This is a genomic window from Halosimplex halobium (genome assembly GCF_051414055.1).
Lineage (GTDB): Archaea > Halobacteriota > Halobacteria > Halobacteriales > Haloarculaceae > Halosimplex > Halosimplex halobium.
Genome location: NZ_JBLKNX010000001.1, coordinates 329022 through 439722, shown reverse-complemented (window position 1 = coordinate 439722; position 110701 = coordinate 329022). Strand labels below are relative to the sequence as shown.

106 protein-coding genes and 2 pseudogenes (2 of these 108 only partly in view) are annotated in these 110701 nt (G+C 70.6%); 46 read left to right on the top strand and 62 right to left on the bottom strand.

The features are described from left to right. Window positions 1-7, top strand: the end of a protein-coding gene (locus tag ACMGFG_RS02215; RefSeq protein ID WP_436928720.1) for a sensor histidine kinase. It extends 2447 nt beyond the left edge of the window; only the last 7 of its 2454 coding nucleotides appear in the window; the start codon falls outside the window, past its left edge; the stop codon is at window positions 5-7. A gap of 51 nt (window positions 8-58) precedes the next feature. On the opposite strand, the gene ACMGFG_RS02210 is transcribed toward ACMGFG_RS02215, so the two are convergent. From ACMGFG_RS02210 to ACMGFG_RS02185, 6 genes are all read right to left on the bottom strand, one after another. Then, window positions 59-487 (bottom strand): plastocyanin/azurin family copper-binding protein, encoded by a 429-nt coding sequence (locus ACMGFG_RS02210; protein ID WP_436928719.1) that lies wholly within the window; start codon window positions 485-487, stop codon window positions 59-61. An 85-nt stretch (window positions 488-572) separates the two neighbouring features. Beyond that, complete coding sequence (ribB, locus tag ACMGFG_RS02205; protein ID WP_436928718.1) at window positions 573-1241, bottom strand: 3,4-dihydroxy-2-butanone-4-phosphate synthase; 669 nt, start codon at window positions 1239-1241, stop codon at window positions 573-575. 1 nt (window position 1242) lies between these two features. Next, window positions 1243-1986 carry a DUF120 domain-containing protein gene (locus ACMGFG_RS02200; protein ID WP_436928717.1) on the bottom strand — a complete coding sequence of 248 codons (744 nt, stop codon included), beginning with the start codon at window positions 1984-1986 and terminating at the stop codon, window positions 1243-1245. Window positions 1987-2233: 247 nt separating this feature from the next. Continuing rightward, on the bottom strand, window positions 2234-3211 hold the full coding sequence (twy1, locus tag ACMGFG_RS02195) for a 4-demethylwyosine synthase TYW1 (RefSeq protein ID WP_436928716.1): 978 nt from the start codon (window positions 3209-3211) through the stop codon (window positions 2234-2236). Between the two features lie 406 nt (window positions 3212-3617). After that, a complete protein-coding gene (locus ACMGFG_RS02190; protein ID WP_436928715.1) occupies window positions 3618-3926 on the bottom strand; it encodes a HalOD1 output domain-containing protein in 309 nt (102 codons plus the stop codon). Next, the gene (locus ACMGFG_RS02185; RefSeq protein ID WP_436928714.1) at window positions 3923-4771 is read right to left on the bottom strand and encodes a DUF7344 domain-containing protein; all 849 of its coding nucleotides are present in this window, start codon (window positions 4769-4771) and stop codon (window positions 3923-3925) included. The genes ACMGFG_RS02190 and ACMGFG_RS02185 overlap by 4 nt, the downstream gene beginning before the upstream one ends. A gap of 93 nt (window positions 4772-4864) precedes the next feature. Here ACMGFG_RS02185 and ACMGFG_RS02180 point away from each other — a divergent pair. The 3 genes and pseudogenes from ACMGFG_RS02180 to ACMGFG_RS02170 all read left to right on the top strand — a co-directional run. Continuing rightward, window positions 4865-5029, top strand: a pseudogene (locus ACMGFG_RS02180) (IS6 family transposase); the annotation flags it as partial. A gap of 533 nt (window positions 5030-5562) precedes the next feature. Next, window positions 5563-6417 (top strand): poly-gamma-glutamate hydrolase family protein, encoded by an 855-nt coding sequence (locus ACMGFG_RS02175; protein WP_436928713.1) that lies wholly within the window; start codon window positions 5563-5565, stop codon window positions 6415-6417. A gap of 23 nt (window positions 6418-6440) precedes the next feature. Further along, window positions 6441-7109 carry a metallophosphoesterase family protein gene (locus ACMGFG_RS02170; RefSeq protein WP_436928712.1) on the top strand — a complete coding sequence of 223 codons (669 nt, stop codon included), beginning with the start codon at window positions 6441-6443 and terminating at the stop codon, window positions 7107-7109. A 34-nt stretch (window positions 7110-7143) separates the two neighbouring features. On the opposite strand, the gene ACMGFG_RS02165 is transcribed toward ACMGFG_RS02170, so the two are convergent. From ACMGFG_RS02165 to ACMGFG_RS02155, 3 genes are all read right to left on the bottom strand, one after another. Further along, on the bottom strand, window positions 7144-8286 hold the full coding sequence (locus ACMGFG_RS02165; protein WP_436928711.1) for a hypothetical protein: 1143 nt from the start codon (window positions 8284-8286) through the stop codon (window positions 7144-7146). Window positions 8287-8431: 145 nt separating this feature from the next. Beyond that, window positions 8432-8734 carry a hypothetical protein gene (locus ACMGFG_RS02160; protein ID WP_436928710.1) on the bottom strand — a complete coding sequence of 101 codons (303 nt, stop codon included), beginning with the start codon at window positions 8732-8734 and terminating at the stop codon, window positions 8432-8434. A gap of 392 nt (window positions 8735-9126) precedes the next feature. After that, on the bottom strand, window positions 9127-9891 hold the full coding sequence (locus ACMGFG_RS02155; protein ID WP_436928709.1) for a pirin family protein: 765 nt from the start codon (window positions 9889-9891) through the stop codon (window positions 9127-9129). A 796-nt stretch (window positions 9892-10687) separates the two neighbouring features. On the opposite strand from ACMGFG_RS02155, the gene ACMGFG_RS02150 reads away from it, so the two are divergent. The 3 genes from ACMGFG_RS02150 (at window position 10688) to ACMGFG_RS02140 (ending at window position 12951) form a co-directional block, all read left to right on the top strand. Next, window positions 10688-10939, top strand: a complete 252-nt coding sequence (locus ACMGFG_RS02150; RefSeq protein ID WP_436928708.1) for a hypothetical protein — start codon at window positions 10688-10690, stop codon at window positions 10937-10939. Between the two features lie 231 nt (window positions 10940-11170). Continuing rightward, window positions 11171-11590, top strand: a complete 420-nt coding sequence (locus tag ACMGFG_RS02145; protein WP_436928707.1) for a DUF6069 family protein — start codon at window positions 11171-11173, stop codon at window positions 11588-11590. Continuing rightward, complete coding sequence (locus ACMGFG_RS02140) at window positions 11587-12951, top strand: nitroreductase/quinone reductase family protein (RefSeq protein ID WP_436928706.1); 1365 nt, start codon at window positions 11587-11589, stop codon at window positions 12949-12951. The genes ACMGFG_RS02145 and ACMGFG_RS02140 overlap by 4 nt, the downstream gene beginning before the upstream one ends. 162 nt (window positions 12952-13113) lie before the next feature. Here the strand turns inward: ACMGFG_RS02140 and ACMGFG_RS02135 are convergent, their stop codons facing one another. The 6 genes from ACMGFG_RS02135 to ACMGFG_RS02110 all read right to left on the bottom strand — a co-directional run bounded on the left by ACMGFG_RS02135 (window position 13114) and on the right by ACMGFG_RS02110 (window position 21297). Next, a complete protein-coding gene (locus ACMGFG_RS02135; RefSeq protein WP_436928705.1) occupies window positions 13114-13902 on the bottom strand; it encodes an inositol monophosphatase family protein in 789 nt (262 codons plus the stop codon). After that, the gene (locus tag ACMGFG_RS02130) at window positions 13895-15538 is read right to left on the bottom strand and encodes an ABC transporter ATP-binding protein (RefSeq protein ID WP_436928704.1); all 1644 of its coding nucleotides are present in this window, start codon (window positions 15536-15538) and stop codon (window positions 13895-13897) included. Before ACMGFG_RS02130 ends, ACMGFG_RS02135 begins: the two co-directional genes overlap by 8 nt. Continuing rightward, complete coding sequence (locus ACMGFG_RS02125) at window positions 15535-16716, bottom strand: ABC transporter ATP-binding protein (protein ID WP_436928703.1); 1182 nt, start codon at window positions 16714-16716, stop codon at window positions 15535-15537. Before ACMGFG_RS02125 ends, ACMGFG_RS02130 begins: the two co-directional genes overlap by 4 nt. Next, complete coding sequence (locus ACMGFG_RS02120; RefSeq protein ID WP_436928702.1) at window positions 16713-18170, bottom strand: ABC transporter permease; 1458 nt, start codon at window positions 18168-18170, stop codon at window positions 16713-16715. Before ACMGFG_RS02120 ends, ACMGFG_RS02125 begins: the two co-directional genes overlap by 4 nt. Before the next feature lies 1 nt (window position 18171). Continuing rightward, window positions 18172-19191 (bottom strand): ABC transporter permease, encoded by a 1020-nt coding sequence (locus ACMGFG_RS02115; RefSeq protein WP_436928701.1) that lies wholly within the window; start codon window positions 19189-19191, stop codon window positions 18172-18174. Between the two features lie 159 nt (window positions 19192-19350). Further along, window positions 19351-21297 carry an ABC transporter substrate-binding protein gene (locus tag ACMGFG_RS02110; RefSeq protein ID WP_436928700.1) on the bottom strand — a complete coding sequence of 649 codons (1947 nt, stop codon included), beginning with the start codon at window positions 21295-21297 and terminating at the stop codon, window positions 19351-19353. A 146-nt stretch (window positions 21298-21443) separates the two neighbouring features. Here ACMGFG_RS02110 and ACMGFG_RS02105 point away from each other — a divergent pair, with 146 nt between their 5' ends. The 8 genes from ACMGFG_RS02105 (at window position 21444) to ACMGFG_RS02070 (ending at window position 29733) form a co-directional block, all read left to right on the top strand. Continuing rightward, the gene (locus ACMGFG_RS02105) at window positions 21444-21926 is read left to right on the top strand and encodes a DUF7529 family protein (protein WP_436928699.1); all 483 of its coding nucleotides are present in this window, start codon (window positions 21444-21446) and stop codon (window positions 21924-21926) included. Next, on the top strand, window positions 21923-22900 hold the full coding sequence (locus tag ACMGFG_RS02100; RefSeq protein ID WP_436928698.1) for a metallophosphoesterase family protein: 978 nt from the start codon (window positions 21923-21925) through the stop codon (window positions 22898-22900). Before ACMGFG_RS02105 ends, ACMGFG_RS02100 begins: the two co-directional genes overlap by 4 nt. A gap of 165 nt (window positions 22901-23065) precedes the next feature. Further along, window positions 23066-24286, top strand: coding sequence for a PstS family phosphate ABC transporter substrate-binding protein (locus ACMGFG_RS02095; protein ID WP_436928697.1), 1221 nt, complete (start codon window positions 23066-23068; stop codon window positions 24284-24286). A 61-nt stretch (window positions 24287-24347) separates the two neighbouring features. Further along, entirely contained in the window at window positions 24348-25478 is a 1131-nt protein-coding gene (pstC, locus tag ACMGFG_RS02090) for a phosphate ABC transporter permease subunit PstC (protein WP_436928696.1), read from the top strand. Continuing rightward, window positions 25478-27127 (top strand): phosphate ABC transporter permease PstA, encoded by a 1650-nt coding sequence (gene pstA / locus ACMGFG_RS02085; protein ID WP_436928695.1) that lies wholly within the window; start codon window positions 25478-25480, stop codon window positions 27125-27127. Before pstC ends, pstA begins: the two co-directional genes overlap by 1 nt. Then, entirely contained in the window at window positions 27120-28022 is a 903-nt protein-coding gene (gene pstB / locus ACMGFG_RS02080; RefSeq protein WP_436928694.1) for a phosphate ABC transporter ATP-binding protein PstB, read from the top strand. The genes pstA and pstB overlap by 8 nt, the downstream gene beginning before the upstream one ends. Window positions 28023-28027: 5 nt before the next feature. Then, window positions 28028-28699, top strand: a complete 672-nt coding sequence (phoU, locus tag ACMGFG_RS02075) for a phosphate signaling complex protein PhoU (protein WP_436928693.1) — start codon at window positions 28028-28030, stop codon at window positions 28697-28699. Next, a complete protein-coding gene (locus tag ACMGFG_RS02070) occupies window positions 28699-29733 on the top strand; it encodes an AbrB/MazE/SpoVT family DNA-binding domain-containing protein (RefSeq protein WP_436928692.1) in 1035 nt (344 codons plus the stop codon). Before phoU ends, ACMGFG_RS02070 begins: the two co-directional genes overlap by 1 nt. Before the next feature lie 114 nt (window positions 29734-29847). On the opposite strand, the gene ACMGFG_RS02065 is transcribed toward ACMGFG_RS02070, so the two are convergent. The 5 genes from ACMGFG_RS02065 to ACMGFG_RS02045 all read right to left on the bottom strand — a co-directional run bounded on the left by ACMGFG_RS02065 (window position 29848) and on the right by ACMGFG_RS02045 (window position 36395). Then, window positions 29848-30894 (bottom strand): halo transducer protein, encoded by a 1047-nt coding sequence (locus ACMGFG_RS02065; protein ID WP_436928691.1) that lies wholly within the window; start codon window positions 30892-30894, stop codon window positions 29848-29850. 129 nt (window positions 30895-31023) lie between these two features. Further along, window positions 31024-32862, bottom strand: coding sequence for a sensor histidine kinase (locus tag ACMGFG_RS02060; RefSeq protein ID WP_436928690.1), 1839 nt, complete (start codon window positions 32860-32862; stop codon window positions 31024-31026). A 312-nt stretch (window positions 32863-33174) separates the two neighbouring features. Next, window positions 33175-34932 (bottom strand): arginine--tRNA ligase, encoded by a 1758-nt coding sequence (gene argS / locus ACMGFG_RS02055; protein ID WP_436928689.1) that lies wholly within the window; start codon window positions 34930-34932, stop codon window positions 33175-33177. Between the two features lie 129 nt (window positions 34933-35061). Beyond that, a complete protein-coding gene (locus ACMGFG_RS02050; RefSeq protein ID WP_436928688.1) occupies window positions 35062-35868 on the bottom strand; it encodes a MinD/ParA family ATP-binding protein in 807 nt (268 codons plus the stop codon). Between the two features lie 74 nt (window positions 35869-35942). Next, a complete protein-coding gene (locus ACMGFG_RS02045) occupies window positions 35943-36395 on the bottom strand; it encodes a DUF5658 family protein (protein ID WP_436928687.1) in 453 nt (150 codons plus the stop codon). A gap of 284 nt (window positions 36396-36679) precedes the next feature. On the opposite strand from ACMGFG_RS02045, the gene prf1 reads away from it, so the two are divergent. Next, window positions 36680-37924: a peptide chain release factor aRF-1 gene (gene prf1 / locus ACMGFG_RS02040; protein WP_436928686.1), complete on the top strand. Its 1245-nt coding sequence runs from the start codon at window positions 36680-36682 to the stop codon at window positions 37922-37924. A 374-nt stretch (window positions 37925-38298) separates the two neighbouring features. On the opposite strand, the gene ACMGFG_RS02035 is transcribed toward prf1, so the two are convergent. The 14 genes from ACMGFG_RS02035 to ahaH form a co-directional block, all read right to left on the bottom strand. After that, entirely contained in the window at window positions 38299-38691 is a 393-nt protein-coding gene (locus tag ACMGFG_RS02035; RefSeq protein ID WP_436928685.1) for a DUF6276 family protein, read from the bottom strand. Between the two features lie 89 nt (window positions 38692-38780). Continuing rightward, window positions 38781-39476, bottom strand: coding sequence for a V-type ATP synthase subunit D (locus tag ACMGFG_RS02030; RefSeq protein ID WP_436928684.1), 696 nt, complete (start codon window positions 39474-39476; stop codon window positions 38781-38783). Window positions 39477-39559: 83 nt separating this feature from the next. Beyond that, entirely contained in the window at window positions 39560-40597 is a 1038-nt protein-coding gene (locus ACMGFG_RS02025) for a Brp/Blh family beta-carotene 15,15'-dioxygenase (protein ID WP_436928683.1), read from the bottom strand. Continuing rightward, window positions 40588-41310: a lycopene cyclase domain-containing protein gene (locus ACMGFG_RS02020; protein ID WP_436928682.1), complete on the bottom strand. Its 723-nt coding sequence runs from the start codon at window positions 41308-41310 to the stop codon at window positions 40588-40590. Before ACMGFG_RS02020 ends, ACMGFG_RS02025 begins: the two co-directional genes overlap by 10 nt. A 205-nt stretch (window positions 41311-41515) precedes the next feature. After that, complete coding sequence (locus ACMGFG_RS02015) at window positions 41516-42298, bottom strand: bacteriorhodopsin (protein WP_436928681.1); 783 nt, start codon at window positions 42296-42298, stop codon at window positions 41516-41518. Window positions 42299-42493: 195 nt separating this feature from the next. Beyond that, on the bottom strand, window positions 42494-44485 hold the full coding sequence (locus ACMGFG_RS02010; protein WP_436928680.1) for a bacterio-opsin activator domain-containing protein: 1992 nt from the start codon (window positions 44483-44485) through the stop codon (window positions 42494-42496). 193 nt (window positions 44486-44678) lie between these two features. After that, window positions 44679-46085, bottom strand: a complete 1407-nt coding sequence (locus ACMGFG_RS02005) for an ATP synthase subunit B (protein ID WP_436928679.1) — start codon at window positions 46083-46085, stop codon at window positions 44679-44681. 2 nt (window positions 46086-46087) lie between these two features. Then, the gene (locus ACMGFG_RS02000; protein ID WP_436928678.1) at window positions 46088-47866 is read right to left on the bottom strand and encodes an ATP synthase subunit A; all 1779 of its coding nucleotides are present in this window, start codon (window positions 47864-47866) and stop codon (window positions 46088-46090) included. 1 nt (window position 47867) lies between these two features. Then, window positions 47868-48191 (bottom strand): V-type ATP synthase subunit F, encoded by a 324-nt coding sequence (locus ACMGFG_RS01995; protein ID WP_436908561.1) that lies wholly within the window; start codon window positions 48189-48191, stop codon window positions 47868-47870. Next, entirely contained in the window at window positions 48188-49246 is a 1059-nt protein-coding gene (locus ACMGFG_RS01990; RefSeq protein WP_436928677.1) for a V-type ATP synthase subunit C, read from the bottom strand. Before ACMGFG_RS01990 ends, ACMGFG_RS01995 begins: the two co-directional genes overlap by 4 nt. After that, entirely contained in the window at window positions 49243-49824 is a 582-nt protein-coding gene (locus ACMGFG_RS01985) for a V-type ATP synthase subunit E (RefSeq protein WP_436928676.1), read from the bottom strand. Before ACMGFG_RS01985 ends, ACMGFG_RS01990 begins: the two co-directional genes overlap by 4 nt. Window positions 49825-49852: 28 nt before the next feature. Continuing rightward, window positions 49853-50107: an ATP synthase subunit C-like protein gene (locus ACMGFG_RS01980; protein WP_436928675.1), complete on the bottom strand. Its 255-nt coding sequence runs from the start codon at window positions 50105-50107 to the stop codon at window positions 49853-49855. Between the two features lie 182 nt (window positions 50108-50289). Then, the gene (locus ACMGFG_RS01975) at window positions 50290-52518 is read right to left on the bottom strand and encodes a V-type ATP synthase subunit I (RefSeq protein WP_436928674.1); all 2229 of its coding nucleotides are present in this window, start codon (window positions 52516-52518) and stop codon (window positions 50290-50292) included. Further along, window positions 52505-52837, bottom strand: a complete 333-nt coding sequence (gene ahaH, locus ACMGFG_RS01970) for an ATP synthase archaeal subunit H (RefSeq protein WP_436928673.1) — start codon at window positions 52835-52837, stop codon at window positions 52505-52507. The genes ACMGFG_RS01975 and ahaH overlap by 14 nt, the downstream gene beginning before the upstream one ends. Before the next feature lie 176 nt (window positions 52838-53013). Here ahaH and ACMGFG_RS01965 point away from each other — a divergent pair, with 176 nt between their 5' ends. After that, the gene (locus tag ACMGFG_RS01965) at window positions 53014-53631 is read left to right on the top strand and encodes a methyltransferase domain-containing protein (protein WP_436928672.1); all 618 of its coding nucleotides are present in this window, start codon (window positions 53014-53016) and stop codon (window positions 53629-53631) included. A 320-nt stretch (window positions 53632-53951) separates the two neighbouring features. Here ACMGFG_RS01965 and ACMGFG_RS01960 read toward each other — a convergent pair whose 3' ends face one another. Beyond that, on the bottom strand, window positions 53952-55241 hold the full coding sequence (locus tag ACMGFG_RS01960) for a DUF7096 domain-containing protein (protein ID WP_436928671.1): 1290 nt from the start codon (window positions 55239-55241) through the stop codon (window positions 53952-53954). A gap of 144 nt (window positions 55242-55385) precedes the next feature. On the opposite strand from ACMGFG_RS01960, the gene ACMGFG_RS01955 reads away from it, so the two are divergent. The 6 genes from ACMGFG_RS01955 (at window position 55386) to ACMGFG_RS01930 (ending at window position 62448) form a co-directional block, all read left to right on the top strand. Beyond that, on the top strand, window positions 55386-56816 hold the full coding sequence (locus ACMGFG_RS01955) for a helix-turn-helix transcriptional regulator (protein ID WP_436928670.1): 1431 nt from the start codon (window positions 55386-55388) through the stop codon (window positions 56814-56816). 102 nt (window positions 56817-56918) lie between these two features. Then, window positions 56919-57755, top strand: a complete 837-nt coding sequence (locus ACMGFG_RS01950) for an electron transfer flavoprotein subunit beta/FixA family protein (RefSeq protein WP_436928669.1) — start codon at window positions 56919-56921, stop codon at window positions 57753-57755. Continuing rightward, on the top strand, window positions 57752-58705 hold the full coding sequence (locus ACMGFG_RS01945) for an electron transfer flavoprotein subunit alpha/FixB family protein (protein ID WP_436928668.1): 954 nt from the start codon (window positions 57752-57754) through the stop codon (window positions 58703-58705). Before ACMGFG_RS01950 ends, ACMGFG_RS01945 begins: the two co-directional genes overlap by 4 nt. A 95-nt stretch (window positions 58706-58800) precedes the next feature. Next, on the top strand, window positions 58801-59991 hold the full coding sequence (locus ACMGFG_RS01940) for a mandelate racemase/muconate lactonizing enzyme family protein (protein WP_436928667.1): 1191 nt from the start codon (window positions 58801-58803) through the stop codon (window positions 59989-59991). A 92-nt stretch (window positions 59992-60083) separates the two neighbouring features. Further along, window positions 60084-61490, top strand: a complete 1407-nt coding sequence (locus tag ACMGFG_RS01935; RefSeq protein ID WP_436928666.1) for a hypothetical protein — start codon at window positions 60084-60086, stop codon at window positions 61488-61490. Between the two features lie 115 nt (window positions 61491-61605). After that, window positions 61606-62448 carry a polyprenyl synthetase family protein gene (locus ACMGFG_RS01930; RefSeq protein WP_436928665.1) on the top strand — a complete coding sequence of 281 codons (843 nt, stop codon included), beginning with the start codon at window positions 61606-61608 and terminating at the stop codon, window positions 62446-62448. Window positions 62449-62451: 3 nt separating this feature from the next. Here the strand turns inward: ACMGFG_RS01930 and ACMGFG_RS01925 are convergent, their stop codons facing one another. Next, a complete protein-coding gene (locus ACMGFG_RS01925) occupies window positions 62452-62631 on the bottom strand; it encodes a hypothetical protein (protein ID WP_436928664.1) in 180 nt (59 codons plus the stop codon). A gap of 627 nt (window positions 62632-63258) precedes the next feature. Here ACMGFG_RS01925 and uvrB point away from each other — a divergent pair. The 3 genes from uvrB (at window position 63259) to ACMGFG_RS01910 (ending at window position 69796) form a co-directional block, all read left to right on the top strand. Beyond that, window positions 63259-65322 carry an excinuclease ABC subunit UvrB gene (uvrB, locus tag ACMGFG_RS01920; protein ID WP_436928663.1) on the top strand — a complete coding sequence of 688 codons (2064 nt, stop codon included), beginning with the start codon at window positions 63259-63261 and terminating at the stop codon, window positions 65320-65322. A gap of 584 nt (window positions 65323-65906) precedes the next feature. Next, a complete protein-coding gene (locus tag ACMGFG_RS01915; protein WP_436928662.1) occupies window positions 65907-67043 on the top strand; it encodes a phosphotransferase family protein in 1137 nt (378 codons plus the stop codon). Between the two features lie 35 nt (window positions 67044-67078). Further along, on the top strand, window positions 67079-69796 hold the full coding sequence (locus ACMGFG_RS01910) for an outer membrane protein assembly factor BamB family protein (RefSeq protein ID WP_436928661.1): 2718 nt from the start codon (window positions 67079-67081) through the stop codon (window positions 69794-69796). Window positions 69797-70011: 215 nt separating this feature from the next. On the opposite strand, the gene ACMGFG_RS01905 is transcribed toward ACMGFG_RS01910, so the two are convergent. After that, window positions 70012-70656: a helix-turn-helix domain-containing protein gene (locus ACMGFG_RS01905; RefSeq protein ID WP_436928660.1), complete on the bottom strand. Its 645-nt coding sequence runs from the start codon at window positions 70654-70656 to the stop codon at window positions 70012-70014. An 82-nt stretch (window positions 70657-70738) separates the two neighbouring features. Between ACMGFG_RS01905 and ACMGFG_RS01900 the strand changes: the two genes are divergently transcribed. Next, window positions 70739-71653, top strand: coding sequence for an alpha/beta fold hydrolase (locus tag ACMGFG_RS01900; RefSeq protein ID WP_436928659.1), 915 nt, complete (start codon window positions 70739-70741; stop codon window positions 71651-71653). A 25-nt stretch (window positions 71654-71678) separates the two neighbouring features. Continuing rightward, window positions 71679-72530, top strand: a complete 852-nt coding sequence (locus ACMGFG_RS01895) for an alpha/beta fold hydrolase (RefSeq protein ID WP_436928658.1) — start codon at window positions 71679-71681, stop codon at window positions 72528-72530. A 155-nt stretch (window positions 72531-72685) separates the two neighbouring features. On the opposite strand, the gene ACMGFG_RS01890 is transcribed toward ACMGFG_RS01895, so the two are convergent. The 6 genes from ACMGFG_RS01890 to ACMGFG_RS01865 all read right to left on the bottom strand — a co-directional run bounded on the left by ACMGFG_RS01890 (window position 72686) and on the right by ACMGFG_RS01865 (window position 78649). Then, window positions 72686-74035, bottom strand: coding sequence for a cobyrinic acid a,c-diamide synthase (locus tag ACMGFG_RS01890; protein ID WP_436928657.1), 1350 nt, complete (start codon window positions 74033-74035; stop codon window positions 72686-72688). After that, window positions 74032-74847: a cobalt-precorrin-7 (C(5))-methyltransferase gene (locus ACMGFG_RS01885; protein WP_436928656.1), complete on the bottom strand. Its 816-nt coding sequence runs from the start codon at window positions 74845-74847 to the stop codon at window positions 74032-74034. The genes ACMGFG_RS01890 and ACMGFG_RS01885 overlap by 4 nt, the downstream gene beginning before the upstream one ends. A gap of 135 nt (window positions 74848-74982) precedes the next feature. Next, window positions 74983-75132 carry a hypothetical protein gene (locus ACMGFG_RS01880; protein WP_436928655.1) on the bottom strand — a complete coding sequence of 50 codons (150 nt, stop codon included), beginning with the start codon at window positions 75130-75132 and terminating at the stop codon, window positions 74983-74985. Between the two features lie 137 nt (window positions 75133-75269). Then, entirely contained in the window at window positions 75270-75728 is a 459-nt protein-coding gene (locus tag ACMGFG_RS01875; protein WP_436928654.1) for a DUF5518 domain-containing protein, read from the bottom strand. 77 nt (window positions 75729-75805) lie between these two features. Continuing rightward, on the bottom strand, window positions 75806-77719 hold the full coding sequence (locus ACMGFG_RS01870) for an excinuclease ABC subunit C (RefSeq protein WP_436928653.1): 1914 nt from the start codon (window positions 77717-77719) through the stop codon (window positions 75806-75808). 78 nt (window positions 77720-77797) lie between these two features. Next, window positions 77798-78649, bottom strand: a complete 852-nt coding sequence (locus ACMGFG_RS01865) for a hypothetical protein (protein WP_436928652.1) — start codon at window positions 78647-78649, stop codon at window positions 77798-77800. A 216-nt stretch (window positions 78650-78865) separates the two neighbouring features. On the opposite strand from ACMGFG_RS01865, the gene ACMGFG_RS01860 reads away from it, so the two are divergent. The 4 genes from ACMGFG_RS01860 (at window position 78866) to ACMGFG_RS01845 (ending at window position 82226) form a co-directional block, all read left to right on the top strand. Then, window positions 78866-79540, top strand: a complete 675-nt coding sequence (locus ACMGFG_RS01860; protein ID WP_436928651.1) for a hypothetical protein — start codon at window positions 78866-78868, stop codon at window positions 79538-79540. A gap of 113 nt (window positions 79541-79653) precedes the next feature. Further along, window positions 79654-79920: a DUF7967 family protein gene (locus ACMGFG_RS01855; protein ID WP_436928650.1), complete on the top strand. Its 267-nt coding sequence runs from the start codon at window positions 79654-79656 to the stop codon at window positions 79918-79920. Between the two features lie 123 nt (window positions 79921-80043). Next, a complete protein-coding gene (locus ACMGFG_RS01850; protein WP_436928649.1) occupies window positions 80044-81177 on the top strand; it encodes an ABC transporter ATP-binding protein in 1134 nt (377 codons plus the stop codon). Continuing rightward, complete coding sequence (locus ACMGFG_RS01845) at window positions 81174-82226, top strand: ABC transporter permease subunit (protein WP_436928648.1); 1053 nt, start codon at window positions 81174-81176, stop codon at window positions 82224-82226. The genes ACMGFG_RS01850 and ACMGFG_RS01845 overlap by 4 nt, the downstream gene beginning before the upstream one ends. 21 nt (window positions 82227-82247) lie before the next feature. Here the strand turns inward: ACMGFG_RS01845 and ligA are convergent, their stop codons facing one another. The 6 genes from ligA to ACMGFG_RS01815 all read right to left on the bottom strand — a co-directional run bounded on the left by ligA (window position 82248) and on the right by ACMGFG_RS01815 (window position 90885). Beyond that, window positions 82248-84341 carry an NAD-dependent DNA ligase LigA gene (gene ligA, locus ACMGFG_RS01840; protein ID WP_436928647.1) on the bottom strand — a complete coding sequence of 698 codons (2094 nt, stop codon included), beginning with the start codon at window positions 84339-84341 and terminating at the stop codon, window positions 82248-82250. A gap of 76 nt (window positions 84342-84417) precedes the next feature. Beyond that, window positions 84418-84678: a DUF7123 family protein gene (locus ACMGFG_RS01835; RefSeq protein WP_436928646.1), complete on the bottom strand. Its 261-nt coding sequence runs from the start codon at window positions 84676-84678 to the stop codon at window positions 84418-84420. Window positions 84679-84759: 81 nt separating this feature from the next. Then, complete coding sequence (locus tag ACMGFG_RS01830; protein WP_436928645.1) at window positions 84760-85503, bottom strand: rhodopsin; 744 nt, start codon at window positions 85501-85503, stop codon at window positions 84760-84762. Then, on the bottom strand, window positions 85496-87100 hold the full coding sequence (locus ACMGFG_RS01825; protein WP_436928644.1) for a methyl-accepting chemotaxis protein: 1605 nt from the start codon (window positions 87098-87100) through the stop codon (window positions 85496-85498). The genes ACMGFG_RS01830 and ACMGFG_RS01825 overlap by 8 nt, the downstream gene beginning before the upstream one ends. 232 nt (window positions 87101-87332) lie before the next feature. Then, a complete protein-coding gene (locus ACMGFG_RS01820; RefSeq protein ID WP_436928643.1) occupies window positions 87333-89621 on the bottom strand; it encodes a nitric-oxide reductase large subunit in 2289 nt (762 codons plus the stop codon). Window positions 89622-89772: 151 nt separating this feature from the next. Next, the gene (locus tag ACMGFG_RS01815; RefSeq protein WP_436928642.1) at window positions 89773-90885 is read right to left on the bottom strand and encodes a pyridoxal-phosphate-dependent aminotransferase family protein; all 1113 of its coding nucleotides are present in this window, start codon (window positions 90883-90885) and stop codon (window positions 89773-89775) included. A gap of 161 nt (window positions 90886-91046) precedes the next feature. Here ACMGFG_RS01815 and ACMGFG_RS01810 point away from each other — a divergent pair, with 161 nt between their 5' ends. Then, window positions 91047-91409 carry a MarR family transcriptional regulator gene (locus ACMGFG_RS01810; protein WP_436928641.1) on the top strand — a complete coding sequence of 121 codons (363 nt, stop codon included), beginning with the start codon at window positions 91047-91049 and terminating at the stop codon, window positions 91407-91409. 127 nt (window positions 91410-91536) lie between these two features. Next, complete coding sequence (locus tag ACMGFG_RS01805; protein WP_436928640.1) at window positions 91537-91749, top strand: hypothetical protein; 213 nt, start codon at window positions 91537-91539, stop codon at window positions 91747-91749. A 221-nt stretch (window positions 91750-91970) separates the two neighbouring features. On the opposite strand, the pseudogene ACMGFG_RS01800 reads toward ACMGFG_RS01805, so the two are convergent. After that, window positions 91971-92156, bottom strand: a pseudogene (locus tag ACMGFG_RS01800) (winged helix-turn-helix domain-containing protein); the annotation flags it as partial. A 105-nt stretch (window positions 92157-92261) separates the two neighbouring features. Here ACMGFG_RS01800 and ACMGFG_RS01795 point away from each other — a divergent pair. Beyond that, window positions 92262-93323 (top strand): inorganic phosphate transporter, encoded by a 1062-nt coding sequence (locus tag ACMGFG_RS01795; RefSeq protein WP_436928639.1) that lies wholly within the window; start codon window positions 92262-92264, stop codon window positions 93321-93323. Between the two features lie 109 nt (window positions 93324-93432). On the opposite strand, the gene ACMGFG_RS01790 is transcribed toward ACMGFG_RS01795, so the two are convergent. After that, window positions 93433-93828, bottom strand: a complete 396-nt coding sequence (locus ACMGFG_RS01790) for an Hsp20/alpha crystallin family protein (RefSeq protein WP_436928638.1) — start codon at window positions 93826-93828, stop codon at window positions 93433-93435. A gap of 634 nt (window positions 93829-94462) precedes the next feature. Here ACMGFG_RS01790 and ACMGFG_RS01785 point away from each other — a divergent pair. Continuing rightward, window positions 94463-95746, top strand: a complete 1284-nt coding sequence (locus ACMGFG_RS01785; protein WP_436928637.1) for a TIGR00341 family protein — start codon at window positions 94463-94465, stop codon at window positions 95744-95746. Window positions 95747-95875: 129 nt separating this feature from the next. After that, a complete protein-coding gene (locus ACMGFG_RS01780; RefSeq protein ID WP_436928636.1) occupies window positions 95876-96631 on the top strand; it encodes an SIMPL domain-containing protein in 756 nt (251 codons plus the stop codon). Window positions 96632-96825: 194 nt separating this feature from the next. On the opposite strand, the gene ACMGFG_RS01775 is transcribed toward ACMGFG_RS01780, so the two are convergent. Continuing rightward, window positions 96826-97833, bottom strand: a complete 1008-nt coding sequence (locus ACMGFG_RS01775) for an NOG1 family protein (protein ID WP_436928635.1) — start codon at window positions 97831-97833, stop codon at window positions 96826-96828. A 172-nt stretch (window positions 97834-98005) separates the two neighbouring features. Here ACMGFG_RS01775 and ACMGFG_RS01770 point away from each other — a divergent pair, with 172 nt between their 5' ends. The 5 genes from ACMGFG_RS01770 to ACMGFG_RS01750 all read left to right on the top strand — a co-directional run bounded on the left by ACMGFG_RS01770 (window position 98006) and on the right by ACMGFG_RS01750 (window position 100028). Continuing rightward, window positions 98006-98371, top strand: a complete 366-nt coding sequence (locus ACMGFG_RS01770; RefSeq protein ID WP_436928634.1) for a DUF5518 domain-containing protein — start codon at window positions 98006-98008, stop codon at window positions 98369-98371. Window positions 98372-98449: 78 nt separating this feature from the next. Continuing rightward, window positions 98450-98878: a hypothetical protein gene (locus tag ACMGFG_RS01765; protein ID WP_436928633.1), complete on the top strand. Its 429-nt coding sequence runs from the start codon at window positions 98450-98452 to the stop codon at window positions 98876-98878. 55 nt (window positions 98879-98933) lie between these two features. Continuing rightward, on the top strand, window positions 98934-99248 hold the full coding sequence (locus ACMGFG_RS01760) for an ASCH domain-containing protein (RefSeq protein ID WP_436928632.1): 315 nt from the start codon (window positions 98934-98936) through the stop codon (window positions 99246-99248). A gap of 80 nt (window positions 99249-99328) precedes the next feature. Further along, window positions 99329-99697 (top strand): MarR family transcriptional regulator, encoded by a 369-nt coding sequence (locus ACMGFG_RS01755; protein WP_436928631.1) that lies wholly within the window; start codon window positions 99329-99331, stop codon window positions 99695-99697. After that, on the top strand, window positions 99687-100028 hold the full coding sequence (locus tag ACMGFG_RS01750; RefSeq protein WP_436928630.1) for a hypothetical protein: 342 nt from the start codon (window positions 99687-99689) through the stop codon (window positions 100026-100028). The genes ACMGFG_RS01755 and ACMGFG_RS01750 overlap by 11 nt, the downstream gene beginning before the upstream one ends. Before the next feature lie 59 nt (window positions 100029-100087). On the opposite strand, the gene hisE is transcribed toward ACMGFG_RS01750, so the two are convergent. The 3 genes from hisE to pdxT all read right to left on the bottom strand — a co-directional run bounded on the left by hisE (window position 100088) and on the right by pdxT (window position 101687). Further along, a complete protein-coding gene (gene hisE / locus ACMGFG_RS01745) occupies window positions 100088-100375 on the bottom strand; it encodes a phosphoribosyl-ATP diphosphatase (RefSeq protein ID WP_436910995.1) in 288 nt (95 codons plus the stop codon). A 67-nt stretch (window positions 100376-100442) separates the two neighbouring features. Then, window positions 100443-100688 carry an SHOCT domain-containing protein gene (locus ACMGFG_RS01740; protein ID WP_436928629.1) on the bottom strand — a complete coding sequence of 82 codons (246 nt, stop codon included), beginning with the start codon at window positions 100686-100688 and terminating at the stop codon, window positions 100443-100445. A 375-nt stretch (window positions 100689-101063) separates the two neighbouring features. Beyond that, window positions 101064-101687, bottom strand: a complete 624-nt coding sequence (pdxT, locus tag ACMGFG_RS01735) for a pyridoxal 5'-phosphate synthase glutaminase subunit PdxT (RefSeq protein ID WP_436928628.1) — start codon at window positions 101685-101687, stop codon at window positions 101064-101066. Between the two features lie 323 nt (window positions 101688-102010). On the opposite strand from pdxT, the gene ACMGFG_RS01730 reads away from it, so the two are divergent. Beyond that, window positions 102011-103024 (top strand): PrsW family intramembrane metalloprotease, encoded by a 1014-nt coding sequence (locus ACMGFG_RS01730; protein ID WP_436928627.1) that lies wholly within the window; start codon window positions 102011-102013, stop codon window positions 103022-103024. A gap of 7 nt (window positions 103025-103031) precedes the next feature. Here ACMGFG_RS01730 and ACMGFG_RS01725 read toward each other — a convergent pair whose 3' ends face one another. Beyond that, window positions 103032-103688 (bottom strand): riboflavin synthase, encoded by a 657-nt coding sequence (locus tag ACMGFG_RS01725; RefSeq protein WP_436928626.1) that lies wholly within the window; start codon window positions 103686-103688, stop codon window positions 103032-103034. 127 nt (window positions 103689-103815) lie between these two features. Here ACMGFG_RS01725 and ACMGFG_RS01720 point away from each other — a divergent pair, with 127 nt between their 5' ends. Both ACMGFG_RS01720 and ACMGFG_RS01715 read left to right on the top strand, forming a co-directional pair. Further along, window positions 103816-104064, top strand: a complete 249-nt coding sequence (locus ACMGFG_RS01720) for a DUF7533 family protein (RefSeq protein ID WP_209452234.1) — start codon at window positions 103816-103818, stop codon at window positions 104062-104064. Between the two features lie 49 nt (window positions 104065-104113). Beyond that, entirely contained in the window at window positions 104114-106027 is a 1914-nt protein-coding gene (locus tag ACMGFG_RS01715; protein WP_436928625.1) for a flippase activity-associated protein Agl23, read from the top strand. A gap of 28 nt (window positions 106028-106055) precedes the next feature. On the opposite strand, the gene ACMGFG_RS01710 is transcribed toward ACMGFG_RS01715, so the two are convergent. The 3 genes from ACMGFG_RS01710 to ACMGFG_RS01700 all read right to left on the bottom strand — a co-directional run bounded on the left by ACMGFG_RS01710 (window position 106056) and on the right by ACMGFG_RS01700 (window position 108151). After that, on the bottom strand, window positions 106056-106946 hold the full coding sequence (locus tag ACMGFG_RS01710; protein WP_436928624.1) for a ketopantoate reductase family protein: 891 nt from the start codon (window positions 106944-106946) through the stop codon (window positions 106056-106058). 6 nt (window positions 106947-106952) lie between these two features. Further along, window positions 106953-107246, bottom strand: coding sequence for a DUF7130 family rubredoxin-like protein (locus ACMGFG_RS01705; RefSeq protein ID WP_436928623.1), 294 nt, complete (start codon window positions 107244-107246; stop codon window positions 106953-106955). A 728-nt stretch (window positions 107247-107974) separates the two neighbouring features. Then, window positions 107975-108151, bottom strand: a complete 177-nt coding sequence (locus tag ACMGFG_RS01700; protein ID WP_167837397.1) for an HVO_0416 family zinc finger protein — start codon at window positions 108149-108151, stop codon at window positions 107975-107977. 195 nt (window positions 108152-108346) lie between these two features. Here ACMGFG_RS01700 and ACMGFG_RS01695 point away from each other — a divergent pair, with 195 nt between their 5' ends. Further along, window positions 108347-109675: an outer membrane protein assembly factor BamB family protein gene (locus ACMGFG_RS01695; RefSeq protein WP_436928622.1), complete on the top strand. Its 1329-nt coding sequence runs from the start codon at window positions 108347-108349 to the stop codon at window positions 109673-109675. A 42-nt stretch (window positions 109676-109717) separates the two neighbouring features. Here ACMGFG_RS01695 and crcB read toward each other — a convergent pair whose 3' ends face one another. The 3 genes in view from crcB to ACMGFG_RS01680 are tightly spaced (at most 55 nt apart) and all read right to left on the bottom strand, a layout consistent with a single transcriptional unit that may run on beyond the window. After that, window positions 109718-110074 carry a fluoride efflux transporter CrcB gene (gene crcB, locus ACMGFG_RS01690; RefSeq protein WP_436928621.1) on the bottom strand — a complete coding sequence of 119 codons (357 nt, stop codon included), beginning with the start codon at window positions 110072-110074 and terminating at the stop codon, window positions 109718-109720. Then, entirely contained in the window at window positions 110062-110454 is a 393-nt protein-coding gene (locus ACMGFG_RS01685) for a fluoride efflux transporter FluC (protein ID WP_436928620.1), read from the bottom strand. Before ACMGFG_RS01685 ends, crcB begins: the two co-directional genes overlap by 13 nt. A gap of 55 nt (window positions 110455-110509) precedes the next feature. Further along, on the bottom strand, window positions 110510-110701 hold the 3' end of the coding sequence (locus ACMGFG_RS01680) for a metal ABC transporter permease (RefSeq protein WP_436928619.1). The gene runs 894 nt beyond the window's last position; the window shows 192 of its 1086 coding nt (coding positions 895-1086); its start codon lies off the right edge, out of view; it ends in the stop codon at window positions 110510-110512.

The window sequence follows — 110701 nt, the reverse complement described above, 5'->3', positions numbered from 1 at the left end:
GGCGTGACGGTCGGGCGTCGACGAGCCCTGACAGTCGGCTGTCGACGAGCCCTGGCGGTCACTCCTCGACGACGACCGTCCCGACCATGCCCTGGCGGGAGTGAGGGATGCAGACGTACGTGTACTCGCCGGCCGTCTCGAAGGTGTGTTCGTAGGTCTCGCCCTGCGGGACCGTCTGGCCCGCGCTGTCCTCGTAGCTGGCGAACGGCTCGGCGCCGTCCGGCAGGGCGATCTGCGGGGCGTCGCCCGGCCGGCAGCCGACGTTGTGGGTCGGGCTGGCGAAGTACCAGGTGACCGTCTCGCCGACCGAGGCGGTGTAGGACTCGGGTTCGAAGGCGTAGGCGCCGCCCGGGCCGGCGACGATGTCGCCCGGCGTGTCGGTCGGCGAGCCGGCGTCGCCGGAGTCGTCACCCGTGCAGCCGGCGACGACGCCGGCGGCCGCGAGACCGGTCGTGCGGAGGAGCGAACGGCGCGAGACGTGAGTCATCGTCGGGGCTGGGACCGGGCGAGCCTTCAGTGGCCCGGTCCCGGGACCCGGACCAGATCCGGTTCGGTCCCGGTCCCGGTTCCACTCAGCCGAGCCGCTCGACGACGGCCGACCCCTCGACGTAGACCAGCCCCTCGCGGTCGGCGTAGGCGCGGGCGGCGGCGGGCGAGCGGGCGGCGCCGCTGTCGTCGTCGAGCATCTCGCAGACGACCATCGCCGGCGGCAGGTCGGCGGCACCGGCCAGCGCGACGGCCAGCTCCGTGTGGCCCTCCCGGTCCGCGAGGAGGCCGGGTGCCGCCCGCAGCACGTGGACGTGGCCGGGGGCGCGGAACTCGGCGGCGAAGTCGACGTTCTCGGGCTCGGCCGCGGCCGCGGCGAGTTCCGTGATCGTCAGCGCGCGGTCCTCGTCGGTGATCCCGGTGTAGGTGTCGCGGTGGTTGACCGTCAGCGAAAAGGACGACCGCTCGTCGTAGCCCAGGTCGTGGTCGGCCGCGGCGGGGTGGTCGATGGTCTCCTGCAGGTAGGGCAACTCGAAGGCCTCGGCCACTTCGTCGCCGAGCGCGACACAGACCAGCCCGCCGGCGTCGTTGCGCATGCGGGCGACCGCCGCGGGCGTGACCGCGCCCGCGGGGTAGATCAGGTCGACCTCGCCCTCGCGGTCGGCGGCGTCGTGGACGAGGATCGGTTCGCCACGGCGGAGGGCGTCGACCGCCCGGTCGACGGTCGCCGCGGCGGTCGATGCGTCGCCGGTCATGCTATCGCTGTTCGGTGACATGGATGGTGAGGGGGGAGCCGTCGTCGAGGCCCAGTTCGTCGCGGAGCTTCACCGGCGCGATCACTTCCAGCTGGTCGTCGCCGTGGTGGGTGCGCTCGGGCGTGATGACGTGTGCGTCCTCGAAGCGACGGGTATCGCCGTCGCCGCCGTCCGAGGCGCCCGCCTCGCTCCCGTCGACCTCGACGGTGGCGGGGTAGCAGTAGGCGGGGCCGTAGGTGCGCTCGTCGTCCTCCCAGCCCTCGATGGTGACGGGTTCGAACGACGAGAGCCGGCCGCGCTCGCGGACGCTCTCCTCGTCGAGCTCGACGTTGAGCGTCCCGAGGAACGGCTCGTAGCCCAGTTTGTCCTCGAACTGGCGCATGTAGCCCGGCAGCGAGATGTAGTGACGACCCTCGCCCATCCCGCTGGTGATCGTCCCGCGGAGTTCGACGCTGGCGTCGCGCTCGAAGATGCGCCGGTAGTCGGCGTACTCCCGCTGGAGGGCGCGCTCGCCGGCCGCCGTCACGGTCACCCACTGGCCGTCGCTGACGATCTCGCGTTCGACCAGGTCGGCCTCCTCCAGCCGCTGGAGCCGCCGGGAGGCCGTCTGCGTCGAGGCGTCGAGCCGCTCGGCCAGCGCCGAACAGGACACCTTCTGGTCGCCGTCGAGCCCCCCCGACAGCGCCAGCGCCTTCAGCGTCGCCAGCTCCGCGTGGCCGGCCGACGACGCCGTGATTCCTGACATATCTCCCACTAGCGGTCACTCCCCGATAAGCATACCGAATGCGGAACGCATCTCAGAAATGGAACGGTCTGGGGCGAGTCGCGAGCCGTCACGAATCGCCGCCGGAACACCGGAGATTTGGAGTGGGTCGCAATAACGGCATCGGAGTCTCCCACGGCGTGATATCCGGACGCGAAAGGGCGAGGAAGCGCGAGGGATGGCCCAGGTGGGTCTGAGAGAAGGATATCGGAAGGGGAGCCAGCGCGCGTCAGTCGCCGGCGTAGGGGTCCCGTTCCCAGAACTCGCTGTCCTTCTGCAGTTTGGGGACCCAGGTGTCCTCGGTCTTCGACAGCAGGGTGACGTGGGAGACGGGCACCTCGTTCATGTAGTCGTGCTCGGGCATGTGCGCTTTCACGTCCTCGGTGAACGCCCGCACGTCCTCGTGGTCGGGCATGGAATCCCGATCGAGGCGGCCCCGCGAGTGGCCGACGTGCATGTACGCCTTCAGCTCGATGAAGTCGGGGTCGGCCCGCTGGTACATCGACGCGTACCACTCGGGGTGGTGCATGTTGTTGCCGTCGACGAGCGTCGTCCGGAGGACGGTCCGCGTCTCGTCCTTCTCGGCGAGCACGTCCAGCGTATCGATCAGCCGCTCCCAGGCGTCGTCCTCCACCGCCTTCACGGTCTCGTCGAAGGTCCACCGGTCGGGCGCGTCGACGCTGACGTACAGCTGTGTCGGGTCACACTCCGCCAGCACCTCGGGTTTCGTCCCGTTGGAGACGAGGAACGTGGTGATGTCCCGGTCGCGGAACTCCTCGATGAGCTCCGGCAGGTACGGATAGAGGGAGGGCTCGCCGTCCAGCGAGATGGCGACGTGCCGCGGCTCCATCGCCTCCTCGAAGCGCTCGCGGGGCACCTGGTCGTTGCCGCCGAACCCCGAGAGCAGCTTCTTCTGGAGTTCCAGCGAGGCGTCGGCGACGGCGCTCGGGTCGTCCCACTCGACATCCCCCAGCTCGTATGCGTGGCCCGCGTGATCCCGCCAGCAGAAGACACAGCGCTCGTTGCACTTGACGACCGGCGTCATCTGGATGCAGCGGTGGGACTCTATCCCGTAGAACGCATATTTATAACAGCGGCCTTCTCCGCGCAAGGCATTTGCCGTCCAGCCACAAGTCTGGGCGGCTGTGTGATTCTCGCTGTGGTACTCCGGGTCCGACACCTGCTTTGGACCGTCCGATTCGCTCATTAGAGGAAGGGATGGTAGCCGCTCGTATACATCCTTTCCTCCGACCGGTGGGTCCGCCTACAGCTGCCGAGTGATCTGATCGCTCACTCTGGACTGAGTGACCGGGAGCCTACGATCCGTGTGACATCCTCACCCGCCGTTCGCGGCACACCGGCCACCGAGTGACTCGGTTATCGCGCCCAGCGAGGACTGAATTCGGCCGGCTACCAGATGGAATCGCCCATTGCGTGAGATGCCGATCCAAGCCAGATGCGCCACTGACGCAGAATCGAAGGCGTTCGGACGTACCTACTGGGCCCGCTCGTCCGCGGCCGCCGGAAATCCTGATCGATATGCCGAGAGGAGCGATTGTGCCGGCGCGTACTGTCCGACTGGAACAAACCGGGAGACAGAAACGAGACTTAGCTCACGCCTCGGGTCGCGTGACCTCGACCGCGTCCCGGGTCACCGTGACTGTACACCCTTCATATTCGAAGGTCATCTCAGCTGTCTCCGTCGCCCCATCGTCCTCCGCAAACAGGTTGTTGAGAGACTCGGTATCGATCACGTCACCGAGCGGTTCGAGGTCGAGAATGGCTGTATCGGTGAACGCGGCCACTGCCCGTACAACGTCGAGACTTGGTCGCGTGTCAGTCTCTCTGTGATGGGTCACTTGTGCCGTCGCTGTCGTTCCGGACGCGTTCTGGTCGTCGTCTGTGGGTCTGTCATCAGTCATGCTTCGAATGGGAGGTCGCCGACGAACGCATCACTCTGAAAGTCGAGGTGATCCAGCCGCGGGCCTAGCAGTTCGCGTACCAGTACGACCAGCGGATTCGTTTCTCCTTCTCCGATCATTGCGACCTCCGTCCGTGTTCCGTCGTCTGCTTCGTCCCACAGGCCGACGACAACCTTCCGCCGGTCGGCCAGAATGAGGCGGCTCACCGTCGGATACGTGCCCTCCGAGCGCATCCAGTCCAGTTGCGGTTCCCAGACTGTCGCGTCCGGCAGACACTCGACGAAGAACTGCCGCGCGTCCTCGCTTTTCACGCCAGCAGAGACGTCGACGCCTCGCTCGATGGCGTTCTCGGCGTGGGGGAGACACTCCTCGTCCAGGAGTTCGTCGGACGTGTAGATCAGGAACAACTCCTCGTCCGCCCTGTCCGCCAGTTCTCGACCGTAGTCGTAGATCGCCTCTCGTCCGTGGAGGATGCCGATGCGCCGGTCGTCGACATCGTGCCCGGTCAGGAACTCGGAGAGCAGTCCGTCAATTTCGTCGATGTCCGTCCAGAGCGCATCCGCCGCTGTGTATTCCCCCTCCGAGACGACGTTTTCGGCGCGGTCGTATGCGATCAGTCCAGCGTCGTCGAGCTGGGGGAGCCGCTCGTGGTGAAGGGTAATGCGCGTCTCCGCCAGTCGCTCTTCGTAGTCTCCGGCAGGGACGACCGCTGCATCTTCGGCGACGATCGTCTCAGCGAGCTCGGGGACGGTCCATTCACCGGCCCCTTGCTGAACGACCGAGACAACGGTCCGGTTTATCTCTTCAGTCAGCAAGCTGAGTATCTCTTCCCGTCGTGAATCCATTACCGGAGTGTACTCAGTGCCACGTTTATGTGTTCGTATATCTACCTGATTAGTTATACTATCGCTGTTGGATACCGATTCGGGACCACATCGAAAAAATGGTTCCAGAGTGTGACCATGCGCACTGACCGCTTTCACTCGTTTTGGCGGGGCAATCCAGCGCGAAACGCTGGTAGGCGGTGCAGACACGACTACAATCGAAACCGGCCGGACCAGGCATTGGATGGCCGCACGCCTGCCGAGGAGGTGCTCAGCTAGACAGTACCGTTCGAAGATGAACCCACCGTGGAGACAAGTAGTTCGAGAAGGAGGGTCTTCATCCGGGACTCATCCGCTCTACCTGTAGAGTAGTAGCGACCAAGGTACAGATAGGAGGTCGCCATCTTCAGACACCCAACTCGGGCGGAGTCAGATGTTCGATCCATGCTTGACACTCACGTCGTACGACGGCCCAACGTTGGTCGATACGGGGCGGACGAAAAAGACGAGGGGGCAGCGGAGCTAGCCGAGCGTTCCGATGCACGACTGAAGCGGTACCGTGGCGGCCACGGGTATCCCAGCCGACACCCGGGGGTTCTCGGAAATCGTCGCGACCTTCCTCGGCGAGATATACTCCGAGACCCCGGCAGAGAGCGAATAAACCATCACAGCGAACACCCGAGTTTGACGAGCGGCCGGACACCCTCCGTTCGAAAGGCATCCCGCAGTGATTGGTCATCGTAAGCGGAACGGCCGAAGCCAGATCTGTAGAAAGACTCTTCAGAAGCCCCTCTGACCGCTCTACAAGATCGATGACCGAGGCTGGTATCGCCGAATCACCGGAGATAGCGGCCGCAAACCGGTGTCGACTCTCGCGCCGGGTGGCCGACGACCTGGGGAAAGCGGAAGACGACCACGTCAGAGTCGAGTGTGAATCGTCGAAGGCGTACTTCATCGTCGACGGGACCCACGACGACGCGGCCGGACTCGCGGTCAACGCGGACGGCCTGGAACGGATCGACGCACAGGCCGGGCAGACAGGGACAGTCGAGGCGACGGTCCCGATCGAGAGCCGCGATCGGGCGTTCGTCACGGGCGATATCGCCGAGACCCTGTGGGACCGAGCGGACGCCGACGTGTTCATCACCTGTCCGCACGGCGGCGACATCGAGTACAACACCGACGAGATGGGGCAGTACCTGTTCAAGAAATTGCGGGCCCGAGGGATCGCGGCGACGGCGTGGATGCTACACGGGTACTACACCGGACAGGAAAAGGACGCCTTCAAGCGCTGGCACGTCAAGAAACCCGTCAAGGCGTACGACGCCTATCCGGGCCTGCGACAGCTGGTGGAGCGGGCGTTCACCTGCCGCTACGCAGTCGGCTTCCACATCCACAAGTACGACTACGTCGCCGTCGGCGGCAGAGCCGACGCCGACCTCCGGGAGCGGGTCGGTGACGCTATCCGAGGTCCGGTGCCGTCGAAGTACGACGTCGAGACGGACTACAGCGAGATCGCCCTGACCGGCAGGAGCAAGCAGGCCTCGATGAACTACTTCGCCGAGGACGGCCAGGGCATCCAGATCGAACTGCCGACACGGGTCGCCTACAACAAGTTCCACTCCCTTCCCGAGGCAGTGGCCGACGTCCTCACGGAGATACTTTAGGCGCTCGCCGTACTCGATGGCGTATGAACCTCGGTCTGATCTCCGACATCCACGGCAACCGCCCTGCGCTGGAGGCCGTCCTCGCGGACGGGGCCGACGACGTCGACGAGTTCGTCTGCCTCGGCGACATCGTCGGGTACGGGCCGTGGCCGTCCGAGTGCGTGCACCTGATTCAGCAGCACTGCGAGACGGTGATCCGGGGGAACCACGACCGGGAAGCGCTCGATCCGGAGGGGTACACGGACAACGAGATGGCGATGGCCGGGCTCCGATACGCGGAGGCGGAGCTGATCACGGCGAATCTGGAGTGGTTGCAGAGCAGGCCACGCAAGACCGACCTGCTGGACGGCGACGCCCTCCTGGTCCACGACCATCCCGAACAGGTCGACCGCTACGTCATGCCCCGGGGGTTCCCGGAGGTCAGACCGTACCTGGACGACTACGAGGCCTGTTTCCTCGGCCACACGCATCTCCAGCACGAGGCGGTGATCGACGACCGCCTCATCCTGAATCCCGGGTCGGTGGGACAGCCCCGTGACGGCGACAGCCGGGCCGCGTACGCTGTCGTCGACACCGACACCTGGGAGACGGATCTTCGCCGCGTGGAATACGACATCGAGACGGTACAGAGAAAGGTCGCGGAGGAAGGGCTGCCCCCCGAAATCGGGGAACGCCTGGCCGGCGGACGATGACGGACGAACCGGAACGCCTCCACGAGGTCCCCCCTCACCGACCGGGCGATCCGCCGTCGTGCAGTAACTGGCGCATCGTCTGGCGGTCGGTGTCGGAAGTGAGGATCCGTTTGAGATGGGCCCGCTCCCGGTATCGGGGGCTGGTTCGCGGGTCCCAGAGGAAGGCGGCGTCGTCGGGTCGCTCGTACTCCCGTACTTTGGTCTCCACGGCAGGAGCAGGGTACGGGCCGTCGTAGCAGACGAACAGGAGCACAGCGTCGGGAGCGTCGAGCCGGGGTCCGGGTGTGAGGTCGCCCAGCTGGCCCGTGTCCGCCCAGTTGTCGACGAAGACCTTCCCCACCCTGTTCGTCCCGGCGACCGCCGCGACATCTCCTTTGCCCAGTTCCCGAACCGTCGGCCGCAACATACACTCGAAGCAGTCGGCGATCGCTGTGGAGACGAACTGGCGGCCATCACCCTCGGTCACGGCGACGGGGAAGAGCAGGTTGACCGCGTCGACGAACGCCCCGGGGTTCCCGGTACGGCCTTCCGCGAAGAACACGACACAGGTATCATCGCCAGCGGCGGCCAGGAGGTCCGAGACCCGGTCCGGGACGCCGGATTCGCGGAGGTCCGCGGACAGAAACAGGAAATCGCTGTCCGCGACATCGCCGGGACTCGGTGACGGATAGATCCGGGCGGCGCTTCCGGTGTCGATAGCGCCGACCGTTTCCGCGCCCGTCGGTCCGACGCCCGCGACGGCGACGGCGGGTTCCCAGGACGGGGCCTCGTCCAGTTCCACCTCCCCCGAGGGCGTCCGCTCGGCTTCGAAGATGTTCCGTTCAGGGGTTGCCTCCGTGTTCCGGGTGGTGACGGCGAGGTTCGGGGAGAGCTCGGGGATGTCGAAGACTGTCTGCATGTCCACGTCGCTCTCCCCGTCCGCCAGCAGGTTCTCCGATTCCCGCCGTGTCTCCGCTCGAAAGGCTCGCCAGTCCTCGATCCGGGACCGGTCCGCCTCCGCTGCTTCCAGCAGCTGGATGGCCTGGCCGGTGAGGTCGGCGGCGTCCCCGAACAGCTCCCCGGCTTTCGCGGGGTCACCGCCGTTTTTGGCCTTCGTGGCCCGGTTGCACCGGTCCAGGATCCTGTCCGCGAGTTCCTCGATCCGGTCCTGGTACTCCGACTCCGTCATGTCTGTCACGGCTTCTCCGGCGCCGACCATTCAAGCTCTTCGTGTCCGCGCCGGGGGGCACCCCGTTGGTCTCGAGCGGACTCCGTTCCCCGGTCGGCGTCCCCGCCACAGTTCGAACCGCGCGCTCCCGATCGCATCTGAGAGTGCGACTCCCTCAGGAGTCGAAGTCGGGGTTTCGCAGGTTGTCCTGTAAACCGACATCGCTCGGCGTGCCGTGGAGCTCGATGCGCTCCAGCCGGTCGACGAGGTCCTGCAGTGTTGTGTGGACCTGCTCGAGCGTTTCGTTGTTGGCTGCGACGGTCGCTTCGAACTCCTCCAGCTCCTGTTTCAGCTCCTCCCGCTCCGTGCGGTCCAGCTCGTCGTCCAGGACCTCGATACGGGTGCGCAGCCGACCGATGTACCGTTTCAGCTCCGCCTCGCTGTCGAACTCGTCCGGGATCTCGGGTAGTTCACTCATGGATTGTTCGTGCCGGTGGCGTCGTTGATAGTCTCAGCTACAGACGTGCCGGGCCGCCTCGGTTGCTGGTATCGATACCGTCGGTTTTCGTCTGCACCCTGTTAAGCGTAGTCTCGACCTGGCCGAGCCCAGCCGCGAGTCGTCGAATCGCCAGAGAACCGTTCGTCCGGGGTTCGGATTTACAGCGGTGACCGTCAACATCCGCCGCCACGTGAACGTGGATGGGCCCAAACAGTGAGCGTTTCAGACCCGGAGTGCGACGAGCACTGACCGAACTGCTCGCCGAGAATCGATTCCAGTCAGCCCGCCGACAGAGATGATCTCTTGCCGCTCAGAGCGAGACCGAACGCCACCGAGAACCGACAGCCCTCCGAACACGGAGCGGGAGCGCCCTAGCGACCGATCGTGCCCTGGCGCGTGACCGGTGCGTCGGGGTTGATACAGAAGGCGACGAGCGTCGAGTCCTCGGTCGCGGTGACGGGGACGTCGCCGTCGTCGGTCACGAGTGCGCTCTCGGTGTACCCGACCGACTCGTCGCCGACGTCGACGACACCGTCGAAGACGTAGAGATACGTGTGCCACCCGGACCGGGCGGGTAGCGTGGTCGTGGCGCCGGCTGCGAGCCGGCAGTCGTAGAAATCCACGTCGTTGCGGACGGACAGCGGGGCGTCGGTGCCTTCGGGCCCGAACAGGTGGCGCCACTCGCCGGCGACCGGGTCGGGGATCGGCTCGTGCTGGATCCCCGGTTCGAGGTCGAGGCTGTGCGGGCGGACGAAGATCTGGAGCATCCGCAGGGGCGGGTCCTCGGCCAGCGTCTCCTCGGCGTGCCAGAAGCCGCTGCCGGCGTTCATCACCATCAGGTGGTCGGGGTCGGTGACGAGTTCGTTGCCCCGCCGGTCGTCGTGGCGCATCACCCCGTCTGGCACCCACGAGATGATCTCCTCGTTGCGGTGCTGGTGCATCCGGATGAGCGTCCCGGGGTCCATGAACGACTCGACGACGGTCGCGAGCGGGCCGTAGCCGTGGTCGTCGTGGTCGGGGACTGCGCGGCCGGGGAAGTTGAGGTGGATCCGGAACCTGCCCTGGTCTTGCGAAACGTCCGTTCGCGGTGCCGTGTGGATGCGGGGCTGGGTCCGTGCCGCGGGCGAATCGTCCATTGCCCGTTGTAGCCTCTCAGCAGGGATATGGGTTCCGCGCGAGTGCGGTACCGCTGTCCCAGGGCAGATATCCCGCGTGGTTCGAGAGAGCTTCGCTCTCTCGTCACTGAACGAATCGGAGATCCGCGAGGACTGCTCACGGGCGGCTCGCGCCCGTTCACACGGCCCGAGGGATCTCCAGTCCCTCGCTGTCTGTGAGAGCTTTGCTCTTTGCCGATGTCTGACATCGTCGGTTTACGGAGCGAGCGACCGCGACGCACCGAGAGCGCTCGGCGTGTGGTGTCGGCTGCGGGATTGACCTCCTCCTCCGGCTGAAGGCGGAGGGATCCGGCCATCGGATTCGGGCGGTTGACATCCGTCGGTTCCAACCCGCACTCGGAGGGAACCGGCGACACACCGGGGGAACTCTCGTTTGTCTCCCTCGTAGGGCTGTGGCCCGGTCAATGAGGCCCCATCGGAGTCCGTGTCATCGCCGTGCGAACCACCGCCGGTTCGCCACCCCTTGTGGTTCGGGGACGGCATCTCACCGACTCCGTAGCATCCGTGTTGACAGGGGCCACGGGCTAAATTCCATCGACAAACGGGCCGAGTGTCGCTCGACCTCCGCCTAAAGGCGGAGGTATGCGCTTGCATCTCTATCAATCGCAGGGCGGTTGATGTCAGTGTCGAACGAGCGAAATATACTGATACAGAATTCACCAGCGTTTCGTTCTGAGAGGCATCGACACCAGCACTGAGAGCCCCCGATGGCACCCGCAGGAGTTCTTTTTTGCACCGCCCGGTGATCGATCGGCACATGAGCGACGACACCGGCGACGATAAGCCTCAGATCACGGAGGAACAGGTCCGACAGGGCTTCGAAGCGATCTACGGTGTCACCATCGAGGAAGTCATCGGGGTCCTCGAACAGCGTCTGGCGGAGGACCATCGCCTCCGCCAGCGACTGAACGCGGCCAGTGACGGGCTCGAAGCGACCGGATTCACGGAGGAGGAGACGGATTCGATGCAGGGTATCCGGGAGTACGTCGATGAGCGCAACGAGTCCTGACGAGGAGAGACTCCGTTCGAGTGTCCGGGATCGGCAACTCGAAGCGCGCAACCCGGTGGCGTACTCCCGGGACACTGGCTGAAAGAGCCCGGACCGCGACTGCGAACGGATCTGGCATCGCGACCGAACCGGCTGGTGGCTATCGAGACCGCGGACGGACGGCCGAAAGACCGAGGCCCGCACGGCGGCCACGGGCAGAGATATATCTCCCCAGCGGGCGTAGGGGAGCCCATGGCAACCACGAACACTGGCTCCGGAGCACTGCGAACGCGCTCGCTCCCGGTGCGTGCGGTACTGGCGGCGGTCCTCGCGGCCGCCGCCAACGCCGCGCTGGTCGCGGCCGTCCAGGGGGTCGGGATCGCACCCGGCTTCCGGGCGCTCACCTACCCGCCGGTCGTCTTCCTCTCCGTGCTCGGCGCGGTGGGGGCGGCCGGCGTCTACGCGCTCCTGCGCGGCCGGGTCGCCGAGCCGGCGGCGACCTTCCGGAAACTCGCCCTCGCGGTCCTGGTCGTCTCGTTCGTCCCGGACCTGGCACTGCTGGCCGCCGACCCCGCCGCGACCCCCGCGGGCGTGGTGGTCCTGATGGTCATGCACGTCGTCGTCGCCGCGGTAGCGGTCGAACTGCTCGTCTCCTGGCGGGGTGAGCGGTGAGCGACCGGATCCTCGTCACCGGCGCGACCGGGACGGTCGGCCGCCACGTCGTCGACGCCCTCGGCGACCGGGACGCGGTCGTTCGCGTCGCGACCAGGGAGCCAGAGCAGGCCCGCGAACAGTTCCCCGACGCGGCCGAGTACGTCGCCTTCGACTTCGAGCGGCCGGAGACCTGGGGCGGGGCGCTGGACGGCGTGGACGGCTGTTTCCTGATGCGACCGCCGACCGCGGGCGGCGAGCGGGTCGGCGAGTTCGCGGCCGCGGCCGACCGCGTCGGCGTCGACCGGGTCGCCTACCTCTCGACGCTCGGCGCCGAGAAGAACCCGCTGATCCCACACCACCGGATCGAGGAGCGGATCGTCGAGACGGACCTCGACTACACCTTCCTGCGGGCCTCCTTCTTCATGCAGAACCTCGTCGAGGTCCACCGCGAGGACGTCGTCGAGCGCGACCAGATCTTCGTCCCGGCGGGCGACGGTGCGACGAGTTTCGTCGACGCGCGGGACGTGGGGGAGGTCGCCGCGGTCGTCCTGACCGAGGCGGGCCACGCGAACCGCGCCTACGACCTCACCGGCCCCGAGGCGCTCACCTACGACGAGGTGGCGGCGGCGTTCAGCGACGCCCTCGACCGGCCGATCACCTACGCCGACCCGTCGATACTGGCGTTCGTCCGCCGGATGCGCTCGCGCGGGGAGCCGCTTCCCTTCCTCGTCCTGATGGTCGGCATCTACACGACGGCGCGCGTGGGTCTCGCCGACCGAGTCACCGACGACGCCGAACGGATACTCGGGCGGCCGCCCCGGGACGTGGCGGCGTTCGTCGCCGACTACGCCGACCGGTTCCGCCCGGCGGACGACCGGCAGTACGTCGAGACGCGCGGCCCGCCGGTCCCGGAGGCCGCCTACCGGGTGATCAACCCCGCCGTCGAGCGGCTGTTGCGCTCGCCGTTGCACGGCCTTGTCAGCGACTCGCTCACGTTGCTGACGTTCACGGGGCGAACGAGCGGCGACGAGTACACCACTCCCGTCGGCTACTGGGTCGACGACGACGGGCGGCTGGTCGTCACGACCCAGAGCCCGTGGTGGCGCAACCTCCGGGACGGTCGGCCCGTCGAGGTCCTGCTGGGCGGCGAGCGCTACGCGGGAGTCGCGACCGCCCACCCCGACCCGGCGGACGTGGCCGAGTACGTCGAGCGGTTCGTCGAGCGCAACGGCGTCGACGCGGCACGGCGTCTCGGGATCGCAGTCAAGGGCGACCGACCGCCGACGCGGGCGGAGCTGGAAGCCGGCGTCGAGGGGACCGTCGTCGTCGAGATCGAACTTGAGCGGGTGGAAGCGGTCGCCGCGGCCGCGACCGCGTAGGCCGTCGGGTGGCGGGCGGGTTCGCTCCGTGACGACCGGACCGCCTGCGTGGCGCATGCCTGACAGTCTGTTCGCGCCAGCCGGTCGTTTCGCCCGGCGCGAAAAGAAGGTCGCTAAGAACGGACCGTGGGACTACGTAGGTCACCGGAGCGGTATGGAGCGTCAGATCTCGGTCGCGGCCGCGAGGGCGTCGTCGTGGACCGAGCCGTTCGACGCGACCAGGCCCGTCGCGTCGTGGCGCCAGCGGTCGCCGGCCAGGTCGGTCACGCGGCCGCCGGCCCGGCGGACGAGGTGGACGCCGGCGAGGCTGTCCCAGGGATTGACCGCGACGTTGGTGACCGCGGCGTCGAGGCGGCCGGCTGCGACCTGGGCGAGCGCGACCTGGACAGAGCCGGGCCGCCGCATGTCGCCGAAGCGGGTGACGACCGCCTCGGCGGCGCGGGCGAACTCGTCGCGGCGGTCGCTCGGCCACCAGACCGTCGGCGCGACGCTGCAGGTCGCCGGGTCGGCCCGGTCGCTGACCGAGACGACCTCGCCGTTGCGCTCGGTGGGGCCGCCGCCGGCGACGTAGGTGTCGCCCAGCGCGGGGCAGACGGTCGCCGCGGCGACGGGCTCGCCGTCGCGGACGGCGGCGACGCAGGTCCCCCAGACGCGGCCGCCGCGGACGTAGTTGTGGCTCCCGTCGATCGGGTCGACGACCCACGCCGGCCCGGTTTCGGGGACGGCCTTGGCCGCGTCGGCCTCCTCGCCGACGACCGGCTCGTCGGGGTAGCGCTCGCGGAGGACCTCGACTATCGCCTCCTGGGCCTCCGTGTCGGCCCGCGTCACGTAGTCCGTCTCGTTGTCCTTCGTCTCGACGGCCAGGTCCTCCCGGAACAGCGACGCGGCGACCTCGCCGCCGGCGCGCGCGGCCCGTTCGGCGGCCGCCCGCCGGGCGTCGGGGTCAGTCACCGTCGCTCCCGCCCGCGCGGTCGGCCGGGGCCGCGCCCGCCCTCTGCTCCCGGTCGGCGACCGTCGCCGCGACGCCGCGGTAGTCGTCCTCCGCGCGGAGACACCGGCTCTCGCGCTCGCCGCCGCCGGTCGCGTAGGCGTCGGGCGCCTCGCCGTCGCACCGGGAGCCGAACGTCTCCCGGAGCCGGTCGGCGGCCGCGCGGTCGTCACCGCCCTTGGCGAGGGCGACGGCCTCGTCGACGGCGGCCCTCGCCGCCGTGGGGAGGTCGCGGTCCCCGAGCAGTTCGTCGACCGCGTCGTCGATCGCCTCGGCGTCGACGGGGCGGCCGGCGAGCGCCTTCGCCCGGGCGAGAAGCGAGTCCTCCGAGCGGGCGCGCGTCCGGAAGACGACCCGCAGCTCGTCGAGCGCCCGCCAGGTCGCCTCCGGGAGGTCGAACTCGTCGGGGCGGATCTTCGCCGGGCAGCGCGTGGCGAACGGACACCCCGACGGCGGGTCCCGCGGGCTCGGCGGGGTCCCCCGCAGCGTCACCCGCTCGCCGTCCCACGGCGAGCCGCTGCCGGGGATCGCCGAGAGCAGCGACAGTGTGTATGGGTGGCGTGGGTCGGCGAACACCGACTCCGCCGGGCCGAGTTCGACCACGTTGCCGAGGTACATCACCGCGACCCGGTCGGCGATGTGCCGGACCACGCTCAGGTCGTGGGCGATGAACAGGTAGGTTAGCCCCAGGTCGTCCTGGATCCCCTCCAGGAGGTTGATGATCCGCGCCTGGACGCTCACGTCCAGCGCGCTCACGGGCTCGTCGAGCACCAGGAAGTCCGGTTCGAGCGCCAGCGCCCGGGCGATGCCGACCCGCTGGCGCTGCCCGCCGGAGAACTGGTGGGGGTACCGCCGGACGTGCTCCTCGCTGAGCCCGACGCGCGTGATCAGTTCCGCGACGCGGTCCTGTCGCAGCTCCGCGACCGACTTCCCGACGCGCACCGACACGGTCGGGCGCTCGCCCCGGTCGACCGACACCGTCACGTCGTCGGCCGTCAGCGGGAGCCGGTCGCGGACCGAGACCTCGTGAGTCCCGCGAGCGAGCGAGACCGTCACGTCCGGCCCGGCGTCGGGGTCCCCGGTGACGCCGGCCGCGTCGTCGCCGCCGACGGACCCGCCGACGACCGGCCCCGACCCGGAGACGGTCGCCGCGTCGACCCCCTCGACGGCGACCGAGAGCCGCGGCCAGCCGTGGGCCTCCAGCGGTTCGCGGACGATCTGGCCGACGGTCTGGCGGTCGTTGAGGCTCTCGTCGGGGTCCTGGAACACCATGCCGACGCGGCGCTGCCACTCGGCGTCGCCGCCGTCGGTCACGTCCCGCCCCCCGGCCTCGATCGTCCCGCTCGTCGCGTCCTCCAGCCCGACGAGCGTCCGGCCGAGCGTCGTCTTGCCGCAGCCGGACTCGCCGACCAGCCCCAGCGTCTCCCCCTCGAACAGGTCGAAGGAGACGCCGTCGACGGCCTTGACCGGCGGCGACCGCGACAGCAGCGTCCGCTCGTCGTAGTAGGTCCGCAGGTCCCGGACCGACAGCATCGGCTCGCCCCGTTCGGCGCCCGCCGCGTCGCCGTGGCCCGCCACGCTCGTCGCGGGGTCGGTCACAGCTCACCGCCCCCTTCGTCGCCGACGTCGACATCGCCGGCCGTGCCCGTGCCACCCGTGTTCCCGCCGACGCCCGCCTCGGGGGGCGCGCCACCGCCGTGGTCGACGGCCCCGAAGTTGGTGTTGTCGCTCGCCGCGGCGACCGTGCGCTCGTCGAGCCCGTCGTCGTCGCCCGGCTCGTCGTCGAGGCCGGTCTCGCTCGGGTAGCGGTCGTCGTGCAACAGGCAGGCGGCGCTCCGGTCGACACCCGCCTCGCCCACGTCGTGGTGCTCGGGGTGGACCTCGATGCAGGCGCCGAAGGCGTCGGGACACCGCGGTGCGAACCGACAGACCGTGGCCGGGCCGGTCGGCGTCGGCACCTCCCCCTCGATGGTGGGGAGCTGCTCGTCGGGCGGGGTCCGCCCGGGGATCGACCGCAACAGCGCCCGCGTGTAGGGGTGCTGGGGGTCGTCGAACAGCGCGTCGGTCGGCGCCCGCTCGACGATCTCGCCGGCGTAGATGACGTTCACCCGGTCGGTGGCGTCCTCGATGACGCCCATGTCGTGGGTGATGAAGAGGATCGCGAGGTCCTCCTCGCGCTGCAGCTCGGCGAGCAGGTCGAGGATCTGCGCCTGGATGGTCACGTCCAGCGCGGTCGTCGGCTCGTCGCAGACGAGCAGGTCGGGGTCGCAGGCCAGCGCCATCGCGATGACCGCCCGCTGTTGCATCCCGCCCGAGAGCTGGTGGGGGTACTCGCCGACCCGGTCCGCCGCGTCGGGGATGCCCACCTCCTCGAGCAGTTCGACCGCCCGGGCGCGGGCCTCGCGCCCGCGGAGGTCCTGGTGGATCTTCAGCGCCTCCCGGATCTGGTTGCCGACGGTGTAGACGGGGTTCAGCGCGCTGCCGGGGTCCTGGAAGACGATGGCGATGTCGCCGCGGTGGGCCTCCCAGCTGTCGTCGGTCAGGTCCTCGCCGCGGAAGCGGATCGACCCCTCCTCGACCGCGCCGGGGCGGTCGACGAGCCCGAGGATCGACCGCGCGGTGACGGACTTGCCCGACCCCGACTCGCCGACGAGTCCGACGGTCTCGCCCGCGCTGATCTCGAAGGAGACGCCGTCGACGGCGTGGATCTCCTCGCGGTCGGTGTGGAAGACGGTCCGCAGGTTCTCCACGGCCAGCAGGGGCTCGGCGTCGCTCACGCGCCACCACCCCGCCCGGCCGCGCCGCCCTCGGCGTCGGACTGCGGGTCGATGGCGTCGCGGATCCCGTCACCCAGCGCGTTGAACCCGGTCACGACGACCGTGATCAGGATCCCCGGGATGAGCGAGATGTGCCACGAGCCCGTGGTCACGTAGTCCTGGCCGAGGTTGATCGCCCGGCCCCACTCCGGGGTCGGCGGGGAGACGCCCAGTCCCAGGAACGAGAGACCGGCGATGGCGATGATCGCGCCGCCGAGCGTCATCGACCCGTAGATCAGCAGGTAGCCGGTGATGTACGGGAGCATGTGCCGGCGCATGATCACGCGCGGTTTCTGCCCGAAGCTGCGGGCGGCGTCGACCCACTGTCGCTGGGCGACCTGGAGGGCGGGGCCCCGCACCGACCGCCACATGTACGTCCAGCCGGTGCCGGCGAAGATGAGCGCGAGGACGAACGCGCCGCTGTAGATCCCGCCGACCCACGTGTCCGCGAGGACGGTCGTGAGCATGATGAGCAGGAGTAGTTGCGGCATCGCCATCACCGCGTCCGAGACCAGCACCATGCCGAGGTCGACCCGGCCGCGGTAGTAGGCGGCGACCAGCGCGAGCGAGGCGGCCAGCAGCGCGCTCAGCCCGACCGAGAGCACGCCGATGACCAGCGAGATACGGGACCCGGTGGCGATGAAGGTGAACAGATCCCGGCCCGTGGGGAGCGTCCCGAACGGGTGGTAGCGGTTGTAGTCGTCGTAGGTGAACGGCATCACCCGCGATTCGGTGCCGGTCGACTGCGATTCGAGGTTCGCCTGGCCGACGAGCGTCGTCTGGACCTCCCCGGCGTCGCTGTTCCAGTAGCTGAACTCGTGGGAGTACGACTGGCGCATGTTCTGTTCGACCGTCGTCGGCCCGAGCGCGGGCGCGAAGACGGCCATGACGACGAACATGAACACGACGAGGAGCCCGAACTTCCCCCAGGTGTGCGAGCGGAAGCGGTCGACGATGTCGTCGCGGGGGCTCCAGTCGGTCGGGCGGATCTCCCGCCGGTAGAGGCGGTAGCCGAGCATCGCCCAGCCGGCGCAGGCGAAGGCGTACCCGTAGACCAGCGCCACCCGCACCGCCCAGGCGAGCGCGGGCTCCAGCCCGAGGAACGTCCCGACCCACCGCCCCCCGTTCCAGTACCCCTCGTTGGGGATCGTCTCCCGCGAGAGCAGCGTCGGCACCTCCTGGGCGGTCGACTGGGCGGCGTTGAACAGCCCTATCAGCCATTCGACAGCCGGCTGTGCGGGACCGAGCGACGGGACGAACAGCAGGAGGTCCGCGGCCATGCCGGCGAGGAAGGTAGCGAGCGCGCCGGCCTCCACCGCGAACAGTGCGACCCCGGCGGCGGCCCAGACGAGCGCCGGCGACGAGGTCGGGAGGGCCGTCGAGGCACGCTCCCGGTCGGTCGTCGCGCCGGCCATCTCAGGCACCCTCCAGTCCGACGCGGGGGTCGATGACGGTGTACAACAGGTCCTGGATCAGGTTGATTCCGACGATCATGAGGATGAAGATGTACATCAGCGTGCCGACCAGCGGCAGGTCGCCCTGGATGGCCGCCCGGTAGAACAGCCACCCGATGCCGTTGATCCCGAAGACGGTCTCGACGAGGACCGACCCGCCGATGAGCAGGAACGCCTCGCTGGTGATGATCGGGACCAGCGGCACCAGGGCGTTGCGCAGGATGTGCTTCCAGACGAGGGCGCGGTCGGAGACGCCCTTCGCCTTCGCCATGTCGACGAAGTCCTCGTTGCGCACTTCGAGGACCGCCGTCCGCCCGATCCGCATCTCGTTGCCCATCGACGCCGACCCGAGCACCAGCGCCGCGGGCAACACCTTCTTCGTCGCCGCGAGGAAGCCGTCGACGGTCCCGATCCGGGACATGTCCGGGCTCCCGGAGATGGCGTCGATGGGGACGAGGAACTGCTGCCAGCTGATCCCGATCATGCCCTGGAGGCTGCCCAAAAGCGCCAGCAGCATGATCGCGAGCCAGAAGTTCGGCATGGCGCGCCAGACGATGCCGCCGAACGACGCGAGGTAGTCGGCGGCCGTGTTCGAGCGCATCCCCGCGTAGAAGCCCAGCGGCACGCCGATCAGGATCGCGATGACCACCGACCAGAAGCCCAGCCACAGCGTCCGCGGCAGGAAATCGAGGATCAGCGCGTTCACGCTCGACCCCTGGTAGAGCAGGAACGTCTGGCCCAGGTCGAAGGTTATCAGGTCGACCATGTAGTGGAGGTAGTGCTGGAGCGGCGGCTGGTTGAGGCCGAGCTCCTGCTGTGCCGCCCGGTAGGCGGCGGGGTTGCGCGTCTGGCCCTGGCTGAGCAGCCTGGCCGCCGGGTCGATCGGCCCCATGAAGATGATGAACCACGTCATCGACGTGCCCAGCCAGACGACCGGGATCGCGAGCAGGAACCGCTTGCCGAGGTACTTCAGCCTGCTCACCGGCCGTCACCTCCGCCGGCCGGCGGCCGCTGTCTGTCCTGGCTGCACCCCGGGGCCGTCCGCGCGCAGTGTCGCGAATGCATTGATATCTCGGTGTCGACCGCTGCCGGGTCCGCCGCCCGACGGGGCTCCCGGCGGGACCCGGCCGGCGCTTGTCAGTTACTCGTCGAGCGTGACCTGATTAAAGGTCTGGTTCTCCATAACGCCGTACATCTCGACGTCGACGGAGTCGTGCCACAGGCGCTGGCTGATGGGGTGGAGGAAGGGGAGCTCCTGCATGGACGCCCAGTTTATCTCCTCGACGGTCTGGAAGGCCTCGGCGTGGTCCTCCGCCGTGGTGCCCTCCGCGGCGTAGTTCTCGTCCCACGCCTCGCGGGCGATCTGGCGGTACTCCTCCGTGTAGTAGCTGTCCTCGGCGCCCCAGCGGGTGAACTGCGTGCTCGGGTTGGAGCCGTGGAGGAACCGCAGGAAGTTCTGCGGGCCGGGGTACTCCATGCCGTCGCCGAGCCCGAACACCTCCATCGAGCCGTTGATGGCGTTGCTGATGATCGTCCCGAAGCTCGCCTCGGTGATCTCCATGTCGATGTACGCGGAGTTGAGCTTCGGCTGGAGGCGGGTGAACACCTGCCGGTAGCCGCTGTCGCCGGAGATGGTCGTCGCCGTGATCGAGAAGCGGTTGTCCGGCCCGTAGCCGGCCTCTTCCATGACCGCGCGGGCCTCGTCGAGGAGCGTCTCGCCGTAGCCGTAGGGGTAGCCGTCCGCGCCGAACTCGGTGTTGGAGTTGGCGCCGTTCTCGGCGTGGGCGTCGTAGGACGCCTCCCCGGACTGGCCCTCCTCGAAGGTGGGGTACGGCGCCGGCGGCGTGATGTGGTAGGCGGGCTTGCCGGTGCCCTTGTAGACGCTCTCGGCGATGTCGTGCTGGTTCATCGCGTAGGCGAACGCCCGCCGGACCGCCAGCGGCACCTCCAGTGTGTTGAACACGAGGTACTCGGTCGTCAGCGCGGGGATCTCGCCGTAGTTGACCTCCGTGCCGTTCCCGAAGGTGTAGGTGCCGACCGAGCGGTTGCCCATCTGCTCCTCGATGGAGACGTTCTCCGGGTTGAACGACGCGGTCGGTATCCCCTCGAGGATGTGTGCGCTCTCGTTGCGGAAGCGGTTCAGTCGCGTCTGCCCGTCCGAGACGACGGTGTAGGTGATCCCGTCGAGTTCGGGACCCTCACCGTAGTAGTCGTCGAACGCCGACAGCTGGATCTGGCTGCCCTTCGTCCAGGAGTCGACCTGGAAGGGGCCCAGCGCGGAGAAGGTGGGGCCGTCGCCGGCCGTGCTGAAAAACTCGTTGTAGCTGTACTCGCCGTCGTAGCTCTCGACGTCGCCGACCGAGTTCGCCGGGAGGATCGCGAACGCGCCGCCGGCGATCTGGAAGAGGGTGTACTGGAACGGCGAGGCGAGCGTCATCTCGAAGGTGTAGTCGTCGACCGCCTCGACCGCCAGCGACCCGGGGACGATGTCGTCGGCCGTCGCCTCGTCGGAGGGGGTCGTCAGGCTGGCGTCCCGTTCGTGCTGGATGCGCATCGTCTCGCCGATGATGTCGTCCTGGTTGCGCGAGTTCTCGGACTCGGCGAGCCGCCGGTAGGAGTAGACCACGTCCTCGGCGGTCAGCTCCGACCCGTCGTGGAAGGTCACGCCCTCCTTCAGGTCGAACGTGTAGGTACGCCCGTCCTCCGACAGCTCGTAGCCGTTCACGAGCGCCGGCTCGGGCGGGTACTGCCCGTCGGGGAAGTTCATCAGCGACTTGTTGTACTGGTTGTACCCCGCGCCCGAGCCCTTCGCGTTGATCGGGTCCAGCGTCTGGACGTTCCCGGTCGCCATCATGTTGAGGACGCCCCCGGCGGAGCCGCCCGATGTTCCGTCGGAGCCGTCCGACTCGTCCGAGGAGTCGGATCCGTCGCCCGCGGAGCCGTCCGACCCGTCACCTGAGGAACCGTCCGAACCGTCGCCCGAACCGTCGGTCGGCGTCGACGTGTCACTCCCACAACCGGCCAGCAGGGACGCGGCGCCCGCGCCCGCTGCCGTGAGGAACCGACGCCGAGTCTGTTTCTCTGGCATCGAGAGGAGTGTCCGATTGCGCAATCAAATAGGTTTTGGCTCGTGATACGTTTGGATATGGGCCAGGGTTATAGGACTATACACCAATATAATCTATTTATCCACCCGTTCGTAACACCCATGTCCCGCCAGGCAGAGGTACGGGTATGTCGGCCGAGACGGACGACGATACGTCCCCCTGGGGCGAGACCGTACGGGAAGCCAACGAGATGGCGGCGGAGCTGCGCGCGGACGGCTGGGAGGTGGTGGTCGTCCGCGCGGGCCACGTAGCGCCGCTGTCACCCGAGGCGGGCGAGACCGACCGCTCCGGGCTGGTGTATCTCGCGCCGGACGGCGTGGCCGAGTCGCTGCCCGCGGTCGCCGAGCGCGGCGAGTTCGACCGCTCGGCGGCGTTCCGCCGCCGGCTGGGGACCGATCTCTTCCTCGTGACGCGGGTGAGCGACCCCGAGCGCCGGCTGGCCGTGCTGCTGGTCGGCGGGGTCGACCTCGACCAGCCGGCGGCGGCCGACCTCGCGGCCGCGGCCCGCGAGCGCGGACGCCTCCACTCGCACGTCGAACTCCTCGACGGGACGCACCTCGCCACGTTCGCCCACGACCACCCGGCGGACTTCCTCCCGGAGGACCCGTGAGCCCGGCGACCCCCTCTGGCGGTCCCGGGACGGTGCTGGCGCGGCTGGCGCGGCCGGCCGGCGAACACGCGCGGCTCGCGGTCGTCGCCGACCCGCACGTCTCGACGCGGGCGGAGGGCACCTCGAAGCTGTTCGAGCACACCCTCGACCACTTCGCGGCCGCCCTCGACGACATCGGGGAGCGGGACGTGGACGCGGTGCTGTCGCCCGGCGACCTGACCAAGGACGGCGAGCCCTGGAACTACGAGGCCGTCGACGAGGCGCTGGCGACGCTCGACGCCCCCTTCCACGCGGTCCCCGGCAACCACGACGTGCCCAAGGAGCGCGACGACCACGAGACCCCCGGCCTCGACCGGTTCGTCGACCGCTACACCCCCGCCGACCCCCTCGCGCGCGGGCCGGACGGCCTCTCCTACCGGGTCCGCGTCGGCGAGCTCGACGTGTTCGGGCTCAACACCGCGGGGACGGCCGAGCGGCTGACCGACAGCCACGAGGGCCACGTCCCGGAGGCCCAGCGCGAGTGGCTGGCCGACCAGCTCGCGACGGCGGGGTCGACCGTGGTGCTCGCCCACCACAACCTCCCGGGGATCACCGACCAGCTCGACGCCCACCGCGAGGCGGTCGAGCCCGACCTCGCCGACATCCCCGCGATGGCCGACCCCGAACCGCTCGCGGAGACGCTCGGCGACGGCGATGCGGACCTGTTGCTCTCGGGGCACTACCACCTCCCGGCGAGCGCGGAGACGGGAGGCGTCCGCGAGATCGCGGCGCCGACGACCTGCTCGTTCCCGCAGTCGTACCTGCTCTGTGACGTGACCCCCGAGGGGACGACCGTCAGGCTGGTGCCGGTCGCCGACAGCCACGGGCTCGAAACCGCCCACGCGCGTCGTGTCGCCGACTCGGCGACCGCGCGCGGCCTGACTGGGATCGCCGCCGCCCGCCTCGCCGCCTTCCCGCTCGTCGACGAGCGCTGACCCGCCGGCCGCCCCGCTTCGCACCCGCCCTGACTATATATCGGTACGTACCGATCCCTGCAAACGGTTGACGCGGCCACCCGAACGTACCGCTCAGAGGGGTCTCGTACCGGGGGATACCCCTATTATAAACCCGTTTACTTGGGTCCCGACTCTTCTCGGGTGATGACGCACGATTCGGAGCGTCCGGCGGACAGGGTAACGCGGCGCAAGTTCCTGCTGACATCCGGCGCCATCGGCGCGGCCGGCCTCGCAGGGTGTGCGGGCGGGGGCGACGAGGCGACGGACACGCCGGAGCCCTCGGGCGACGGCGGTTCCTCGGACGGCTCGGGCGGCTCCTCGGGCGACGGGTCGGATTCCTCGGACGGCTCGGACGGCTCCTCGAGCAGCCCCAACGAGCCGTCGCTGCTCACCGGCGAGGGGTCGTCGACGGTCTACCCCATCGCGAACAAGGGCGCCTCCTACTGGAACGGCAACGCCCCGCCGAGCGACGGCGAGTACTGGGGGAGCAACGACGAGGGGTCGGTCCCCGGCTGGTCGGAGATCGAGACGGACCAGCACCTCGCGGACTACTTCGCGAGCCAGTACGGCTTCGAGCCGACCGGCGAGCGCTCGAACCCGCCCTACCGCGCGACCATCGGCCTGAGCCACTCCGGGACCGGCTGCGAGGCGGTGACCGACGGCCTCGTCGACATCGGTAACTCCTCCGGCCCCATCACGGCCGAGCTCGGCTGGAGCGAGGAGAAGCGCGACGAGGAGGTCGTCGACCACGTCCTCGGCCGCGACGGCCAGCCCATCGTCGTGAGCAGGGACATCTACGACGCCGGCATCGACCAGCTCACCGCCGAGCAGGTCCGCAAGATCTACCAGGACGAGATCACCAACTGGTCGGAGATCGGCGGCCCCGACCAGGAGATCTTCTGTATCGGCCGCGCGGTCGGGTCGGGCACGGACACCTCCTTCCGCCTGAACATGCTCGGCGACGCCGAAGCCGAGATGCCCGGCGTCGACACTCGCCAGGGCCAGAACCAGGGCGTCGCCCAGCTCGTCCGCCAGAACGAGGGCGCCATCGCGTACATGGCGCTCGCGTTCACCGGCGAGCAGGTCCAGCCCATCGCGCTGGAGTTCGACGGCACGGTCTACCAGACCAGCAAGGACGCCGAGAACACCATCTTCGACAGCTCCTACCCGCTGAACCGCGACCTGCACATGTACACGAAGATCACCGAGGAGACGCCCAGCGGCACGGACAACCGCGAGGGCGCGTTCATGCGGATGTTCCTGACGCAGTTCGGCCAGCGGGTCTTCGTCGAGGACAACAACTACATCCCGCTGCCGACGGCCGACCTCGAGGCCGAACTGGAGAAGCTCCCCGACACCGCCTGAGGCGTCCCCCGACCCGGCCGGTCGGGTGCTCCCGGCCGCGGTCCAGCTTTCGCATACAACCATGGCTACAAAACAGAGAGACTCCGACGGGTGGCAGTCCCGGCTGGCGTCTCGGTACGCTCGGTTCGCGGAGTTCGTACGGAGTACAGACAACGACGCGGTCGCCGCGGGCGCGCTCGGCGCCCTGTCGCTGGCGGGCGCGTTCGCCGGCTTCCTCGTGACCTCGCCGTACACCGCGGTGTGCATCGTCGGCTTCCTGGCGGCGGTGGCGTACGGCTGGGTTCGCCACCGGGAGCTGGCGGCCCGCGGCGTCACGCTCGCGATGACCGTCTCGACGGTCGTCATCCTCGCGCTGATCACCGTCTTCATCTTCTACGAGGCCTGGCCGATCCTGGCCGAACGGAGCGGGACGGTCTTCGGGATCACCGTGCCCGGCCTCGAGATGTTCACCACCACGGACTGGAGCCCCGCCCAGGGGACGCCCCGCTACTCGATGCTCCCGATGATCCAGGGGACCGTCCTCGTGACGCTCATCGCGACCGCGGTCGCCGGCCCGCTCGGCGTCGCCGCCGCCCTCTTTCTCTCGGAGATCGCCCCGCCGGCGGTCCGCGAGGTCGTCAAACCCGGCGTCGAGATCCTCGCCGGCATCCCCTCGATCGTCTACGGCTTCCTCGGGTTCACCGTCTTGAGCCCGTGGGCCTCCGACGCGTTCGCCCTCGTCGGCCAGGGCACGTACCTGTTCGTCGGCATCGTCGTCGGCCTGATGGCGCTGCCCACCGTGGTTTCGGTCGCCGAGGACGCCATCAACAGCGTCCCCGAGTCGATGAAAAGCGGCTCGCTCGCCCTGGGGACGACCGACTGGCAGACGATGACGACGGTCACCATCCCGACGGCCTTCTCCGGCGTCTCCGCCGCCGTGTTGCTCGGCGTCGGCCGCGCCATCGGCGAGACGATGGCCGCGACCGTCATGCTGCGCAACACGCCGACGATCGCCGAACCGCTGTACAACGTCTTCTACGGCTTCGACACGCTCACCTCGCTGATCGCCGCCAACTACGGCTCCTCAAGTGGATTCCAGAAGGACGCGCTGTTCGTCGCCGGCTGTATCCTCTTCGTCTCCGTCCTCGCCCTCAGCATCGGCTCGCAGCTGATCGAGCGCCGCATGGACCGGAAGGTCGGGGGTGTCGAGTGATGGCGGGCGCCGCCGAATCGTCGGTCGTCCGCGGCGACACCTCGACCTACGAGACGGTCGCCGCGCTGACCGTCGGGCTGGCCGCCGTCCTCTTCTTCCTCGGGCTGGCGGCCACCGTCGAACTCGTCTCGATCACCGGCACGCTCGCCGGTCTCCCGACGCTGACGACGCTGGGCCTGCTTTTGGTCCTCATGGGCGCCGCGGTCGGTGGGTTCGGGCTGGCCTCCTACCGGGGGATCTTCCCGACCGACCCGCGGGCGAGCGCCGGCTTCGTCGCCGCGGGGCTGTTCTCGGCGCTGTGGGGCCTCGTCGGCGCGCTCGTCGCCGCCGAGACGCTCGGGCTCGGCCCCGTCGGCGGCGCCGTCGGCGGCCTCGGCCTCGCCGCCGTCGCCTTCTTCGCGACCGCGCTCCCGCGGGAGGACATCGGCTCGACGCTGCCGGCCGGCGCGCTCGCGGGCTTTTTCGGACTGGTCTTCCTGCTGGGGATCATCGGCCCCGAGTGGTCGTGGTCGCCGTCGAACTTCCCGGACGCCCAGTCCGTGACGTTCTTCGCACGCACGGTCGCGCCCTTTGCGGTCATGGCGTCGTCGCTGGTCGTCGGCTGGGCCGCCGCCAAGGCCTACGGCGGCTTCGGCGCCCGCGGCCGGCACCTCGGCGCGTACCTGCTCGTCTATCTCAACGCCATCGCCATCATCGCGGTGCTGGTCGCACTCGTCGCCTTCGTCGTGTTCAAGGGCCTCGGCCCGGTCACCGAGGGGATCGAGGTCGGCCTCGGCGTCGGCCCCGCGACGACCATCGGCCTGTTCGGGTTCGGATTCGACGTGGTCTGGCCGGTGTACTGGCCGTTCCTGATGAACGGCGCGTCGCTGTTCGCCGACATCACGGGCGTGTTCCCGGCCATCGTCGGGACCGCCTGGCTGGTGGTCGGCGCGGTCGTCCTCGCGGTGCCGCTGGGCGTCGGCGCGGCCGTCTTCCTCACGGAGTACGCCGAGCAGGGCCGGTTCACCAACGTCGTCGAGGTCGCCACGAACGCGCTGTGGTCCACGCCGAGCATCGTCTTCGGCCTGTTCGGCGCCGCGTTCCTGGTGCCCCGCTTCACCCCCCAGCCACAGAAGTCGCTGCTGGCCGGGATGATCACGCTGGGGTTCATGCTGCTGCCGCTGGTGGTCATCACGGCCCGCGAGGCGATGATCGCGGTGCCCGACGAGTACCGCGACGCCAGCGCGGCGCTGGGCGTCTCGAAGTGGGGGACGATCCGTAGCGTCGTCCTCCCGGCGGCGATGCCGGGCATCGTCACCGGCGTCATCCTCGGGGTCGGGCGCATCGCCGGCGAGACCGCCCCGCTGCTGCTGACGATGGGCGGCGGGTCGTTCGTCCCCGCCGGCCAGCGGGCGAAGGTGCTGAACAACTTCCAGCTATCGTGGTCGCCGCCGTTCGTCACCAACCCCGAACTCACGCAGGCGACGACGGCGCTGCCCTACCAGCTCTGGCAGGTGGTCCTGACCGGCACCGGCGAGACAGCCGGGGTCAACGACGTTCTCGCCTTCGGCTGGGGGACCGCCCTGGTCCTGCTGGGCGTCGTCCTCGCGTTCTACGCGGTCGGTATCGCCACGCGACAGTACTTCCGGAGCAAACTGAGCTATGAGTGAGACAGAACCGAAGACCGAGGGCACAGCGCGCTCGTCGGAGACGACGACGGGCGAGACCGACGAGCGGATCCGCGAGGCGTGGCGCGAGTACGAGTTCGCCGGCGAGGCGAAGCTCAGCGTCTCCGACCTGGACGTCCACTACGGCGACGACCACGCGCTGCAGGGCGTCTCGATGGACATCCCCGAGGAGAGCGTCACCGCGCTCATCGGTCCCTCCGGTTGCGGCAAGTCGACGTTCCTGCGCTCGCTCAACCGGATGAACGACCGGATCAGCGCGGCCCGCGTCGACGGCTCGGTCGAGCTCGACGGCGAGGAGATCTACCAGGACGGCGTCGACCTGGTCGAACTCCGCAAGGAGGTCGGCATGGTGTTCCAGGCGCCGAATCCCTTCCCCAAGTCGATCCGCGACAACATCACCTACGGACCGCGCAAACACGGCGACCTCGACACGGGGCTGCTCGCGCGGCTGACCGGCCGCGACGACAGCGAGGAAGCCGACCGGCTCGTCCGGCGGGCGCTCGAACAGGCGGCGCTGTGGGACGAGGTCAACGACCGGCTCGACGACAACGCGATGGGGCTGTCGGGCGGCCAGCAACAGCGGCTCTGTATCGCCCGCTGTCTCGCGGTCGACCCGGACGTGATCCTCATGGACGAACCGGCCTCCGCGCTGGACCCGGTCGCCACCTCGAAGATCGAGGACCTCATCGAGGAGCTGGCGAAGGAGTACACGGTCGTCGTCGTCACGCACAACATGCAGCAGGCGGCGCGTATCTCCGACCAGACCGCCGTCTTCCTCACCGGCGGGCAGCTCGTCGAGTACGACGACACCGAGACGATCTTCGAGAACCCCGAGAGCCAGCGCGTCGAGGACTACGTCACCGGGAAGTTCGGGTGATCGCCGTGACGCGCGAGACATACCGGGCGGCGCTCGACGACCTCCGGGCCGACGTGCGCGCGCTGGGCGACGACGCGCTCGCCCAGCTGGACGACGGGCTGGCCGCGCTGACGACCGGCGACGACGACCTCGCCCGGGAGGTGATCGACGGCGACGCCGCGATCAACGATCGGTATCTCGCCCTGGAGAGCGACTGCGTGGACCTGCTGGCGCTCCAGCAGCCGGTCGCCTCGGACCTTCGGTTCGTCGCCGCCTCGTTCAAGATCCTCACGGATCTGGAACGGGTGGCCGACCTGGCGACCAACCTCGGGCGGTACGCGCTGGCGGCCGACCGGCCGGCCGACGAGGTGGACGTGCGGGCCATCGGCGACGACGCCCGCGACCAGGTGGCGGCGGCGCTGGACGCCTACGAGGCGGGCGACGCCGACGCCTGCCGCGCGGTCGCCGCGCGGGACGACGATCTGGACGCGCTGTGCCAGCGCGCCAGCGAGCGGGTCGTCCGCGACCTGCTCGAACGGGAGGCCGGCGACGATTCGTGGGCGGCCGAACGGGTACTGGACGACGTGTCCCGACTGTTGCTGACGGTCCGGGACCTCGAACGCGTCGGCGACCACGGGGTCAACGTCGCCGCGCGGACGCTGTACATGCTCGAAAGCGACCCCGAGTTGCTCTACTGATGCAAACCCGCAAACTCCAGCAGGTCGGCGGCGGGACGTACACGGTGTCGATCCCCAAGGAGTGGGCGAACGACCACCAGCTCGAAGCCGGGATGGAGCTGTATCTCACCACCCACGGCGACGACTCCATCGTCCTCCGGGCCGCCGAGAAGGACGTGGACGAGCTCGCCACCGCCACCGTCGCCGTCGACGGGGCGGATCCCGCGCTGGTCCGGCGCGCGCTCCGGGCGGCCCACGCCGCCGGCTTCGAGACGGTCACGCTCGAGCCGGCCGACGCGTTCACCGACGAGCAGCGCCGGGCCGCCCGCTCGGTGGTCCGCAACCTCGTCGGGACCGACCTCCTCGTCGAGACGGAGGGGGAGATCACCGTCCAGCACCTGCTCGACGCGGCGAACGTCTCCGTCCGGCAGTCGGTCGTCCAGCTGCAGTTCACCGCGCTGTCGATCCACCGCTCGGCGACGGACGCGCTGGTCGACGCCGACGCCGAGGCCCACGAGCGGCTCCGCGGCCGCGCCGACGAGGCCGACCGCCTCTTCCGGATGGTCGCGCGGCACCTCTCGCGGTCGCTCGTCTCCATGGAGGAGATCGACCGCCTCGGACTCTCCCGCCCGACGCTGTTCGACTACTACGTGACCGCCCGGGCGCTGGAGGGGGTCGCCCGCCAGGGCGTCGGCCTCGCCGACGCCGCCCGGCGGCTCCCCGAGCCCCTGCCCGACCCGGTCGCAGAGAACGTCCGCGAGGCCGCCGAGGCCGCCCGGTCGGTCGTCGACGACGCGACGACGGCCGTGCTCGACGACGCCGACGAGGACCTGACCGCGATCGCCCTCGACGGTCACGAGCGGGCCGTCGCCGAGGTCGAGGCCGTCGACGCGGCGCTGTTCGACGAGGCGACCGACCCCTTCGACGGCTCGACCGCCGCGACCGTCGCGCTGGCCCGCGCGCTCGACCGCCTCGGGCGGACCGCCGACCGCGGCGCCGCCGTCGCCGACGTGGCCGCCCGCGCCGCCGTCCGCGAGCGGAACCGGCACCACTGACCGCGACATCCTCTCCGGACTGCCGGTCGTTTCCCACAGGATTCGTCGCGTTCGACGGTGAAACCCTCGTAGAACAGCGGTCCGCACTGCTCCGCGATCGGGGCGGCCCCCGGGCTACGCGTCCGACGTGCTGTCGTCGCGGTGCTCCTCGATCGTCGACTGGACGACAGCCCAGTCGACCGGCGGGGCGCAGTCGGCCAGGTCCGACTCGACGGCGGCGACCGCCTCGCCGAACCGGTCGGTCCACTCCGGTTCGGCCGCCGCGTCCAGCCGCTCGCCCAGCGCCCCGTGGCGGCCGTCGAGGTCGTCGAGCCGGGCCGCCAGGTCGTCCAGGCCGCCCTCGTCGACGGGGTCGGCGTCCTCGCGGTCGGCCCACGTCCGCAGATCCGCGAGTTCCGCCCGCAGGTCCGCGACGGTGAGGCCGGTCGCCCGGTGGCTGAGCGTGGCGTCGAACCAGGCCCGGGCCGGGTCGTCCGGTCTCGCGTCGGCGTCACCGCCGGTTTCGAGCGTCTCGACGGCGGCCGCCAGGTCGTCCAGCGAGGCCGCGAGCGCGTCGAGGTCCTCGCCGAGTTCGCGGACGCGGACGGCGTGGCTGTCGAGCCACCGCTCGAACGCCTCCAGGTCGAACTGGATCTCGTCGGCGGTCCGCTGGACCTCCCGGGCCCGCTCGTCGACCCGGCGGAGGCCGTCGGCGACGGCGAACCGGGCGGCGGGGTCCTCGCGGTCGTCGACGACCGACTGGAGGTCCGAACCCAGGTCGGCCGCGCGGTCCTCGACGGCGGCCACCTCGGCTGCAAAGTCCGCCAGGCGGGCCTCGACGGTCGGGAGGTCCGGGGCCGACTCGGCGGCCTCGCGGGCGTCGTCAAGCGCGATACCGGCGAGTTCCACCCGCGTCTCGGCGGTCGTGAGCACCTTCGAGGTGAGTTTCAGCGACTCGCGGAGAGCCGTCCGGCTGACGACGCCGTCCTCGGCGACGAACCCGAGCGCGGCCCGGACGGTCTCCGGGTCGCGGTCGGGCTCGCGGGCGCGGACGCGCTCGACCGCCTCGTCGACCGCGAGCCCGTCGAGTTCCGCCGGCTCCTCGGCGCTGGGGCCCTCGGCGTCCCCGCCGGTCCCGTCGCTCGCTCCCGTCCCGTCGATGTCGTTCGTGGTGTCGCTCATGGTGAGGTTCGACGCGCCGGACCCGTGGGTCGGCTACGTCGGGGTACCCGTCGCTACCGGAGCGACGGACAAGACCGTGACTAAGTTCGCTATATCGACCCAGTGATCGATGGGGGGCGCTATAGAGAGCTATGTATCCGGGTCGTCCGACGCCGGTCCGGAGTCGGTCCCGTCGAGGCCGCCGGAGCCAGTCCCGTTCAGGCTGCCGGAGCCGGTCCCGTCGAGGCCGCCGGGGCCGTCGGGGAGGCGGACGGTGACCGTGGTGCCGTCGTCGCTGTCGAAGGAGACGGTGCCGCCGAGCGCGTCGACGCTCCACTGGACGACCCAGAGGCCGATGCCGGTGGCGTGGTTCAGCTGGGTCTCGGTCCCGGCGTCGAGCGGCGCCAGCTCCGCCTCGGGGATGCCGGGGCCGTCGTCGGCGACGGTCACCCGGAGCTCGCCCGCGTCGACGGTCGCCGTCACGGAGACGGTCGGGTCGTCGACGTGGTCCACCGCGTTCTCGACGAGGTTGGCGACGACGAGCCGGAGCAGTTGCGGGTCGGTCGCGGCGGTGGCGTCGTCGTCGACGGTCACGTCGACGCTCGCGGCGGCCCCGCGGTAGTCGGCGACCGCGCCGGAGAGGACCTCCGCGACGGGGGTCGACCGGTAGCGCGGGCCGTCGCGGCGACACTGTTCGAACGCCCGGGCCTTCTCGCCGATGTCGATGAGTTCGCGGGCGCTGCCCTCGATGATGTCCGCGCTGTCGACCAGCCGGTCGTCGTCGCTGCGGTCGGCGATGAGCTCGGCGTTGCCGGCGACGGCGGTCATCTTGTTGCGCAGGTTGTGCCGGAGGACGCGGTTGAGCACGTCGAGCCGCTGCTCGCGGCGCCGCTCGCGGGTCACGTCCTGGAAGACGAGCGTCGTGCCGACGGTCGCGCCCTTCGGGTCGGTCAGCGTCGACCGCGAGACGAGGAACTCCCGGCGGCGCCCGCCCGAGCGGACGGTGACGAGTTCGTCCGCCGCGCCGGGGTCGCCGGCCGACGCGGCCGGGTCGGTCCCGCCGGCGACCGCGCCGTCGGCCGCGCCCCCGTCGGCGACCGGGTCGGCGTCGAGGTCGACCAGCTCGGAGACGGGGGTGCCGAGCAGCGTCGTCCCGTCGCGGCCCGACTCCAGCAGCGGGTCGGCCGCGGCGTTGTAGTCGACGACGCGGGCGTCGGGGTCGACGACGAGCACGGGCGTCCCGATGTCGTCGATGGCGGTGCGGTCGGCGGCCCGGCGGGTCGTCGGGTTCGTCTCGAACATGCCGCTGCCGACGAACGCGTAGGCGTCGAGCAGGACGTGCGGGACGAACATGACCGCGACGAAGGCCAGCGAGGGGTCCGGTCCCAGGTCGAAGACCCACATCGTCACCCCGACGGTCGGCGTGACGGTGCTGAGCGCGACGGCGGCGGCCTCGCGCCGGTAGAGGGGGCCGTAGCTCAACACGGTGTCGAGCAGCAGGGCCACCGCGACCCCGGCCGTGCCAGTACCGAACGCGACGGCGAACAGCCCCCACGGTTCGAGCGCGTAGGACACCGTCGCGGCCGGCCCCGTCGGGTCGACCCGGAAGTTCCGCAGGACCACGTCGTTGGCCGGCGCCGTCGCGACGACCAGCGAGGCCAGCGCCGCGACTGGCACGACCGTCCAGCCGTCGAGCAGGCCGCTCCGGCCGGTGTACTTCAGGGCGAACGCGAGGAACAGCGGGCCGACCCACGTCAGCGCCGCCCAGGTCAGCGCCTCGAGGACGAGCCGGCTCCCGGGGTCGGCGACGGTCAGCGACAGCCCGGCCAGCAGACAGAACAGCGCCTGCGCGACCAGCGTCGCGACGAACCAGCCCGCCCCCGGCTTGCCGAGGTGGCGCCACAGGTAGGCGACCAGCGCGACCGTTCCCCCCGCCGCGGCCAGCGACCCGACCGCCAGCCACGACGAGAGCGCGACGAGTCCGCTCACACTTCGTCTACGGACCACGGAGGAGTGAGCGTCGTACCTAACCAGGTAGGTGCCGGCCGGCACCGCCCCGGCCAGCAGCTATTAGTCAGTACGCTGTGAATTGATCGGGCGATGGCAACGACTGGACGGAGTTCCGCGAGCGTCGGCGCCGTGGTGATCGGGCGATGAGCGCGCGCGACGGCGCCGACGGGGACGTGCCCGGCTGGTGGGTGTTCGTCTTCGTGGTGCTCGCGCTGGCGACGCTGGCCGGCGTCCTGGTCGCGCTCGGCGGGCTGTGAGCGGCGGCAGTTCGAGACGGGCCGAGTCGTCGGCCTACATCGAGTCCGGCGCGGCGACGCCCAGCAGGCCGAGGGCGTTGCCGACCGTCTCGCGGGCCGCGGCGACCACCGCGAGGCGCGCGCGGCGGGTCGCCTCGTCGTCGGCGGTCAGCACGGGGCACTCGCGGTAGAAGGCGTTGAACTGCTCGGCGAACGTCCGCGTGTAGGTGGCGACGCGGTGCGGTTCGAGTTCCTCGCCGGCCTCCTCGACGACCGCGGGGAAGCGGGCGATCGTCCGGAGGAGGTCCCGCTCGGCGTCGGTGGCCAGCAGGTCCGGGTCGACCGCGTCGGCGGGGTCGAGCCCCTCGCTCTCGGCCTCGTCGAGGATGCCGCAGGCGCGGGCGTGGACGTACTGGACGTACGGCGCCGACTGCGCCTCGAAGTCCAGCGCCCGCTCCCACTCGAAGGTGATCGACTTCGTCGGTTGCTTGGAGACGATGTCGTAGCGCACGGCGCCGGTCCCGACCTGTTCGGCGATGCGCTCGACGTCCTCGTCGTCGAGGTCGTCGTCGCGCAGGCGGTCGTCCAGCCGGTCCTCGACCTCCTCGCGGGCGCGGTCGATGGCCTCGTCGAGCAGGTCGTCCAGGTCGACGCCGGTTCCCTCGCGGGTGGACATCCCCTCGCCGCCGGGGAGGTTCACCCACGAGTAGAACACCTGGTCCAGCCGGTCGGTGTCGCGGCCCAGTAGCTCCAGCGTCTCGTTGAGCTGGTCGAAGGTGAGCTTGTGGTCCTCGCCGATGACGGTGACGGCGCGGTCGTACTCCTCGAACTTCCACTCGTGGTGGGCGATGTCACGGGTGGTGTAGAGGGTGGTGCCGTCCGAGCGCAGGAAGACGAGGTTCTTGTCGAAGCCCGGGAGGTCGAGCTGCCAGGCCTCGTCCTCGTAGACGGCCTCGTCGAGCGCCTGCAGGCGCTCGACCACGTCGTCGGTCGAGCCGTCGCGCATGAACCGCGTCTCCTTGACGAACTCGTCGAACTCGGCGGGCAGCCGGGCGAGCGTCCCCGTCATCCCGTCCAGTACCCCGTCGACGACCTCGCTGACCCGCTCGTAGGTCGCCTCGTCGCCGTCCTCCAGGCCCTGCATGATGGCCTCGATCTCGGCCTCCGCGGCCTCGACCTCGGACTCGGGCGCCTCGTCGAGGTAGGCGTTGCCCTTGCGGTAGTAGCGGACGAGGTCGTAGTCGGGCTTGTCGCGCTCGGGCTCGGGCAGATCGCTCTCGTCGAAGGTCTCGTAGGCCCAGGTGAACACGGCGACCTGGCGGCCGGCGTCGTTGACGTAGTAGTGGGTGTCCACGTCGTAGCCGGCGAACTCGAGCACGCGGGCGAGCGCGTCGCCGACGATGGGGTTGCGGGCGCGGCCGACGTGGACCGGGCCGGTGGGGTTCGCCGAGGTGTGCTCGACGACGACCGAGGTGTCGCGGTCGTCGAGCCGGCCGTACGCCTCGGCCTGGGCGCGCTCGACCGTCTCCGCGAGGTAGCGGTCGCTGGGGAAGAAGTTGACGTAGGGGCCCTGCGTGTCGACCCGGCCGAGGTAGTCGTAGTCCGCGGGGTCGATCTCGCTCGCCACGTCGGCGGCCACCTGCGGCGGCGGCGCGCCGACCTCGCCCGCCAGGCGGAAGGCGACGCTGGAGGCGACGGCGGCGTCGACGTCCTCGGGCGGGCGCTCGATGCCCAGGTCCTCGGTCGGCAGCTCGAGGGCCGAGAGGGCCGTCCGCAGGGCGTCCTCGACCTCCGAGCGCAGGGAGAGATACATACTCCCCGGTTTTCGAGCGGCGGATATAGGAATGACGAATGTGGCCGGGCGCGACCGGCGCGTTCGAGCGGAGGCGGGTGTGGCGGGACGGTGTGGGTCCGCCGACCGCGGACGGTGTCCGTCGGCCGGTCAGCCGAACAGGCCGAAGCGGCCGCCGGAGTCGTCCTCGTCGTCGTCCTCCTCGTCCTCGTCGACGAACCACTCGCGGTCGACGGCGGTCTCGAGGTCGTCGACCTCGGCGCCCTCGAAGAAGATGCCGATCAGGTGTTCGGTCAGGCGCACGTAGGCGTCGGCGGCGGGGCTGGCTGGGGCGTTGAGCACGAGCGGTTCGTCGGCGGTCGCCTCGATGTCGTCGGGGACCACCGCCAGCAGCTTCGAGTCGAAGCGGTCGGCGATGGCCTCCACGTCCGTCTCGGTGGTCGTCCGGTTGAGGACGGTGCCGATCACCTCGCCGTCGACCCGTTCGGCGAGTTCGGCGGTCTTGATGGCGTCGCCGACGGCCACGTCGTCGGGCGTGGTGATGAGGACGACGCCGTCGGCCAGCCCGAGCGGGACGGTCGTCTCGTGGCTGAGGCCGGCACCGGTGTCGATGAGGACCACGTCGTAGGCGTTGCGCAGCGTCTTGATGACCTTCTTGAGCTTCGCGGGGTCGGCGTCGGCGAACGCCTCCAGGCTCTGCTCGCCTGGGATGATGGTGATCCCGCCCTGCACGTCCGTCAGCGCGTCGCTGACTGCGCGCCCGCCCGCGAGGACCTGGTGGATGCTGGTCTCGGGTTCGACCCCCAGCATCGCGCCGAGGTTCGCCATGCCGAGGTCGGCGTCGACGACGACCACGTCGTAGCCCTCCTCCTCCATCGCCGCGCCGACGTTGACCGCCGTCGTCGTCTTGCCGACACCGCCTTTCCCACCGGCGACCGTACAGACGTAGCCCGCCATTGTGTTACTCCAAATCACGGGGGGCACATAAAGCCGCCGTCCGTTCTGACGGCCGTCCGACGCCCGTCCGTCGGTCAGACCAGGGCGAGGACGTTCGAGACGTGGACCGCGACCAGCTGGAGCCCGCGGGCGGCCGCGACCGTCGGGACGACCAGCCGCCACGGGTCCCGCGACAGCCCCCCGACAGTCGGGTAGTACCGCCAGAGACCGACCAGCAGCGCCACCGCCAGCGACTTCTGGACGACCAGCCCGGCGTAGCCGAGGTGCGCGAGGAACGCGCGGGCGACCGGGTTCGCCTCGAACCCGCCGAGCGCGAGGACGACCGTCGTCAGTCCCGTGTCGCCCACGGCGTACGCGAGGAGCGCCAGCGCCCACGTCCCCGCGGTGACCGGGCGGTAGCGGGGGTCGACGCCCAGATACCACGCCCGCAGCCGCGCGCCGGCCGCTCCCTTCCGCAGACGGCCGCCGACGGCACCGGCTATCCACCCGTAGATCCCGCTGTCGTCCGCTGTCGCGTCCGTTCGCATCCCACTCACCCGGACTGCGTCGACCGCTCGCCGCCGGCTGTCCCACCCACCACGGGGACCGACGCGGCGTGTCGCGTCCGTGCGACCATCTGCCGGTCCCGCCCTCTTAGCTATTGCGGCCGCCACAGATCCGGTTCCCGTCGTCGCGGCCGGTGGGGCCGCCACGAACCGGCCGCCGCCGCGGCCACCGCAAGCCGACCTCTGCGACCGGTATCGACGCCTCGGGCGGCGGCCCTCCGGGGAGGTCAACACTTACTTAGCCCCGAGCGCCCCACCATTGGACAATGAGTGAGCAACAGGAACAGTCGGACAAACAGAAATACGAGTTCCGACGGGTCATCGAGGAGCTCAAGGGCTACAGCGGCTCGGGGACGCAGCTGGTCTCCATCTACATCCCGGAGGACCGCCAGATCAGCAGCGTCGTCCAGCACGTCACCCAGGAGCACAGCGAGGCCTCCAACATCAAGTCCAAGGACACCCGCACGGCCGTCCAGGACGCGCTGACCTCCATCAAGGACCGCCTGCGCTACTACGACACCTACCCGCCGGAGAACGGCATGGTCGTCTTCTCCGGGTCGATCGACACCGGCGGCGGCCGCTCGGAGATGGTCACCCGCACGCTGGAGAGTCCGCCCCGGCCCATCGAGTCGTTCCGCTATCACTGCGACTCGGATTTCCTCACCGAGCCGCTGGAGGAGATGCTCGCCGACAAGGGCCTCTTTGGCCTGATCGTCCTCGACCGCCGCGAGGCCAACGTCGGCTGGCTCCGCGGCAAGCGCGTCGAACCCGTGAAGTCCGCCTCCTCGCTGGTGCCGGGCAAGCAGCGCAAGGGTGGCCAGTCCGCCCAGCGGTTCGCCCGCCTGCGGCTGGAGGCGATCGACAACTTCTACCAGGAGGTCGCGGGGATGGCCAACGACCTGTTCGTCGACGAGCGCCACGAGATGGACGGCATCCTCGTGGGCGGCCCCTCGCCGACGAAAGACGAGTTCCTCGACGGCGACTACCTCCACCACGAGCTCGGCGACATGGTCCTCGGGAAGTTCGACGTGGCCTACACCGACGAGTCCGGGCTCCACGACCTGGTCGACGCCGCCCAGGACGTGCTCGACGAGCACGAGATGCTCCAGGACAAGAAGTACATGGAGCAGTTCTTCGACGAACTCCACGACGGCGACCTGGCGACCTACGGGTTCGGCCCCACCCGCGAGAACCTCAACATGGGCGCCGTCGAGACGCTGCTGCTGAGCGAGGACCTCCGCCAGGACGTGGCCGTCTACGACTGTCCGAACGGCCACACCGAGCGGGAACTGCTCGGGCAAAGCGAGAGCTTCGACGACGACCGGACCTGCGACCGCTGCGGCGAGGAGATGGAGGGCGACCGCGAGGACGCCATCGACCACCTGATGGAACTGGCCGAGCAGCGCGGCACCGAGACGTACTTCGTCTCCACGGACTTCGAGAAGGGCGAGCAACTGCTCTCGGCGTTCGGCGGCATCGCCGGCATCCTGCGGTACTCCACGGGCGTCTAGCGACCGACGCGCAGTTCGCACTCCCGGATTCTACCGGTCTCGCTCCGCCGACCAGCCGCGCCGCTGTCGAACCCGGCATACTCGCGAGTGCCGTGACGGCGTCGAAAGGCAGAGAGTGTCGCCGACGGCCCGGGAGGCGGGGGGGATGCCTCCGCCGGGCCCGGCCGGCGACGCGAAATGGGTGCTGGTGGTAAGGGGGGGATTGGGGGGAGACGACGACGGGTCCTAAGTGTCGTCGCGGCGGCACCTGGCATCGATGCCGCGAGTCAGTGTATTACCCCCTGATGTAAATGTGGTATGCCTAACAGAGTAGGGTCCGAACGAGGGCGGCGAGAGAGCATGGGCTACCAGGGTCGGATCGCCCGACGCGGCGGTCACAGCAGCTGTTCGAGCTGGCGGCGGCGCCCCCGCAGGTCGGCGGCGGCGTCGACGGTCGGGTCGTCCGCGAGGCGGTCGAGCGCGAGCAGCGGGTCGGTCCCCGCCCGCTCGACGCTCGCCAGCAGGTCCGCGATCTCCGAGCGGTTGGTCGCCAGCGACGGGATCAGCCCGACCATGAGCACGAAGGGGACGGCCGCCGCGTCGTTCGACGGGACCGCGTCGCTGATGGCGGTGAAGTCGGGGATCTCGTCGGGCGAGTCCGCCACGGGCCGGAGGGTGAGACAGCGAGTGCAGACCTCGGCGGCCGCGTGCTCGCCCGGGAGCGCCTCGCGGTACTCGTCGGGGACCGGGAACGCCAGCGTCGGCGCGCCGCAGTCGGGACAGGTCATGGCCGTGCGTGCGCGCGGAACGAACTAAACGGTGCCGGGGACGGTGGAGCCGACGGGACGAACGGACGTGAAAACGGAACCCGGGAGCGTCAGTCGTCGGCCGGGACGGCGTCCTCTTCCGCTTCCTCTTCCGCCTCGGCTTCCTTCTCTTCGTCCTCCTCGGCCTCCTTCTTGTCCTTGATCTTCTTCATGCGGAAGATCTCCTCGCGCTCCTGCTCCTCGAGTTTCTGCTCGATGTACTCCTGGTTGGAACGCAGTTCGGGCAGGAGCTTGAACTCCAGGGCGTTGACGCGGCGCTTGGTCGTCTCGATCTCGTCGAGCATCTTCTTCATGGCCGTCTCGACCTCGGCGGCGAGGATGATCTGGTCGAGCAGTTCCTCGTAGGCCTCCGCCGCTTCGTCGATGCGGGCGCTGGTCCCGAGGACGCCGTAGCCGCGTTCGTCGAGGCTCTTTTCGACCTTCGTGGCGTCGATCTGGGGGATGTAGACGCCCATGACGCTCTTGGACTCGGTGGTGATCTCGGGGTGTTCCTTGAGCGCGGCGGCAGCACCGCGGACGGCCACGTCGCCGTCGAGCGCGCGGGCCATGTTGATGGCGTTCTGGGCCTCCTCGTACTTCTCGTCGAGGTCGGCGCGAACGTCCTGGGCCTCGTCGAGGATGTCCATGAACTCCATGATGAGGCCGTCGCGCTTCTGCTCCAGCGTGTCGTGCCCGCGCTCGGAGAGCTCGATGCGCTCCTCGATCTGCATGAGCTCCTTGCGAGTGGGTTTGACGTCCTCGGCCATTTGATCCGGGTTTGTCCGCGTAGGCAGTTAACCGTTTTCAGTCTCGTCGGCGGTCGCGCCCGTCGAAGCCGCCGACCTGCCGTCTACCAGTACCCGGCGAATCGGTCGAGCCACGTGACGACGACCACGTGGGGCAGCGTCAGCACGGCGATAGCGACGAGGTAGACGCCGGTCGCGCCGGCCAGCGTGGGCTCGGGCGCCGGCGCCGCCCACCACAGCGCCCCGCAGCCGACGAGCGCGACGAGCGTCGGCAGGGCGGCCTCGCGGGCGAACCGGCCGAGTGCGGGGGCGAGTCGGCCGCGTTCCAGCGCGTCGACGGCCCGGTCGTCCAGCGCGAGCACGCGCGCGACGTGGCGGGGCGCGTGCCAGCAACAGAAGTACAGCCCGACCGCGAAGACGGGGGGGACGACGAGGAAGTACGCCCACAGCAGGCCCGTCTCGCCGGCGTCGACCGCCCACGGCCGCCGGTCGGCGGCCGCCCGATAGCCGGCCGCGAGGGTGACGAGCGTCAGCGCCGCGAGCGCCGTGCCCAGCGCGAATCGGGCGTCGGTCGTGAACGGCCAGGCGGGCACCGACCCGCCGAACGGCGCGACGAACGACCCGAGGACCGCACGGTAGCGGTCGGGGAACGCCACCAGCGGGACGCCCATCGGCAGGGCGCCGCGGACGGCGAGGGTCAGCGCGCGTCGCCAGCGGGCGTCGAGGTGGTCGGCGTCCAGTACTTCGCGGAGCGGGTGGAGTTCGCCCTGGCCCCAGTGGAACCACGTCAGCGCGAGGAAGGCGACGGCCGCGGCGAGCGGCGCCAGGAACCAGGCGACGGCGTAGGCGCCGCCCGCGACCAGGTAGACGACGCCGACGACCGCGAGCCACCGTGGGGTGAGTCGGCCGGTCGCCGCCCGGGGCAGGGCCGCCCAATCTACGGCGCCGTGGGGCAGGCCGAACGCGACGATGCTGGCGACCAGCGGGAGGTACCGCCACGCCGGCGGGACGGTGAGACCGCCGGCGAACGCCAGCGTCGCGGCGGCGACGGGGACCCACGGGATCCAGACTACGAGCGCGCGCAGGGGCGCGCGGGCGGCCGGCGGGACCCGGGCGTCGGTCCGCTCCCGGGCTAGCGCCATCGGCCGACCACCCAGCGGAACAGCACCACGCCCTGGACGACGAAGCAGTTCGTCACGACGAAAAACAGCATCTCCTCGACCGGGAGCCCGGCGACGGCCAGGCCCGTGGTGTAGGTGTCGGAGATGGTCCACACGCCCGCCCGGATGGCCAGCCGGTCGACCGCCCAGAGGTACGCCGACGGGACGAGGACGGCGGCGGCCACGCGGGCGCGCACCCGGAGGAGGTACCGCCAGCCGACGCCCCACTGCAGGGCGAGGACGGGTCCGCCCCACGCGAGGATGGCGCCCGCGTACGTCGTCGCCGGCGCGGTCAGCCCGAGCAGGCCGACGACGCCGACGGCCACTCCGGCACCGGCACCGAGCAGTCGGTCCCGCCGGGTGTGGGTGACGCCCTCGACGACCGGGCCGGCGACGTGGAGCGTCCACAGCGTCGTCAGCGCGGGCTGGAGGACGAAGAAGGCGATCTCCTCGTAGGGGACGCCCCACAGGCGGCCCGCGACCGTCCCGGCGCCGTAGGACCACACGCCCATCGAGATGAGCAGACGGTCCCACGGCAGCGTGTACGCCACCGCGAGGACGGTGACGACCGCCAGCGCGGTCGCGCCGACCCGCCAGTCGACGCGCTCGCGGCGGTGGTGGACCGTCGCGGTCAGCGCCGCCAGAACCGGCAGGACGTACAGCGCGTGGAACTGGACGTAGGTCAACGAGCTCATCGGTATGCTGTCCGGAAACCGCGACCGTAGTTCGTTCGGGCCGATTCTCGGCCGTGATACTCCACCGCTGTACGGCCCGCGAGGGCGGACCGGTTCGATTACCTCCAGGTCGGCGTCGGGCGACACTGCCGTCGGCTACGAACTGACGCGAGACGACTGGCCGCGACGCCCCGTCACTGCCGGGCGTCGCGACGGGGCGGGCGCGTCAGTCGTCGGCGGTCGCGGCGGCGCCGGTCCCGCTCGCGGCCGAGACGTCGTCGAGGACCTGCCGGCTCGACAGCAGCAGGAACCCGAAGCCGACCTTCGCGACGAGGTCGAGGACCATGAACCCGGCCGTCTCGACGAACAGGACGCTCCCGCTGACCTCGGGGAGCAGGCCGAGCCCCTCGGTGCCGGCCAGCCACCACACCGGGTAAACCAGCCACACCGCGACGATCAGGTTCCGCAACTGCGCGAACTTCGCGCCCACGTCGCTACCGAGTTCCTGTGCCTGCTCGGTGAGCGTCCCGAACAGGAAGTACAGCAACACGAGCAGGAAGCCGGTGCTGATACCCCACCAGACCAGCCGGCGGGCGCCGTCGCCGAGGCCGCCCGCGACGAAGTTGCCGCCGGCCAGCGTCGCGACCGCGCCGGTGCCGATCATCAGCGCGTCGAGGCTGACCAGCGTCGTCAGCTGGTTGCGGTTGGCCCGCGCCAACAGTCCGAGGTCGATCAGCAACAGCGGCGTCGTGAACAACCAGTCGGTGTACCTCGCCCAGTAGATGTCCAGCTCCTGGCCGGCCACGTTGACCGTCGTCAGCCCGAAGCCGGTCGCCATCGCGAGGTAGTTGACGAACGCTATCGCCGTGATCAGTATCGTCACGATGTAGAATTCCTGGCGTTTCTGGTCTTCCTCGCCCCAGCCGCGGGCGATGAAGTACAGCATCCCCAGGAACATTCCTGCCGTCCCTATCCACAGCCAAATTTGCTCGCTCCCTGGTGCTGGCATGACTACGTATGATCTTGGGGATTTTTGCCTCAAAAGAAAAGTACCAAACTAGTTGGAAAGCCCGGTCGGGATCGTGTGTCAACGACACTCGCCCGTAGACGGGGGCGAACGGGACCGTGTGGCTACCGATCTTCGATCCGGGTGGGCCACCGTCCGGCGGTGGAACGGGTCCGACGTCGCGATAAAAAAAGGGCCCTACTCGTACAGTTCCTCGAAGACCTTCCGCTGGGCGGCCCGGAGGTGCTGGTGGAACGTCGAGCGGCCGATGTCCATGGCGGTGGCCAGGTCCTCGCCGTTGGTCTCGCGGGGCCACTCGAAGAAGCCGCCGACGATGGCCGTCTGCAGCGCGGTCGACTGGCGGTCGGTCAGGCGGTCGTCGATGCGTGCGCGTACGTCCTGGCGGCTGTCGGCCGGCCGCTCGTGCTCGCGGTAGGCCGAGAGGTCGGCGCCGTCGACGCGGTCCTCGACCGCCTCGACGACGGTGCGGGGCTGGGCCTCCGGCGGGATCTCGACGGTCAGTTCGCCGGTGCCGCCGCTCGCCGACATGGCCGCGATCCGGCCGCCCCGCTCGAGCAGGAGGTCGACCAGCGGCGACTCGCCGACCGAGAACTCCACGACCGCCCGCCCCTCGCCCGCAGTCACCGGGGTACAGCCGGTCACCTCCTCCCGACGGGCCGCGGCCTCGGCGACGGCGTCGGGGTCGGCGTCCGTCTCGAAGAAGAAGGTCGTCGGCCCCACGTCGCGCGTGACCGTGCCCGTGTGGACGAACTCCGCGCCGAGTTCGCCGGAGAGGCCGACGAAGAACGGATCCGCGCCGGTCAGCGAGAACGCCAGCTCCGTCACGTCGTCGGAGCCGAGCAGCCGCTGGGAGGTCAGCGCGTGCAGCGCCATCGCGGTCGACTGGGCGACCGCCGCGAGCACGCGCTGTTCGGGCTCGGGCAGGTCGGCCTCGGGCCGGAGCGCGACGACGAGCACGCCGTAGCTCACGTCGCCGTACTGCAGCGGCAGGGCGGCCAGCCCGCCGGCACCGCCGTCGACCAGTTCGTCGTAGACCGCCGGCACGGCGTCGGCGTCGACGAACTGCGCGTCGCCCGTCCGGGCGGCCCGCGCCGCCGGGTCGCCGCCGTCGACCGGCAGCTCCAGCGACGGCGGGTCGGCGACCCCCGCCCACGTCCCCGGGCGGATGGCGTCGGTCGCGGGCTCGGCCTCGCCGACCCACGCCAGCGCGTACTCGTCGGTCTCGACCAGCCGGTCGGCGACTGCCCGCTCGACCGCCGAGCGGCTCTCCGCGCTCAGCAGTTCGCTCGTCACGTCGGTCACCAGCCCGTCCAGGCGGGCCAGCAGCGCCTCGACCGTCTCGCGTTCGGCCCGGGCCTTCTCGGCCTGGCGCTGGGCCTCCCGCTCGGCCTCGACGCGGTCGGTCACGTCCTCCTGGAAGCCGACGTAGTGGGTCAGTTCGCCGTCGTCGGCGTGGACCGGCGCGATGTGGACCCGGTTCCAGAACTGCTCGCCGTCGTCGGTGTAGTTGACGAGCTCGACCGAGACGGGCTCGCCGGCGTCGATCGCCTTCGCCATCTCGGCGATCTTCTCCTCGTCGGAGTCGTCGCCCTGCATGAAGTTGCAGTTGCGACCCAGCACGTCCGCCTCGTCGTAGCCCGCGAGTTCCTCGAAGGCCTCGTTGACGTAGATCAGCGGCGTGTCCCGCCGTTTCCCGTCGGCGATGGTGATCCCCACCGGCGCCTCGTCCATCGCCCGGTCTTTCAGCTCCTCCGTGACCTCGGCGAACCGGCGGTCGCCCTCGGTGATCGCCGCGTCGAGCGCGTCGACCAGCGCCCCCCGCTGTTTCTCGGGCGGGTCTCTCGGCACGTAGTCGGTCACCCCGGCCGCGATGGCGTCGCTGGCCAGGTGTTCGTCGCCGACCGCGGTGAAGATCAGAAAGGGCAGGTCGTCGGTCCGCTCGCGCACGTCGGCCAGCAGGTCCAGCCCCGAGCTATCGGGCAGCCGCCGCTCGCTGACGACGGCGGCCGGGGGGTCGGTGGCGACCGCGTCCAGCGCCGCCGCCGCGTCCCGCGCCCGTTCGGGGGCGTAGCCCGCCTCGCGGAGCGCGTCGGCGACCGGCGCCGCGCGCTCGTCGTCGGGGTCGACGTACAGCACCCGCCGCCCCGCCCCCGCAGTGGAGCGAGTCATGCACCGACATACCAGTCCGTCCGCCAAGAGCGTTGTCCTCGCATCGGCCGAGGCCCGTCGGGCAATTCCGACGGGCCCGCCCGCGCGAGCGCTCGCGCGGATCGAGACCTGCCGGAGGTCGGCAGCGCAGGTCGCGCCGGCGTCGCCACTCGTGGAGCTGCGACCGGAAAAAGGCGCGATAGCGACGAAATCGTCAGTCGGCGGCGACTTCCGCCTCGACGTCCTCGCGGTAGTACTCCTCGATGTTCTCCTCGTCGATGCGGTTGAGCTCCTCCTCCGGGAGCATCGAGAGCAGGTCCCAGCCGATGTCCAGCGTCTCCTCGATGTCGCGGTCGGTGTCGTAGCCCTGCTGGACGAACTCCTCCTCGAAGGCCTCGGCGAAGTCGAGGTACTTGTTGTCACGCTCGGACAGCGCCTCGCGACCGACGATGTTCACGAGGTCGCGCAGGTCCTCACCCTCGGCGTAGGCGGCGTAGAGCTGGTCTGAGACCCCGCCGTGGTCGCCGCGGGTGAGCCCCTCGCCGATCCCGTCGTCCATCAGCCGCGACAGCGACGGCAGCGGGTCGATCGGCGGCTGGATCCCCTGACTGTTGAGGTCGCGGTCGACGAGGATCTGGCCCTCCGTGATGTACCCGGTCAGGTCCGGGATCGGGTGGGTGATGTCGTCGGACGGCATCGTCAGGATGGGGATCTGGGTGATAGAGCCCTCCTCGCCCTTGATGCGGCCCGCACGTTCGTAGAGCTGGGCGAGGTCGGTGTACATGTACCCGGGGTAGCCACGGCGGCCCGGGACCTCCTCGCGCGCGGCGCCGATCTCCCGCAGCGCCTCACAGTAGTTGGTCATGTCCGTCAGGATGACGAGCACGTGGTACCCCTTGTCGAAGGCGAGGTACTCGGCGGTCGTGAGCGCGAGTCGCGGGGTGACCGTCCGCTCGACGGCGGGGTCGTCCGCGAGGTTCATGAAGACGACCGACCGCTCCAGGGCGCCCGTCCGCTCGAAGTCGTCCATGAACTCGTTGGCCTCCTCGGCGGTGATCCCCATCGCGCCGAAGATCACCGCGAACTCGGTGTCCTCGCCCTCGCCCTCCTCCTCCGGGACGGAGGCCTGGCGGGCGATCTGCAGGGCGAGGTCGTTGTGCGGCAGGCCCGACCCCGAGAAGATGGGGAGCTTCTGGCCCCGGACGAGGGTGTTCATGCCGTCGATGGCCGAGACGCCGGTCTGGATGAAGTCCTCGGGGTACTCCCGGGAGTAGGGGTTGATCGCGGCGCCGACGATGTCCCGTCGCTCGTCGGGGACGATGTCGGGGCCGCCGTCGATCGGGTTGCCCGAGCCGTCGAGGACGCGACCGAGGAGGTCCTCGGTGACGGGCATCTTCATCGTCTCGCCGAGGAACCGGACCGACGAGTCGGTGTCGATGCCCTCGGTGCCCTCGAACACCTGGATGGCCACGTGGTCCGACGAGGAGTCGAGCACCTGGCCGCGGCGCGTCTCGCCGTCGCTGGTCTCGATCTCGACGATCTCGTCGTAGCCGATCGGTTCGTCGGTCTCGACGTGGACCAGCGGACCGCTGATCTCAGTGATTGTCTGGTATTCTTTCATCGTTAGTACAGGGAGCGCAGTTGTTCGGTCATGTCGTCCTCGAGCTCGTCGACGAACTCGTCGACCTCGTCGTCGGGCGTCGTGCCGATGCGGTTGAGCCGCGGGACGGCGTCGATGTCCGTGATCTCGTCGATCGGGACGCCCGCGTCGAGCGCGTCGAACGCCTCGTCGTTGAACGTCCGGATCGCGCCGAGGATCCGGTAGGTCTTCTCCGGCGGACAGTAGCGGTCGACGTCGTGCAGCGCGTTCTGCTGGAGCCACGCCTCCTTGATGTAGCGGGCGACCTCCAGGGTCAGCTGCTGGTCCTCCGGCAGGGCGTCCTTGCCGACGAGCTGGACGACCTCCTGCAGTTCGTCGTCCTCGTCGAGGACGTCGATGGCCCACTGGCGCTGCTCGGGCCAGTCCTCGGCGACGTTGTTCTCGAACCACTCGTCGAGCTGGTCGCGGTACAGCGAATAGGACTCGTTCCAGTTGATCGCCGGGAAGTGCCGGCGCTCGGCGAGGTCGGAGTCCAGCGCCCAGAACGTCTTGACGATGCGCAGCGTGTTCTGGGTCACGGGTTCGGAGAAGTCACCGCCCGGCGGCGAGACGGCCCCGATGGCCGAAATCGAGCCCTCGGTGCCGTTGATGTTGTCGAAGTAGCCGGCCCGCTCGTAGAACTCCGAGAGGCGGGCGGCCAGGTACGCGGGGTAGCCCTCCTCGCCGGGCATCTCCTCGAGCCGCGAGGAGATCTCCCGCATGGCCTCGGCCCACCGCGAGGTGGAGTCGGCCATCAGCGCCACGTCGTAGCCCATGTCGCGGTAGTGCTCCGCGATGGTGATCCCGGTGTAGACGCAGGACTCCCGGGCGGCGACGGGCATGTTCGAGGTGTTGGCGATGAGGCAGGTCCGGGCCATCAGCGCGTTGCCGGTCTGGGGGTCGGGCAGCTCCGGGAAGTCGTCGATGACCTCGGTCATCTCGTTGCCGCGCTCGCCGCAGCCGATGTAGACGACGATGTCGGCGTCGGCGAACTTCGCGAGGCTCTGCTGGGTGACGGTCTTCCCGGAGCCGAACGGACCCGGGATCGCGGCCGTCCCGCCCTTCGCCAGGGGGAACAGGCCGTCGAGGATGCGCTGGCCCGACGTGAGCGGCTCGGTCGGGGTCTGCTTGTCGTCGGTCGGCCGCGGCTCGCGGACCGGCCACTCCTGGCGCATCTGGATCTCGGTGCCGTCGTCGAGCTCGGCGACGGTGTCCTCGACGGTGAAGTTGCCCGACTCGATCGAGACGACCTCGGCGGTCTCGCCCTCGTCGAGGGCGCCCGGCGGCACCATCACCTTGTGGTCGATGCTGGGCGTCTCGGGGACGCTCCCGACGATGTCGCCGCGGCCGACTTCGTCGCCCTCCTCGACTTCGGGGGTGAACTCCCAGGTCTTCTCGAGGTCGATACCCGGGGCGTCGACCCCGCGGTCGAGGAACGCCGACCCCATCTTCTCCTCCAGCACGTCGAGCGGGCGCTGGACGCCGTCGTAGATGGAGTCCAGCATGCCCGGGCCGAGGTCGACCGACAGCGGCGCCCCGGTCCCCTCGACGGGTTCGCCCGGGGCGACCGCGGAGGTCTCCTCGTAGACCTGGATCGTGGTGATGTCGCCCTCGATCTCGATGACCTCGCCCATCAGTCCCTCTTCGCCGACGTAGACGACGTCGTTCATCTTCGCGTCGAGGTCCCTGGCCGTGACGACCGGCCCAGAGACGCTCTCGATGACGCCGTCCTCGCGAACGGTCGTGTCTGTTGCTTGGCTCATGTTAGTCTTCCTCCATCAGGTCGATGCCGATGGCGCGTTTGATCTGCTCGCGCAGTCCGCTGGAGCCGGCGTCGCCACCGAGGGTGACCAGCACCGGCTCCACGCTCGTTTCGACGTCCGACCGGACGCCCCGGGAGAGGTGGTCGAGGTCCTCGTCGTGCATCACGAGGATGCCGACGTTGTCGTCCTCGAGCATCTCCCGGACCGCGTCGTCGAGCTGTTCCTCCTTCTCGTCGTCGGGCACGTCCGCGAACTCCCGCACCCCGGCCAGCCGGAAGCCGGTCGTGAAGTCCGGACTGCCGACGACGGCGATCTCCTGACTCATCGTACCACCAGTTCGTCCCGGATCTGTTCCGGCGGGAGGCCCGCCTCGCGACCGCGCGCGACCGCGCGGATGTTGTTGACCTCCCGCTCCTTGGCGAGCACGTACGACAGCACCGGACACACGGACAGCGGATAGCGGTTGGAAAGCGTGTCGGCGTACGCCAGCAGCGCCGCGTCCAGCGCGTGGTCGAACTCGATGAGGCTGTCGGCCTCCTCGAGCACCCGCAGCGCCTCGTCTAAGTCGTCGCCGTAGGTGCTGTCGCGGATCCGCTCGACCAGCGCCGCCTCGTCGTCGACCAGCTGGCGCAGCTCCTCGGCGTCGAACAGCCGCCCGCCCTCGATGAAGTACTCCGCCGGGTCCATGTCCGTGTCCGTCCGCGCGAGCCGCAGCACGTTCCGGACGTTCCGGAAGTCGATCTCCGCCCGCAGGAACTGCACGTACAGCCCCGTCGGCCGGTCGGGGTTCTCGGGCAGCCCCTCGATGAGCGTCTCGTAGAACGTCCGGTCGACCGCGTTCTCCAGCGGGACGAGCAGCCCGGTCGACTCGTAGTCCTCCATGGCCGCCACGAGAGGGTCCTCGAAGATGGTTCCCTCCAGCGCGGCGACGATGTCCTCGACGGACTCGGCCTCGACCAGCCGTCCGAGCAGGGCCTCGGAGAACTCGCCGGCGCGGATGAGGTCGTCCTCGACGTCGGCCGTGTCGGCCTCGGAGTAGACGCCGCGCAGCACCGTCTTGACGTTCCAGGCGTCGAACTTCCGGAGGTAGCGGACGACGTAGTCGTACAGTCGCCCCTCCGACCACCGGAGCAGGTCCTCGAAGTGCTTGGCGAGGTTCTGGTTCAGCGCGTACTCGATGAGGTCGACCCCGTCGTGGCGGGCCCCGAGGCGGTTCATCTCCGTCTCGTACTCCGACTCCTCCATGAAGCGGGCGATCTCGCCGGGGCCCATCCGGACCAGTTTCCGGTAGTCGTCGTCGTCGAACAGCGACGCCCGGCGCGACCGGACCCGGGCGTTGACGTACTCGTAGTTGCTGGTCTCGTAGTCGGGCGCGCTCATTGGTCTTCGAACAGGCGGGCGCTTATCTCCCGGAGGTTGTCCTCCCAGACCTCCTCCAGCAGCGAGTCGAACGTGTTGTTGACCCGGACCCGCGAGGACTCGCTCTCGACGACGACGCCGCCGAGACACTCGCGCTCGCCGCCGTACTCGTAGCCGTACTCCTCGGCGAGGTCGGTCAGCAGCGCCTCGTCGTCGGCCCGACCGTACACCTGCACGTCGGCGGCGTCGTCGAACTCCTCGCTGGCGGCGTCCAGCAGGGCCCGCGTCAGCTCCTCGCGGCGGTCGCCCCCGAGGGCGGCCAGCTCGTCCTCGACGGCCGCGCGGACCTCCTCGAGCACGTCCCGGCGGGCGCCGAGCCGCTCCTGTTTGGCCTCGAGGTTCGCGCTCGACAGCATCTGCTCGCGCTCCTGCTCGATCGTGGCCTCGACCTCCTCGGCGCGCTCCTCGCGGATGGCCTCGGCGTCGGCTTCGGCCTCGTCGATGATCTCCGTCGCCTGTGCCTCGGCGTCGGCCCGAATCTCCTCCGCACGTGCGCGGGCCTCGTCTCGAATGTCCTCTACGACTGTATCGAGGCTCATGTGTAGTGAAAGGGGGTTCTCGGTGCGGTTACTGCGCGATGAAGATCGTCACGAACGCGATGATGACGAGCGTCTCCGGGAGCGCTGTGAAGATCAGCGCCTGGACGAACATGTCGTCGTCCTCGGCGACGGCGCCGATGGCCGCCGACCCGATGCCGCGCTGCGCGTAGCCCGTCGCGAGCGCCCCGAGACCGACCGCGATCGCCGCTGCGCCCTGGTTGTTGAGTGCGGGACCGCCCTGCTGCAGTACGACTTCGGCCAGCTGTGAGATGGTTGCGAGCATTGTTGTGATGAGTTCCGGGGTTGGTTTCCGTACAGGGTGACGTTTGCTCTATGCAGGTCATAAAGGTTCTCAAATCCGTCGGCAGATGCGCCTAGTCCGCACATCTTTCGCCCGTCGCGGGGCCGGCCGAACGGCTGCCCGGGGACGAGAAACCGCGCGGCAGAAACGCGGAGCGGGGCGGCCTACTGGTCGCGGGTGTAGACCCGCTCGCGACCGAACGGCGAGTAGGTCTCGCCGTTGCCCTCGTAGAACTTCTCGAAGAACTCGAAGTACTCCAGGCGGACCGACTGGATCCCCGAGGAGGTCACCCCGAGGATGAGCACGACGAGGTGCCCGAGGACCAGCACGAGCACGCCGAACACCAGCATCGCCGGGCTGCCGTGGAGCATCCCGCCGAAGATGACCGACGCGCCCTCGTAGTTGTTCTGAACGTACTGGGGCCCGTAGCTCAGCATGTAGTGGAACTCGCCGTGGTGCTGGTAGGCGCCGAAGAAGAGCAGGTTGACCGCGAAGGCCATCCCCGCCTTGGCGAGCAGCACCGCGGCGATCCGCAGGTACGACAGCGCGTGGGCCAGCACGACGTGGATCTCGATGAGCTCGTGGGTCGGTCCGAGCGCCAGCAGGACCATCCCGCCGAGCACCATCGCGCCGCCGGCCATCCCGACCTCGGCCGGGAAGCCGGCGAACCCGAGGTGGAACGCCGCGCCCTCGCCCCGGTTGAGCACCTCGAAGATGAACGCGGGCTTGACGCCGTCGAACGCGCGGCTGAAGATGAACAGCCAGAGGCCGTTCAGCGCCAGGATCCACGACCCGCTCTCGATGACCGCCTCCTTGGCGTTGTGGAGCTGGTAGTTCTCCACGAACTCGAGGACGTACGCCGCGTTGAGGTGGAGGATCCCGAACAGCACGCTCACGACGAACCAGGCGCGAGCCCAGTAGCTCGTCGCCGGCGACAGGCCCTTCTCGATTGGCGGGTGGGACATGCCGAGGCCGTTGACCCACAGCTGCTCACCGAGGATGTGCAGCCCGAATATCTCGCCGTAGAGGATGCCGAACACCGTCGTCGACACCCCGGCCGCGATGGTGATGACACCGAGGTTCTCGAAGGCGTCCGAATCGAAGTTCGCGTAGATGTAGTAGCCGATCGCGGTGTAGATGAGACCGTAGCCGGTGTCCCCGATGATGAACCCGAACATCAGCGGGAACGTCAGGAAGAGGAGTATCGTCGGGTCGAACTCCGAGTAGCTCGGGCGCCCGACGGCCTTCGTCAGCAGTTCGAACGGCTTGATCGTCGAGGGGTTGTCCTGGACGACCGGCGGGTCGTCGTCGCCGCCCATCGTCACGGTCCCCCCGTCGGCGCGCGCCTGCTGGGGTTCGGCGTCCGCCTCCGACTCCTCGTCGTCGTCGGCCGCCTCGGCCGGCGCTTCGGCGCTGATGCCCGCCGCCTGCTCGGTCTCGGGGGTGGTGTGTTCGGTGTGGCCGTGGCCGTGACGGTCGTAGGCGGCCACTTCGAGCTCCTCGACGTGGACGTGCCCGTCGACCGCCTCGTTGACGGCCTGTTCGAACTCCTCGACCCGTTCGGTCGGGAGCCACCCCTCCGCGACGAAGGCGTTGTCCGTCGTCGCAAAGGAGAGCGGCGCCTCGGCCTTCTGGGCCTCGACGGCGAGTTTCTCCTCGGCGGCCAGCAGGAACCCGGCCACGTCGTAGCGCAGGTCCTCGAGCTGGCCCTCGACCGTCGAGAGGTTCGACTCGAGCTTCTGCTCCTCGTGGCGCAGCTCGTCGAGGTACTCCTCGGGGTCACCCTCGCCGTCGGGGACGTCGAGCGCCGAGACGTCGGCCTCGACCAGCGCGCTCTGGAGCGTGTCCTCGTCCGTGCGGGCGAACGCGGCGACGACGCCGTCGCCGGCGAAGACCTCCGAGGCGGCGTCCAGATCGTCGAGCGCCCGCTCGACGGACTCGGCGTCGCCCTCGCCGACCTGGACGGCCAGCGAGTCGTAGCCGTACAGCAGGTCGAGGTCGATGCCCAGCGCCGCGAACGGCTCCATCGCGTCGATGCGCTCGCGCACGTCGCGGAGCTCGTTCTCGATCTCCGAGCGGCGGTCGTCGAGCTCGTTGACCTCCGTCCGGACCTCCGCGAGCTCGCTCTCGAGCTGTTCGTCCTTCAGGATGCGGCTCGGGCCGGCGTCGTCGTCCTCGACGCCGAGGATCGACTGCAGCGAGCGGACGGTGACGAGCTTCTCGGAGGCCTCGTCGCCGCCCTCCATCGGGTCGCCGTTCTCGAAGCCGTCCCAGTGGCCCTCGTACTCGCTGAGGTGGAGGACGTTCAGGTCGTGGGTCGCCTCGACGACGTCGTCCATGACCGAGCGCGCCCCGGTCACGGACACCTTGCTCATCCGCTTAGGTCTGAGCATGCACCGCCTCCTCGAACTGTGTCACCACGTACTCGACGACCTCCTCCTTGCGTTCCTCGGCGCGCGCCTCGAGGGCCTCACGCTCCTCGGCACCCTCTTCGAGGATGCGTTCGCGCTCGGCCTCGATCTCCTCGCGCGCGTCTTCGAGCCGCTCTTCGGCCTCGGCTTCGGCCTCTTCGCGGGCCCGCTCGCGGATCTCGTCGGCCTCCTCGCGGGCCTCCGCGACCGTCTCCTCGGCGTCCTCCTCGGCCTCGGCGACGATCTCGTCCGCCTCCTGTTCGGCGTCTTTGACTCGGTCGAGAACCTCTGGCCTTGGCATTTGCTAATCGTGGGGAGATCCGTTCAGGGCCTATTTGGTAGTTGCGAAGTGACCCCGGCCGGAGCGCCGCTGGAACGGCCCCACGCGGTCGCGACGGGACGGCCGGGGCGGCGACGCTCGCGGTCGAGGCGTCGGAAAACGGGGGAACTATGCCGATCTGGGACCAACGGCCGCCAATGGCCGTCCAGGACAAGACGCGCGCCCGGATCTTCTACAAGTACCTCTCGAAGGTGTACGACCAGGTCAACCCGTTCATCTGGACCGAGGAGATGCGGACGGAGGCGCTGGATCTCGTGGACATCGCTTCCGACGACCGCGTCCTCGACGTGGGCTGTGGCACCGGCTTCGCCACCGAGGGCATCCTCGAACACACCGACAACGTCCACGGCCTCGACCAGAGCGTCCACCAGATGGAGAAGGCCTGGGCGAAACTCGGCAAGCACGACCCCGTCAGTTTCTACCGCGGCGACGCCGAGCGGCTCCCCTTCAAGGACGACACCTTCGACGTGGTGTGGTCGTCGGGTTCCATCGAGTACTGGCCCGACCCCGTCGCCGCGCTGGCGGAGTGTCGCCGCATCGCGAAACCCGGCGGGCAGGTCCTCATCGTCGGCCCGAACTACCCCTCCAACACCGTCTTCCAGAAGCTCGCCGACGCGTTCATGCTGTTCTACGGCGAGGACGAGGCCGACCGGATGTTCCACGAAGCCGGCTACGAGCAGTTCCGCCACGTGACGATGGGCCCCTCCTACAGTCCGGAAGTGGCGATCACGACGGTCGCGGAAGTCCCCGAGTAGCTCCGCGAGCGGAGCGAGCGCTTTTTCACCCACGTTTTTGCGCGAGCGGTGCCCGCAGGGACCGACGCGGACGGCGAAGCCGTGCGCGGAGTGACCGAGGACACCCGAGCGGAAAAACGTGGATGCAGGCCCCTCCTACAGTCCGGAAGTGGCGATCACGACGGTCGCGGAAGTCCCCGAGTAGCTCCGCGAGCGGAGCGAGCGCTTTTTCACCCACGTTTTTGCGCGAGCGGTGCCCGCAGGGACCGACGCGGACGGCGAAGCCGTGCGCGGAGTGACCGAGGACACCCGAGCGGAACGGGTAGACCGGTCGGTCCGACCTAGCGGGCGAAGAAGCGTTCGTCGACGGTGCGGCCGCCGGCAGTCGTGACCTCGATGCGGACGGCCTGTTTCGGGGTGAGCGTCCAGAGTTCGCCGTCGGCGCCGGTCGACCCGAGCCGGTGGCCGTTGACCGTGACGTTGGCGGCGAGGGGCTCGCCGGTCAGTTCGTCGGTGACGAGGACCTGCATCGGGCCGGTCGCGTGCGTGCGGTTGACCGTCAGTTCGACGCCCTCGCTGGTGTTGGTCGTCGCGGTCCGGGGAACGTCCTCCAGTGACTTGGTCTGGAACTCGCGGAACGACGACTCCGAGCGGCCGTCGAGGTACGTACCGAGCGAGCCGTGGGGGTGGCGCAGCTCCACGTAGTAGATGGAGGTGTTGCCGATCCCCTGGACGTCCGGTCCGGAGCGGGCGTTGGCGCTGGCCCACGGGTACAGCTCGGTCATCCGCCGGACGGCGGTGCCGACGCCGTTGGGCGAGTCGTCCGTGATGAACTGGTTGCGGCCGATCTGCTCGCGGTTCTGGCCGAGGTACGCCTCGCGGCGGAACTGCGACCCGTCGATCGACGCGAGGACGATCCCGGTCTGGGACGTGACGGCGTAGGCGGGCACGGGCGCGCGCTCGCCGGCCATGGCGCCGCCCACCTGCTCGCGGACGGGCCCGTACAGCGTGAGCAGGTCGCCCTCGAGGTTGGTCATCTTCGTGTCCAGGTCCGAGGGCAGCTCCAGCCCGGCCGCGTTCCGGATCCGGGTGAACCGGTCGTCGACGGCGCGGGCGCTCGCGTCGAGCGCCGCCAGCTCACGCAGGAACTCACGGGTCCCGATCTCGCCGGCGTTGTAGTCGTCGATGAGCCGGTTGCGCCGGAGTTCGAGCTGCTGGACGCGCTCGGCGAGGCGGGCGACCTCCTCGTGGAGCAGCGCCCGCCGCGCGCGCTCGCCGGTCGTGTTCCCGTACCGCTGTTCGAACGTGTGCGACGCGTACTCGGCGCGGAGGGCGGCCACGTCGCGCTGGAGGGCGCCGCCGACGTTCAGTCCGGCCTGCTCGTGGTCGGCCGCCTCGACGGCCTCGTCGCTGAGCCCGAGGTAACTCGACGTGTTCGTCCCCGGTGCGAGGGTGGTCGTGGCGCTGGCCCCGACCGAGACGCCGGTCGGTGACCCGCCGGACAGTTCGGGCGCGCGCTCGGTGGCGGACCCCGGGGTGACGGGGAGCGACCCGGCGGCGACCGCCTGTGTCGCCGGTGCCGCGACGAGCAGGGCGAGGACCGCGAGGAGGAACGGGCGGTTCGAAGGCATCGCCTATCCTCTTTCGTCCCCGGTTACAAAAACCCATCTACTCCCGATACCGCCGCGAGACGCGGAGAGGGCCGTAGACGTTTCAAAAGCAACGGAGACGTTTTAATGAAAAGCGTTTTCCGCTCCGCCCGAAATGAGTCGAGTATGTCCCCGCGGTCGTTCGCCGTCGTCGTCACTGTCCTCCTGCTCCTCCCTGTCGGGGCCGTCCCGGCCGCGGTGGCCGGGGGTGGGACCGCCGCGAGTCCCGCCGGCCACCCCGGAGCGGTCGGCGCGAGCGTCGCCCCGCACGAGGGGTCGCTCGACGAGGGGGAGATCGAGATGCGGATCGAGGTGGCCGCCGACGGCGACGCCCGCTGGCGGGTGAAGACCGTGATCTCGGACTCGATCGATACCGCCGACGAGCGGGCGGCTTTCCGCGATTTCGTCGACGATTTCAACGAGACGGAGAGCCCGCTCGCCCTCGACACGTTCGTGGAGGGCGCGTCCAACGCCAGCCGGGCGACCGGCCGGGAGATGGTCGTCAGGAACGTCGAGCGCCACCACGCGCTGCACAACGGGACCGGCGCCGTCTGGGTCACGTTCACGTGGACGAACTTCGGTGAGACGGACGGCGACCGCCTCGCCATCGACGACGCGTTCAACACCACCTCGGGCGTGTGGCTCCCCTCGCTGGCGGCGAGCGAGACGCTGGTCGTCGTCCCGCCCAGCGGGTACGGCGTCAGCAGCGCGCCGACGAGCGGCCCGGCCGCGGCGTCGGACCTCTCGGCCGGAGTCGCCAGGTGGGAGGGTCCCCAGGACTTCGGGGACCGCGGCCCGTGGATCGTCTACTCGGGCGACGCCCCGACGGCGACACCGACGGACAGTCGGCCGCCGACGGGGACGGCGACCGGGACGCCCGACGACCCCGGGACGGGTACCGGAACCGGGGGAGTCGGTCCCGGCGGTGACGGCGACGGCGACGGCGTCCTCCCGGGCGCGCTGCCGTTCGTGGCCGTCGTCGTCGTCGGCGGCGCGAGCGCCGCGCTCCTCGTCGCGTACATGCGCCGCGACGACGACGGCCTCGGCGGCCTCATCGGCACGGGCGACGGTCCCGACCCGGACGCGGGGACGGCGGCCGGAGACGGCGCCACGGCGGACGCGAGCGCCGGCGGGGCGAGCGGCGTCGGATCCGCGGGCGACACGTCGTCTGCGGCGGCCGGTTCGGCTGCCGACGGCGCGACCGGGGACGCCGGGGCTGGAGCCGCCGCCGGCGCCGCCGCGGGAGCGAGCGGGACGACGGACGCGGCCGACACCGACGACACGGACGCGGCGTCGGCCGACGGGGCCGACGACGAGGACGACGGGATCGACGAGGAGCTGCTCAGCGACGAGGAGCGCGTCGAGCGCCTCATCGAGCAGAACGGCGGGCGGATGAAGCAGGCGGCCATCGTCCAGGAGACGGGCTGGTCGAACGCGAAGGTGTCGCAGCTGCTCTCCGCGATGGACGAGGAGGACCGGATCGACAAGCTCCGGATCGGCCGGGAGAACCTCATCTCGTTCCCCGACGAGGACGTGACCGACCTCGACTCCGAGTAGGGCGAGCGTTCTCCCGGTAGGGGCACGTTTCGCGGCGAAAACGCCGAACAACGGCCCGCCCCTCGGAAACGTTTAACCGCCGACCGGGCCAACTCACGGGGTATGAAGGTCCTCGTCACAGTCACGGACGTGGCGGTCGTCGACGACGAGTTCGAGATCGACGGGCTCGACGTGGACGAGCGATACCTCACCTACGAACTCAACGAGTGGGACGACTACGCCGTCGAGGAGGCGGTCCAGATCGCGGAGGCGGGCGACAGCGCCGAGCAGAGCTCGGCGGGCAATCAGGAGGAACCTGATGACGACGTGGAGGTCGTCACCGTCACGGTCGGTCCCGAGCGCTCGGAGGAGACCATCCGGAAGGCGCTGGCGAAGGGCGCCGACCGGGCCGTCCGGGTCTGGGACGACGCGATCGCCGAGCGGGACCTGCTCGACGCCGAGACGAAGGCCGACCTGCTGGCGGCCGTCGCCCGCGAGGAGGACCCCGACCTGATACTGTCGGGCGTCCAGAGCGGCGACGACAGCTTCGCCGCGACAGGGGTGACCCTCGCCGAGAAGCTCGGCGACGAGTGGGCCGCCGTCGTCAACCAGCTCGACCTCGACACCGAGGGCGGCGTCGCCTCGGTCCACCGCGAGCTGGAGGGCGGCGTCGAGGAGCTGACCGACGTGGAGCTGCCCGCCGTGTTGACCATCCAGACGGGGATCAACGAGCCCCGCTACGCCAGCCTGCGGGGCATCCGTCAGGCCCAGAACAAGCCGCTGGACGTGAAGACCCTCGCCGACCTGGGGCTCGACGAGGGCGCGCTGGAGACGCCGCTGCGCCGGACGGCCACCTACGAACCCGAGTCGGAGGGCGAGGCGACCGTCTTCGAGGGCGGCCCCGACGAGACGGCGGGTGAACTCGCCGCGGTCCTCCGCGAACGGGGGGCCGGCCAATGACGGTGCTGGCCGTCGCCGAGCACCGCCGCGGCGAACTGCGGGACGTGAGCCACGAACTCGCCGGTGCCGGCCGCGAGGTGGCCGAGGCGACCGACTCGGAACTCCACCTGGCAGTCGTCGGCGGCGACGTGGAATCGTTCGGCGAGGAACTCGTCCGCGAGGGCGTCGACGCCGTCCACACCGTCGACTACGGCGAGGAGTTCAACCACGACGTGTACGTCCAGGCCGTCGAGCAGTTGGCGGCCGAACTCGACCCGGACTACCTCCTCGTCCCCCACACCGTCAACGGCCTCGACTACGCGCCGGCGGTCGCCGAGCGGCTGGGCCTGCCGCTGGTGACCGACGCCGTCGACCTGACGGTCGAGGACCGGCTGGTCGTCACCCGCGAGATGTACGGCTCGAAGGTCGAGACGACCGTCGAGGTCGACGCCGACCGCGCGGCCGTGACGCTCCGGCCGGCCGAGTGGCCCAAGGCGCCGAAGGGCGGCGACGCGGCCGTCGAACCGTTCGACGTGAGCATCGACGAATCGGCCGTCCGCTCGACGGTGACCGGCTTCGAGGAGGCGGCCGGCGGCGACGTAGACATCGCCGAGGCGGACGTGCTCGTCTCCGTGGGCCGGGGCATCGAGGAGGAGGACAACCTCGACATCATCTGGGACCTGGCTGAGGCGCTGGACGCCACCGTCTCGGCCTCCCGGCCAGTCGTCGACAACGGCTGGCTCCCCAAGAATCGCCAGGTCGGCCAGAGCGGGAAGGTCGTCACCCCGGACGTGTACATCGCCGTCGGGATCTCCGGCGCGGTCCAGCACGTGGCCGGGATGAAGGGCGCGGACACGATAATCGCGATCAACAAGGATCCCAACGCGCCCATCTTCGACATCGCCGACTACGGGATCGTCGACGACCTGTTCGACGTGGTGCCGGCGCTGACCGAGGAGTTCGGCGGGTAGCATCTTGCGGGTACCGGGTCCGTAGACCGCGTCGAGCGACGGCCGGTCCTTCCGCTATGCGGACCGTTTTATATCGAGGTTCGCGATGAGGTGACATGCCTGTCCCCGAGGACGCACGGGACGTATCGATCACGGACGTACAGACGACGAAGATCGGGACCACGTTCGAGTGGACGCTGGTTCGGGTGTACACCGACGCGGGGGTGACCGGCACCGGCGAGGCCGTGCTGGGGCCGGCGGCCGACGCCTACATCGACTTCGCGAAGCAGTACCTCGTCGGGAAGAACCCGGTCGACGTCGACGCGCGGCTGACCGAGCTGTACGAGCGGACCTCGTATCTCGGCGGGATGAACGGCGTCGGCGTCACGGCGCTGTCGGGTATCGATATCGCGCTGCACGACCTGGCGGGGAAGCTGCTGGAGGTGCCGGCCTACCAGTTGCTCGGCGGGAAACACCGCGACGAGGTGCGAGTGTACTGCGACGTCCACGCCGGCGAGCACCTCCACGACGCGATGGAGGGCGGCGACGAGTCGGCCTACCGCCCGGAGGCCTACGCCGACGCGGCCGAGGAGGTCCTCGACGAGGGGTGGGACGCCGTCAAGTTCGACCTGGACAGCCCCGACAGGCACGTCCAGGACCCGCGAAACAAGCACCTCAACGGGCGGGCCATCGAGTACCGCGCGGAGATCGTCGAGACGGTGACCGACCGGGTGGGCGACCGCGCCGACGTGGCCTTCGACTGCCACTGGAGCTGGACGACCGACACCGTCCGGCGGCTGGCCGACCAGCTGGACCCGACGGACGTGTGGTGGCTGGAGGACACGGTCCCGCCGGAGAACGACGACATGCAGATCAAGGCCGCCGACGAGTCGGCGGTGACCATCGCCGCCGGCGAGAACGTCTACCGCGTCGAGGGCGCCCGGCGGCTGGTCGAGGACCAGGGCGTCGACGTGTTCCACCCGGACGTGCCGAAAAACGGCGGGATGCACGAGGTGAAGAAGATGGCGAACATGGCCAAGGCCTACCACATCCCGCTGGCCCTGCACAACGTCGCCTCGCCGGTCGGGACGATGGCCAGCGCCCACGTCGGCGCCGCGGCCTCGAACTTCCTGGCGCTGGAGTACCACGCCCGCGACGTGGACTGGTGGGCGGACGTAATCGAGGAGGACATCCTCCACGAGGGCCGGATCGAACTGCCCGACGAGCCCGGCCTCGGCGTGACCGTCGACCAGGACACCGTCGCCGAGTACGCGCTCGACGGCGAGAGCGTCTTCGACGAGGCCTGATCGACGGCCGGAGCGGCGAACGCGGCGGCGACCGCGCAATCCAGCACGTGGTACGCAGAAGACATTTACCGGCGGTGGGCCATCCGGCCGGTATGTCGCGGCGTCTCGTCGCCGTCGGCCTGCTCGTGGTGCTGGCGGCCGTGACCGCAGCCGGTGGGGTCGCCAGCCCACAGCTCGACCCGGTCTGCCGGGCCTGCGGATCGAGCTTCGCGGACGCAGCCGACGACCGCGGCTACGACGTGACCGTGACCAACAGCACGGCGACGGTCCGGGTCCACGCGAACGGCTCGGCGACGTGGACGGTGACCAACCGGCTCGACGGGGCGGACGCCGACGCGCTCGCCGAACCGGACGCAGCCGAGTCGGTCGCTCGGGCGGCCGTCCGGGAGGGTCACGGCCTGCCCCACGTCTACGAGGAGGGGTCGCTGACCGTCGAGTCCGTCGCGGTCGAGGGCCGGTCGGTCACGGTCCGGTTCACCGACCCCGACGCGGGGACGCGGCGGCTGGGGACGCTCGTCGTCGACTACTTCCACTCCGACGGGGTCCAGGGCGGGTGGATCCTCGACGTCGACGAGTTCACGCTCGTCGGGCCGCCGGGCGCGACGGTCCTGAACGACCCCGCCGGGGCGGTCGACTCGGAGTACGCGCCGCCCGAGGCGACGCCGACGGTCGACGGCGGGCGCGTCACCTGGCGGGGGTCGACGGCGGAGGAACACGGCCCGGTGTTCTACGAGGACCTCTACGTCGTCTACGGCGACCCGGAGACCGCCGGCTGGCGCGTGGCCGGCGCGACGGCGCTATCGAGCGCGCCGCTCTGGCTCGGCAACCTCGGTAGCTTCGTCGTGCCGACCGCGTTCGTCTTCGCGGGGGTGCTGTTCGTCGTCGTCGCGGGAGTCGGCGGCCTGCTGTCGTCCGGGCGGGGCGTGCAGCCGAAGCAGGTCGCCGCGCTCGGCGGGCTCGCGGCCGTGGCCGTCCCCGTGGTGTCCCCCGGAGAGTGGCTGGTCGGTCTCGCGGCCACGTACCTCGTCGCCGGCGGAGCCGGGACGGTCGCGCCGCGGCTACTCCGGTCCCTCCGGGGCGCGGCCGCCCTCGGCGTCGCCTCGCTGGCCGCCGTCGGCGGCGCGTACGCCGCGCTGGAGGGGCTGCTGGGCGACCCGGTCGTATTCGAATCGGCGGTCGAACTGGCGGTCTATCACCTCCCCCTCGCCGGGGGGCTGCTCGTCGGGCGTGCGCTCGCGGAGTACCGCGCCGGCGGCGGGCTCCGCCCGGTGCTGTTCGGCGCCGCCGTGGCGCTGACTGGCTGGTTCGTCGCGGGCGCCGTCTACGTCCCCTTCGCGTCGACCCCGTTCGGCCTCGTGCTCTTCGTCATGGGCTTCGCCGCCGTCGCGGCCGCGATCGGCGCGAGTCCGCTCGTCGCCCTCGCTGCGGAACCCTCGGAGGCGCGGGCGACCCGGTCCGGAGCGGCCGACGTACCGGGCGAGACCGCCGCCGATTCGTAGAGCGGCGGGGACGACTGCCGAGTCGGAAGACGCCCGCGAAGCCCGGGTAGCCACTGCCGGCCGGACAGGGGCGGTTTCGTCAGCTACTTGCGGGGCTGTTCCTAAGCGTGGGGCGATGGAGTACCTGGAGTCTCGTCGGGAGCGCGTCGAGGAGCGGCTGGAGGCGGTCCTCGACGGCGTCGAGCCCGACGAACTCGGCGACGAGGTTCGCCACGTGGTGCTGTCGGGGGGCAAGCGGGTGCGGCCGACGGTGACGGTGCTGGTCTGCGAGGCGCTCGGCGGCGATATCGACACCGCCGTCGAGTTCGCGGTCGGCATCGAGCTCGTCCACAGCGCGTCGCTGGTCGTCGACGACATCATCGACCGGTCGGAACTGCGCCGCGGGACGCCCTCGGCGTGGGCGGAGTTCGGCCACGGCCCCGCCATCATCGCCAGCGACGGCCTGCTCGGCGAGGCCTTCGCCCTCTTTTCGGCGAACGAGCGGGCGATGCAGGCCGTCTCCGAGTCGATGGTCGAACTCGGCGAGGGCGAGGCGACCGAACTCGTCGCCCGGCCGACCAGCGAGGAGGAGTACATGGAGCTCGCCCGGCGGAAGACCGGCGCCCTGTTCCGCGCCGCGGCCGAACTCGGCGCGATCGCCGCCGAGGCGGACGCCTACACGGTCGAGAACTTCGGCAAGTACGCCGAGCGGGTCGGGGTCGCCTTCCAGATGCGCGACGACGTGTTAGACGCCACCGCCGACGCCGAGGACCTCGGCAAGCCCACCGGCCACGACGCCGCCATGGAGCGGCCGTCGCTCGTGCAGGTGGCGGATCTCACTCCCGACGAGGCCAACGACCGCGCCCACGAGCAGTCCCAGGCCGCACTCGACGCGCTCGCCGCCGTCGACGCCGCGGACTCGAAGGCGATGGACTACCTGCGCGACCTCGCTGAGTTCGTCGTGGTTCGGGAGCGCTGAGTTCTACTCGTCGTCCGTCGCTGCCACGACCGCCTCGGCGCCGCAGTCGGGACACTCCTCGTAGTCGGTGGAGAAGCGCGCGTCACAGGCCTCGCATCGGTAGTCGTGGCGCTCCTCGGCCGCCTGCTTGGCGCTCTGCTTGAACTCCTCGACCTCCCGGCCGAGCCTGTTGAAGATGCCCATCGGTCTGTTCTAACGAGGTGGCCGACCGGGATAAGCCTCGTGGCGGTCCGGGGTTTTCGCGTCTCTCGACCGCGCTCGACGACGGGATGGAAATCCTCGCCACCCTCGTATCAGTGACCGCAACCGCAGGACACGGAAAGCGCTGAAAGCCCTCGGCGCGCTCGCGCCTCGCCTTTCAGTCTGCCAGGACAGCACCGCAGACTGCCCCGCACGGCAACCGCGGACGGCCACGAACCTCCCCAGCCGATTGCACTCCGCGCGCCTGCGACGTGCGACGACTCATCCACCGTCGGAGTACGCTCTGACGAGCCTTCGCTCACAAGTTCACGAAGACCTCGCGCGACAGTGCGCGCCGACTGCACCGCAAAACACCCACCTGCAGGAAGCATCCGGCGCCGGAGGCGCCGGTTCGCCGCCAGAGCAACCGCTGACGACCCTTCGGTCGTTCGCGGTGCTCACTCCCGCAGACACCGGACGCGAGCGACCGGAGGGAGCGAGTCGTCCGGCCATGTTCACCCGTGTTTTTGACGGGGTTCGAGGCGCGAGCCGACTGGCTCGCGACGACGCCCCCGTGAAAAAAGATGGTGGACCACACCCCTCAAGTTCGTCCGCGCCTACTCCCGAGTGATGAGCGACACCGAGGGTCCCCTGTCGCCGGACAGGCCGGACGCCGAGAGCGAGTTCCGGGTCGACGCGCCGTTCGAACCGGCGGGCGACCAGCCGGAGGCCATCGAGCAACTCGCCGACGGCTTCCGGCAGGGCATGGACAAGCAGACGCTGCTGGGGGTCACGGGGTCGGGCAAGACCAACACCGTCTCCTGGGTCGTCGAGGAGATCCAGAAGCCGACGCTGGTCATCGCCCACAACAAGACCCTGGCCGCCCAGCTCTACGAGGAGTTCCGCGAGCTGTTCCCCGACAACGCCGTCGAGTACTTCGTCTCCTACTACGACTACTACCAGCCCGAGGCCTACGTCGAACAGACCGACAAGTACATCGAGAAAGACGCCTCGATCAACGACGAGATCGACCGCCTGCGCCACTCCGCGACGCGCTCCCTTCTCACCCGCGACGACGTGATCGTCGTCGCCTCGGTCTCCGCGATCTACGGGCTGGGCGACCCGCAGAACTACGTCGACATGAGCCTCGAACTCGAAGTCGGTCAGGAGATCGACCGCGACGAGGTGCTCTCGCGGTTGGTCGATCTGAACTACGAGCGCAACGACGTGGACTTCACGCAGGGCACCTTCCGCGTGCGGGGCGACACCCTCGAGATCTATCCGATGTACGGCCGCTACGCCGTCCGCGTCGAGTTCTGGGGGTCGGAGATCGACCGGATGCTGAAGGTCGACCCGCTGGAGGGCGAGGTCGAGTCGTCCGAGCCGGCGGTCCTCATCCACCCGGCGGAACACTACTCGATCCCCGAGCAACGGCTCCAGCGGGCCATCGAGGAGATCGAGGAGCTCAAAGAGGAACGGGTGCGGTACTTCGAGCGCCAGGGCGACCACGTCGCCGCCCAGCGCATCGACGAGCGGACCACCTTCGACCTGGAGATGATGCGGGAGACGGGCTATTGCTCGGGCATCGAGAACTACTCCGTCCACCTCTCCGAGCGCGACTCCGGCGACCCGCCCTACACCCTCATCGACTACTTCCCCGACGACTTCCTCACCGTCATCGACGAGTCCCACCAGACGATCCCCCAGATCAAGGGGCAGTTCGAGGGCGACCGCTCCCGCAAGGAGTCGCTGATCGACAACGGCTTTCGCCTCCCGACGGCCTACGACAACCGCCCGCTGACCTTCGAGGAGTTCGAGGAGAAGACCGACAAGACGCTGTACGTCTCCGCTACGCCCGCCGACTACGAGCGGGAGGTCAGCGACCAGGTCGTCGAGCAGATCGTCCGGCCGACCCACCTGGTCGACCCAGCCGTGGAGGTCTCGCCGGCGGAGGGGCAGATCGACGACCTCCTCGACCGGATCGACGAGCGCGTCGAGCGCGACGAGCGGGTTCTGGTCACGACGCTCACCAAGCGGATGGCCGAGGACCTCACCGAGTACCTCGAAGAGGCGGGCGTCGCCGTCGAGTACATGCACGACGAGACCGACACCCTCGAACGGCACGAACTCATCCGGTCGCTCCGACTGGGCGACATCGACGTGCTCGTCGGGATCAACCTCCTCCGGGAGGGGCTGGACATCCCCGAGGTGTCGCTCGTGGCCATCCTCGACGCCGACCAGGAGGGGTTCCTCCGCTCGGAGACGACCCTCGTCCAGACGATGGGGCGCGCCGCACGGAACGTCAACGGCGAAGTCGTCCTCTACGCCGACGACCCCAGCGACGCCATGGAGGCGGCCATCGAGGAGACCAACCGCCGCCGGGAGATCCAGCAGGAGTACAACGAGGAACACGGCTTCGAACCCACCACGATCGACAAGGAGATCGGCGAGTCCTCGCTGCCCGGGTCGAAGACCGACACCGACGGCGCTTCCTCGATGGACCCCGACGACGACGAGGAGGCCGCCCGCGCGATCGAGCGCCTCGAGGAGCGCATGGAGGAGGCCGCCGACAACCTGGAGTTCGAACTCGCCGCCGACATCCGCGACCGTATCCACGAACTCCGCGAAGAGTACGACCTCGCCGGCGGCGACGACGAGGAAGGCGTCGTCCCCGAACCCGTCGACGAATTCTGAGACCATCTTTTTCGCGATGGGGTTTCCTCGGTCGCCTTCGGCGACCTGCGGGGAACCCCATCGCCAAAAACATGGGTGAAAACACCGTCAGAGCAAGCTCTGACGAGGTCTCGTTCGCTACTCTCACGAGACAGGCCGGACGACTCGCTCACTTCGTTCGCTCGCGTCCGGTGTCCGCAGGAGTGAGCACCGCGAACGACTGCGGGCTCGTCAGAGCGTGCTCTGACGGCGAACCGGCGCTTTGCGCCGGATGCTACCTTCGGTCAAAAGGGCGGACGCTACCTCCGTTCGGACGGCCCTCCGCCAAACCGTGGTGGGCACTCACACATCCCCCGAACACTTTTTTCGAACCCCACCGGATCGCCGCCAATGAACTCGGACTGCTGACCGGACCGGTGACGGCGCGACGCCGCTCGAATCCGCGATAGTCGCTCGTTCGCCGCTCCGGTTGCCGCCGGCCGCCGCGCTCGATAGCGGCGGCCGGCGGCGTTCTTGCGTTCTCTGACCCGACAGCCGTCAGTCCGTCCGCGGTCGCTGCGGACGGGCGCGCCCGCAGACCGACACTGCAGCCACGACACCCGACAATGACCGATCGAACGATCCCGCACGCACAGATCACCGAACTGCTCGACCGTATCCGGCCGACCTGGAGGGTCGAGTCGGCGACGCCGGCCAGTGACGGCTCCCACGTCGTCTACTTCCTCGACGTGGCGACGCCCGACGGGCCCCGGGAGTGCGTCCTCAAGGCGACGCGCCCGGACCAGGACCCCGTCTGCGACGACGAGGCGCGGGTCCTCGCCGTCCTCGGCGCCCACACCGACCTCCCCGTCCCGGCGGTGTTCGGCGTCGTCGACGACGACCCGAACCTGCCGGCGCCGGCGTTCCTCGCGTCGGTGCTCCCGGGCGCCAACCACAGTCGGACGGCGCTCCCGGAGTTCTCGCCCGAAGCGGTCCGCGAACTCGGCCGCTCGACCGGCCGACTCCTCGCCGACCTCCACCGGTTCGACGCCGTCGACGCCTACGGGTTCGTCGGCGTCGACCACGACGGGTCGCTCGACGGCGGCCGCCCGGGCGCCGACCCCGCGTCGGTCACCGTCCACGGTCCCGCGGAGGACTGGATCGACTACCTCCGCGGCGAGGTCGAGCGACTGGACGACGCGCTCGTGGACTCCCGGTTCGCCGACCTGCGTGGGGATGTCGTGCCCGCGCTCGACGCGGCGGTCGACGACCTCGCCGGCGAGTTCCGGCCGGCGCTCTGCCGGGTCGACCAGTCGCTGGACAACTCGCTGGTCGACCCCGAGAGCGGCGCGGTCACGGGCCTGCTCGACTGGGAGTTCCCCGTCGCCGCGACGCCGGCCTACGACCTGGCGTTCGTCGAGCACAGCCTCGCCGGCGGCCACTGGCCGCTGCTGCCCGACCAACCGGACGACAGCGAGCGGATCCGTGCGGGGCTCCTCGCGGGCTACCGCGAGGGCGGGCCGGCCCGCGTCGTCGAACAGTTCCGCCGCAACCGGGACTGTTACGCGCTGCTCGTCGAGACCCACGCGATGGTGAACTTCGACCCCTGGTTCGACCTGCGGGGGGGTCGACGCCGACGAGCGCCGCGGGGCCGCCGACGCGCTCCGCGAGCGGGTTCGGAGCTACTGCTGAAGTGGCTGCTCGGCGGGCACGGCGACGATCGTGCTGCTTGCGAGCGCAACGGAGTGCGACAAGATATTTGACGGGGCCGGACGACTCCCCGGCAGAGGTCCGCTGGATGGACGATACGACCCCGCACTCAGATTCGACACGCCCCGCACCGACGCGGCGGCGCTTCCTCGCCGGCCTGACCGCGGCCGGCGTGGTCGGTTCGACCCTCTCCGCCGTCGCCGGCGGACAGCCCTCGACCGACCGCACGTCGAGCGACGCCGCGTCGCGAAGGTGGCCGATGTACGCCTACGACGACGGCAACACCGGCTACAGTAGCGCGAACGCCCCGCGAGACGGTATCTCGGCCCGGTGGGACCGGGCGATCAGCGCGACGGGCGAACCGACGTTCGACGACGTCACCGCCTACGTCCGGAGCACGGACGGGAGCCTGTACGCGCTCGACCGGGGCTCGGGGGAGACGCGGTGGCGCTACCGGACGGACGGCGAGGGCGACGCGCCGGCCGCGGCCGCCGTCTCCGACGGGACCGCGTTCATGGACGACGGGGCCGCCGTAGTGGCCCTCCGGACGGGCTCCCAGGAACGGTACTGGCGTACGGAGCTCGACGGCACCGTCTCGGCGCCGGTCACGCTGACCGATTCGCGCGTCCTCGCGGGGACGGACGCCGGGACGCTCTGTTCGCTCGACCGTAGCGGCGGCGCCCGCAGGTGGACGTTCGACGCGGGCGACCCGATCGTGGCGGCGCCCGCGCGCGGCTCGAAGCGGGTCTTCGCCGCGACCGAGACGGGCACCGTCGTCGCCCGCGGGGCCCAGGCGGGGGGCCCGCGCTGGGAGTTCGACGCGGACGAGCCGACCGCGGACCTGCCGCCGGTCGTCAGCGACGACCACGTGTACGTCGGCGACACCGGCGGGACGGTGTACGCCATCGACCGGGTCGACGGCAGGGTCCGGTGGCGAACCGACCTCGGGAGCGCGGTCGTCGGCGGCCCGGCCGTCGCACGCGATACCCTGTTCGTTCCGACGGCCGACGGGACGCTCTACGCCCTGAACGCAGTCGGTGGGGGCGAGCGCTGGTCGGTCGCCCTCGAGTCGCCGGCGAGCCGCAAACCGGTCGTCACCGACGCGGTGATCTACGTCGCGACCGCCGAGGACACCGTCTACGCGCACGCCTGGGGCGGCCGGAACGAGGGCGCCGAACTCTGGCGGGCTAACCTGCCGGTCAACGACCCCTCGATCTCGGTGGTGAACGACCTTGTCGCCGTCGTCGGCGGCCTCTACGTCGCGCTCGGGAGCGGCTCGGCGACCGCGATCGACCGCGGGTCGTTCGACGCGGTGACGACGCGGTGGACCTACGAGACCGACGGGACGGCGGCCGGCTCGCCCGCGCTCACGGACGACGCCCTGTACACGACCGACGGCGAGCGGGTCTGCTACGCCCTCGACCCCGCAGAGGGGGGCGAGCTGTGGCGTTCCGAGGTCGACGCGGACCTGACCGGCCCGGTGGCCGACGGCGACGGCGTCTACCTCGGTGCAGGCGACGGGACCGTCCGCGCGCTGGCGACCGACGACGGGAGCGAGCGCTGGACCGTCGAGACGGACAACCCGGTGCCGGCCGCGCCCGTCCGCTGGGGGGATCTCGTCGTCGCCATGGACGCCCAGGGGCGGCTCTACGGGATCGACCGCGCGGAGGGCGACCGGCGGTGGACCGGCCGCGTCGACAGCGGCGGGACAAGCCCCGCCGCGGGCGGCGACCGGATCTACGCGAGTTCGCCCAGCGGCGTCGTCTCCGCGTTCGACGCCGCGACCGGCGAGGAGCTGTGGGGTTTCCGCGCCGGGACCACGGTCGCCGCCCCCGCGGCCAGCGCCGACACCGTCTACGTCGGCGACCGGGACGGTCGGTTCTACGCCGTCGACGCCACGGGCAAGGAGCCCGCCGAGCGGTGGTCGACGGAGCTGGACGGGGCCGTCAGGGCGGCGCCGACCGTCGCCGGCGACACCGTCTACGTCGGCACCGACGCGGGAACGCTGCACGCCTTCGACCTGGGGGGCGACCGCCGCTGGCGGGCTGAGGCCGGCGAGGCGATCCGCTCGAAACCCGGCGTCGCCGGCGACCTCGTGACGGTCGGCAGCGAGAACGAGAGCGTCTACGCCTTCGACGCGGCCGACGGGAGCCGGCGGTGGGCCTACGACACCGCCGCGCCGCTGCGGACGACCGCGGCCTTCGGCAACGACACCGTCTACGTCGCGAGCGCCGAGATCGTCGCGCTCGACCCGCCCAACACCGTCCAGACGCCGACGCCAACGGCGACGGCCACGCCGACGGAGACGCCGACGCCCACGGCGACCCCGACGGACGACGCCACGCCGACCGACACACCGACGGCCGCGCCGACCGACACGGCGGGAGCGACGCCGACCGACACAACGACTGCGACACCGACCGACGCGGCGGGGACGACGCCGACCGACACACCGACTGCGACCGACGCGTACGCCGGTGGGACCGCCACCCCGACCGGGAGACCGACGACGACGGCACCCGGCGGGGCGGGCGGGGCGACGGGGACACCGACCGACGCCCCGACGCCGCCGGCGACGACCACCACCGGTAGCGGGGCCGGCGGCGGAGGCGGGGGCGGCGGCCCGCTCGACGGGTTCGACGTCGAGCCGGACTGGCTCCCCTACGCCGGTGCGGGCGCGATCGCCGCCGTCGCAGCGCTCGGCGCGGCCGTCAAACGCTTCGGCGGCGGCGGCAGCGGCGGCACCGGCGGTAACCAGGCCGACGCCCTGAACTGGGGCGGCGGCCTCGACGACGACGACAACTGACCGAACGGCCGCTCTTCTCGGCGTTCGACGGCTCCACCAGTCGCTTCTATCTCGTCCCGTGGAGGATTCTGTATCGCGGCATGTAATTTATGTCGGTGTGAACCCGGCCCAGGCGGTCACGGGGTGGGCTGGAATCGGGGCGGTGGGCGGCGCCGAGCCGGGGTTCGGACCGCGGTAGCGTCGGTCGAACCCGGTCGTCGGCGGTTCCGAAGCAGTCAGGAATCCCCGACGAACGCCGTCAGGACCGCCGATTCCGCCCGCCGCAGGAGCTCCCCCGCCGTACTGCGGGCGCAGTCCAGTTCCCCGGCCACGTCGGCGACCGACCCGGACCGCTCGATGTCGTAGTAGCCGACCGCGACGGCTGCCTCCAGCGCCTCCCGCTGGCGGCCGGTCAGCCGCGCGGGCTCGGGCCAGCGGCGGAACTCGCGGACGCGCACCACGTCGGTGTCGACAACCGCGTCCAGGGCGCCGTAGAACTCGGAGAGGGCTTCGGACTCCCCGACGGCCTCGAAGCGGGCCGTCCCCGAGGGCCGGAAGGTCACCGGCGGGACGAAGGCCACCCGCGAGCCGGCGACCACGTCCAGCACGGCGTCGGGCAGCTCGTACGCCGACTGCCGGACGAAGGCGTAGGTTCCACTGTCGGCCGCGACGAGCTGTACCTCCGTCGCCGAGTCGACCGCGTCGAGGACCTCGCGGACCGCCGGCGGACCGGCGTCGAACCAGGTCAGCGTCGTCACGTCGGCCGTCGGCCCCCAGATCAGGAGATCCGCCCGTGTCACCGGACCCTCGGCCGTCACCTCCCGGTGTAGCGGATGGGCGGCGTCCGGCGGGTAGGTCGTCTCGAAGGTGACCTGTCGCATCGGCTACGCCGTCGCCTCACGTATAAAAGACCGTATCGATCCGGGACAACGGCCGAGGGTGCGGGCCCGTTACGTCCGACCGATGAGTGACTCGCCGCTCACCGCCGGGCGCGCCGACGGGGCCGACGCCTCGACGCCGGTCGCCGACCCAGGGGGCGACACGCGGACGGTCGAGTACGGGACAGCCGAGCGTCGGCTGGCCCGGGCCGAGTACGGGGCCGCGGAGGGCGACCCGGTCGTCTTCCTCCACGGGACACCGGGGTCGCGGCGCCTGGGCGCCCTCGTCGACGACGCGGCACGCGAGGCCAAGATTCGCGTGCTCGCGCCGGACCGACCGGGGTTCGGCCGGTCGACGGGCTGGCCCGGGCGCCAGCCGACCGACGCGGCCGACTGGTTCGCGCCGCTCCTGGCCGACGCCGGCGTCGAGCGGGCGCGCGTGGTCGCCTTCTCCGGTGGGGCGGCCGACGCGCTCGCACTCGGGGCGCGGCGGCCGGACCTGGTCGACGGGATCGACCTCGTCTCCGGGGCCTCGCCGCCGTCGGTCGCCGCGGCGACGCCGCGACTCCAGCGCGTCCTGGGTCGGCTGGCCGCCGGGACGCCCCGCTTGCTCGGGGCGGCCCTCCGCGGGGGGACCTGGCTGGCGGCGCGCGGCGCCCCCTCGACCGTCCTCGCGCAGTACACCGACGACCCCGGCGGAATCGCGCCGGAGGTGACCGAAATCGTGCACGAGGACTTTCTCGAAGGCGTCAGTCGCTCGCGCAACGGCGCAGTCACGGAGCTCGCCTGGGTCGCGGAGGGCTGGGGTGTCTCACCGGCGGACGTGTCGGTCCCGGTCCGCCTGTGGCACGGCGACGCCGACGCGAACGTCCCCCTCGCCGACGCCGAGCGCCTGCGCGACCGGTTGCCCGACGCCGACCTGACCGTGCTGGACGGCGACCACCTGACGACGCTGCTGGCCGCCCGGTCGCGCGTGTTCGCTATCGCGCCCCGAGATTGATTGTCCCGGCCGCCGACCGGCCGGTATGGTCGAGGCGAGTCACGAGACGGCCGTCGTCGACGGCCACCGGATCCACTTCCTGGCCGCCGGCGACCCGGCGGACCCGCCGCTGGTGCTGTTGCACGGCGGGATCATCGACGCTGCGGCGGTGAGCTGGGGCGCGGTCGTCGAGCCGCTCGCCCGCGAGTACCGGGTGGTCGCGCCCGACCTCCTGGGCTACGGCCGCAGCGCCAAGCCCGACGTGACCTACTCGCTCGACACCCACGTCGACGTGGTCGAGGGGTTCGTCGCGACGGTCGGCCTCGACGAGCCTGCGGTCGCCGGCATCTCGATGGGCGGCGGCGCGGCGCTGGGATTCGCGCTCCAGTCACCCGAGCGGGTCGACCGGCTCGTCCTGCTCGACAGCTACGGGCTCGGCCGGGAACTCGCCAACGGCCAACTGACGCGCCTGCTCGCGAAACAGGGGCTGACGAACAAGCTCGCGATCGCACTCATGCGACGGAGCCGCGGCTTCACGGAGGCCAGCCTCGGGAACATCGTCCACGACACCGACAGCCTCTCGGTCGACGCCGTCGACGCCGTCTGGGCGGAGGTCAAGCGCCCCGGCGTCGGGAAGGCCTACCGGAGCTTCCGGGCGGCGGAGGTCGGTCCCGACGGCTACCGCACGGACTTCACCGACCGGCTGGACGGCCTCGACACCCCGACGCTGCTGCTCCACGGCGAGCACGACGAGGTGTTCCCCCACCGCTGGAGCGAGCGGGCGGCCGCCCGCATCCCGGACAGCGAGTTCCACCTGCTGGACGACTGCGCCCACTGGGCGCCCCGCGAGCGTCCGGCCACCGTGGTGGCCCTGATCGAGGGGTTCGTCCCGCGATAGCGGCTGGTGACTTCCTGAATTGACGTATTCGCGGTCGAAACACGGAATATCGGCGGACCTGGTGTCCAGGGGGGAGAGCACTGTCGGAGTCGATAAACCAGCATCCGCGATATACAACTCCCGTCGCGCAGCGAGCGGGGCTGACCGGGCCGGGGCTACAGCCCGTCGAGAAACGCGTCGATAGCGCCGCTCTCGGGGTGGCAGTGGCAGTAGGTGCCGAGCGTCCGGTACTCGGTGAGGCCGTCGCGGCCGTCGGCGATGCCGTCGCCCCGTTCCACGTCGAACGCGAAGCGGGTGTCCCCTGCGGGGTCGGCCGTCGAGTAGTGGAACTCGTGGCCGCGGCGGTGCTCGCCCGAAGCAGCAGTCAGCGTGTCCTCGCGTGCGCGGAGTTCCACGTGGTCCAGCGCCTGGTAGCGGTCGTGCATCGTCACGTCGGCGGGGAGGACGCCGGCCATCGCGTGCGTCTCGCCGTCGGTCGTCGTCAGCGACTCCGCCAGCGCCATCAGCCCGCCGCACTCGCCGAACACCGGGAGGCCGTCGGCGGCGCGGTCGGCCAGCGTGTCGAGCGCGGGGCTGGCGGCGAGATCGGCGGCGTGGTTCTCGGGGTAGCCGCCGGGGAGGTAGACGCCGTCGCAGTCGGGCAGGTCCTCGCCGTCGGCTGGCGCGAACGGGACGAGTTCGCCCCGCTCGCGGATCCGTTCGAGCGTCGCCGGGTAGACGAACCGGAAGGCGTCGTCGCGAGCGACGGCGACGCGGGGGCGGCCGTCCTCGCCGTCGGGCGTCGATCCGGCCGGTGTAACGGCGGCACCCGCCGACGAGTCGACCGCGGGCTCGGATTCGGGTTCTGCTGGCTCCCGGGCCACTCCGCGCAGCCGGTCGCCGCGGAGGTGGTCTGCGGCGGCGTCCAGCGCCTCGTCGTCGAGCGGCGACTCCTCGCCCATGTGGAGGCCGAGGTGACGGTCCGGGATTTCGAGGGCGTCGTCCGGCGCGATCCGCCCGAAGTAGTCGAGTTCGTCCGGCAACGCCTCGCGGATCCCCTCGGCGTGGCGGCCGCCGTGGGCGCGCTGGGCGAGCACGCCCGCCACGTCGATGTCGCGGCCGGCGCGGGCGGCGTACTCCCGAAAGCCCAGCGCCGTGGCCGCGACGCTCTCCATCCCGGCCTTCGCGTCGACGACGAGGACGACCGGCAGGTCGAGCGTCTCGGCGACCATCGCCGTCGAGGAGCCGTCACCGTCGTACAGGCCCATGACGCCCTCGACGACGCACACGTCCCCCTCGCCGCGGCAGTAGTTGCGCCGGAGGCCCGCTTCGCCCTGGAGCCAGCGGTCGAGCGTCCGCGAGGGGCGGCCCGCGACCCGCTCGTGGTGGCTCGGGTCGATGAAGTCCGGCCCGGCCTTGGCGGGTTGCACGTCGAGGCCTGCCCGCTCCAGCGCGCGGATCACGGCGAGCGTCGCGACGGTCTTCCCGACGCCGGAACTGGTCCCGGCGAGGACGAATCCCCTCACGGCGTCGCCCCCTGGTCATCGGCCCGGACCACCAGCACCGACAGGTCCGAGAACGGGGTGTCGTCGGGACCGTCCCCGCCGGCGTGGCCCGCCAGTTCGCCGAGCGCGGTCCGGGTCACCGCCTCGTCGTCGTGGGTGAGTCGCTCGTAGACCAGCGCGGTCAGCGACTCGCTGGCGCCGGCGTCGAGCAGGCCGGCCGCGATGTCCCCCGGCATCAGGTCGTACGGCCGCGGGAGGACGAGCAGGTGGCGCTCCCCGGCGTCAGCCCGCAGCCGCTCGCGGTCGGCGGTCAGCTCGCCGCGCTTGTGCAGCGTGACGAACGTCGAATCCTCCATCGGGGTCCGGGCGCGGCTCGCCGCAAGCTGGAGCGAGGAGATGCCGGGGATCACCCGGACTGGACGGTCGACGGCTCGCTCGACGCGGCCGAGGAACTGGTAGCCCGAGAAGTTCGGGTCGCCCATCAGCACCGCGGTCCCCGCGGCGCCGTCGGCGACCCGGTCGGCGAACGCCGCCAGGGTCTCGCCCTGGTCGTCGTACCCGCAGGCGAGGACTTCCCCGTCGATCCGGTCGCGCACGCGGTCGACGACCGTCTCGAAGCCGACGACCGCGTCGGCCTCGCGGATCGCCCGCTCCCCGCGGGGGGTGAGATACTCCGGGTTCCCGGGGCCGATCCCGACGGCGTAGACGGGGTCGGCGGCGTCCGCTCGCTCGGCCTCGGCGACGGACCGTTCCGGCGCCGCGGCGGCGATAGCCTCCGGCGGCTGGTCGTCGGTGGGCGGGCGGTCGTCGTCGGTCGGGGATGCGTCGGTCACGATATCCGGTCCCACGGGGGGCGGCCCGTTGACTGTTCCGGATAGGCCCGACCCCGCGGCGGTCGCTCCGCCGCGTCGGGGTGACCGGCGGCCCCGTTGGGTCGAGCCGGTCGGTTGGCTCGCAGGCCGGGACCGTCAGTAGATCCGGCGCGTCACGAAGACCAGGATCCCGAGGACGAGCAGGCCGATCCCCCAGTAGACGGAGGGGTACGGGAGGTATTCGAGCAGGAGCGTGACGACGCCGGACGTGATGAGCGACCACCCGATGGTCGTTCGGTACGCCATGGACGGTCGGTCGGCGCTCGCGCCGATAGTTACCCGCCGATTTCGGGGGTAGCGTGAACTTACCGGCCGATCCGGGCCGGCGCAGTGGGCGAGGCTATCGCGGGCGCGCTCGTCCGCGGACACGATCTCCGTCCGGATCACCCGCTCGCGGCGACGGTCCGTTCCTGGCCGGTCTTCCTGCAGAGCCAGGCGCCGACGTGGCCGCCGACGAGACCCGCGATCCCGGCGATACCGAGGACGACGGCGCTGAAGACGACGACCAGCAGCGGTTTCACGGGTGCGAACGACCACGCGTCGGCGAAACTCTCGGCGGTGGTGAGCATCGTGGGGGCGATCCAGACGTAGCCGGCGAGGCCGCCGATCACGCCGGCTCCGAGACTCGCGGCGCTCACGTCGGCCGAGTACCGACGGGCGAGGAAGCCGGCGATCAGGCCGCCGACGACGACCATGTTGAACGAGAAGTGGTTGTTCGCCCCGGAACGCCAGTAGGCGGCCAGCGTGAGCGGCATCGACACCACGCCCCCGACGAGGGCGTACTGCCAGGTCCGCGGGAGCGAACCGGGGAGGGGACCTGAACCGGGATCAGTTCGGGACATAGCCGTTCGGTTGACAGTTCCCGCGGCGGCCTAATAAAACGTGTCGCCGCCTGTAACGGGGAACGGCTCGCCGGCGCCTACAACCGCTCGGCCAGCGTCGCGGCGGTCTTGGCGCCGACGCCGTCGACGCTCTCCAGTTCCTCACGGGAGGCCGACCGGACGTTCTCGACGCTGCCGAACCGCCGGAGCAGCCGTTTCCGGGTCTCCGGTCCGACCCCGTCGATGTCGTCGAGCACCGTGGACACGTCGTCCCGCAGCGTCTGGTGGTACTGGACGGCGAAGCGGTGGGCCTCGTCGCGGGCGCGCTGGAGGAGGTGGAGGTGGCCGGCGTCGTCGGGCCAGTCGTAGACGCCCGCCGGCGTCACCACGAGCTCCTCGTCCTTCGCGAGCGCGACCGCGGGCACGTCCCACCCGGTGGCGTCGAGGGCGTCGCGCGCCGCGCCGAGTTGCCCCTCGCCGCCGTCGATGAGTAGCAGGTCCGGGTCGGGCCGTTCGTCGCGACCCTCGACGGCCCGGTCCGCGCGCCAGCGCACCAGCGACCGCATGTTCGCGTAGTCGTCGTTCTCGTCGTCGAGCTTCTTCCGGCGGTAGTCGGACTTCTCGGGCTCGCCGTCGACGAAGGTCACGTCGCTCCCGACGGCGGCGTTCCCCTGCGCGTGACTCACGTCGAACCCCTCGATCCGTTCGACCCGCGCGTCGAGGCCGAGCGCGTCCGCGAGCGCCCGCCCCTCGTCGTCGCGGCGGTCCCTGCGGCGGGCGTTTTTCAGCGCCAGGTCGACCAGCGTCGCCTCGCGGCCGGCGCCGGGCACCCGCAGCGCGACGCCCTCCCGTTCGAGCCAGGCTTCCAGGTCGGCGTCGTCCGGGTGGTCCGAGCAGAGGACAGCGTCGGGCAGCTCGCGCTCGGCGTAGAACTGCGGGATGAAGGCGGCCAGCACCGCCCCCGCCCGCTCGCCCTCGGGCGCGTCGAGCGTGTGGCGCTCGCGGTCGACGAGCTTGCCGTCCTCGCTGTGGAGCCGGGCGACGGTCGCCCGCTCGCCCTCGACGGCGACGCCGAGCACGTCGACCGTCCGCTCGCGCTCGGCGTCGGGCTCCTCGTGGCGGCCCTCGCTGGCGACGGCATCGCCGGCCTCCCCGTGGATCGCCTCGACCGCGTCCAGCCGGTCCCGGAGGTTCGCCGCCCGCTCGAACTGCTGGTCGCCCGCCGCGGCCTCCATCTCCCGGCGGATCGGGTCCGCGAGCGCCCCCGTCTCGCCCTCGAAGAACCGCTCGACCGCTTCCACGTCGGCCACGTACGCCTCCCGGTCCACGTCCGTCTCGGGGACGCAGGGACCCGAGCAGAGGCCGATGTCGTGGTCGAGACACGGGCGGTCGCGGTTGGCGAACTTGTGGTCCGAACACCCCCGGAGCCCGTAGGTCTCGCGGACGGCCTTGACGACCGTCTCCAGCCGGCCCTTGTCGGTGAACGGGCCGAAGACGGTCGCGCCGGGGTCGGGGTCGCGGGTGATCTCGACCCGCGGGAACTCGTGGGCGGTCAGCTGCACCAGCGGGTAGGACTTGTCGTCTTTCAGCCGGACGTTGTAGCGGGGCCGGTGGCGCTTGATGAGGTTCGCCTCCAGCAGCAGCGCCTGGGTCTCCGTGTCGGTGACCGCCACCTCGACGGACTCGGCCTCGGCGACCATCCGCCGGATGCGCTCGCTTCGGGGGTCGGCGTAGGAGCGCACCCGGTCGCGCAGGGCCACCGCCTTCCCGACGTAGAGCACTCGCTCGTAGGAGTCGGTCTCGGCGAGGTCGGCGTCGGCTTCGCCGGGACCGGTCCCCGTCGAGTCGCCGTCCGCCGCGCCGTCGCCGACCTCGGTCGCGGCAGTGTCGTCCGCCCCGCCGGCGTCACCGCCGCTCGCGCCCCGTCCGCGCGACTCCCGGGCGAGGAACTGGTAGACGCCGGGCTCGGCGGGCAGGTCGCCGGCCCGGTCCCGGACCGAGTCGGGATCCATCGCCAGTCGGTAGCGACTCGGCGGATTTGAACCCTGCGTCCGCGGGTCGGTCGCCCGTCGTCGCCGTCCCGCGGCCGGTCACTCGGTCGGTTCGTCGTCGCCGGGCCCCATCACCTCGTCGACCGCCTCGGAGAAGTCGGTCTGGCTCGTCTCGCGGACGGCGCGGTCGACTTCGGTATCGGCGTCCGGGGCCGGGGATCCAGCGTCGCCGGCCAGCGGGTCCGCGTCGCCGGGGGGTGTAGAACCCTCTCCGGGGGGCGTCTCCTGGACGCCGGCGTCCTCCGCCGTGCCGGCTCCGGCCGCTCCGTCCCCGAACAGGACTACCTCCAGGTCGGCGACGGCGCCGTCGAGCGCCTCGGCGTCTGCCGGCACGCGGATCGGGTCGCCGTCCCCGGCGACGGCGATCTCCAGCACGCGGTCGCGGGTGAGCAGGTAGACGCCGGCGACGAAGACGGCGAACAGCACGAGAGCGGAGCCGACCAGTCGTGCGAACTCGTCGGCGCCCGCGAGCAGCGAGAGGAACCGCTGGAGCGTCGCGAGCAGCCCGCCCATCCCGAGCCGGCCGGCGCCCGCGCCGGCGAAGGCGTCGGTCGGGACGAACGACCCGAAGTCGACGAACACCCCGACCGCCAGCAGGACGGCGCCGTAGGCGCCGAGCCGGACGCCCAGCCCGCGGAGGTTGGTTTCGCCCTCGTGGCCGGCGCGCACGTCCGCGACGTTGGGTAGCTCGACCGCGCGGTAGTTCTCCCCGTCGCTGTCGGGTGTGAACGCGAGCAAGCGGTGGGTCGTGACGACGACGCGGTTGCCGTCGGCGAGTTCGACCCGCTCGCGGACCGTCTCCCCGTCGTACAGCAGGTCCTCGGCCGACCCGGCCCACCGGCGGCCACCCGTCCCCCCGAAACCGCCGAGCAACCCGCGGAGTCGGGACATACGTTCCCGTGTCGCTCGCTCGGTCTTGAAACTGTGGCCCGGAGTATCTCGCGTGATACGCGGGCGAAAGAGTCGACGCTTCGGGCGACAAAGGGACCGTTTCGGGCGACAAAGCGCGGGTTTCTCCCCGACAGGTTCGGGTTTCGATCGGACAGGTCCGGGTTTCGGGGTGACAGGCACAGCATTACTACGTGGGAGTCCGCGCGAGCGCGACGCATGTTCGACGCCCTCCGCTCGGACCGGGTGGCGGCGGCCTGTCGCTGGGCGCTGGTCGTCGGCGTCACCGGCGTCGAGGCGGCGGCGCTGTCGGTGTGGCTGGCGCTGCTCGCCGGCGCGAGCCCCAGGTCACGCGAGGCCGTCGTCGGCGCCGTCGCGCTCGCCGCCGCGCTCCTCGTCGGGCAGTTCCTCGTCGACCTGGCGGTCAACGGGCCCGCGGTCGGGTTCCCGCTCGGGCGGACGCTCGCGGTCAGCGTCAGCGAGGCGGCCCTCTGGACGGGGTGGCTGGCCGTCGTCGCCGCGCTCGGCGGCGCGCGCGGCCTGTTCGTCGGCGGCGTCGCCTTCGCCGTCGCGCTCGCGGCCCAGCACACCGCCGAGATCGACGCGCTGCGCGGGGTCCCACCGGGGTCGCGGCTGTTCGACGTGCGGACTGTCGGCTACAGCCTCGTCACCGCCGCCGGGGCGACCGCCTGGCTCGCCCTGGAGACGGGACTCGCGAGCGCCGGCTCCCTCGCCGACCTCGCCGCGGCCGCCGGGCTCGCCCCCGGGACCGTCGGGTTCGCCGTGCTGGTCGCCGCGCTGCTGGTCGAGCACGCCATCGGCGTGGCGATCGCGCGCCGCGAGTGCGCCGAGCGGACGGCGCCGGTCTGGTTCCGCCGGCGCTCGTGGACGTGACGCCGCGGCGGACGCGGAGTGTGTCGCCCTCACGCATCCGCTACCAACCAGTCGCGTCCGCCGCCACTGCCCGATCCGCTGGGTACAAACCCGCGCGCGCTCCAGTGGGTGACATGAGCGACGACACGGTCAGGTGCTGGCTGGTCGACCGGATCTCCCGCGACGAGAACCTCGTCACGCTGGTGTACGCGACCCCGGACGGGCAGCGCCAGCTCACCAAGCAGCTGTCCTTCCAGCTGCTGTCGCGCAAGCCGACGACGGCGGCCGTCGACGTCGACCCCGAGAAGCTGGAGCCGACGCCCGACCCCGACGAGCGGGAGCGCTACGCGACCCAGGCCCAGTCGATGGCCGAGCAACACGACCCCGACGACGAGGTCTGACCCGGCTGCGGGGGACGGCGCGGTCGCCGCCGCTGGCCGGGCCGCGCGAGCCGGCTCGCGGGCGGTCGCAACCCCGAGAGGCATGTATGAAAACCTAAATCGGAGGGCGCGAAAGGCCCGGCCATGCCAGCCATCGAACTCGACGGCGTGACGAAGCGGTTCGACGACGTCACCGCCTTGCGGGGGGTCGACATGACCGTCGAGGACGGGGAAGTCTTCGGGTTCCTGGGGCCCAACGGCGCCGGCAAGACGACGACGATCGACATCCTCCTCGATTTCGTCCGGCCGACCGCCGGATCGGCGGAGGTGCTCGGCCTCGACGCCCGCGAGGAATCGGAGACCATCCGGGAGCGGCTGGGGGTGCTCCCGGAGGGGTACGACCTCTACGACCGGCTGACCGGCCGCCACCACCTCGAGTTCGTCGCCGAGGCCAAGCGCGCCGACCCCGACCCCGAGGCCATCGCCGAGCGGGTCGGTCTCGACCGCGACGACCTGGACCGGAAGGTCGAGGGCTACTCCCGGGGGATGGCCCAGCGGCTCGCGCTGGGGATGGCGCTGGTCGGCGAGCCCGACCTGCTGATCCTCGACGAGCCGTCCTCGGGGCTGGACCCCAACGGCGCGCGCCTGATGCGACAGATCGTCCGCGAGGAGAACGAGCGCGGCGCGACCGTCTTCTTCTCCAGCCACATCCTCGGGCAGGTCGAGTCGGTCTGCGACCGGGTCGCCATCCTGCAGGACGGCGCGGTGGTCGCGGTCGACACCGTCGAGGGGCTGCGCGAGGCGACCGACACCGGGACGCGGCTGGTCGTCAGCGTCGAGCCCGCGGACCTGGAGACCGCCGCCGACGCCGCCCGCGGGGTCGACGCGGTCGAGGGCGCGACCGTCGAGGGCGACGACCTGGTCGTGTCCGTCGACAGCGACGCGAAGATGGCCGTCCTCACCGCCATCGAGGACGCCGGCGTCCCGGTCGACGACTTCGAGACCGAGGAGGCGTCGCTGGAGGATCTGTTCGCCGCCTACACCGACGAGGGGCCCGCGCCCGAGGCGACCGCCGACGGGAGCGGCGAGGGTGCGGCGGACGACGGGAGCGGTGAGGGTGCGGCGGACGACGGGAGCGGTGAGGGTGCGGCGGACGACGGGAGCGGTGAGGGTGCGGCGGACGACGGGAGCGGTGAGGGCACGCCGACGGACGACGACGCCGGGAGCGGTGACAGTACGGCGGACGACGCCGCGGCCGAGGGGGGTGACGAGCGATGAGCACCGACACCGCATCGGGCGACGCGGGCGGGAGCGGCGGACTGGACGGTGCGCTCCGGGATACCTTCGACTGGTACCCCGTCGCGAAGAAGGAGTTCCGCGACGCCATCCGGTCGAAGGGGCTGTGGGTCCTATCCTTCCTCTTCACGGCGCTGTTCGTCATGCCGGCCGCGCTCAACTGGTGGGACCTGCGCAACGCCCAGCAGGTGCCGCCGAGCCTGGAGGACTTCGGCCTGCAGGCGGCCATCTCGCAGTCGTACCTCAGTATCGTCACGCTGCTGGTCCCCATCGTCGTGATCTTCGCGACGTACGCGGCCGTCTCCGACGAGCGCACGAGCGGGTCGCTGAAGGTGCTGCTCTCGTTGCCGTTCTCCCGACGTGACGTGATCGTGGGGAAGGTGGTCGGCCGGAGCGCCGTCGTGGGCGTCCCGCTGCTGGCCGCGCTCGCGGTCACCGGCGCCTTCTTCGCGCTGTCGCCGTTCGCGTTCAAGGTCGACGCGTTCGGCTGGTTCGTGCTCTTCACGCTCGCCTTCACGCTGGTGATGGTCGCCTTCTTCGTCAGCATCTCCGGCGCGATGGCGACGAACCTCCGGTCGCTGGCCGGCGCCGGCATCGTCTACTTCTATCTCTCCTTCGGCTGGAACTCGCTGGCCAACTCCGTCGGCGACGTGCTGGCCAACTACGCGGGCGTGGAGGGGGCCTTGCGCTGGCAGGTCGTCCTGTTCGTCAAGCTGCTGAGCCCGACCCAGGCGTACAAGACGCTGACCCGGTCGCGGATCCTCGGCGGCGAGGGCATCGACGCCCCGATGACCGCCCGGTTCAACATGTTCCAGCAGGGCCCCGAGGCCATGCAGACCATCTGCGGGGACGTGCTCAACGGGAGCCCCTCGGTCCGCCGGACCATGTTCGGCAACCAGACCGTCTGCGAGAGCGCCGGCTCGTCGGTCCCGGTCTACTTCTCCGACCCCGCTGTCTTCGTGAGCCTCTTCCTCTGGATCGGCCTCGCCGCCGCCGTCAGCTACTACACGTTCGACCGCGTCGACCTGTAGCCGTCGCGCGCCACTGCGACTTTACTCCTCGACCGCGACGCCGTGCTCCCGCAGTTTCGCCTCGAACTCGTCGACCCCGTCGAGCGTCGGCACGTCGTGTTCGGCGGCGTCGTCCTGCTTGGTCTGGCCGGGATTCGACCCGAGGACGAGGAAGTCGGTATTACTCGACACCGAACTCGTCGCCGAGCCGCCCGCCCGTTCGACGAGGTCCTGGGCCTCGCTGCGGGTGTAGCCGTCCAGCGAGCCGGTGAAGACGAAGGTCAGTCCCTCCAGGGCGTCGCCGGTCTCCGTCTCGGCCTCCTGGGGGTCGACGTGCTCCAGGAGGCGGTCGAGCACGTCCCGGTTGGCCTCGCTGTCGAAGAAGTCCCGGATCTCCGCCGCGACGGTCGGTCCCACGTCCTCGACGGCCTGCAGGTCGTCCCCGGAGGCCTCCCGGACCGCCTCGAAGGTGCCGAAGTGGCGGGCGAGCGACGCCGCGACCGTCTCGCCGACCTCGGGGATGCCGATTGCGGTGAGGAAGTCCGCCAGCGGCGGTTCGCGGGCGTCGTCGAGTTCGCCGACCAGGTTCTCGGCGCTCTTCGCCCCCCACCCCTCCAGGTCGGTCAGGTCGTCGACGGTCAGCTCGTAGAGGTCGGCCACGTCGTCGACGAGGCCGGCGTCGAGCAGCTGCTGGACGCGCTCCTCGCCGACGCCCTCGATGTCCAGCCCCTTGCGGGAGGCGTAGTGCTGGACCGACCGCTCGCGCTGACCGGGACAGCCGAGCCCGCCCGAGCAGAAGGCCATCGGTCCGTCGCGCTCGACGGCGCTGCCGCAGACAGGGCACTCGTCGGGGAACGCGAAGTGACCGTCGCCGGCGGGGTCGGTCACCTCGGCGACCTCGGGGATCACGTCGCCCGCGCGGCGGACGCGCACCTCGTCGCCCACGTCGACGCCCAGGCGCTCGATCTCGGCGGGGTTGTGCAGGGAGGCCCGCGAGACCGTGACGCCGCCGACCTCGACGGGGTCGAGCAGCGCGACGGGGGTCAGCCGGCCGGTCCGGCCGACCTGGACGACCACGTCCCGGACCGTCGTGTGCTCGCTGCGGGCGGGGAACTTGTAGGCGAACGCCCAGCGGGGCGCCCGCGAGGTGGTCCCGAGTTCGTCGCAGGCGTCGGTGTCGTTCACGGAGATCACGACGCCGTCGATCTCGTAGTCGAGGTCGTCGCGTTCGGCCAGCCGGGCGTCGCGGTAGTCGACGGCAGCCTCGACGTCGTCGACGAGTTCGGTCTTCTCGCAGACGCGCAGGCCCCACTCGGGGAACGTCTCGTGCATCTCCCAGCGGGTGTCGAACTCGGCGCCCGCCAGCACGTCGAAGAAGAAGATAGAGAGCGGTCGCTCCGCCGTCACGGACGGATCCAGCTGCCGGAGGGTGCCGGCGGCGGCGTTGCGGGGGTTGGCGAAGGGGTCGTCGCCCCGCTCGACGAGTTCGCGGTTGTACGCCTGGAAGGCGGGTCTGGGCATGTACACCTCGCCCCGCACCGCGAGGAAGTCGGGGTGGTCGCCCCGCAACCGTTGGGGGACGCTGGGGATGGTGCGGACGTTCGCGGTCACGTCGTCGCCGACCTCGCCGTCGCCGCGGGTGGCCGCCCGCTGGAAGACGCCGTCCTCGTAGACGACCTCGACGGAGAGGCCGTCGAACTTCGGCTCGCAGTAGTACGCGATCTCCCCCGCCCAGTCGGCCGAGTCGAGCCCCTCGCGGACGCGGCGGTCGAACTCGCGGACCTCCTCGGCGTCGCCGCCCTGGTCGATGGAGCGCATCGGCGCGACGTGCTCCACGTCGGGGAGTTCGTCGCGGGGCGCCCCGCCCACTCGCTGGGTAGGGCTGTCCTCGGTCTGCAGGTCGAACTTCTCCTCCAGGTCCCGCAGGCGCGAAAAGAGCGCGTCGTACGTCCGGTCGTCGATGACTGGATCGTTCTCGACGTAGTAGCGGTGGTCGTGGTACCGGATCGCCTCGCGGAGCCGCTCGGCCTGGGCTTCGGCGTCGGCCTCGGACAGCTCCTCGACCGGGTCGTAATCGGTCGGTGGCTCGGCGAAGTAAGGGTTGTCGGCTGACGGGTCGGCCGCGTCGTCGCTCATTGCCCGACTCTCGCGGCGGCACCCTCTTTGAAGGTTCGGTGCCGGGCCGACCCGACGACCCGCGGTCGCCAGGTCCTCAGTCCCGGGCGCTGACCTTCCAGGTCGTGCTCGACGAGCGGCCCCACTGTTCGATCGTCACGTCGTCGGCCCGGTCGGCGAGGATGCCCATGTTGATCCCGACCTCCTTGCTGGAGAGGTCGAGATCGTCGGCGACGTACTTCGCCTTCAGGTAGGCGGTCCCGTCGACGCGCTCCAGCAGGTACGCGAGCAGTCGCGACTGGGTCTCCGACAGCGACGGTCGGGCGAGCGGTCGGTCCCGACGGGCGGGCGTCGGCATAGCCGGGGATCCGCGGCCGACCACTATCGTTATGCAGTCGATTCGGCGGGTCCCGTTCCGAAAATCGCGGTTATACGGCACCTAATCGCCGCTCGGGGTGCCGTCGACGGCGGCCGCGTCGCCGTCCGACGGGGACAGGCGGTCGAGCGGGCCGCTGCCCTCGCCCGTGGCGACGACCGCGTCGACGTTGGCGAACAGGAAGCCCGCGAACCCGACGCGGATCAGCGCGCCGACGTACTCCCCGAGGACGCCGGAGACGTAGGTGTCGAAGACGCCCGCGACGCCGAGCAGCGCGAAGACGATGAGCATCCCGATCAGGAACAGGAGGAGGTTCCGGGCCTTCCAGTGCAGGAGCCGCCGGCGGTCGGGGAGCCGCCGGGCGCGCTCCCAGACCGGACCGAACAGCAGGTACGCCAGCAGCACGTGGCCGCCGATGACGACGAGGATACCGACGATCCCGACGGCGCCGCCGACGACCGACGCGACGTTGAACGCGACGACCTGAACCGCCGGGACGGCCACGAAGACGCCGACCGTCCGGCGCGATTCGTCGGCGAGCAGCGCCGCGACCGCCCAGAGCAAGGGGTAGGCGATCAGGTCGTCCAGCACGCTCGGGATGTCCAGGGACGCTCCGCCGAGGGCGACGACGCCCACGCCGGCGAGCGATAGCGCGGTCGTCACGGCCGAGACGCCGACCGCGGCCACCGCGGGGTAACAGTACGTGCGCCGGTCGCGCGGGAGGCGGCGGAGCCAGGCGACCAGGCCGAGCGCGGCGAGGGCGTACCCGGCCGCGGCGACCGCGTAGACCGTCGACAGCTCAATCATCGTCGCCCCCCGCGAGCGAGGCGGCGCCCGGGCTCGGACCGTCGCCGCTCGCCCCCGCGTCCCCCCGCGTCTCGAACTCGGCGAGGCGGTCGAGCAGCGCGTCCGTCCGCGAGGTGAGGTCGTCGGCGCGCTCGCGCACGTCGGCCATCGTCCCCGCCGTCTCGGCGGCGGTGTCGGCCAGCTCGTGCGAGCGGTCAGCGACGCGGCGGGCGACCTCGCCGACGGAGTCGACGGTCGCGGCGACCTCCTCCGTCGCGGCGGCGCCGTCGTCGGTGGCGCGGGCGATCTCGCCCATCGCGGCGTCGACATCGTCGACCGTGTCGGTCAGCGAGTCGAGCGTGTCCCCGACGCCGGTCACCGTGTCGACGCTCGCGTCGATCCGGTCGCGCGTCCGGTCCATCTCGTCGGTCACGTCGTCGACGTCGGCCCGCGCGCCCGCGACGATGGCCTCGATCTCGTCGATGGCGTCCTGGGTCTCCTCGGCGAGCTGTTTCACCTCGTCGGCGACGACGGCGAACCCGTCGCCGCCGGCGTCGGCGTGGGAGGCCTCGATGTTGGCGTTCAGCGCGAGGATGTTCGTCTGCTCGGCGATGTCGTCGATGATCCCCGTCGTGGCGGCCACGTCGTCCATCCGGTCGTCGAGCTCGGTGACCAGCCGGTCGAGCTCGTCGACCGTCGTCTCGACGGTCCGGATCGCGTCGATGGCCTCGTCGGCGCGCTCTGCGCCGGTGGCGCCAACGTCCGAGGCCTCGGCGGCCTGGTCGGCGATCTCGTCGGTCGTCGCGGCGACCTCCTCGATGGTCGCCGAGAGGTCGTCGACCTCCGCGACCGCGCTCTCGAGCTGTTCGGCCTGGTCTTCGAGGTCGGTCGCCAGCTCGCGGATGTCGTCGGCCAGCCGCTCGTTGAGCTCCTGGACCTCCGCCGACTCGGCGGCGACCGTCGTGCTCGACGCCTCGACGCGCTCGGCGAAGGTGCGGATCTCCTCGACGGTGCCGGAGAGACCGGCGGCCATCTCGTCGTAGGCGACGGCGATCCGGTCGACGGCGTCGACATCCGTCTCCGCCGCGAGCTCGCGCGTGAAGTCGCCCTCGGCGGCGGCGGTCATCGCGTCGCCGATCCGCTCGGCGTGGGCGAGCAGTTCCTCGTTGAGCGCCTCGGCGTCCTCCCGCGCTCGCTCGGCGTCCGCCCGGGCCTGCTCGGCCTCCCGGCGAGCCGTCTCCGACTCGTCGAAGGCCTCGTCCAGCGACCGCCGCATGCTGTCGAACGCGTCCGCGAGTTCGCCGAACTCGTCCGCGCGGTCCACGTCGGCGGTCGCGTCGAGGTCGCCGTCCTCGACCGCCTCGGCCGCGTCGGTCAGCCGCCGGAGCGCCACCGCCGCGTTGCCGCCCAGCACGATCGCCAGCAGCCCGAGGTTCAACACGAGTACGAACAGCGTCCCGGCGATGCCGGAGAGGCCCGCCGCCGCCGTTCCCGCGGACGCGACGTGGGCCGCGAACACGGCACCGAACCCGACTGTCGCGACGGTCGTCAGCCCGACCGCTGCCGCGATACGCAGGCTGTAGTGTTCTCCGACCGCCCGTCCCGCCTCCAGATTCATCGGTAGCGATGAGTCCCACGAGGGCGTTCTTATCCCTGACCCCCCGAATACACGTACTGATAACGGGACGACATTCGTGCGTGTTCGTTCGTGACAGTTGCGTCGCGAGTATCACGGTCGATTCCCGGGACGGGACCGGCTACGCGGGTCGTCGTCGGGATAGCCGGCGTCGATCGGATGTCGCAGGCAACGGGATCCGGAAACGACTGTGAAACGGCCACGACAGCCCGTCTCAGTCGTCGCCCAGCACGCCCTCGGCGACGGCCATGTCCTCGACGTCGGGGTCGTCCTCCGTCGCCCGGAGGACGAACCGCTTGCGCACCAGGTCGGCGGCGTACAGCGCGGTCCCGGCGATGATCATCGTGTCGCCGGGCAGGCGCGCCCAGAACAGCGTCTGGACGATGGGTCGCTCGTAGAAGGCGAGGCTGCGGCCGGCGTCGTAGCTGGCGGTGAAGATGGCCTCCAGCTGGAGGAACCCGACCGGGAGCACGGAGACGAACACCATCAGCGCGAGGCCGACGTTCCACAGCCAGAAGGCTCCGCGCAGCCAGGAGCCGTCCCAGCGCCCGGGCCGGATGGCGATCCGGAGCATGTAGGTGACCATCCCCAGCGCGAGGAAGCCGAACGCGCCGAACATCGCGGCGTGGGCGTGGCCGACCGTGAGGTAGGTGCCGTGCTCGTAGTAGTTGATCAGCGGGAGGTTGATGAAGAAGCCCAGCACCCCCGCGCCGACGAAGTTCCAGAACCCGCTGGCGACGATGAACATAAAGGGGAGCCGGTAGGGGAACGGGTCGCTCCCGGAGTGCATCGCGCGGTACTGGCCGATGGCCTCGTAGAGGATGAAGACGAGCGGGAGCAGCTCCAGCGTGGAGAAGACGCTCCCGATGGGCACCCACAGGTCGGGCATCCCGATCCACCAGTAGTGGTGGGAGACGCCGATGACGCCGGTGGACATCACCAGCAGCGCCTGGAGCATGACCGCCTTCTCGGCGCTGCGGCGGGTGAGGAGATTCATCGAGACCAGGGTGAGGCCGACGATGGCGACGATGAAGAACTCGAAAGCGCCCTCGACCCACATGTGGACGACCCACCAGCGCCAGAACTCCGTGACGGCGATGTTGGTCTCGGGGGTAAAGAGGAACCCGGCGGTGAAGAGCAGGGCGATGGAGCCGCCGGCATAGAGGATCATGTGCGCGAGCCCGTAGACGGGTTCGCTGTCGAGCATGGGCTTCAGGCCGCGGATCGAGAGAACCGCCCAGGCGAGGAACCCGGCGAGCAGCCCCGCCTGCCAGACCTTCCCCACTTCGAGGTACTCCAGGCCCTCGTTGCCGATCAGCCACCAGAGCGCGCCGTCGAGGTAGCCCTGCGCGCCGAGCCAGATGCCCGCCATCCCGCCGACGGTGACGACGACGACCGCGCCCAGCAGGACGTTCACGAACGTCGACTGCCGTTTCGGCTCGTGGCCCGTCAGCAGCGGCGGGAGGAACAGGCCGGCGCCCAGCCACGTCGCGGCGATCCAGAGGATCCCCAGGTCGATGTGCCAGGTCTTGGCCAGCGCGAACGGGAGCAACTGGAGGATGTGGACGCCGAATATCTCCTCGATGCCGAAGAAGCCGGCGCGTTCGATGTAGAAGTGCGCGAGCAGACCCCCGAGGAGGACCTGCGCCAGAAAGAGCCCGGCGGCGACCGGGATAAAGCGGAGCGCGGCCCGCTGGCTCGGGAAGACGCTCACGTCGCCGGGTTCGGGGACGGAGATGCCCTCGGCGGAGGGCTCGGGGAGCCGGACCGACTTGTAGAGCCAGATGCCGGCGCCGGCGGCGCCGACCAGGAGGACCATGGCGATGACGCTCCAGGTCATCGCGGCGGCGGTGGCGTCGTTGCCGGCGGCGGGCTGGTAGGGCCAGTCGTTCGTGTAGGAGTGGTCGCCCGCCGGCCGGTCGGTGTGGGAGAACCACGCCGTCCACAGCGCGAAGTCCGCGAACTGGCGGGCCTCGGTCTCGTCGTCGATCATGTCGACCGGGACCCCGCGGGCGTGGTCGCCCTCGTGGTAGCGCTCGACGTACTCCTCGCGGATCTGCTCGTGGGCGTACACCTCGGCGGCGGAGTACTCGATGGCGCCGCCCTGATAGGACTCGTCGAGGTCCTGCTCGACGTCGTCGCCGACCGCGGCCTGCTCGGCGGAGTCGAGGTCGGCGTACTCGGCGCCGTAGCGCTCGCGGGCGTAGTAGTCCCGCATGTACTCGACCTTCAGGTCGAGCGTGTCCGCGGTGTAGTCGGCGCCGTAGTAGGCGCCGTTGCCGAGTATCGACCCGTGGTTCATCAGGCCGTCGCGCTGGAAGGCCTTCTTGCCCTCGCGGATGTCCGTCCCGGTCATCACCGTCTCGCCGTCGGGCCCGACGACCTCCTCGGGGATGGGCGGCGCCTCCTGGTAGGCCAGCCAGGCGCCCCCGGCCATCACCACCAGGTTGAACACGAAGACCGCTGCCAGTATCTTCGCTATCGTCGCTCGTCGCACCTTCATGTGCGACCGTTCGATCCCCACGTATAGGAACGGCTCACCGGTTCCCGCGGTCCGGCACGGTCGCCGAACACGTTCGTCTACCCAGTCTCCCTACGGGGATCTGGATCCATCGGAGAAACGCCGCGGTCGCCGTCGGTGCGCGGTCGCCGGTTCAGAGACCGGCTACGTCTTCGATGGCGTCGGTGAGTGCCCGGATGCTCTCGAGGTCGTGTTCGCCCATGTGGCCGATGCGGAACGTTTTCTCGCCGAGCTGGGAGCCGTAGCCGTTCGAGAAGACGAAGTCGTACTCCTCGGAGACCTGCTCGATGGTCGCGGCCACGTCGATGTCCTGGGTGTTCTCGATGCAGGACACGGTCTGGGAGCGATACCCCTCCTCGGCGAAGAGATCGAAGTGCTCGCGTGCCCAGTCGTGGACGTACTCGGTCATCTCCTGGTGGCGCTGGTCGCGGGCGCGGTGGCCCTCCTCCAGCATGTGTTTCATCTGCTTGCGGTAGGCGAGCATGACGGGGATGGCGGGCGTCGAGTGGGTCTGGCCCTTCCGGTCGTAGTAGTCGAGCGTGCGCTGGAAGCCGCCGTACCACGAGGCCGAGTCCTTGTCGAGTTCGCGCTCGTAGGCCTCGTCGCTGACGACGCAGACCGCGAGGCCGGGCGGCATGGCGAAGGCCTTCTGCGTGGAGGCGAAGATCACGTCGATGTCGTGTTCGTCGATGTCGACGTAGTCGCCGCCCAGCGCGGAGACGGCGTCGACGACGAAGTAGGTGTCCGGGTACTCCGCGACCACGTCGCCGATCTCCTCGATGGGGTTGCGGACGCCCGTCGAGGACTCGTTCATGACGGTGGCGACCACGTCGTAGTGTTTGTCCGTCGATTCGAGGTGCTCGCGGATGTCCGCGGGCTTGATGGCCTCGCCCCAGTCGTACTCCAGGCGGTCGACGTCCTTGCCGAGCCGTTCGGCGACGTTGGCGTGCCGTTCGCTGAAGCTCCCGCAGGTCGGCACGAGGATGTTCTCGTCGACGAGGTTCAGCGTCGAGGCCTCCCAGAACTCGGTGCCGGAGGCGGTGAGGATGACGACCTCGTTGTCGGTGCCGAGGAACTCCTTGGTGTCCTCGACGATGGTCGTGTAGAGGTCGGTCATCCGGTCCATCCGGTGGCCGAACATCGGCTGGGCCATCTCGTCGATGACGTCCTCGCGGACTTCGGTCGGGCCGGGGATGTACAGCGTCTTGTCGTCGTAGTCGCCTGTGTATTCCTGTTTCTTGGGCACGGAAACCACCGTCTGTTACCGGAACGCTCGGAGCGAGGCGGTATGGTAGTTTTGATGACGGGGCGACACCGTCGACGCAGTCGACACAGTTCGGGAGCGACGCGTCACAGTCCGGCCGCCGCCGGAGTTATTACGTGGAGTTACGTAGTTACACCCGTTACATGCCCATCGACGTCGACGAGTTCGAGGAGGCGCCGGAGGCCGAACTCCGTGCGACCGGAAGCGGTCCGACTAACGCCGAGCGAGTGCTGGCGTTCCTCGGCGAACACGACGACCAGGCGTTCACGCCGAAGGAGATCAGGGGGGCGACGGACGTTCCGCGCGGGAGCATCGGGGTCGTGCTGAGCAGACTGGAGGACCGAGGGGTCGTCCGCCACCGGGGGGAGTACTGGGCGATCGCGCCCGACGCGGATATCGACGCTGCGCTCACGAGCGTCCGCGTCGCCCGTGCCGCGAGCGACCGGCTGGGGGCCGAAGACCCGTCGGCGTGGGGTCCCGGTGTCGACGACCCGGAGGACGGGTAGATGCCCTCGCGCGGTGAGGTCTGGTGGGGTCCCGCGCCGCACAAGAACACCCCCCGCGTATCGGCCGTGGCTGGTCCTCAGTACTGACGACCACCCGTTCGCCGGCGAGGAGTGCATCTGCGCCGCGATGACCACACAGGACCACGACGAGGGGATCGCCGTCCCCGACGACGCGTGGGTCGCCGGCGGGTCCGAGAAGCGGGCGTACGTCTCGCCGTGGTACGTCGCCACGGTGAAACACGCGGCGTTCGACCGCCAGCAGGGGACGCTCGCCCAGTCGCTCGTCGGCCGGGCGGCGGCCGCACTGCACGGGTACGCGCCCGAGTCCGCCACGGCCTGATATCCTCGCTCACCCGCGCCACGGCGCCGAGAGGTGGACGTGGAACAGTTTCTCGTAGTCCTCGTCGCCGCAGACCGGGCACTCGTCGGTGCCGGCAGGGTTCGCGTCCGGGCCGTCGGCGTCCGCGCCGTGGTCCTCGGCCGCGCCGCCCGTTTGCCCGTCGCCGCGATCACGCGATCCCCGGCCGGTCCGAGTTCGTAGCCCTCGGTCGTCTCGTGGACGAAGTACTCGCAGAGGCGCCGCAGGTGGTAGCTGAACCGGCCGGAGTCGGCGACGCCGCACCGCTCGCGCAGGCGGGTGAACGTCAGCGGCTCGTCGGCCTCGGCCAGGGTCCGCAGGATCGACAGGCGCGTCTCGTCGCCCAGCAGTTCGAACGCCTCGGTCGGGCCGTCGACCGAACGGGTCATCGCCGGGAGTGCGGCCGGCTCCGTCCTGTACTTTGTGGGCGCGGGGGTCGCCACATAACTTATGGAAAAGGTTTATCGAGAATCAGGGAAAACAACAGCGACGAGATGGTGGGTTCGACGCTCGCGCTGGCCGGGGGAGTTGTCGCGTCGTCGTTCGTCGCGCTGAACGTCGGCGGGTCGTCGATGGGGGTGGCTTTCGGGCCGGTGACGGGGAGCGACGCGGTCGGAACTCGCCGGGCGGCGATGCTGATGGCGCTGTCGGTGGCACTCGGCGGGGTCACGTTCGGCGGGCGCGTGACGGAGACGCTGGGGGAGCAGTTCGTCGCCCCTGCCGTGTTCACGGTTGAGGCGGCGCTGGTCGTCCTCGCGGTGACCGGCGTGGGTATCCTCGTCGGGAACTACCGCCGGGTGTCGGTCAGCACGTCCGCGACGGCGGTCGGCGCGGTGTCGGGGCTGGGGCTGGCGGCGAACGCGCTCCGCTGGGGGACGGTCGCGCGGGTCGTCGGCTCCTGGGTCGCGGCGGCGATCGTCGCGTTCTGGCTGACGGCCATCGTCGGCCGCTACGGCTACGACCGGGTCGTGGCGGCGCTGCGAGGCCGTCCCGGCTGGTCGCGGGCCGCGCTGGTCGTCGGTGGCTGTGCCATGGGCGCGGCCGCGGGCGGGTCGAACGTCGCCAACGCGGTCGGCGCGCTGGTCGGCGCGGACCTGGTCCGGATGGGGCCGGCGACGGGGCTGGGCGTCGCTGGCATCGCCGTCGGTGCCGCCGTCCTCGGCCCGCGCACGCTGGAGACGGTCGGCGAGGGGATCACGAACCTCTCGGTGGCCGGCGCGCTGGTCGTCCAGACCGTCGCCGCCTCGATCATCACCGCCCTCAACGTCGTCGGGATCCCCGCGAGCCTGGCTGTCACGACGACGATGGCGGTCGTCGGCCTCGGGTGGGGGCGGGCGAGCCGCGCCGTCGACGGTCCGGACGAGGGCGTCGGCGGACTCCGGGAGGCCGGTCCGAGTAGCGCGTCGGACGGGGGCCGGGCGGGCGCGGACCGCTCGGCCCCGGCGGGCGCTGCCCTCTACGACCCGGCGGTCACCAGACGGATCGTCCTGACGTGGGTGGCGACGCCGGCGGTGGCCTGCGGGCTGGCGGTCGCGGCGTTCGGCGCGCTGGCCTGACGCCGCGGGTGGCGGCCCGCCCGGACGGACCGGGGGCTGACGGGGAGGTGATCGACGTCGAGAGATGAGCGACTACCGCCGCGATGGCGGCGGGGACGACCGGGACCGCTCAGGACAGGTCGATGTTCGCGGAGTCGTCGGCGCGGTCGAAGGTCACTTCGAGGATGCCGTTGTTGTACGACGCCGCGGCGGAGTGCTCGTCGACGCGGGCGGGCAGGCGGACCCGCTCGTGGTACTCGCGGGCGTCGCCGGCCGCGTCGAGGGTGAGCACCTCGCCGTCACAGCGCAGGTCGATGTCCCGTTTGTCGACGCCGGGGATGTCCGCGACCACCCGCAGGGAGTCGTCCTCCTCGTACACGTCGAGGTGTACGTCCGCGCCCGACGGGTCCGAGGCGCCGGGGTCGGCGCCGCCGCGGGTGCGGGCGTCGTCCATCACGTCGTTCATCATCCGCTCTATCTCCCGGAAGAACTCGTCGAAGGGGTCGTCGCGGTCGTCGCGTCGCATGCAACGTGCTATGTGGATCGGCGGCAAAAGCTTTCGGCTCGCGGATCCGTCCGGGCGTGACGGCGTGTGAGTCGAGTCGGTGTTTCGAGTCGCCCCCTCGTGAAGGAGATAGGGTCGATCGCGACCGCACTCGACGGCAGGCGATGAAAGCCCTCGCCGCGCTCGCTAGCGGTCTCGGTGACTGCATCGGACCGCAGGCGATGAAAGCCCTCGCCGCGCTCGCTAGCGGTCTCGGTGACTGCATCGGACCGCAGGTGGTGAAAGCCCTCGCCGCGCTCGCGGTCGCTGAGCGGGATATCCGCGCTCTCGGCACCGCCCGCGCGGATAGTGACCCGCTCAGGCGACCAGGCAAGCGCGAGCGCGCCTCGCCCTTTCAGTCCACCAGGGACCGCACCGCCCCGCACAGCACCGCAGACGGCCACGAACCTCCCTAGCCGATTGCGCTTCTCGCAGGCTGCGATGCTCATCCCTCGCGCGGTTTCCGTCGCGCGCACGAGAGCGCGCTCCAGCGCGCGCCGACCGCACTGCGACCGATACCTGTCCCCTGTACCGCGGAGCCGTCCGCGCGGTGACTGCGAAGCGCGGCGGGGTTCGATCCCGAGCGTATTTCACCGTCCTGCACGTTCGGTGGCACGTGCGTCTCGTCCAGATCACGATCCCGACGGGCAAGCGCGAGACCGTCACGCGAGCGCTCGACGAGGAGGACATCGACTACATCGTCACGGACGAGACCAGCGGCCGGGAGTACGCCGCGGTGGCGTACGTCCCGCTCCCCACGAACGCCGTCGAGCCGGTGCTGGACACGCTCCGGAGCGCCGGCATCGACGAGAGCACCTACACGGTCGTCCTCGACGCCGAGACGGTCGTCTCCGACGAGTTCGACCAGCTGGAGGAGCGCTACGCCGAGGAGGAGAACGGCGACCGCATCGCCCGGGAGGAGCTGGTCGCGGCCGCGAAGGACCTCCTGCTGTCGACCCCGGCGTACCTCGTGATGACGGTCGTCAGCGCGGTCATCGCGACCGCCGGGCTCCTGCTGAACTCCCCCGCGGTCATCGTCGGGTCGATGGTGATCGCGCCGCTGATCGGCCCGGCGATGGCCGCCAGCGTCGGGACGGTCGTCGTCGACGACGACCTGTTCGCCCGCGGCGTCAAACTGCAGGTCGTCGGCCTCGCCGTCTCGATCGCGAGCGCTGCCGCCTTCGCGTGGCTGGTCAAGACCGTCCACCTGATCCCGCCCTTTACCGACGTGACGGCCATCCCGCAGGTCCGCAGCCGGCTGTACCCCGACTTCCTCTCGCTGGTGGTCGCGCTCGGCGCGGGCGTCGCCGGCGCGATCTCGCTGACGGCGGGGATCTCATCGGCGATCGTCGGCGTGATGATCGCCGTCGCGCTCATCCCGCCGGCGGCGACCGTCGGCATCGGCATCGCGTGGGGCAAGCCCGTCGTCTCGCTGGGCTCGGGCGTGCTCGTGCTGGTGAACCTGCTGTCGATCAACCTCGCCGCGCTGGTCGTCCTGCGCTACAGCGGCTACCGGCCGACCAACTGGTTCCAGCTGGAGGAGGCCCGCGGCGCGACCGTGCGCCGGATCGGCGTGCTCGTCGTCGCCATCGTCGCGCTGTCGGTGTTCCTCGGCGGCGTCACCTACGACTCCTTCCAGGGGGCGACGACCGAGGAGCGGATCCAGGAGGCGACGAACGACGCGCTCGCCGAGACGGAGGGGTCCCCGGAGGTGCTCTCGATGGAGGTCAACCGCAGCGGCGGCCCGCTCTTTCGCCACCCCGTCGGGATCACGGTGACCATCGGCGTCGACGACCACGACCACCCGGCGCTGGCCGAACGGATCGACAGTCGCGTCGAGCGGGCCGTCGACCGGGAGGTCCGCACGCAGGTTCGATACGTCGTCACCGACTCGGCCTGACAGTCAGCTGTCACCCGAGCGGGGCCGGTCACGGTCCAGTGTGTCCCGTCAGACGGTGATTTCGGACCTTCAAAGAGGCGTTTGAGTTAACGTGGTTGCTATTTGATAGGGGGTCGTCCGAACGAGTGCATGAACTCACGACTCACACTCGCCGGCGTGGCCGTCGTCGCCGCGCTGCTGGCGACGGCGGGCGTCGGCGCCGCGTTCGCGGCCGGCGGCTCGCCGGTCGAGGCACAGCAGTCCGCGCAGGCGGACGGGAGCGACACGATCACCGTCGGGGCCTCCGGCCAGGTCCAGGCCGCGGCCGACCGCGCGGTGGTCCGCGTCGGCGTCGTCGCGACGGGCGACGAGATCGAGACGGTCCGGTCGCACCTCTCGGAGAACGCCAGCTCGATGCGCTCGGCGCTCGAGGAGATGGGTATCGAGGACGGCCAGATCCGGACGGCCTACTACGACATCTCGACGAACCGCCGCTACGGCGGCGCGCCGAGCGAGGAGCCGGCCTACCGCGCCATCCACACGTTCGCCATCACGACCGACGACCCGGATAGCGTCGGGCAGGTCGTCGATACCGCCGTCACCAACGGTGCCGACGAGGTCGACGGGGTCGAGTTCACCCTCTCGGCGGACAGGCGCGAGGAGCTCCGCCAGGAGGCCCTGACCGAGGCGATGAACGCCGCGCGCGGCGAGGCCAGCACCATCGCCGCCGCCGAGGACCTGACCGTCGCCGGCGTCGACCGCGTCTCGACCACTGGGTACAGCGCCCGTCCCTACAGCGTTCAGACCGCGGCGCTCGCGGCCGGTGGCGACGCGGGCACCTCCATCGACAGCGGCCCGGTCAGCGTCAGCGCCTCCGTCACCGTCGTCTACGAGACGGACGGCTGACGACGCCGGTTCGCCGCCCGCCCCACCGACACCCCTCTGACACCCACCGTCCGACGCCCCCGATCCCACGGCGTCGGGCACTCCCCACCCGCTGACGGTTCCGTTCTCCCGTCACCGGAGTCCCCGGTGACGCTTCGCTCACCTCGACAGCCGCGGCTCGCGGTTCTGCGAACCGCCGCAGGACGAGAGCTTCGTCAGGACCCGTCGTAGGGCAGTTCCGGCTCGTAGTCGACCGCCTCGACCGCGGCGTCGAGGACGCCCTGGACGTTCTCGTCCTCGGTGACGCTCATGTACAGGTCCGCCGCCACGTCCCGCGAACGGTCGGCCTTGTTGCAGACGGTGAGCACGGGCACGTCGAAGCGCGCTTCGAGGTCGTCACGCAGCGCCAGCTGCGTGTCCAGCGGGTAGCCACACTCCCCGCTGGCGTCGACGAGCACGAGGACCCCGTCGGCGAGGTGTTCGAGCGCGCTGACGGCCTGCGATTCCACGTCGTTGCGCTCCTCGGGCGCGCGGTCGAGGAGACCCGGGGTGTCGACGATCTGGTAGCGGATGTGTCCGTCGTCGAAGTGGCCCACCCGGATCTCGGTCGTCGTGAACGGGTAGGAGGCGGTCTCGTTTTCGGCGTTGGTGACGGCGTTGACGAACGTCGACTTGCCGACGTTGGGGTAGCCGGCGACGACGATCGTCGGCTCGTCGGGGCGGATGTCCGGCAGGGTCTTCAGGTCGTCGCGGGCGGCGCCGACGGCCGCGAGGTCGTCCTCGACCTCCTCGACCACGTCGGCGATGCGGGCAAAGGCCTGCTCGCGGAGCTTCCGGGCGGTGTCGATGTCGCCGGTGGCGATCCGGCCCTGGTACTCCTCGCGGATCTCCGCGGTCTTCCCACTCGCCCAGTTGATCTCCGAGAGGTGCTGTCGGACGGCGTCGATGCCGCCGATGTCCGGCGCGTCGTCGCCCGTCGTGTTCGACGCGATGACGGCGTCGGCGAGTTCCTCGTAGAACGGGTCCAGGTCGTCGAAGTCCGGCCAGTCGGTGACGACGTTCTCCAGGTTGTCGGAGGCGATGTTCGACGCCGTCTGTAGCATCGAGAGTGGGGCGTCGTGGCCGCTCTTGGCCCGCCCCGCGCGCGCGGCCCGCGAGAACGCCTTGTCCACCAGCTCCTCGGCGGTCGGCGTCGTCGGCAGGTCCTCGAACGGTTGGCTCATTGCACCCCCGTAGACGGCCGGCGCGTAAAAGACCGTTTACTCGGCGACGGCCGTGTCAGCCCGCCACAGCCCGCGGGGCGGCGCCTGTTGTCCGACCCGCACACCCGCCCCGTCCACCGCGCCTGCGAACCCCGGCGGATCGCCTATGGGCCCCGGCGCCCTACAGGGGGTGATGACAGACTGGAGCGCGGTCGTCTGGGGATTCGTCGCCGGCATCGTCGCGGGATTCGCCGCCTTCCTCGTCCCCGTGGTCGGCCACGTCGGCGCCGGGCTGATCGCGGGGTTCGTCGCCGGCTACCTCGCCGGCGGCGGCCTCGGAAACGGCCTCTGGCACGGCCTGCTCGCCGGCGCCTTCGGCGGGCTGGTGCTCGTCGTCGTCACCGCCCCGATCGCCGGCCTCCTGGGCGGCGCCCTCGGCGGTCCCATCGGGGGCCTGCTCGGTGGCCTCAGCGTGGTCGTCGTGGGCCTCGTCATCGCGTTCGTCTTCGCCCTCGACAGCGCCGTCGGCGGCGCCATCGGCGCGGTCCTCGCGGACTGACCCGCCACGCGGCGCCGACCCGACCGCCGGTCCGCCGCTCACGTGACCTTTTAAGACATCCCCGCGACTGTCGCCGGTGTGAACCGTTCGGGCGCCCTCCTGGTCGGGACCGCCGTGAACGTCGTGACGCTCGGCGTGCTCCTGCTCGCGACCGATATCGTCCTGCTGGGGTCGCTCGCCGGCGGCCTCGTCGCCGGGTTCGCGGTCGGGGAGCTCCGGGGCGGTGCCGTCGTCGGCGGCGCCGCTGCCGTCCTCGCCCCGCCGGCCGGTGCCGCGGTCGCGGCCGCGCTGACAGCCGTCGCGCTCGTCGTCGGTCTCGCGCTGGGGAGCCAGAGCGCTGCGTACGGGCTCGTCGGGGTCGCGATGGGCGTGTTCTCGCTCGGGCCGGTCCTCGGGCTGGCGTCGCTGCTCGTCTTCGCCGTCTCGCTGCTCGTCCTCGTCCCGCTGGGCGTCCTCGGGGGGATCGCGGGGGGCGTCGCCGGCCGGGCGCTCCCCCGCCGACCCTGAGTCACGGGACCCACGCCGTAGTCACCCTTTTGCTCGTCCCGCCCTCATCGCCGACATGGCCGAGATCGACGCCGGCGAGGTCCTGCCGAACGAGCACGTCCAGCAGATGGCCGCGGCGGGGAAGGTCACCCAGCTGCACCGCGGACACAGGTACGCCGACGAGGGCGACACCTTCGAGATCGACGGGACGACCTTCGAGGTGACCGACGTGACCCGCCGCACGCTCGGGGACCTGACCGACGAGGACGCCCAGCGTGAGGGGTCAGAGGACCTGGAGGCATACCGCGAGCGGCTGAACCGCGTCCACGACTCCTTCGAGTGGGACGACGACAGCGAGGTCGTCCGCCACCGGTTCGAGCCGGTGGAGTAGCGTCGACGACAGGCGGTGCCGTCGGCGAAAGTGATATCCGTGTTTCAGCGTTACGTGCTGTTACAACCGTTAAAACAGTTATGCCCGTGAACTTCGACGAATACGCCGACCGACAGAGCGAGAACGATCTCGCGTTCGACCCCGATACACACGCATATCACATCCTGACGTTCCTGGGTGAACATCCGGACACGGGTTTCAAACCGTCCGAGATAGCCGACGAAACCGATATCAAACCGGGCAGCGTCCGCGGCACGCTGAAGCGCCTCGAAGAACAGGGCCTCGTCCGACACGCCGAACCGTTCTGGGCGATCGGTGACGACGACCGCCTGGCTGGATCGACCGGGACGATGTTGGGACTCAAAGCGCTCGGAGACCGGTACGGGGACGACCAGTTCGAAGGCTGGGACGAGAACGCGGTCGATCCGCGTGAGATGCGTGACGAGTGACCAGCCGTTCCAGCGCGCCGACGTGGTGAAACACCCGGCACCGTTCAAGAATCCGCCGAACCACCGATATTTCGTCGTTCTGAGCGACGATACCCACCCCTTCCACGGGGAAGAGTACGCCGTCGTCGCACTCACCTCGAAACAACGCCCGGAAGCGATCGAGATCGGGTCCGACGACTGGCGGTTCGGTGGGCCGCCCGGCGATAGCTACGCGTCGCCGTGGTACGTCTTCACGATCAAACACGCCGATATCAGCAACGCGCAGGGGAGTGTCACTGACGCGATGGCGGACACGATAGCGACGGAAACCGCGTCCGTTCTCGGCGTGTGACGGACGGGAAGTTCGTTCGGTGACTCCACCGGCTCACGAGGGACTCTACGGCGCGCTTCCTACCGCCGCTCGGCGAGTTCGTCGCGCAGGTCCTCCAGGTCCATATCCTTCATGGCGAGCAGGACGAGCAGGTGGTAGACGATGTCGGCGGACTCGTGGGCGACCTCCTCGCGGTCGTCGTCCTTGGCGGCCAGCAGCAACTCGGTGGTCTCCTCGCCGAGCTTCTCCAGGACGGCGTTCTCGCCCTTCTCGTGGGTGAACAGCGAGGCGGTGTACGAATCCTCCGGGAGTTCGGCCTTCCGGTCCTCGATGACGGCGAACAGCTCGTCTAGCACGTCGTCGGTCATTACCCGGGCTGTCGGCGCGCTCCGGTAAGTCCCCTCGGGTTCGCGCTCGCGGCGACCGAGCGGGGACTCACAGTCGGTCGCGCTCGCTGAGCCGGATCCGGCGCTCCTCGAAGGCCTCGTCGTCGATCTCGCCGCGGGCGTACCGGCGTTCGAGCGTCGTCATCGGGTCGGCCGCTTCGCGGGCGCCGCTGTCCCCCAGCCGGTCGGCGAGCAGGTACGCTGCGGCGAAAAGGAGGGCGACCGAGAGTGCCAGCCACAGCAGTCCCCAGGGAAGTCCGAACCCCATCCAGCCGCCGCCACCGGCGGCTCCCATCGCCCCTCCATGGGGCCCGTGGTGCGGTCCGTGCTGAAGCAGTGTCGCTGTGTCGAGCATGAGTGTCACCCTTCACGTGGACGGAGGAGCTCCGGAGATAAACCGCCGTCCGGGATTGTCACGACCTGAGAACGGGGTCGACCTACCCGGACCGCGCTCGACAGCCACCCGCGCCTTCCGCTCGCTACGCTTCCCGCTCGCGTTTCGGGACCTCCCGGCGGTCGGCTCGGCTGCTCGCGGTTCCCGGCGCTCACCTCTCGCGTTTTGCGGTGTTCGCTCCGCTCGCACCCCATCCTGCTCACGGCTCGCTTCGCTCGCCGTTCGCTACTTGGGGGTCGCCCCCTTCGGGCGCGACTCCGCCCTGCCCGCGGGTCGTTACACTCCCCGCTCGTTCTTCGAGGCCTCCCTGCGGTCAGCCTCGCTTTCGAAAAAGGCCAGGTCGTGGATCCGGGCGTCGTCGGTCAGCTCGGGGTGGAAGGAAGTAGCGACGACGGGGCCGTCCCGGACCGCGACGGCGCGGCCGTCCCACTCGGCGAGGACCTCAACGTCGCCGACCGAGTCGATGACCGGCGCGCGGATGAACACGGCGGGGAACGGCTCGTCGAGGCCGGTCACGTCCAGCGGCGCCTCGAAGCTGTCGGCCTGGCGGCCGAAGGCGTTGCGCTCGACGCTCACGTCGACCAGCCCCAGCGAGTCGACGCGGTCGTCGTTGGGGTCCGCGGCGGCGACGATGAGGCCGGCACAGGTCGCCAGCACGGGCTTGCCGTCGGCGACGTGGGCCTCGATCTCGGGCGCGATGCCCTCGCGGTGGAGGTGTCGGGAGATGGCCGTCGACTCGCCGCCGGGCATGAGCAGGATGTCGCAGTCGGGGACGACGCCCGACTGGCGGATCTCGACGACCTCGGCCTCGTCGCCGTGGCTGGCGGCGGCTCGTCGGATGGCGTCGGCGTGTTCGCTCACGTCGCCCTGGACGGCGACGACGCCCGCCCTGATGGTCATACCACTGCTACCGGACGTGCGGCGAAAAACCTCTCGCTATCCGCAGGCGTTGCGGACTACTGGTTTCCCGGCGGAACCTCCGGCGTGCCGCTCAGTCGTCTGCCGACTCCTCGGCCGTCGGCTCCTCGTCGGCGTCCTCGCCCGGCGGTGTCGAGTAGAGCATCCCGCGGCTGGAACTGACTCGTGTCATCGCCTGTCACTCCCGGATTCGCACTCATAACCGTACCCCTCAATGGGATATGGTGTGTTAAACTACCTCTAGTACGTATAAGGTTCGAGCCGCAGGGCCAAACTGTTAGGGGCTGTGGGCCGACAGGGGACCCATGTCGGACAGTCGGGATCCGGTCGAGGCGCGCGCCGACAGCGGGCGCGACCTCTACGAGGTGTCGACGTGGGAGCCGCGGTCGCTGCTGGACAGCCTGTCCGTGTTCGTCTACTCGGCGGGAGTGTCGGCGCTGCGGCTGTTCGTGGTGGTGCTGGCGCTGGCTATCCTCGCGTCGCAGTTCGTCCTCGGCGGGCTCGGCGCGGTCACCGACCCCATCGTCGGGACCTTCACGCTGCTGTCGGCGGTGCCGGCGCTGGGGCTGGCGGCGTACGTCTGGTACGCCGACGTGACCAGCTCCGAGCCGCTGGAACTGCTCGTCGGGACGTTCGCGCTCGGCGTGCTGTTCGCCGGGTTCGCCGGCGTCGTCAACACGGTCGTCAGCGTCTCGCTGGAGAGCCTGGGGCTGATGTTCTGGGGCACCCAGATCCTCTATTTCTTCCTCGTCGTCGGGCCGGTCGAGGAGACGGTGAAGCTGCTGGCGGTCCGGCTCTACGCCTACCGCACCTCGAAGTTCGACGCCGTGGTCGACGGCGCGGTCTACGGCGCGATGGCCGGCCTGGGCTTCGCGACCATCGAGAACGCCATCTACATCGCCGGCCAGACCCAGGGCATCGCCGACACGTTCAACCTCGTCCTCGCCGGGACCGGCATCACCGCCGTCCGCGCGCTCGCGGGACCGGGTCACGTCATCTACTCGGCGTTCGCCGGCTACTACCTCGGCCTGGCGAAGTTCAACCCCGACCGCGCCGGCCCCATCGTCGTCAAGGGGCTCATCATCGCCACGCTCGTCCACGCGCTGTACAACACGCTCTCGGGGTACCTGCCGGGTATCGTCGCCGACGCCACCGGGATCCCGTGGTTCGTCGCCTTCTTCGGGTTCATCCTCGTCTACGACGGGGTCTTCGGCCTCCTGCTGATCCGGAAGATCTCCCGATATCGGCGGGCCTACCACGAGGCGACCGACGAGGCGCCCGACGGCGAGCCCGCCGACCTCGCCGAGTTCGACGGCTGAACACCGGCTACAGGTACTCGCCGAGCGCCTCGCGGACCGCCGCCACGTCCGCGCCGGCCTCGGCGTCGCGGTCGGCCATCCCGAGCATGCGCTCGACGTACTTGGCGAACACGTCCACCTCGACGTGGACGGGGTCGCCGACTTCCTTCTCCGAGAGGGTCGTCTCGTGGTAGGTCGTCGGGATGATCGCCACCGAGAACGTCCCGCCGGCGTCGTCGAGCGCGGCGACGGTCAGGCTGATCCCGTCGAGCGCGACCGACCCCTTCTCGACGACGTACTGTTCGAGCCCGGCGGGGAGCTCGAAGGTGTACGCCCAGTCGTCCCCCACTCGTTCGATGTCGACGATCTCCGTGGTGCCGTCGACGTGGCCCTGGACGACGTGGCCGTCGAACCGCTCGTCGGCCGCCAGCGCCCGCTCCAGATTGACTTCCTGTCCCTCGCTCGCCGCGTCGAAGGTCGTCCGCTCCAGGGTCTCGGCGGCCAGGAACACCGAGAACCACTCGCCGGCCTCGAACTCCTCGACTGTGAGACACGCCCCGTCGACGCTGATGCTCTGGCCGCCCTCGAGGTCCGCGAACGTCGTCGCGATCCGGAGCCGGCGGCCCGCGTCGCTGTCCTCGATCTCGACGATCTCGCCCGTCTCCTCGACGATCCCGGTGAACATACCCGACGCTTGGGAGAAGTGTCGCAAAAGGGTTATCGTTCACGGATGTGGGATGGGATATCGCCGGGGACCGGCGGTTCCGGCGGGAGGCGCGGGGCTTTTGGCCGTCGGCGCGGAACCGGGGGGTATGGCGCGGAGCATCCTCGGGATGGTCGGGCTCGGGACGACGCTGGTGTTCGCGATCCCGGTCGCGCTGCTGGGGCTGGAGTTCCTGCTGGCGCGGGGCCGGCCGACCGTCGGTGCGGGCCTGCTCGTCGTCGCCGTGCTGATGGTCGCCATCGAGGAGTACGTCACGACGGCCGAGGACCTGGCCGGCGAGGCCGTCGACAGGACGGTCGGCGCGGTCGCGAAGTCGCCCGACGAGGACGAGGAGTGACCCGTTAGAGATCCAAGCGTTGAAATCGTGAGGGGGCGACACGGCGGACATGAGCCGCCCCGACTCCGAGTCCGACGCCGCCGACCCCGGCGGCACAGAGGGCGCTGCCGGGCCCGAGGCCGCCGACCGCGGCGCCGACGGTGACTCGGCCGACGCCCGAGAACCCGCAGAGAGCGACCCCTCCGATCCCGGCGGATCGGCCGGCCGGTTCGACCGCATCGGCCGGACGACCCGCTGGGTCCTCGGGATCGTCGTCGTCGGCCTGCTCGCCCGCCTCGCCTTCCTCGGCCATCGCGTCGCCCACTACGACGAGGGCCGCGTCGCCTGGTGGTCGACGTACTTCCTCGAGTCCGGCGAGTTCCACTACCGCTACATCATCCACGGGCCGCTCGTTCAGCACGTCAACAAGTTCCTCTTCGACGCCGTGGGCGCCAACGACTTCACGATGCGGCTGTTCGTGGCGCTGATCGGCGCGTTCCTCCCGCTCGCCGCCCTCCTCTTCCGCGAGCACCTCGACGGCGACGAGGTCGTCGGCGTCGCCTTCTTCCTCGCCTTCAACCCACTCCTGCTGTACTACTCGCGCTTCTTCCGGAGCACGCTGCCGGCGGCGGCGTTCGCGTTCGTCGCCTTCGGCCTGCTCGTGCGCGCCTACGACGAGCGCTCGGTCCGGTACGTCTACGGGGCCGTCGTCTTCGTCGCGCTCGCCTTCACCGCCAAGGAGAACACGGCGGTGTACCTGCTGGTGTGGGTCGGCGCCACCGCCCTGCTGCTCGACCAGGCGCTGTTCCGCACCGGCGGCGACCGCTCCGGGTTCGACTGGGCGCGCGAACGCCTCGACGACCTGCGCGGGCGCCGCCCGCTCGCCGACTACGTCGCCGACTTCGTCTGGTACGGGACGGTCTCGCTGTTCCTCTTCCTCGCGGTCACGCTGTACTTCTACGCGCCGCGCTCGCCCGACACTGCCGCCGTCGGCTTCTGGCAGGCGGTCTTCAATCCGACGCTGTTCCCGGATCTGTTCGACCGGACGCTCGACGACGTGGTCAGGGGCTACAGCTACTGGTTCGGCGGGACGACCGACGCCGGTTGCCGCAAGGACAACATCATCGACGCCTACCTCTGTTTCCTCGGCCAGGAGGTCCACGCGATGGCCCAGGCGGCGCTCGCGCTGACGCTGATGGCCGTCGTCGGCTTCCTCGCCGAGCGGTGGGGCCGGGTCCGCTCGCGCGGCGTCGTCCTGTTCTGCGCCTACTGGGGCTTCGTCTCGGTCATCGGCTACCCGCTCGGGACCGACATCGCCAACGCCTGGATCGCCGTCAACGCCCTCGTGCCGCTGGCGGTCCCCGCCGGCGTCGGCATCGCGCTGGTCGCCGACAGGGCCCGGGACGCCCTCCACACGGACTCGGTCCGGTTCGGCATCACCGCGTTCGCGCTCGTGCTGATCGCCGGCTACATGGCCGGCTCCGCGGGGTGGTACGTCTACATGAACGACACCAGCGACACCAACGAACTCGTCCAGTACGCCCAGCCGGCCGACGACTTCCGCCCCTCGATGGCGGTGCTGGAGGACCACGCCGCCGACCACGAGGGCGTCGACGTGCTCTTCGTCGGGAACACATACGTCCGCGACAACCCGCGGGACGCCGGGATCGAACCGAGGTGTTCGAGTATCGGCAACACGCTTCCCTTGCAGTGGTACGTCGAGGCGTACGGCGCCGAGGGCGACTGCATCCAGGACGCGGAGGTCGCCGCCCAGCAACTGCAGGACGGCGACGTCGACCCGCTGGTCGTCATCGCGCCGAACGAACTGGAGACGGACCTGGCGCCCGCGCTGGAGGGGTACGACGCCGACACCCACCGCCTGCGCCACTACGGCAGCGAGGCCGTCTTCTTCAGCGACCGGTCGCCCGACGGGTCGAGCGACGCGAGCGCCGTCGAACCGCGGGCGCTCGCCGTCGGCGACTGACCGGCTCCGAAGCCGCCTTCTCGCCGTCCTATCGCAGTCCGCGTTCGCGCTCCCAGCCCCGGACCAGCGCCGCCAGCGTCTCGTTGACCGGCACCGCCGCCTCGGCCCGGTCGACGACCGCGCCGTTGACCGCGTCGACCTCGGTCCGCTTCCCCGCCTCGACGTCCTGCAGCATCGACGACCGATTGGCGCTCGTCGCCGCCGCCACCCGCTCGACCGCCCCGACGGCCGTCGCCTCGGGCAGGTCGACCCCCTGCTCGCGCGCGACCCGGGCGGCTTCCCTCGCGGCGCGGCGGGCCGGTTCGCCCGCCGGCCCGTCGACGACGGCGCCGTTCTCGACCCGCGCCAGCGCGGTCACGGCGTTGATCCCCGCGTTGACCGCCAGCTTCTCCCAGCACCGCCGGGGCATGTCGGCCGCCACGGTCGTCTCGACCCCGGCCGCCCGCAGGGCCGCACCGACCGACTCGGCGACCGGCGACTCGCCGCCGTCGGGCGGCCCGAGCGTCACCTCGCCGCGGCCGGTGCACTCGACGACGCCGGGCTCGGTCAGGCGCGCGCCGTACGTGCAGGTGCCCGCGAGCACCGCGGCGTCGAGCCCGCCCGCCAGGGTCGCCTCGTTGCCCAGCCCGTTCTGGACCGAGAGGACCGCGTCGAGTTCGGCGGTGGCGAGCGCTTCGGCGGCCACGGGCGTGTCGAACGCCTTCACGGCGACGACGGCCAGGTCGAAGCGCTCGTCGGGGACCGCCGTCGCGGCCGCCGGTTCGACGCGCTCCGTGTACTCGCCGGTGAGCTGGAGGCCCTCGGTGCGGACCCGCTCGACGTGGGGATCGCGGCCGACCAGCGTCACGTCGTGGGCGCGCGCGAGCAGGCCGCCGAGGAGGCTGCCGAGGCTGCCGGCGCCGAAGACGAGGACGCGCACGCCCCCTCAGTCCTCGGTCCAGTAGTAGATGCTCTCCCGTTCGGCGCCGCAGGCCGGGCAGGTGTCGGGGATCTCCTCGATGTCGCCCATCTCGCCGCACTCCCAGCAGCGCCACATCAGCTCGGCCTCGCCGGAGTCGGCGGTGGTCGAGAGGTGCTGGCCCAGGCTCGCGATCCCCTCCTCGGTCGTCACGTAGAAGCCGTGCTCGTCGAACCCGCGGATGGTCCCCAGCCGGTTCCCCTCGTCGTCGAAGACCGTCTGTCCGAAGCCCAGGTCGACCTCCTCGTCCGTCTCGCTCATACGTGAACCGACGCCTGACTGACGCTTAAATGTAGGTGCCGACCCTCGTGTTGCGTGCTACCGGACGGATCTGGACCGCTCTCCCGTGGCGGAACGAGCGGCGAACGCGACCGCACTCGACGGCGAGTGCTGAACGCCCTCGACGCGCTCGCTAGCTGACGTGTCTACTGCAGGAGACAGCAGGCGCTGAAAGCCCTCGGCGCGCTCGCTAGCTGGAGTCAAAGCCACCGCAGACGACAACGAGTATTGAAAGCCCTCGGCGCGCTCGCTAGCTGGAGTCAGTACCGCACTCGACGGCGAGTGCTGAAAGCCCTCGACGCGCTCGCGGTCGCTGAGCGACATATCCGCGCTCTCGGCACCGCCCGCGCGGATAGGGGTCGCTCAGGCGACTACACAAGCGCGAGCGCGCCTCGCCCGTTCAGTCCACCGGGAGAGCAAGCTCTCCCGAGCCCGCGCTCACACGTTCGCGCGGACACCAGGGACAGCACCGCACAGCAACCGCGCCGCACCCGCCCCGCACAGCACCGCAGACGGCCACGAGCCTCCCCAGCCGATTCGCTCACTCGCTCCGCTCGCTCTCTCATCCCTCGCGCGGCTACGGTCGCGCGCATGAACGCGCGCTCCAGCGCGCGCCGACCGCACCGCGACTGCGCCGACAGCTACTGCGCGACACTCGGGGAGCGGTCGCTACGGGCGGGAGAAGCGCGGAGAAGTGTGTTTCGCGGGCGTTACGCCGGTGACCAGCCGCATACCGAGCACTCTGTGGCGGCCGAGTCGTGTAGTCCCCCGCAGTCGGGGCACTGCTTCTTGTTGTAGTTCTCCTCCCAGCCCGCCTCCTCGACGTCGTGTCCGCGGTCGGTCAGGAACTCGTCGAACATGTCGTCGGTGCTCGGTGCGGACGCCATACATGCTACGGTATACCACACCACCATATAGGTCTATTGGTATGCGAAACCTTTGCACACGAACTGCGGGGGCGAGGCCGGGATCGCGCGGACGGCCGGTTCCGGGGAGAAACGCTCTCGGGGGCGATATCCGGCCACAGGGCGGGGATCGAACGAACCCAAGGACATATGCCACCGTTGACCGATACACCGGCCATGGCACGGAACCGGGCGAGCCGTCGTCGGTTCCTGGCGGCCGTGCTGGGCGCGTCGACGGTCGGGCTCAGCGGCTGCGGATCCGACGGCGGCGGGACGCCGACACCGGGGGACCCGGACACGGAGACGCCGAGTGACGCACCGCTGGAGACGACGACACCGAGCGATACGCCGACGCCGACCGACGCGCCGACCGCGACGCCGGAGTCGACCGCGACGCCGACCGGGACGCCGGCGTCCACGGGGACCGCGACGGCGACGCCGGGCGCGTCCGACCTCGCGTCGTGGCCGACGTTCATGCGGAACGGCGAGCACTGGGGCCACCACCCCGACGCCGTGGGCCCCCACGAGGGCGTCACGGTCGACTGGCGGAAAGAGTTCGACCAGGACTCCGTGAACGCGACGCCGGTTCTGGCCGACGGGACGCTGTACATCGGCGCGGGTGGGGCCGGCGACAACACCGGGTCGTTCCACGCGCTGGACCCCGTGACGGGCGAGACGAAGTGGTCGCGGGACACGGAGGCGCCGGTCACCAGCGCCGCGGCGGTCGACCGCGGGCTAGTCTACGTCGGGACGACCGGCGGCGTGTTCTACGCCCTGCACGTCGACGACGGCTCGGCGTTCTGGGACTGGGACCCCGGGTCGACGGAGGACTACACCGCGCCCGTCGTCGACGGCCGGGCCGTCTACGTCGGGTCGACCGGCAGTCGCGCCTACCGGTTCGACGCCCTCGACGGCGGCCAGGAGTGGAACCAGGACACCTACGGCGCGATCACCGTCTCGCCCGCCTACGCCGACGGTGTGGTCTACGCGCCCAGCGCCGACCACGATCTGTACGCGGTCACCGCCTCGGGCAGTCTCGAGTGGACGGCGGACCTCGGCGGGAGCGTCAACGGCGTCGCCCACCGGCGGCGCCGGCTGTTCGTCACCAGCGAGAGCAACACCATCGCGCAGATCAACGTCCGCGGCGACACCGTGTGGGAGACCTCGCGGGGCGACGCGTTCGCCGCGACGCCGGCGGTGACCGACGAGCGGGTGTTCGCCGGCACCCGCGGCGGGACGCTGTTCGCCTTCGACGCGGACGACGGCCGGGAGCTGTGGCGGTTCACCGACCCCAGCGACGGCGTCACCGCCCCGCCGGTCGTCGCCGACGGCACCGTCTACGTCGGCTCCCGCGACGACAGCGTCTACGCCCTCAGCGCCGACACCGGCGACCTGGAGTGGTCGTTCGCCACGGGCAACAACATCGAGACGGCCGCCCCGATCGTCGCCGGCGGCCGCGTCTACATCGCCAGCCAGGACGGCGTCCTCTACGCGCTGAGCGAGTGAGCCGCGGCGGTCCGGGGAGTTCCTCGGTCCCGCTTCGACCGGTCACCACACCGCCGCCGCGACCGTCGACCCGACCCAGACGGCCGCGAGCGCGCCGACCAGGTTGACCGCCGCGCTGGCCAGCGCGCGGCGGCGCTCGCCGGTCTCGAACAGCCGCACCGTCTCGAAGGCGAACGTCGAGAACGTCGTGAACGCCCCGCAGAAACCGGTCCCGAGCGCGAGGGCGGCACCGTCGCCGACCGGGGCCGCCAGCACCGCGCCGAGCGCGAGGCTCCCGAGGACGTTCACCGCCAGCGTGTCGCCGGTGCGGGCGTCGATGCGCTCGCCGAGCAGGTGACGGGCGAGCGCGCCGGCGACGCCGCCGAGCCCGACGAGCAGGACGGGGGTCACGACACCCACCTCGCGACCCGGCGACCGCAGAGGACGCCCGCGATCCCGACCGCGTAGTTCGCGGCGACGTTCGCCGCCGCCAGCGTCGGCCCGCCCGTCCCGGCCAGCGCCGTCGTCTCGGCCGCGAAGGTGCTGTAGGTCGTGAACGACGAGAGGAAGCCGGTGCCGACGACCAGCCGCGTCTCCGCGCTCACGGCGTCGGCGAAGTGGCGCTCGTACAGCAGGACGCCCAGCGCGAGGCTCCCCAGCCCGTTCGCGGCCAGGGTCCCCCACGGGAAGGCGCCGGGGAGCGCGAGCGCCACCGCGTACCGCAGCGCCGCGCCCGCGAACCCGCCGACGGCGACGAGCGCGAGCGACTTCGCCCGGGTCGGCGCGTGGCCGTCACTCATTCGACTGGACCGACCCGCCGCTCGTACTCGTGTGTTTCCGTTCGGACCGCGCCGGTCAGTCGTCCTCGGCGGCGACCCCGATGTCGGCGCCGTCCGCCTCGATGCTCCCCATGTCGGGCGCGGTCCGCTCGCCGCGGGCCGACTGGAGCTTGCCGACCGCGACGGCGCAGACGTAGATGGCCACGGCGAAGAGGACGATGACCCCGCCGGCCGTGACGCCGCCGTAGTAGGCGGCGGCGATGCCCAG

Excerpts from the sequence above, each read along its gene's own strand:
- ahaH (WP_436928673.1), bottom strand. The coding sequence starts at position 52,837 with ATGCCAAGGCCAGAGGTTCTCGACCGAGTCAAAGACGCCGAACAGGAG.
- ACMGFG_RS01965 (WP_436928672.1), top strand. The coding sequence starts at position 53,014 with ATGGCCGTCCAGGACAAGACGCGCGCCCGGATCTTCTACAAGTACCTC.
- ACMGFG_RS02185 (WP_436928714.1), bottom strand. The coding sequence starts at position 4,771 with ATGGATTCACGACGGGAAGAGATACTCAGCTTGCTGACTGAAGAGATA.
- ACMGFG_RS01935 (WP_436928666.1), top strand. The coding sequence starts at position 60,084 with ATGTCGCGGCGTCTCGTCGCCGTCGGCCTGCTCGTGGTGCTGGCGGCC.
- ACMGFG_RS02030 (WP_436928684.1), bottom strand. The coding sequence starts at position 39,476 with ATGGCCGAGGACGTCAAACCCACTCGCAAGGAGCTCATGCAGATCGAG.
- ACMGFG_RS01910 (WP_436928661.1), top strand. The coding sequence starts at position 67,079 with ATGGACGATACGACCCCGCACTCAGATTCGACACGCCCCGCACCGACG.
- ACMGFG_RS01810 (WP_436928641.1), top strand. The coding sequence starts at position 91,047 with ATGCCCATCGACGTCGACGAGTTCGAGGAGGCGCCGGAGGCCGAACTC.
- ACMGFG_RS01990 (WP_436928677.1), bottom strand. The coding sequence starts at position 49,246 with ATGAGCGCGCCCGACTACGAGACCAGCAACTACGAGTACGTCAACGCC.
- pstB (WP_436928694.1), top strand. The coding sequence starts at position 27,120 with ATGAGTGAGACAGAACCGAAGACCGAGGGCACAGCGCGCTCGTCGGAG.
- ACMGFG_RS02050 (WP_436928688.1), bottom strand. The coding sequence starts at position 35,868 with ATGGCGGGCTACGTCTGTACGGTCGCCGGTGGGAAAGGCGGTGTCGGC.
- ACMGFG_RS01715 (WP_436928625.1), top strand. The coding sequence starts at position 104,114 with ATGAGCCGCCCCGACTCCGAGTCCGACGCCGCCGACCCCGGCGGCACA.
- ACMGFG_RS01820 (WP_436928643.1), bottom strand. The coding sequence starts at position 89,621 with ATGAAGGTGCGACGAGCGACGATAGCGAAGATACTGGCAGCGGTCTTC.
- ACMGFG_RS01725 (WP_436928626.1), bottom strand. The coding sequence starts at position 103,688 with ATGTTCACCGGGATCGTCGAGGAGACGGGCGAGATCGTCGAGATCGAG.
- ACMGFG_RS02065 (WP_436928691.1), bottom strand. The coding sequence starts at position 30,894 with ATGAGCGACACCACGAACGACATCGACGGGACGGGAGCGAGCGACGGG.
- ACMGFG_RS01905 (WP_436928660.1), bottom strand. The coding sequence starts at position 70,656 with ATGCGACAGGTCACCTTCGAGACGACCTACCCGCCGGACGCCGCCCAT.
- ACMGFG_RS01790 (WP_436928638.1), bottom strand. The coding sequence starts at position 93,828 with ATGCGACGCGACGACCGCGACGACCCCTTCGACGAGTTCTTCCGGGAG.
- ACMGFG_RS01860 (WP_436928651.1), top strand. The coding sequence starts at position 78,866 with ATGTTCGACGCCCTCCGCTCGGACCGGGTGGCGGCGGCCTGTCGCTGG.
- ACMGFG_RS01975 (WP_436928674.1), bottom strand. The coding sequence starts at position 52,518 with ATGCTCAGACCTAAGCGGATGAGCAAGGTGTCCGTGACCGGGGCGCGC.
- ACMGFG_RS02145 (WP_436928707.1), top strand. The coding sequence starts at position 11,171 with ATGGCAACCACGAACACTGGCTCCGGAGCACTGCGAACGCGCTCGCTC.
- pstA (WP_436928695.1), top strand. The coding sequence starts at position 25,478 with ATGGCGGGCGCCGCCGAATCGTCGGTCGTCCGCGGCGACACCTCGACC.
- ACMGFG_RS01895 (WP_436928658.1), top strand. The coding sequence starts at position 71,679 with ATGGTCGAGGCGAGTCACGAGACGGCCGTCGTCGACGGCCACCGGATC.
- ACMGFG_RS02170 (WP_436928712.1), top strand. The coding sequence starts at position 6,441 with ATGAACCTCGGTCTGATCTCCGACATCCACGGCAACCGCCCTGCGCTG.
- pstC (WP_436928696.1), top strand. The coding sequence starts at position 24,348 with ATGGCTACAAAACAGAGAGACTCCGACGGGTGGCAGTCCCGGCTGGCG.
- ACMGFG_RS01865 (WP_436928652.1), bottom strand. The coding sequence starts at position 78,649 with ATGTCCCGACTCCGCGGGTTGCTCGGCGGTTTCGGGGGGACGGGTGGC.
- ACMGFG_RS01740 (WP_436928629.1), bottom strand. The coding sequence starts at position 100,688 with ATGGGAGCCGCCGGTGGCGGCGGCTGGATGGGGTTCGGACTTCCCTGG.
- ACMGFG_RS01795 (WP_436928639.1), top strand. The coding sequence starts at position 92,262 with ATGGTGGGTTCGACGCTCGCGCTGGCCGGGGGAGTTGTCGCGTCGTCG.
- ACMGFG_RS01880 (WP_436928655.1), bottom strand. The coding sequence starts at position 75,132 with ATGGCGTACCGAACGACCATCGGGTGGTCGCTCATCACGTCCGGCGTC.
- ACMGFG_RS02015 (WP_436928681.1), bottom strand. The coding sequence starts at position 42,298 with ATGCCAGCACCAGGGAGCGAGCAAATTTGGCTGTGGATAGGGACGGCA.
- ACMGFG_RS01760 (WP_436928632.1), top strand. The coding sequence starts at position 98,934 with ATGGCCGAGATCGACGCCGGCGAGGTCCTGCCGAACGAGCACGTCCAG.
- ACMGFG_RS02120 (WP_436928702.1), bottom strand. The coding sequence starts at position 18,170 with ATGGCCGGCGCGACGACCGACCGGGAGCGTGCCTCGACGGCCCTCCCG.
- ACMGFG_RS01770 (WP_436928634.1), top strand. The coding sequence starts at position 98,006 with ATGACAGACTGGAGCGCGGTCGTCTGGGGATTCGTCGCCGGCATCGTC.
- ACMGFG_RS01985 (WP_436928676.1), bottom strand. The coding sequence starts at position 49,824 with ATGAGCCTCGATACAGTCGTAGAGGACATTCGAGACGAGGCCCGCGCA.
- ACMGFG_RS01930 (WP_436928665.1), top strand. The coding sequence starts at position 61,606 with ATGGAGTACCTGGAGTCTCGTCGGGAGCGCGTCGAGGAGCGGCTGGAG.
- ACMGFG_RS01705 (WP_436928623.1), bottom strand. The coding sequence starts at position 107,246 with ATGAGCGAGACGGACGAGGAGGTCGACCTGGGCTTCGGACAGACGGTC.
- ACMGFG_RS01835 (WP_436928646.1), bottom strand. The coding sequence starts at position 84,678 with ATGCCGACGCCCGCCCGTCGGGACCGACCGCTCGCCCGACCGTCGCTG.
- ACMGFG_RS01780 (WP_436928636.1), top strand. The coding sequence starts at position 95,876 with ATGAACTCACGACTCACACTCGCCGGCGTGGCCGTCGTCGCCGCGCTG.
- ACMGFG_RS02000 (WP_436928678.1), bottom strand. The coding sequence starts at position 47,866 with ATGAGCCAAGCAACAGACACGACCGTTCGCGAGGACGGCGTCATCGAG.
- ACMGFG_RS02210 (WP_436928719.1), bottom strand. The coding sequence starts at position 487 with ATGACTCACGTCTCGCGCCGTTCGCTCCTCCGCACGACCGGTCTCGCG.
- ACMGFG_RS01695 (WP_436928622.1), top strand. The coding sequence starts at position 108,347 with ATGGCACGGAACCGGGCGAGCCGTCGTCGGTTCCTGGCGGCCGTGCTG.
- ACMGFG_RS02110 (WP_436928700.1), bottom strand. The coding sequence starts at position 21,297 with ATGCCAGAGAAACAGACTCGGCGTCGGTTCCTCACGGCAGCGGGCGCG.
- ACMGFG_RS01875 (WP_436928654.1), bottom strand. The coding sequence starts at position 75,728 with ATGTCCCGAACTGATCCCGGTTCAGGTCCCCTCCCCGGTTCGCTCCCG.
- ACMGFG_RS01825 (WP_436928644.1), bottom strand. The coding sequence starts at position 87,100 with ATGAATCTGGAGGCGGGACGGGCGGTCGGAGAACACTACAGCCTGCGT.
- ACMGFG_RS01805 (WP_436928640.1), top strand. The coding sequence starts at position 91,537 with ATGACCACACAGGACCACGACGAGGGGATCGCCGTCCCCGACGACGCG.
- ACMGFG_RS02070 (WP_436928692.1), top strand. The coding sequence starts at position 28,699 with ATGCAAACCCGCAAACTCCAGCAGGTCGGCGGCGGGACGTACACGGTG.
- ACMGFG_RS02020 (WP_436928682.1), bottom strand. The coding sequence starts at position 41,310 with ATGAGCTCGTTGACCTACGTCCAGTTCCACGCGCTGTACGTCCTGCCG.
- ACMGFG_RS02010 (WP_436928680.1), bottom strand. The coding sequence starts at position 44,485 with ATGACTCGCTCCACTGCGGGGGCGGGGCGGCGGGTGCTGTACGTCGAC.
- ACMGFG_RS01925 (WP_436928664.1), bottom strand. The coding sequence starts at position 62,631 with ATGGGCATCTTCAACAGGCTCGGCCGGGAGGTCGAGGAGTTCAAGCAG.
- argS (WP_436928689.1), bottom strand. The coding sequence starts at position 34,932 with ATGTATCTCTCCCTGCGCTCGGAGGTCGAGGACGCCCTGCGGACGGCC.
- ACMGFG_RS01720 (WP_209452234.1), top strand. The coding sequence starts at position 103,816 with ATGGCGCGGAGCATCCTCGGGATGGTCGGGCTCGGGACGACGCTGGTG.
- ACMGFG_RS02200 (WP_436928717.1), bottom strand. The coding sequence starts at position 1,986 with ATGTCAGGAATCACGGCGTCGTCGGCCGGCCACGCGGAGCTGGCGACG.
- ACMGFG_RS01855 (WP_436928650.1), top strand. The coding sequence starts at position 79,654 with ATGAGCGACGACACGGTCAGGTGCTGGCTGGTCGACCGGATCTCCCGC.
- ACMGFG_RS01730 (WP_436928627.1), top strand. The coding sequence starts at position 102,011 with ATGTCGGACAGTCGGGATCCGGTCGAGGCGCGCGCCGACAGCGGGCGC.
- ligA (WP_436928647.1), bottom strand. The coding sequence starts at position 84,341 with ATGAGCGACGACGCGGCCGACCCGTCAGCCGACAACCCTTACTTCGCC.
- ACMGFG_RS01945 (WP_436928668.1), top strand. The coding sequence starts at position 57,752 with ATGACGGTGCTGGCCGTCGCCGAGCACCGCCGCGGCGAACTGCGGGAC.
- ACMGFG_RS02160 (WP_436928710.1), bottom strand. The coding sequence starts at position 8,734 with ATGAGTGAACTACCCGAGATCCCGGACGAGTTCGACAGCGAGGCGGAG.
- ACMGFG_RS02005 (WP_436928679.1), bottom strand. The coding sequence starts at position 46,085 with ATGAAAGAATACCAGACAATCACTGAGATCAGCGGTCCGCTGGTCCAC.
- ACMGFG_RS01850 (WP_436928649.1), top strand. The coding sequence starts at position 80,044 with ATGCCAGCCATCGAACTCGACGGCGTGACGAAGCGGTTCGACGACGTC.
- ACMGFG_RS01915 (WP_436928662.1), top strand. The coding sequence starts at position 65,907 with ATGACCGATCGAACGATCCCGCACGCACAGATCACCGAACTGCTCGAC.
- twy1 (WP_436928716.1), bottom strand. The coding sequence starts at position 3,211 with ATGAGCGAATCGGACGGTCCAAAGCAGGTGTCGGACCCGGAGTACCAC.
- ACMGFG_RS01830 (WP_436928645.1), bottom strand. The coding sequence starts at position 85,503 with ATGATTGAGCTGTCGACGGTCTACGCGGTCGCCGCGGCCGGGTACGCC.
- ACMGFG_RS01995 (WP_436908561.1), bottom strand. The coding sequence starts at position 48,191 with ATGAGTCAGGAGATCGCCGTCGTCGGCAGTCCGGACTTCACGACCGGC.
- prf1 (WP_436928686.1), top strand. The coding sequence starts at position 36,680 with ATGAGTGAGCAACAGGAACAGTCGGACAAACAGAAATACGAGTTCCGA.
- ACMGFG_RS01980 (WP_436928675.1), bottom strand. The coding sequence starts at position 50,107 with ATGCTCGCAACCATCTCACAGCTGGCCGAAGTCGTACTGCAGCAGGGC.
- ACMGFG_RS02190 (WP_436928715.1), bottom strand. The coding sequence starts at position 3,926 with ATGACTGATGACAGACCCACAGACGACGACCAGAACGCGTCCGGAACG.
- pdxT (WP_436928628.1), bottom strand. The coding sequence starts at position 101,687 with ATGACCATCAGGGCGGGCGTCGTCGCCGTCCAGGGCGACGTGAGCGAA.
- ACMGFG_RS01960 (WP_436928671.1), bottom strand. The coding sequence starts at position 55,241 with ATGCCTTCGAACCGCCCGTTCCTCCTCGCGGTCCTCGCCCTGCTCGTC.
- ACMGFG_RS01700 (WP_167837397.1), bottom strand. The coding sequence starts at position 108,151 with ATGGCGTCCGCACCGAGCACCGACGACATGTTCGACGAGTTCCTGACC.
- ACMGFG_RS02045 (WP_436928687.1), bottom strand. The coding sequence starts at position 36,395 with ATGCGAACGGACGCGACAGCGGACGACAGCGGGATCTACGGGTGGATA.
- hisE (WP_436910995.1), bottom strand. The coding sequence starts at position 100,375 with ATGACCGACGACGTGCTAGACGAGCTGTTCGCCGTCATCGAGGACCGG.
- ACMGFG_RS01845 (WP_436928648.1), top strand. The coding sequence starts at position 81,174 with ATGAGCACCGACACCGCATCGGGCGACGCGGGCGGGAGCGGCGGACTG.
- ACMGFG_RS02150 (WP_436928708.1), top strand. The coding sequence starts at position 10,688 with ATGAGCGACGACACCGGCGACGATAAGCCTCAGATCACGGAGGAACAG.
- uvrB (WP_436928663.1), top strand. The coding sequence starts at position 63,259 with ATGAGCGACACCGAGGGTCCCCTGTCGCCGGACAGGCCGGACGCCGAG.
- ACMGFG_RS01950 (WP_436928669.1), top strand. The coding sequence starts at position 56,919 with ATGAAGGTCCTCGTCACAGTCACGGACGTGGCGGTCGTCGACGACGAG.
- ACMGFG_RS01955 (WP_436928670.1), top strand. The coding sequence starts at position 55,386 with ATGTCCCCGCGGTCGTTCGCCGTCGTCGTCACTGTCCTCCTGCTCCTC.
- ACMGFG_RS01900 (WP_436928659.1), top strand. The coding sequence starts at position 70,739 with ATGAGTGACTCGCCGCTCACCGCCGGGCGCGCCGACGGGGCCGACGCC.
- ACMGFG_RS02105 (WP_436928699.1), top strand. The coding sequence starts at position 21,444 with ATGTCGGCCGAGACGGACGACGATACGTCCCCCTGGGGCGAGACCGTA.
- ACMGFG_RS02035 (WP_436928685.1), bottom strand. The coding sequence starts at position 38,691 with ATGACCTGTCCCGACTGCGGCGCGCCGACGCTGGCGTTCCCGGTCCCC.
- ACMGFG_RS01755 (WP_436928631.1), top strand. The coding sequence starts at position 99,329 with ATGCCCGTGAACTTCGACGAATACGCCGACCGACAGAGCGAGAACGAT.
- ribB (WP_436928718.1), bottom strand. The coding sequence starts at position 1,241 with ATGACCGGCGACGCATCGACCGCCGCGGCGACCGTCGACCGGGCGGTC.
- ACMGFG_RS01940 (WP_436928667.1), top strand. The coding sequence starts at position 58,801 with ATGCCTGTCCCCGAGGACGCACGGGACGTATCGATCACGGACGTACAG.
- ACMGFG_RS01870 (WP_436928653.1), bottom strand. The coding sequence starts at position 77,719 with ATGGATCCCGACTCGGTCCGGGACCGGGCCGGCGACCTGCCCGCCGAG.
- ACMGFG_RS01775 (WP_436928635.1), bottom strand. The coding sequence starts at position 97,833 with ATGAGCCAACCGTTCGAGGACCTGCCGACGACGCCGACCGCCGAGGAG.
- ACMGFG_RS02175 (WP_436928713.1), top strand. The coding sequence starts at position 5,563 with ATGACCGAGGCTGGTATCGCCGAATCACCGGAGATAGCGGCCGCAAAC.
- ACMGFG_RS01685 (WP_436928620.1), bottom strand. The coding sequence starts at position 110,454 with ATGAGTGACGGCCACGCGCCGACCCGGGCGAAGTCGCTCGCGCTCGTC.
- ACMGFG_RS02095 (WP_436928697.1), top strand. The coding sequence starts at position 23,066 with ATGACGCACGATTCGGAGCGTCCGGCGGACAGGGTAACGCGGCGCAAG.
- ACMGFG_RS02025 (WP_436928683.1), bottom strand. The coding sequence starts at position 40,597 with ATGGCGCTAGCCCGGGAGCGGACCGACGCCCGGGTCCCGCCGGCCGCC.
- ACMGFG_RS02155 (WP_436928709.1), bottom strand. The coding sequence starts at position 9,891 with ATGGACGATTCGCCCGCGGCACGGACCCAGCCCCGCATCCACACGGCA.